The organism is Chryseobacterium tructae, from assembly GCF_030409875.1.
In the GTDB taxonomy this organism is placed as follows: domain Bacteria; phylum Bacteroidota; class Bacteroidia; order Flavobacteriales; family Weeksellaceae; genus Chryseobacterium; species Chryseobacterium tructae.
On record NZ_JAUFQR010000001.1, the window covers coordinates 3,056,586 to 3,171,928 of the forward strand.

A 115,343-nucleotide genomic window follows, 5' to 3' on the forward strand; every position below is an offset into this window, starting at 1 on the left:
CCTGCTGTAGCGATCGGAAGTACGACAGCAGATGAGCTGGAAGCTTTATTAAAAAATCAAAAAATCACGGCAAAATTGAACTCCAATTGTAGCATGAAAGGCGAGAAACTCTCCCACTCTGTCATTGGTGAAATTACAGGTAAGAAAGATCAAAGTGTCATTGTCGTAGGCGGCCACCTCGATTCTTGGGATGTAGGAGAAGGTGCTCATGATGACGGAGCCGGAATTGTTCAAAGTATTGAAGTGTTGAGAACATTCAAAAAATTAGGAATTCAGAATAACCATACCATCAGAGTTGTTTGCTTTGCGAATGAAGAAAACGGAGTGAAAGGAGGTATTCAATATGGAAAAACAGCAAAAGAAAAGAATGAAAAGCACCTTTTTGCCATAGAATCTGATGCCGGAGGTTTTGCCCCTAGAGGTATTGCTTTGGATATGGATGATGTCAAAAGGAAACAGATTCAAAGCTGGTCAAAATTGTTCTTGCCTTATGGTGTGTATAACTTTGAAGAAAAATTTTCCGGGACAGATCTTTACCCACTCCATGATATGGGTGTTCCTGCTGCCGAATTAATGCCGGACTCTCAGCGCTACTTTGATATTCACCACACAGAAGAAGATACCTTCGACAAAGTAAACCGAAGAGAACTTTTATTAGGAGCCGTAGCCATGACCCATATTATATATATGATTGATAAGAACTGGTAGTGAAATACTAGCTTGATATAAAAAGAACCCATTAAATCTTGATCATAAGATTTGATGGGTCTTTATTTTTAACACAAAGCACTAATCATTTCACAACTGACACAATGTAACGCTATGCAATGAATGTCAGAAAACCAACAGGTTAAAAAACACTAAGAGAGTCTTTGTCATTCCGTAGGAAACTAAATAAAACTATTAAATAGTATGGTAAAATATCATTATAATATTACAAAATTCAATTCCATTAACTTTCATTAAGATTAATCTTCTATTGTTAATTAAATAAATTATTTTTCTTTCTTAAAAATTACTTTATCAATATCAGGAACTTCCAATCCATTATCTGAACCAAAAGAACAATCCGAAATCTCAGAATGATAGCTAAAAGAAATAGTATTATTCTCAAACTTTTTAAGATTTATCACAGCACCTTTGATTATACAATCCTGATATTGTTCAAAAGCTGCTTTACTAACTTTCAGTTGATACTCAGATGGTGCAGATGATGAAATTGTACTTTCATTCATGATGAATTTTTCTCCATTTACATTAATTAATGTAACCTGAAAGTGCTCCTTCTTTTCTTTTTCCAAACTTATAATTAAAGTAAGTGAACTTCCTTCTACTTCAGCTTTCCAGGTTCCCACTAATTCTGACATCTTTTTTTCTGTTTCCGAAAGCTGCTGTCCATATCCTAAGCTGCTGAAAAATAAAATCAGCCCTATATATATTCTATTCATCTTAAACAATTAAGATCTAAAAATAAAACTTTTTTCTTTGTTTGAGGAAATAAACCCCAAAAGACCCTAAAAAACAACATTATACACCATTTTAAAACAAAGCGTTAATAGTGAAATAATCACTTTGGCATGATATTAGCATGTACTATTTTGAGAAAAAATTAAAAAAGCACTAAGGATGAGAAAAAAGGTTTTCTGTGGATTTTCAGTTTTCCACTGATTTCAAAGTTCATATCTCGTATATGAATCCTTTTTTTTCTACGATGCCGTAAAAGATACGGAAACGTGATTGATTAGCCCTCCGGTTGATCTTTCACAGCAGAATTATGCACCGTATCTAACTGGTATCATCAATAAACCCATGAGTCACTTATTGATTCAAAATGATTATAATTTCCGGACTTTATAGCCCGGTATCATAATATTGAATAAACGGCAAGCTATCACAAATCTTAGCCTAGTAAAAAATATGCCTTTCTTTTTTTTTACTGTGATAACTTATCCATTTTATTCTCAATTAATTAATGTATAACCCTTAAAATGTTAGTAATGATGAGAGCCTTTTTTGAAATGATTTTTAAGAGAAATGAAGATGCTGCGAAAATGCATATCTGGAGCTTGCTTTTGGTATTGAGTTTTGCTGCCTTTTCTGTACTGGTATACAGTTCAAAACCAAGTTTAAATAGCTTAATGGTATATCTTACCGCCTTTGCCGCATATATCGGCTTTGGTCTTGTATTCATCAGTTCCCTTACTGGAACAGGAATGAAGAAAAGATCCGGTAGAAACATATAACTTTTATTTCACTCTTTTACTTAAAAACCGCCCTTTTTATTGAAGGGCGGTTTTTTAATACATTGCTTTTCTGTTATTTCACAGATTATTCTTTAAAGATATCTTTCATCATTTTCTCAAGGAATTGCGTAGTCTCCTCTTCTACCATTTTTTCAGATTTCACTACTAATTCGGCATGAAAAGGCTGACAACAAGCTTTTATCCCAAAGCCGTCATCAGTTTTTACAAACTCAGGATGTAAGTTATGTTCCGGACATACTTCGGCTTCTATTGTCTGTTTTATTAAATCGTAATTAAGATCAAACATATTTTTTAATTTTATTTCATTGGTGAAGGATAAAGATAGGGATAATTTATTTTTTTTAAAAACCGTATTTCTACGATATTTTACATCTTAATCTATCCCTTTAAATACATTTTCTTTTTAAGATTTACATTCATTACAGCTCCATCTCGCCTTATTTTCAAATCAATATCCACAGCATCCTTTTCTACCCTATTCAGAAAATAATGACAAGCTCCTTCTTTATCAAGATGGTCAAGATCTATATTATTAATACTGATGATAGAATCACCAACCTTCAATGGAAAATTCTCTTCCTGAAATATATAAGCAACAATTGGTTTAGAATCTATAAAACGATATCCGAAACCAAAGGATTCCAGCTGGTGAGAAGTTTCTTTAATTTGTTTCATATAAATCTTATGCCCTGTCCAGTCCAGAACAAATACAAAATTTTCCAGAAAGCTATTTCCCACTAAGTTTGAATTTCCTGTTGCTACTACTTCATTATTAAAAATCTTATTTCCAAAAGAAACATCATAAGCCTTAAAAATATATCCAGGTACAGGATTCCCGGTACCAAAAGCCCCTACAGAACTATTTCCGTAAACGTCAACCTTCTCTGTTACTTTTTTGGAATTGTATTCATGATTCGTAATCTTTAAATTCCCTGAAAACCCTGTGTCGAATGTAAGGTTCATTTTCTTATCCATAATACGAGCCTCTATAATAGGCGTCTTTTGATCTTTTACATCAAAGGGAATGACAATATCATAGCCTGTAAGATCAAACTTAGAAAGATCCTGAGTTCCCTCTAATGAATTTTCACTATAGTTAAGCCTCCAGAAAAGTTTAGCCATCTGATTAGAACCAAGAATTCCATCCACTTTAAAGCATCCGAATTCAGTAGCGGTAAGATCCATGACAATAACACCAATATCTTTAAAAGTTAGCTGATCCACAACCATTTCAGGCAATACAGTGAATATCTGGGTCTGTTTGTTCTTCTGCGAATCTTTCACACTGCTTTTATGCTTCTTTTCAAGACCTAATTCTGTATAAACTGCATTAGAAATGACAGTAGGTGCTCCGGTATCTAATAAAAAATTATATACTTTTCCATTAATATGGACTTTTACAAAAGGTAGATTCGTAGAATATTTTAAATTGATCTTTTCAACTGCTGATTTTAGTTGAACTTCTCCATTTTCAAAGAATTTTTTTCCCTGAGCAATAAGACTAAGATGAGAAAATATAAAAAGAGTATATAAAACTTTTTTCATGAAGTAGTTTTTACTAAAGTAGTTATTTTTAGAGTGTTGACAATACTACTATTAATAAAAAAGATACTTACATATAATTTTATACCATTGTCATTGACTACGCCGAATCTTCGATTTCTGACAAAGGACAAATCTCATATATGAATTTAGATTCTTCACTTGTGAACAATGTTCGCAAACCTTCAGTTTGTATTCAGAATGACAGAACGAAAAAATAACTTAATGTAAAGTTGTATATAGTTACCATTAAAATAAACAAAAAAAAGCCGCCCTTGTAAAGGGCGGCTTTCATATTTTAAAGATTCAATTATTTTACTTTTACAAGCTCAACATCGAAAACTAACCAAGAGTTTGGTGGAATAACTCCTCCTGCTCCTCTTTCTCCGTAAGCCATTGCTGGCGGGATCAATAAAGTAGCAGTTTCTCCCTCTTTCAATAATAGGATCCCTTCATCCCATCCTTTGATTACTCTTCCCATTCCGATTGGAATATCAATAGGTTCGTTTCTCTTGAATGAAGAATCAAATTCAGTCCCATCTACTAGTTTTCCTGCATAGTGTACAGAAACATTATCACCTGCTTTTGGAGCTTTACCGTCAGCCGTTTTAGTGATTTTATAATAAAGACCTGATTCCGTTTTTTGCATTCCAGCTTTTAAGTTTTCAACTAATTTCTCCTGGTTTGCTTTGAATTCTTCTTCTCTTTTCTTTTTTTCAGCCTCTTCTTTAGCGATGAAAGCTTTATTATTTTCAGCGATTTTAGCTTTTCCTTCGTTGAAAGTTTTAGCTGCATCGTAGTTTTTGTACTCATCACCTTTACCGAAAATAGAAACTTTTTCTAAAACAATATCAGTTTTAGGTTTATCCTGAGCTCCTTTCTCAACATTAGCAATAGTATCAATTACATCATTCCCTTTTACTACTTTTCCGAAGATCGTGTGTCTTCCGTCTAACCAAGGAGTAGCTACTTCGGTGATGAAGAACTGAGAACCGTTTGTATTAGGCCCAGAATTCGCCATAGAAAGAATACCTTTTCCTGTATGTTTAAGGTCGTTTCTTTCATCTTCAAATTTATATCCAGGATCTCCCATTCCTGTTCCCTGAGGATCACCACCCTGAATCATGAAATCTTTGATCACTCTGTGGAAAATAGTTCCGTCATAGTAAGGAACTCCCTTAGCCTTAGCTTTGTTGTCGATTTTCCCTTCTGCAAGACCGATAAAGTTGGCTACAGTTACTGGTGCTTTCTTGTCCTCAAACTTTACAATCAAGTTCCCTTTTGTGGTTTGAAGATTGGCATAAAGTCCGTCATTAAGACCTTCGTAAGTTTCTTTGTCTACGTTCATTTTTTTATAAATTGGGGTACAACTCATCAGCGAAACACTTGCCGCTGCCAGAATTATATTCTTGTTAAACAATTTCATGTATTATAAAGCTTTTAATTTTATGATTAATGGTATATCATTGTCTATTTTCTTTTCGTCTCCAAAAGTTCCATAAGCCAAAGAAGACGGTACCAAAAGCGTCACTTCCTCTCCATCACGTATAAAACGCAAAGCATTTTCCACGGCTTTCAATTCATCAAAATGCCCAAATTTGGCATCTCTTCTTTCAAAAGGCTGATCATAGATTTTAGTCTGATCAAAATCATACAGTTCATAAGAGTAAGAGATTAAAGAATTATCTTGTCTTTTTTCTCTACGATCAAAACCGTCAACTGTGGCCCAATAATTAAGCTGCATAGGATAAAACTTTACGCTTTGTCCATTGATCCAATCCTGAATCTGTTCTCTTTCTAAAGTATTCAGATTTTTCATCCTGTTCTTAGAAATATCCAGATCTTTTTGACTTAAAACACCTCCTACAGGAGGATGGGCCTTAGGTGCATTTCTATTGCAACTCAACAGGCTTAAGGCCGATATGAAGAGTATTTTTTTCATAAACTTTTGCGAAAATACACATTTTGTGAATCAATTACAAAAGCTTTTAAACCATTCATGTAAATTATATAAAAGCATCCGATGATATTTATGCTCAGATCCAATTATAAAAGATACAAAAGTTTTTAAACACTTCAGTTTTTATATGTTAAAAGTACAGCATTGAAAGGAATACATAAGTTTTAAAAACCAAATATTTTTATAAAACCTATCCAATCTATTCCACTTGTAGGCAACATTACTTACAAAAATTTGTGTAAATCTGCATAAATTTACGTAGAATCAATGTAAATACAAAAAGTACACAGCAACAAAAAAGCCAGGAAGATTCCTGGCTTTCTATATTATTTATTTACTATTATTAAACTGTTTCAAGAGCATGATCTACTACCACTCTCCATCCGAATGGATCTTCGGAAAGGTTGTTTTGAAGATCTACTAAATCTTTCTTAAGGATAGCAGCATAGCTTTCTTCATCAGATAATCTTGGAAGCGATAATTTCTCACCTTCATATCCTAAAGCCTGGAATTGAGTGGTTACCACCGCAGTACCTACTCCCCATACTTCTTTAAGAGATCCATTTTTCAAAGCTTCGATTACTGTTTTTACCGGAATTGGCTCAACTTTTACTTCAATTCCTCTTTTCTTAGCTAACTGAAGGAAACTGTCTCTTGTAACTCCATCAAGAATTTTCTCAGATGTTGGTGGTGTATAAATTGTATCGTTAATTCTTACAAATACATTCATAGTACCACTCTCTTCAAAATATTCGTGAGTTGCATCATCAGTCCAGATGATTTGCTCATATCCTTCTTCAATAGCTAACTGAGTTGGATAGAAAGAAGCGGCATAGTTACCAGCTGCTTTAGCAGAACCAACTCCACCGTTTGCTGCTCTTGAATAATGATCAGATATTTTTACAGATACTGGCTCTGAGTAATAACTTTTCGCAGGTGTTGCTACGATAGCAAACATATATTTTTCAGAAACTCTTGCTTTCAAAGCTTCTTCTGTAGCAAAAATCAATGGTCTGATATATAAAGACATACCTTCTCCCTGAGGGATCCAGTCTCTATCGATATCTACTAATGCTTTTAATCCGTCTAAAAAAATTTCCTCAGTCACCTCAGGCATAGCAAGACGCTTCGCTGACTTGTTGATACGTTCAAAATTCTTTTCAGGCCTGAAAAGGAAAACCTGCCCGTCTTTGTCTTTATAGGCTTTCATACCTTCAAAACAAGCTTGCCCATAGTTTACTCCCATCATTGCAGGTGTAAATGGTATTGGACCGTAAGGAACTAATTTTACATCACCCCATTTTCCATTTTCGTACTCACATATAATCATATGATCTATGAAGGTACCACCAAATGAAAAATTGTTTGGGTCAAATGTAGAAATTCTGGAGTTTTCAGTTTTTTGAATTATCATTTTTAAAAATTTTTACGATGTTCTACAAATTTAACATAATTTTCTAAATATAAAAATTTTAGAGTAAATTTGACAAAAAATTAGCTTGGAAAGAGAAATTAAGACCACAAAAGACGGAAGTAAAACATTGTTTATCAAAGACTTAAATGAAAATTACCATTCTCATAATGGTGCTCTTCAGGAAGCAGAACATGTGTTTATCAAAAATGGATTAAATCTAATCAATGATTGCGAAATTAATATTTTAGAACTAGGTTTTGGAACAGGTTTGAATGTTTTAGTGACAATTAATGAATATTTAAAAACTGACAAAAATCATGTCATTAATTATTTTTCGCTCGAAAAATACCCCATAAATGAATCCGAAGTTAATGATTTAGCTTACTTTGAGCTTTTTGATAACCCAGAGTTTAAAAATATTTATCAGAAAATTCATCTAGCAGATTGGGAAAAGCCAGTAGAAATCATTAGTGGATTCAACCTTAAAAAGATAGAATGTGACTTTTTCGACCTAAAGAACATAGATCTGCCTGCCATCAACCTTGTTTATTTCGACTGTTTCGGTGCAAGAGTACAGCCAGACCTTTGGGAGAAGCCACTATTCGAACTGATAACTGACAAAATGGCCATTAACGGATTATTAACAACCTACTCTTCTAAAGGCAGTGTGAGAAGAATCCTAAAGGAGCTTAATTTCCAGGTAGAGAAAAAGCAAGGCCCACCAGGAAAAAGAGAGATGATCAATGCAATAAAGCTTTAGTATCACAAAGAGATAATACAGCTTGTATTTTATTTATTTTATCTCTTCATCAATATCCCTCCTCACAAAAATTCCTTACCTTAGCTATACAAAATATTATACATTATATATATGATAGACAAGATCAACATTAGAGTGTATGGCTGTGCAGTAAAAGATAAAAAAGTTTTAACCCTATTTGAGGAATATGCAGGCGAAGCTTTAATGAAATTTCCAGGCGGTGGGCTGGAATACGGTGAAGGAACATTGGAATGCTTGCACCGTGAATTCGATGAAGAACTGAATGTGAAAGTAGATATTGTGGAACACTTCTACACTCAGGAAATTTCTTGGTTTCCCGTTTCAGAGAAAACGAACAACTTCTTACCATATATTATATTGTAAACATTGTGGATGAAAAAGAGTTTCTTATTTTAGATCCATGTATTGAAAAAACGGAATGGCTGGAGATTGACAGACCAGACAATCCCTTCCCTCTTCCTATAGATAAAATCGTATTTGATAAATTAAAAGAAAAATTCCTGTAAGTGACCTTACAGGAATTTTTATATTATTATTTTTTGACTTTAAAATCGCTTGCACCGGGATAAGGTTTCAAATACCCTGAGTTCCAGTTAGACTGCAGTAACGACTCTACAAATTCATCTGTTCTGTTTTTATGAGGGTCATATCGTTCTTTTAGATCAATATCAGCCATTTTCCCTTTCAGATTCCACCAAAAGGCACTAAACCCACCTCTCATCTCTTTAATAATCTCATACACATTTTTACCAGTCGCCCTATTCATAAGTTTAGCAAAAACCTGTCCTTCGGTAGTGGTTAGGTCTCTCAATTGTTTTTCATATTGATCGGCTAACATGTTTTGCCTTTCTCTTATGAACTTTCTTTTGGCTTTATTATCCATATCATTCATGTCTACCTGAATGTCTCTGTATTGCTGTAGAGCAGTTACAAATAAAGGATATACTCTATATAGCTTCTTATTTAAGAAATAATAGTAATTTTTATCCAATTGATTATTAAACCTCGGTTTATTAACCAAAACCAACTCATCCATCACAACTACGGGTTCACCGTTAACTTCAAAAATTTTAACTTTCTGTTGTTCGTCGTAATAATATTTATTGCCAAATTCATCCACTTTCAAAGATTCAGCGGGGTATTGATTCAACGGTTTTGCCACCACAGTATCATTCTGCCCAAAAACACTGACTCCAAAAAAGAACATAAAAAGACAGATAATCTTACTAAAATTCATTATTTTTACACTTATAAGAACAAAAATTAAACGCAAAAATCATTCCTTTTTATGAAATTTGAAAAGAAATCTTTGAAATTTTTAGAAAAATATTTAAATACTTCATCTCCAACCGGTTATGAACACAAAGGACAGGAAGTCTGGATGGACTACATCAGACCTTATGTAGACAAGATTGAAGTAGATCATTATGGTACATGTTATGGCATCATTAATCCTGAAGCAGAATTTAAAGTAGTGATTGAAGCTCATGCTGATGAAATCTCCTGGTACGTTAATTATATTACAGATGACGGGCTGATCTATGTCATTAGAAATGGGGGTTCAGATCAGACTATTGCCCCTTCAAAGGTGGTACACATCCACGGAGAGAACGGGATTGTAAAAGGGGTATTTGGATGGCCAGCTATCCACACAAGAACAAACCAAAACGAACCGACTCCAAAAATAGAAAATATCTTTATTGACTGTGGGGCAACTTCTAAAAAAGAAGTAGAGGAAATGGGAATCTTTGTAGGATGTATGATTACCTATCCTGACGAATTTTTCGAGATGAATGACAGATATTTTGTCTGCAGAGCCCTTGACAACAGAATCGGAGGTTTTATGATCGCTGAAGTAGCAAGACTTTTAAAAGAAAACAAAAAATCAATTCCATTCGGTCTTTATATCACCAATTCCGTTCAGGAGGAAGTTGGATTATATGGCGCAGACATGATTGCTGACACGATTAAACCAAATATTGCAATTGTAACTGATGTTACCCACGATACCACGACTCCTATGATCGAGAAAAAGAAAGAAGGAGACCAAAAATGTGGCGCAGGGCCGGTTGTATTCTTTGCACCAAGTGTTCATCACACAATCAGAGAATTGATCATTGACACCGCCAAAGCTAAAAAGATCCCTTACCAGAGAGCAGCTGCAAGCAGAGCTACAGGAACGGACACAGATGCTTTTGCTCACTCTAATGGCGGTGTTCCAAGTGCCTTAATTTCCTTACCTTTGCGCTATATGCATACAACAGTAGAAATGGTATCTAAAGAAGACGTAGGAAACGTTATTAAACTTATCTACGAAACTGTTCTGAAGATTAAACCGGAAATGAAACTGAAGTATCATTAAGATGAAAACCTTCTTTTATCATTTAGTCCGAAAACCAACGTTTATATCTATTTTAAGTGCTCTTTTCTTTAGTTATATAGTATTTTTAAGTATATATAAATTGTTTGATCCTCCTAAAATAGGATCGCCATACAATATGATTATTGAAATGTTATTAATTGTCAGTATTGTACCTTTAGGATTATTTATAATTGACAGATTATTAGTGATTAAAATTAATCATATCAAATTGACTATCATAGAGAGTATTATATTTGGAGGTATTTTCCTATATCATATTTTGGTTGATAATCCATTTTAGAAGAGAGAAATCTAAGTAAAAGTATAAAAAGTAAAAATGAAAACGAAGCTTATTGCTCCATCCCTTTTATCTGCAGACTTTGGGAACCTGCAAAGAGACATTGAAATGTTGAACCAATCTCAGGCAGACTGGTTTCATATTGACGTAATGGACGGAAGATTTGTCCCTAACATTTCATTTGGTTTTCCGGTAATGAAAACGGTTCAGCAACATGCTAAAAAGTTCGTGGATGTTCACTTGATGATCGTTGAGCCAGAAAAGTATGTTGATGAGTTTATCAACCACGGTGCTGACCTTGTATCTGTACATTATGAGGCATGTACTCACCTTCACAGAACGATTCACCATATTCAGAGCAAAGGAGCAAAAGCAGGTGTTGTATTGAACCCTTCTACTCCTGTTTTAATGCTTGAAGATATCATTGCAGATGTAGATCTTGTACTATTGATGAGTGTAAATCCAGGATTTGGAGGCCAGAAATTTATTGAAAATACCTACAAAAAGATTGCAGAAACAAAAGATCTGATCTTAAGCAATAACTCTACAGCTCTTATCGAAGTAGATGGTGGAGTAAATCTTGACAACGCTTCTAAGCTTTTCGAAGCCGGAGCGGATGTTTTGGTTGCCGGAAATGCAGTATTCTCTGCTGAAAGTCCGGAAAGAACCATTGAACTTTTGAAAATCTAAAAAAGTAAAAAAAGATAAAAGGCAGTTCCGATAGAACTGCCTTTTTCAATAGAATTTGAGTCGTCTTGGTTATTAATTTTTTTTCAAAATTATTTAATGTCTAAATTTCTTCTTACTAACAACACAAAGATCTGAATAAAATCAACTTCAGTCAATCCGTAAAAACACGGAATTTTCAGTCTGGGTATTTCCACGTATTCCAGAACCTTACTCACTACTCTTTATGCCAAATACAGGCACAAACAGCTAATATTATACTGATTACTGAAAAAACGGTTCTTATGTTGTTCAGAAAATTCCATCTGTTTTCAAAATTGTCACGCATCTGTTTAATAGCCTCTGTAGTAGAACCGGAAATATCAAACTGGTCGAGCTGGTCATTCATAGGAACATTTCCAATCACAGTCACTCCGAAAACCCCTATGATATAAGCCAATGTTGCCAGTAAAAGAAAAATAAAGGCTGGTTGCTCACCTCTTAACATGAAAGCAGACACAGGAAGAAGAATGGCAGTTCCCATAAAGCTCATAAAAAAAACAGGATTTAGAATCTCCCTGTTAATATTCTGCATCGCCTTCAGATATTCAATATCGTTCAATTTTCCCAACCCAAGAACCACAGAACATGAGTAGGCATAAAAAAGTCCGGCTATGAGCGCTGTAAGTACCGCTGTAATGATTAATAATACTGTTGTCATTTTCATATAATTTGGTTTGTGATGATTAGTTCTATCAGTTTAATAAGGATTCCATTTTTTAATGATATTCTGGGCTGTAAGAATCATTTCCGAATCCCAGTTCCTTGTTTTAAAATATTGAAATTCCTGATTCTTAATAGACTCAACCGCAGTATGATCAAACAATAATTTTGTAAGCAATGTCTGCTCTTCATACAACCCCCTATCTTCTAAAGGCTTTTTTGAAATTTTCACTTCTTTTTTGATCCATGAATCTCTATGCTGAATCTGCCAGTCTATGGAACCTATTATCATTTTAACCTTTCTAAAATCATCCAAAAAGCCATTCCTTTTTTCTTCTGTACCGATGGTATGCCCAAGTCTTTCAATAATAACGTACTCCAGATCTTTACACTGAGATAAAACTGAAGGCAATATGGAAAGTATTTCTTCAGGAATTATATCATCATGAGTATCCCTGCGTACAGGTTTCTTTCCATATACGCTCTCCTGCCAACTTCCCCCTGAGAGATGAATTTCTTTAATTTTATCTAACGGGTATAATTTGATTATATCCTCCATTCCCACTTCAAAATTACAAGACTGACAATAGATATTATGAAGATCCAAAATCAGAAATCCATTAGTACCTTCCGTTAGTTTGTCAAGGAAAATACCCTGCTCCATCACATCATCTAATGAAAATGAGAAAGCCAGATTTTCTATTCCAACAGGAACCTGCACTGCATCCTGCAATCTGCAAAGTCTATCTTTTCCAAGCTCTAATGTTTTAGGGTGTAGAGAAACTGGCAATGGCACTCCCTGATGAAAATTTTCGGTATTCATAAAACCGAAATGCTCTGTAATATGGCTATAATTTCTTTTATGAAATTCCTCTTTTAATTTCCTTAGCCAAATCTCCTGCCTTTCGCTCCAAAGAGCATCAAATAATGAATAATAAACCCCATGTCCAATCAAGCGGTTATTTTCAGAATAATAGTTCAGTAAATCATTCAGCCAGTCTGGTTCTTTTGTATGGTAGACTGTATCAAATGACCATTCAAGCACTTCAACAGAATTGCTTTGTAATAAAGGCAAAATAGCAGAAACAAATTCTGCCTCTGCCATCATGGATAGTCCTAACAGCGGTTTTCCCATAGCATTACCCCATACCACAGGCCGGACAGCGAGGCTGAAGCTTTGTGGTATCTCTTTTAACAACAGCTTTAGGCGTAGTTGGCTTTGGCTTTTCGGAGCTTTCAGGAATAGGAGCCACTTTTTTAACTTTCTTCACTGGCTTTTTAGTTTTTGTAGCAGGCTTTGTGCTTTGTGCAGAAACTCCTACCGCCAATAAACTAGCCATTAATAATGCTGGAATTTTCATAATTGCTTTTTAAAGAAAATTTTGCAATAAACGTTCCATTTATTTACATCTTAAAAGTACAACAATTTATCATTCAATATTTTGTTTTTACAAGATGAACTAAAAGCCTACCATTATAAAAAACAAAATCCGGAGAAAATACTCTCCGGATCTTTTATTTTGTAAGATAATTTTCTTAGAAAATCTCTCTTCCTGAAAAATGGAATTGAGCTTCGATTAATGCATTCTCGTCAGAATCTGAACCGTGAACTGCATTTTCTCCGATGCTTCTAGCAAACATTTTTCTGATTGTACCTTCTGCTGCTTCTGCAGGGTTAGTAGAACCGATTAATGTTCTGAAATCTTCAACTGCGTTGTCTTTTTCTAAAACAGCAGCTACGATAGGACCAGAACTCATGAATTCTACTAATTCACCATAAAATGGTCTTTCAGCATGTACTTCATAGAATTTTTTTGCATCAGCAACTGTAAGCTGAGTTAATTTTAAAGCTTTGATTTTAAAACCTCCTTCAGCAATCTTACCCAATATTGCACCGATATGTCCGTCAGCAACTGCATCAGGCTTAATCATAGTGAATGTAATGTTAGACATAAATGTATATTTTTTTAATGGTGCAAAATTACAAAAAATATCTTTGATTTTGATTTTAATTTTTTTTTAACATAAAAATAACTTTTATTAAGAAATCATGAACCAAACTTTGGCACAGTAATTGTTAATTCTATTACGATTCTCATGTTTAATTTGAGTTTTCATGGTTATTAGTTTTTACCCAGCTTCGGCTGGGTTTTTTATTTGTAAAAAATCAATCGTTTTATTGATAATTTGATAAAATTGAAAACCATATAAAAGTAGATTAATATAGTATTGCTTCTATTTCAATCAATGAAATAATTGACATTTTTTTAATATTTTTTCATTTCAAAGAATTCTGATATTAAAAAGTGGAGTTATACAACAAAATACAATGTCAAAAAGTGGAGTTATTATAAAAAAATCTATTTTTCTACTCCAAAAAAAAAGAACCAACCACCTAAGCTTACGTTTTTTAAAAAATAGCTTCCATATAAAATGTAATTGAAGTGAAAAAAATCAGTTAAAACTGGTTTTACCTTTCTTACTTCTGTAAGCTACATTTTCGATGTTGAATAAAAAGCTCTTTTCTTTATTTTAATTAGGCTAATTAATATGAAGTTCCATTTATGACGTATAATAATTATTAAAGTAAAGAAACCTAGCAGACTCTAGAAGCTTATTGCGTTTATATATAATCGAAGTATATAAAAAATCCTTCATATTCACTATATGAAGGATTTATATTTATTGATAGAATTATTTTATTATTACTTTTGGGCAGCTTCCTCTGCTTCATCCATCAGTTTTATATAAGTTGCATAACGGGAATGCTGAATATCGCCTGTTTCAAGAGCATCTATTACAGCACATTTAGGTTCATTAATATGGAGGCAATTATGAAACTTACATTCTTCTCTTTTTTTAAATATTTCAGGAAAGTAATGTTGTACTTCTTCTTTTTCAATATCAATCATAGCAAATTCACGAACCCCGGGGGTATCAATCACATTTCCGCCAAAATGCCAGAAATGCATTTGTGCAAAAGTAGTGGTATGTTTACCTTTTAAATGGGTATCCGAAATTTCAGAAGTTTTTAAGTTCAATCCAGGCTGTAAAGCGTTAACCAGAGTAGATTTACCACATCCTGAGTGTCCAAAAAAGACAGAGGTTTTATCTTTCAAAAGCTCCTGAAGCTGATCCAGGTTCAGTTTTGAATATGATGAAATTTCTAAAGTATCATACCCTATTTTCTGATAATCAAACTCAACCTCTTTAACAATTTCAATTTCCTCTTCATACAAGACGTCTATTTTATTGAAAAGAATTAAAGGTTTTATATTGTATGCTTCACAGCACGCCAGAAATCTATCCAGAAATCCTAACGAAGTTTCCGGATGCTTCAAAGTAAAGATAAAGCAGGCTAGGTCAATATTGGAAGCAATAATATGAGCTTCTTTTGAAAGGTTTACAGACTTTCTAATTAGATAATTCCTGCGGGATTCTATTTTGGTAATCCATGCAATATCATCCTGCTCTAATTGAAACTCTACAAAATCTCCTACAGCAAGTGGATTGGTAAGTCTTGTTTTGATTAATTTGAATTTTCCCCTGATTCTGGCCTCGAAAATTTTATCAGTTTCCAATTCCAGAACTTGATACCAGCTTCCTGTAGATTTAATGATTTTTCCTTTCATAGATAATATGGTGCAAATATAAGGAATTAGGGCTTAGGGTTTAGAATATAGGTGAAACAAATGTTCCAATTTCCTAAATTCTTACTCCCTAAGCCCTAGTCCTATTATCTTTTGTCTACGATTTATTTTTTATCGATCATGATATTGTTCTGTACTTCAATAGATTCTTCGTGAATCGCCTTGAATACTTTCTCAATAAAATCCTGAGACATTCCTGTTTCTTTTGCTTTTTGCGTTGCGTATTCTGTAATCACTTTCCAACGTTCAGGCTGGAAGATCGCGATATCGTTTTCTTTTTTAAGTTTACCGATTTTTTCTGAGATTTTCATCCTTTGAGAAAGAAGTTCAATTAATTGGAAATCAAGATCAGAGATCAGAGTTCTGTGTCTTCCCATTTCTCCTTCGAAACCAGCAAGATTTGTACTTCTTACTTTCAAATTACCAATTAATTCAGCCAACACTTCAGGCGTAATCTGTTGTGCAGCATCACTCCAAGCTTCATCAGGGTTAGAGTGAGTTTCGATAATTGCTCCTTGGTAGCCTACGTTAAGTGCTTCCTGGGTAATATCTGCTAATCCTGTTCTGTTTCCACAAATATGAGATGGGTCAATCAACATTGGAATATCAGGGAACTGGCTTTGAAATCAAGAGCAATCTGCCAGTTAGGGTTATTTCTGTATTTTGTTTTTTGGTATGTTGAAAATCCTCTGTGAATTACACCCAGGTTTTTAATATCCTGACCTAATAGTCTCTCCAAAGCTCCGATCCACAAAGCCAAATCCGGATTTACAGGGTTTTTAACAAATACAGGTTTATCCGTTCCTCTTAAAGCCATAGCGATTTCCTGTACCGTGAAAGGGTTTACAGTAGAACGAGCTCCAATCCAAAGAACATCCACATCAGCTTCTAATGCTGCAAATACGTGATGTGCGTTAGCAACTTCAGTAGCTGTTTTGAAACCATACTCTTCCTTTACTTTTTTTAGCCAGTTCAAACCGATCACTCCTACTCCTTCAAAACCATTAGGTTTGGTACGAGGTTTCCAAATTCCTGCACGGAATACTGATACTTGAGCGTTAGACTCTTTAATTCTTCTCGCTGTTTCAAGCATCTGAGCTTCACTTTCTGCGCTACATGGTCCAGCAATCATTAAGGGTTGTGTAAGCCCGCTAATCCACTCGTTTTTTAAATCTTTTAAATTCATATTCTAAATTTTATTGTTTTTATATTTTTTGTTAAGTTCACAGCAATAGCCCTTTGATTATAAAATTTACTTTATAATTCTTTTCAAAAAATGCCGTTCAAAGTTGTTTAAAGGAATCAGGAAAATAAAAGGGCTCTACTTCTCCTGTATTTTTTGGAAAGAAATTTTATTAACAGTACCAATAAAATCGGTAATACGTTCTAAAATTTCTATAATAAGAAGCAGAAAAGCTAAAGTAACCGCTAAAATAATTAGCGGGTGTAAAGAAAGACAGATATGTATTAGATAATTTTTCCATTTTACTCTGGAAATGTCTTTGTTTTAGCGTTTCTTACTATAATTTGTTTTTGTCGAAAAGTTGTTTTTCGCAGAAAACTTTGACAAATATATAAAAATTATGTCAAATCAAACTTCATTAAATCATCAAGATCTCTCAAAAGTGGATTTTTTTCTATGAATTTTTCAAATGTTTTTCTTTTGGTAACCACCTCAATCTTCAGATTCTCAACGTCTCGCACGTATTCTATCTCAATAGAATAATTTTGAACTTTTCTTCTTAAATGATTAAAAAATTCTCCACTAATTTTATCAAACTCTACTTTTGCAGAATCGGAAGGAAATAAAACAGTGATTTTGTTTTCTTCTTTTTTCTCCAGCTTAAAAGTTTTAACTGCATTAAAAACAAAGGTATTTTTTACCTGCAACTGTTTAAGCATGATTTTCCATTCTACCTGCAGATCAGTATCTGTAAAATGGTTTTTAGGAAGATGATCTGTTTTTATGGCCACCTCTTCTTTAGTATCTACTTTCTCCTCTTTATTTAAAAAGGAGTTGATACTAAAGCCGGAAGAAACTCCGGTTCTGGATAAAGGTTTGGTTGTTTTGCTTATAGAACTTTCCTGAACACTTTCAGTTTGTACTGATGGTTCTGCCTTAATGGGTTCTTTTTTCTCCTGAACTTTTTCAGGAATTTTCACTTCCTGTTTCTCACTGAGAAACGGAGCCAGTATCAGGAATTTTTTTTTTTAGTAACGTCTGAATTAGCAGTCAGCGAAGCCAATTGCATTAATGCAATTTCAACAGTAAGTCTTGGGTTCTTGGAATTTTTATAATTAATATCCGCATGGTTACAAATTTCAATTCCGTCAATCAGTTGTTGGGCGACCCATTTCTGTCCTTGCTCTACAAACTTAGACTTTGTTTTCTCTCCTACTTCAATCAGGTCAATAGTTGAAGCATTTTGTGCCATCATTAAATCGCGGAAATGATTTCCGAGGCCGGCAACAAAAATATGAGGATCAAACCCTCTTTTAACAATATCATTAAAAGCGGAAAGCACTTCTGGAATTTTATTTTCCTTGGCAAGATCTACAATATTCAGATATTGATCATAATCCAGAATATTCAATACTTCGGCTGCTTTTGCCAGAGTAATATTCCTTTGAGAGAATGTAGAAAGTCTGTCGAAGATAGAAAGAGCATCTCTTAATGCGCCATCAGCTTTTTGGGCAATCAGGTACAACGCATCATCTTCATACTGTATATTTTCTTTCTGAGCAATATTTCTAAGATGTCCCTGAATGTCTTCAATGGTGATTCTTTTAAAATCATAAATCTGACAACGGGATAGAATGGTTGGAATAATTTTATGTTTTTCTGTAGTTGCCAAAATAAAAATGGCATGTGCAGGAGGCTCTTCCAACGTTTTAAGGAAAGCATTGAAAGCAGCAGAAGACAACATATGAACCTCATCAATGATATATACTTTGTATTTACCTACCTGAGGGGCAAAGCGTACCTGATCAATCAGTTCCCTAATATCATCTACAGAGTTATTAGATGCAGCATCCAATTCGTAGATATTATAAGCAAACCCATCTTCTGAAACAGATCCGTCTTTCTCGTTGATCTTTCTTGCTAAAATTCTAGCACAAGTAGTCTTCCCTACTCCACGAGGCCCGCAGAAAAGTAAGGCTTGAGCTAATTGACTATCTTCAATTGCGTGTTCTAAAGTATCCGTAATATGAGATTGCCCTACAACTGTGTCAAATTCTTGAGGACGATATTTTCTTGCAGATACTATAAAATTTTCCATTGGTCAAAAATAAGAAATATAGTTTTAATTTGAAAATTAAAAGTTTTCAAATTATCCACAAGGAGCTTAATCCTGTCTTAATTGGAAAACTTTTAATTCATCTTTAATTACTTTTTTTCTGATAAGCAAAATTGATGATATCTACAATTGCTTTTTCTATTTCACCTCTTCCCTCTTCCGTCTTCATGTCAAGGCCACAGAACTCACTTGCATTATAGGCAGGGTAAAGGTTTAGGTAATAAGCACCAGAAACAATTAAAGCGATAATAGCCCTGAATCTTTTTGCCTCTTCACCAAAATAAGGATCAGTAATATTTTCGAACAGCAATTTACCAACATCTTCTCTTTCCTGTACAAGCTTTCGAAGGATTGGTTTACTCTCAGAAAGTTCCCAAAGAATAATTTTTTGAAGTTCTTTATTCTTCTTCAAATTTTCAAACTGAGAAAGAATGCCTTTTGTTAAAGCATCCTGCCCTTTGCTTGATTGCTGCTCTTCTTCAATATTCGGACTGAACTTGCTCCAATAATCCTGAGACTTGATATACTCATCAATAAGCTTATCTGTACTTCCAAAGTACTCATATATAAGCTTTTTATCGAAGCCAGCTACTGCTGCAATTTTACTTACTTTTAATCCGGAGTAACCTTTTACTCTTAAAATTTTACCTACTGCTGCCAGCAGCTTTTGCTTGGTTTTTTCTTTGTCCCTAATTGGGCCCTGCACTACTTTTCTAGGCATAATTTATTATTTTTTTGCAATATGCATTTTTTTATTAATATCATCAAAGACATTAAGTGTTTTGTCGAGATGTTCCTTCTCGTGTCTCGCCGTCACGCTCATTCTGATTCTAGCATCTTTTCTAGGTACAGCTGGATACATAATAGGATTTGTATAAACACCTTCATCAATCAACATTTTACCTATATCCCACATTTTACTTTGGTCTCCAATTTTCACTGGAATAATAGCTGAACACGTAATTCCGGTATCCAGGCCTAAGTCATCCAGACCTTTCTTTAAATAGTGGATGTTATTCCATAGTCTTTCTCTCCAAATCGGTTCTTCATCAATTAATTCGATAGCTGTAACGATTCCGGCGGAGGAAGGTGGAGCGGTAGCGGAGAAAATCTGTTGTCTGGATTGAAACTTAAGAAAAGAGGCTATTTTTTTATTGGTAATAACGTACCCGCCTAAATTTCCAAAAGTTTTGCTGAAAGTACCTGTAATAAAATCTACTTTATCTAGCAAATTTGGATCTTCAAGAGTTCCTCTTCCTGTTTTTCCCATAATGCCAACGCCGTGTACGTCATCTACCATCAGGTAGGCATTATATTTCTTAACAAGATCATATATTTCGCTAATACGTGAGGTGTCACCATCCTGAGAATAGACTCCATCCACAATAACGAGTTTCGTACGGTACGTATTTTCAGATATCTTCAAAATGTGTTCCAAAGCTTCCAAATTATTATGTGGAAACGTTTTTTTATTTGTAAAAACACATCCTTCATGTACACTTGCATGTACTGAACTATCCAGAATGGCAATATCTTCCTTCTGTAGCAATATTTGCAAAGTGGCACTGTTAGCTGTATATCCGGTTGTAAAGATAACAGCTTCATCTTCATTTCTACCAAAAAAATTAGCAATTTTTTTTTCCAGAGCATAATGATAATCAAAATACCCACCAATAAGTGGTGTAGCTCCGGTACCTGTTCCGTATTTTTCTATCCCTTCGATAGCAGCCTGTTTTACTTTCGGGTGCTGTGTAAATCCTAAATAATCACTAGACACAAAGCTTACATACTGCTTATTTTGATCCGCAATATTGATATTTAATGTAGCATTAGTTCCTGAGGTATTTCTCAGTCTATAGTTCATGTGTCCTCTAGCCTTCATATTATCTAGAAATTCATAAAAGTAATCGGCTCTTTGAGCAATATCATAATCAGGGATATTCTCAAAATCCTTAAATGTTGCTGTCGCAAAATCAATGTTCATCCTAAGTTAGTTATTTAGTGGGGGGTTTAAGTAGCAAATATATAACTATTAAAGAGGCTTCAAGAGGTTTATGAAATTAAAAAAACATTAAAGACATAACACTTTTGAAGTCAAATTAACTACATACTCGCTGCTTTTTTAAATATTCTTTATTTTGATTCAAGTCGTTTTCTAAATATAAATTTAATAAAAAAAAGAAACTCATAAACCAATATAAATAAACAAACCGTAAAAAATTCATCCCATTAATTACAACTATCTCATTTATAAATCATTATTTTTCTCATTAATTCATCAACATAAAAGATCAACAAATCAGTAAAGATATTTCTAACAGATCTTATTGTTAAATTCAATGCTAAAAAAATTTCAACTCCAATTAATAAGGTTTTAAGAACTAAAAATTCATCTTTTGAATGACTTCCTGAAATCACCAGGTGTATTCCCTGTCATTTTTTTAAAGAATTTTGAAAAATTTGAAGGGTCATAAGTAAAAATACGTGCAATTTCTGCAACAGATTGATCTGAATTTATAAGCATTTGTTTGGCTTGTTTAATAATTTCTCCATCATAAAAGTGACAAGGATGCTGCCCCGTTTCTTTTTTTATGGTATCTGTAAGATGTTTATGAGAAACAGCCAGATGTCCTGCAATTTCATTTACCTCCATAAAATCAGACACTTCTCCTGAAATAACTTTCTGGATATGGCTTTCTAAAAAACTAAAATACTGGTGGGTAATCTCTTCACTTCTTTTCATCTTGTTTTTTACTTATAATTAATTAAAATTATAAAAATAAAAGTACGAATTAAAATCCACATGGTGAACTTTTCGGATAATTAATAAAGATAATAACTCTACTTTTTTAGCCTAAAAAAAAATAGCTCAATCTCTATCTCTTCATTCAATTTCAGTAACATTCTGTTGGGTGATAAAAACAAAAGATCTCCTAATTGAGACCTTTATTTGGGGATAAAATCGTTTGTGTTTATAGAATCATTATGAGAGTAAATAATCTCTTTTTCATCACTGTAGGAACTGTTTGCAAAAGTATGAAACCTGTCAAATCCTATCAAAAATAAGATGTAGAATAAACCTCATTTTTTTGTAAAACTTTTACTACAAAAACATAATATACAAAGACTATTCACAACACACTACACAGAATAAAAAACGGCAATAATAAAAAAAACATATCTCATTGAATTTCAATATTATTAATCCGCAAAAACTTGGAAACATCTCCTATTACTCACTTTCTATAGTATTCGGATCTCATAAAATGAATACCGTGAAAACAAATACAGATTTAAATACGATTCACTAAAGTCAAATTCGTAAATAAATTATCACCTTATGTAGAAATATTACTACAAAAAAGCCGACTAATATCAGTGTCTCTATCAATAAATACAGACAAAACTTATAATAAAACACATCAAAACATGCTGATTTATCTGTATAATTTCATTATTTTTACAGCATCAAACGAAAGTATTTAACGCTTAAAAACACAGAAGCAAAAAATTAATGACAAAAACTTATTTCCAATCGTTCCCCTCTATTAAAAAAACTTCGACTTGTACAAAAACTATTATTAACCGTTTTTTGCTTTAGGGCAAAAGACACAGATCAGTTTTGCATGAGAGTTTGGGCATTGTTTTTTACTTGCTTATATTTCAACATATACGGACAACGCTATACATCGACCTGGTATAATATTGACAATGGACTTCCACAAAGTAGTGCGAAGGCTATTGTTAAGGATAAGTATGGCTTTATCTGGATCTCTACAGAAAATGGTCTTGTACGTTATGACGGAAGCTCTTTCATTACCTTTAATAACTTTAAAATAAATAATCTTCACTTTGGAGAATTTATTGGGGATCAGCGCATGGATAGCATTACAGTTCTCAATGATTTCCAAGAGAATAAGATTATCATTAAAAACAGATTTCCTCAGCTCACAAAACTTCACAGCAGTGATAAGATAACGTATACTACAGGAAAGGAATTCGTGCATAGGGTTGCCAATAATATCCTGGCTTGCAATTTTTATAATGACATCCAATATTATGTAAAGCTCAAAAATTCCACCTACAGTTTTACTGAAAAGAATATGATCATTTATAAAGATGACAAGGGGAATGAAACAAATATATTTATTCCATTTTCCAACAAGGATCTGAATAGTATGTTTGTATTTAATGAAGTTCTTTTCATTAATGACATGAAAAATAGGAAAACTTATGCCATTGCTAATGGAAAGCTTTCTATCCATCAGGAACCCAGTCTTTTTAATGATCCCAAAACAAGGGTTTATTGGCAGCAAATTACCAATCAAACCTTTATCATCAACAACAATGATATTTACATCGTAGTAGGCAATGAAAAAAAGCCTGAGCTGAAATTTCTTGTAAAATACAATGAAATAGGAAGTCATTCTTACTGCTCCATGTTTTATGGCTGGAAGTTCAATAAACTTTATCTTGGAACTTTAAACAATGGATTAAATGTTTTAAAGCTATCTGATTTTTATGTATCCAGAAAAAAAGCGGACTTTTCCAATAACGTTTACTATGCTTCTCTCCCATTCAGCAAGAATACCATCATTGCAGAAGACGGTACTGAATTCGGAAGAGAAGGAATTGTAAAGAAATACCCGTTTGGTAATAATGACAATTATATTATGATGTATGACAAACCCGGAAATATCTTGATCCGGAAGAGAAACAGCATCATTAAGTTTTATAAAGACTCTGGTTATAAGAAAAAAGATTCTACTTTCATCAAGTCAGGTTTTGAAGCTTTTTTACAAAGTGGAAATCTTTATGGTAAGTCTTTTTCGGAGAATTCAAAAAGTCAGCTTCAGATTTTCAAAGATGATGTGTTCGCAAAACCGGATTACAGCTATGAGTTTGATAGCTTTGTTAATAATTTTTTCCAATACAGTGAAAATGAAATTTTAGTAGGCAGCAGTGATGGTCTGTATTCTGTAGTTTTGGGAAGCAAAAAGATTACTCCAATTCATAAAAACATTCACGTTAAAAGCATTGTCAGAACAAAGGATAATTTAACCTGGGTGATGACCAATAAGGATGGCTTCTTCCTTCTCAGGAATCGGAAACTCATCAAAATGCCTAATGACAGGAGTAATAATCTAATGTCTGCTCATTATATTCTTGAAGATCAAAAAGGATTCTATTGGATATCTTCCAACAACGGACTCTTTAAGGTTCCTAAAAAGCAACTCTTACAATATGCACAAGACAGGAAAAGCCCTGTTTATTATTATCGTTTCACAAAAAGAGACGGATTTCTCACCAATGAGTTCAATGGAAGTTCACAACCCAATGCCTATGCACTGGAAAATGGAGATTTTGTGTTTCCTTCAATGGACGGGTTTGTGTTTTTCAATCCGGATCATGTCAGAACGTTCTATCCTGATAAAAACAAAATGTATATTGAAAGAGTAAGGATTGGAAATTCTGACCCGCAATATTTCCATCATATTCTAGATCTTCAAAATAATTATAAAACAGCAGAAATTTTTATTGATGTTCCTTATTTTTCCAATCTGGAAAACCTTTATTTAGAGGCTAAGATCTCTGGAAAGGAAAGCTCTGATTGGGAACCGATTGCTACAGGAAAGGAATTGAAATACACCATCAGCAATCTTGCTCCGGGAGACTACACCCTAAGCATTAGAATGTTGGTTTCTCCTGATGGAAAATTTGAACAAAAATCCATCCGATTTAAGATTCAACCTCTTTTTTATCAGACATTGCTGTTCCGAGTTTCTGCATCTATCATTATCTTGATTATCATTATTGTGATAGTTCAGCTAATGACCAATTTTTTAAGAATAAAGAACAGAGTCCTAAAGCAGATTGTTCACAATAAGAATTCGGAACTGAAAGAAACTTCCCTTAATCTGGAAGTGGTAAAAAGTGATTTGCGAAAGGAAACGGAATATCAGAAAAAATTGGTGGAAACAATTAGTCATGATATTACCACTCCTATAAGATTCATTGCTATGCTCTCGCAGAAACTTCATGAATCTGATGATCTGGAACTGCAGAAAAAATATTTTGACAGTATTTATAAGTCTTCTGAACAACTTTATCAGTTCACTCTAAATTTAAAAGAATATACTGAACTTTATAAGGCTGAGAATATCTTTGAAGAAGAGGAATACCCGATCAACAGGATTCTTGAGATCAAGAAAAAACTCTTTTGTGAAATTGCAAAAGAAAGAGGAACTACAATCATTAACACAGCAGGAATTAATGTTTATTCTAAAGTTAATGAAAGCATTTTAACCGCCATTATCCATAATATTCTTGATAATGCTGTAAAAAATACATTTGACGGAAAAATACATCTTAATGCAATAGAAATTAATCAGAAAATCACAATAACAATCACTGATACTGGAACGGGAATGCCGGATGAACAGATCAATATGTACATGAATTTATTCAGAAATCCTAAACTGGAAACTCCCAGCTTTAAAGGAAAGGGACTGGGACTGCATATGGTTATTCATTTGGTAAAAAAAATCAATGCTGAAATCGCTTTCAGACATAACCAGCCTCAGGGAACAATTGTGGAATTAATGCTCAATAAAAACTAATTTACTATGAACGAAAGAATCTTAATCGCTGATGATCACTATGTAGTCAGAGCAGGAACCGCCTTAGTCCTCGAATCGGGGTTTCCGGAGCTGAAGATAGATTTTGCTGAAAATTATGCACAGGTTAAAAAAATGCTGGAATCTCAGGATTACAGTCTTATTATTTTAGATATTGACATGCCGGGAACTCAATACAAAAAGATGATTTCCGAGCTTAAAGCTATACAAAATACAATCAAGATCCTTGTATTTTCAGGCTATGATAAAGATGTAGCGATACAATATATCCGAGAGGGTGCTGAAGGTTACTTAAACAAACAAAGCAGTGAAGAAGAGATTAAAAATGCAGTTCGAACTGTTATTGAAAAAGGGTATTTCTACCCTGCAGAATTAATCGGGCTTATTATTCAGAACAAAAAAAGTAATCCTGCCGAAAAGCTGTCATCTCGTGAATATGAAATTTTTAAGCTTTTAGCGGATGGCAACGGAAACCTTGAAATTGCCAACAAACTCAATATACAAATGTCTACGGTAAGTACTTATAAAAAAAGAATTTTCCAGAAGCTTGATGTGGCTAATATTGCTGAATTGATCAAGGTGTACGAAATGATGCACTGATCGTTGGGTGCTGGAAGCTGGAAGAACGGGATTATCAAATGTTCAGAATCAATGTAATCTTATTTTATTAATTGGGAAAAGAGCTTGAGTTGATGGAGTCATGAGTTTCAATCATCTATTCAATAAAAACATCCATCTCTCCTCTTCCAGCATCCGTCTCATCATCATTACTTCCTATTATAATCATTGAAACAATGATTTTTACAATTAAAAAATAATCAGGAAATTTACGGAATCTTATTGTCTATGAAACCACTGCATATTAATTGCAAAAAATCATGAATCCATTGGAAAAAGCTGATCAGGGAAGCAGACGTTTCCGATATATAAAACTTTGTATTTTCTTTTCCGGACTTTCTGTATTCGCGCAGCTTTATCTTTTTCAGCCGATGCTTCCCATGGCTGCAGAACATTTCAATGTATCTGTGGGAGATACCTCTTTGCTTGTTTCGTCATCTACCATCGGAATGGCATTGGGGTTATTATTCTTTGCTTTTAAGGCTGATAGCTATTCCCGGAAAGGATTGATGGTGTTTTCGTTAATCTCATCTGCTTTACTGACTATTATTTCAACATGGATTCCAAGCCTTACCCTTCTGATTGCTATTGGAATATTCAAAGGATTTGTTGTCTCCGGTGTTTCAGCCGTTGCTCTTGCCTATCTTACCGAAGAAGTAAGTACTGCAGTCATAGGAGCTGCTATCAGCATGTACCTTAGTGGAAACACTATTGGCGGAATGAGCGGAAGAATATTGGCCACCATTTGGCGGGTGAATTTGGCTGGCGTAATGCCGTTTTGGCAATCGGAATAGAAAGTCTGATCCTAGGTGTTATATTCTGGAAATTATTTCCTGAATCAAAGTTTTTTAATCCCCAAAAGACAGATTATCATCTTAAGGTAAAGCAAATGAAGTTTTTCTTTACCAATCCTTATATGCTTCGATTATACTTTACAGCAGCTCTCTTAATGGGAGTTTTTGTGAGTGTTTACAATTACCTTACTTTCAGATTGGAGGCTCAGCCGTTTTCACTAAGTCACTTTATCATTGCTTTTATATTTCTGATGTATATTTTCGGGGTTTTTGGAACAATGACTGTTGGCCGCCTTTCTAAAAAAATCCCTTCAAATACGATTCTAAAAGGTTCTATCCTTTGTATGTTGATAGGAGCTTTATTATTATTGTCAGAAAACCTTTATATTCTCATTTTTGGTCTTGGATTATTTACTTTTTCCTTTTTTGCCGCTCATACAATGGCAAGCCAAATGACAGCGCTTTATGCCAAACGCGGCAAATCTTCAGCTACTTCTATTTACTGGCTGTTTTATTACTTTGGATCCAGTATTCTGGGAAGTGGGACAGGATACCTTCTTCACTCCTATTCCTGGAATGTTTTCATTGCTTTTCTTATTATTTCTATAGTTATTGCTCTTTTTTTAATAACGGCCAATGCTTCTCCAAAAGATAAACAACACTAATACCACATAGGTACCACATTTTATTGTAGAGAAAAACAATTTGAAACTGCTATATCGTGTTATTTTAACATATTCTTAATTTTTCATATTAAAAATTTAACCTAGTATTCACGGAAACAAGGCCTTACAACACAATGCAAGGCATAGTATTTGCTATTTATATATCACCATATCATCCATTAAAAAATTCAAAATATTATGAATGTAGCAGATCTTAAAATCAAAAACTTAGTCGAGTACAAAAATCAGATTTATACGATCACTGAAATTTTTCAGAGTATAGAGCAGGCATATTTTGTTAAAATTGAAAATGATATTCACAGTATTTCAATTCCGGCAGATTCTATCAGACCTATTAAAATTACAGAAGAATGGCTTGTAAAACTGGGCTTTTCAAAAACGTACAGCTCAGATAAAAGCATCAGATATGAAAGACCGGAAACTTTTATAAAATACGACATCGACTTGAGTTCCAGAAAAATACTGGAAGGGTTGAAAATTTATGGTAATGCCATTAAATGTAAGTATATCCACGAGTTCCAAAACATTTTCTCGTGCTTATTTGGTAAAGAACCTGCTTTACACTTTGGCTACCTGAAGACAGAATCATAGTTAAATAGTTCTTAGTTATCGAAAACCACAGTTTAATCATATAGACTGTGGTTTTCTTTTTTTACAGTACTATTTCCTTTCCCACAAAAGAAAAGATCTGTTCTCTGCTTGAAAACTCAGGTTTAAAGGTTCATGCAACCTATGGAGAATGGCAGTTTAATAACTTCCTGCCAACCAGCGAAGAAATGATCTTTGTGGGAAATTTACAATCATACATAAAACTTAAAATTCCGAAAAATTCACCATAGATAAGTCATGCATTTCGTGCATATTTGTATGAATCTATTTCTTCAATCAATATAAAAAACACCTGATATGATTTTAAAAATTATTAATTCATTGCTTATTCTTACCGCAGTTTTTATGGGTTTTAAGCAGGGAATTGCCATGTTCTCAGGAAAAGCAGAAATGAACGCAATGTTCGGAAAATGGGGGTTTGATAAAACCGGGCTGATGATCAATGGAGCGGTCACCATCCTTGCCTCCATCCTGATATTATTTCCCAAAACATTTGTCTGGGGAAACTTTTTGATGGCCGCAGGTATTTTATTAATTATCTGTTTTCATCTTTTGGATAAAGATTTTAAAGGAGTCCTTATAGAGCTCCCGTTTCTTTTCCTCAACCTATTGATTATTTACCTTCAACATCCTCTTAAAAATTAGTTTTGTTATGAGATCCTTCAATTTTGCAATACTATTAGCCTTAAGCCTACCGTGTATTGCCTGTGGCCAGCATACCACCAAAGAAAAACAAACCTCAACATTACAATCTTCGAAAAAACAACAGATAATGGATACATCAAAAATATCAGATCCACAAGTAAAACAAGCTATCGATGCTCTTCAAGCGGGAGACAAAAGCTGGTACAGTTTTTTTACCGAGAATCCAGCCATGACTGATGATGGCAATAAGGTTGATTTTAAATCTTTTTTTGCTAATGCCTTAGGCAAAGAAATGTTCCTCAGCATTGATCGGGTGGAAAATGAAGGAAAAAATATCCATGGTAATTTTAAAGCCGGGCAATGGGGAACATTTCCGGTATTCTTCAAGTTTCATAAGAATGCTGAAGGAAAGTTTGACCGCCTGGATATCGGACAGGATAAATAAAAACACTTATTTTTAGAATGCATAAGGCTGCCTCACTCTGAGACAGCCTTTTAGCACTTATCTAAAAATCGTGCTGATACTAATGAAGATTGTTTTTTAGCTTTTAAAAACTACTTTATTGGCTAGTTTTAAAGTATAAGCATTCTTATTTTTTGTCAAAGAATACTGTCCTTTTTTATATACTACAGCTTTTTTAGATGCTATTTTATCAAGCACTAAGCTTCCATCAGATGAAGGCAGGAATATTTCTGCTTTTTTCCCATCTTCGCTAAGAATTACTGCGGCATTAGAAGTGTAGGATTTTTTTGTATCTACTTCCTTCAACTGTATTTTTTCTTCAAAAATTCTTACACAGTCATTTTTTATCACTGAGAATGTATATCCTGCAGATCCTTTACAACCATGCTTATCTTTATCTGAACCGGCACCTTTGGGACTAAGTTGTGCTGAAGCACCTGTAGCAAACATTACCACTGCCATTGCTGTAATAAATTGTTTTACGTTTTTCATATATGTTTAATTTAATCAAATGAATTTACTTATTTTTTCTCACATGTCTTTCTGTTGATTATTAAATTTACCTTATAATTTCTCAACATACTTTCATTGACAATACTTTCATTATAAAGAGGGGCGAATCATTGTGTTTTAAGAATCTCTATTATTTTTTTAAGGCATCTATTTTTTGCCCCTCTTTTATTTTGCAAATTTTAAAAACTTATTAAAAATAACAACAATATACCCCTACTACATATGTACCACATTTGTTATTTTTTCCCTAAAAAAGGCCATTTATCGATATTAATCTATAAAAAATGTCTAAAATCGATTAACAAAAAATTATGCCACCCATAGGATCTATTTTTGTGAGTTATGATCCTTGTACATTAATTAATCAAAGAAGTCTATACTGTGGATTAAGAATAGTATCAGATCAAAAAGATTGATCAACTCAACATCAACTCTATATCAAAAGGAAATATAGCATTAACCCATAAAAAAGAGATTACTTCAAATAGGATGAGTAATCTCTAAACACTAAGATTTTTGAAACTCATCTAAATCACTATGTGAGAAAGTATAGCTAATAAAAGATGACTTGTACATGGTAAACAATAAAAAAAACAAAAAGAAAACACGAGTATTCACCTACCACATATCTACTACATTATTTAGAGCCATTTGTTCTACACAGCTTAAAAGCCATATAACCGGTAAAGTTTTTCTTGTTTCTGGTTTTTTAATTTTATAAGGAATCAAAGAAAATAAACAGTTCCTGCTCAGTAGGAACATTCAATTTCTTTCGTAAACGGTGTTTTTTCTGCTGTACAGATTTGTGTTGAATAAATGTATATTCAGCAATTTCTTTTGAGGTAAAATTAAGCTTTATCATTGCACAAAATGCCATTTCTGAGGCTCCAAGTCTCGGGTTTATTTCCAAAAGTCTTGGGCAAAACTCAGGATAGATTTCCTGAAACCTTGTCAAAAATGTAGAATCATTCTTTTTAGCCAATCCTACCAATTCATCAAAAGAATCATTAATCCTGCTTTTAAGTGAGAGTGCTTCACTTTTGAATTCGTTTTTCTTTTGCCTTAGTGCCCTGTTATGTCTGTAAAGTAAAATAAAAACCATCAGAGATAAGATAGCAATAATACCGATATAAATGTAAATTTTCTTGTGAAAGCCATTGGATTCTTCGTCTTTATCACTCAACATATGGTCTATCGAAATATTGATCGCTTCATTCTGAATATTTTCCAATGCTGTTTTTTCTTCCGTATATTTTTGCATCGCCTCTTCTTCTTTCTGCGGCTCATTCAGCATTCTATACGTTTTTGCTATGGACTCATAGACTCCAGGAATATTGTAAAGCCTGTTGGTCTTGTTATAATTATCTAATGCTTTATTATAATAATCTAAAGCTGTTTTATAATCTTTCTCTGCAAAATAATAGTCTCCATATGTCAAATACACAAAACCACTCTGGACATTTACTTTACCGGTATTAACAATTTTTTCAGATGCTTTCTGAAGATATATCAGGGTAGAATCCTTTCTTTTGGTATACATTAAATGATGTTTAGCCAATAATGTATTGAGAAGAACCCCTTGTCCATCAATTCTCTTCCCTTTCTGCAAATAAATATAAGCCGAATCTGCTTTATTGGATTTATATAGGAAATCGGCTCTGTTGGCATAAAGCCTGTATAGATAAAATTTTCTTTTCTCCTGATCTGAAATATTTTTAATATAATATAGCCCTTTTGCATTCAGCTCCAAAGCACTTTTATACAAACCAATTACCCCATTTAACTGACCATGTTCCTGATAGAGTCTTGCTTTTAAAACAGGGCTATTGACTTTCTTCAGTTCTTTTTCAGCCAATGAAAGATAAGATAGTCCTCTTTTATAATTTCCGATGGTTGCTGAAATATTAGAAATATTGATATAGCAAAGAATAATACCTTCTTTGTAATTTTTTTCTTCTGCCAGATTCAGATAGTCTTTATTAAGACGAACAAGATTTTCATAATCCCCCTGAATACGCAATGATTCTGTCTTTTTAAGCAGAATACTATCAAACTTTTGATGTGAAAAAACTCCCTGACCATACACTGATCCGGCATAGCACAGTAGAAATAAAAAAAGAAGATTATATGAATAAAATATTCGGTTTAATGGAAAAGGGAACATGTTTTTAGTTATTTAAAGATAATAATTGTTAGATTTTAAATCATTTGTATGTGTAACATAAATGTTTGATTACTAATAAATTTGGTTCATTTTAGTTTTTTTGTATTGCTTACAAATAGTATTCCAAAAACAAAAGTTTCTTTTTAATATGAAAAATAATGTTTGAGGGCTCAAAAGATAGTATTAATTTATTTTTCTTTTAAGTTTTTTACGAAAAAAGAAGTTATCCCAATCTAGGGATAACTTCAAATATTGTGTTGGATAGGCTAAAAAAATATTTCCGCGCTGCTATTTAATTTTTTTAAATTCAATATTAGACATATTAACTCCTGACAACATAAATCCTTTAATTTTATTCTTTTTATCATATTTAAAATCAAGCTGTCCAAAAAATGACTGGTGAGAATATAGAGTTTCCGGGCTTAAAGGATACAATCTTACCTTATTATTCATGGAATGTCTGGCAATCAGCCTACCCTCCTCTAGCACCAATTGATAAATGGTATTAAATTCTTCATTTTTATAGTATCCGGTAAATTGATGCAGATCGATTTTATCTTCTCTTAAAGGCTTTAAGGTTATTTTTTTACAAGTAAATATAAAATCTCCGATACTCAGTTTAGCTGATTCATGATAAAACGTAAGGCTTGCTGTTGGAATTGCTGAAATTCCAAATTTATTGTCACCAACGATGGTAAGAGGAGTTTTATCACCTTCCATATAAAGATTATTACCTTCTGAATGTATAGTAAGATAATTTCCAGGATTCATTTCATAAGTCCCTTCAAAGCTCTTTAGTTCTGCAGGCGTATAGGCTATCTTTTTAGGTAAAGAAGGCAGATTTTCATGTTCTTTCAGAAAAAGATCCACCAATTTATAAGCAATCAATAAGCCATCAAAAGTTCCCTTATTTCCAGTCAGAACAATAGATAAATTGTAGGCTGGAATATGAAGGATATAAGCTCTGTAACCGGCTGTTCCGCCACCGTGGAAACAATATCCAACCCTTTATACTTTCCGGTTTGCAGCCCTAATCCATATTCTATCCTTTCGCCTGTATTCAACACCGTATTTTGTTGCATTGTATTATAAATTTCACGAGATCCTATAACAGGTGATTGAAAATTGATTGCCCATTTACACAGGTCATTCAAGGTAGTAAAAATATTTGAAGATCCGTTTTCCATTTGTCCAAGGGAATATTTGGAGAAAACGCCATTTTTTTCCTGATAAGAATATGCTTTATTGGGAATTATCTTTTCGGGATCATCTATCGCATTTGTATGATTCATCTGAAGAGGATTAAAAATATATTCTTTAACAATCTCATTGAATTCTTTTTTATAAATCCTGTGAAGAATTTCAGCAAGCAGCATAAAACCAGTATTATTATATTTGTATTGCTGTCCGGGAGGAAAATTAAAATTTTTGATCGCAAGAACTGTTTTCACCGCTTCGGCATTGGTTACTCTGACTTCGTCTCCAAATCCCTGCATTCTTTTAATACTTGTAAAATCCGGTAAACCATGAGTATGATTAGCCAATTGCCGGATGGTAATCTTATAAGGCAAATGCTTCAGCTCCGGAAGATAAATTCTGATATCGTCATTGAATGACAATCTTCCTTCCTTCTCAGCCAGAAGAGCTACAAATGCTGTAAATTGTTTCGAAATGGATGCAATATCAAAAGCTGTAGAATCTTTTACGGGAATCTGATCTTCAAGATTTGCCAGCCCATACATCTTCTTATAAATAACCTTACTATTTTTCACAATGCCCACTGCCATTCCCGGAGCATTGGTCTGTGAATAAGTATTAATTATTGAATCAGCTTTTTCTAATTCATTTTTCTGAACGGTTTGTCCGAAAGATATTCCTCCATTTAAAATGCAAAAAAGGAATAGAATAAATTGAATTGATGTCTTCATTATATTTGATTTTTAAATAATGAAGCAAATCTGGAGTTTTATATTATTTTAAACATCCGAGTATCAGAAATCGAACTCTTTTAAAGAAAAAAATCAGTCCGATTTAAAGTCGGACACTAGTAAACCTGCTGATTTCCTGTAATCTGTAGGTGTTTGATTGGTTTCTTTTTTAAAGGCGGTATAAAAAGATGATTTAGAATTAAATCCTACTTCATACAGAATTTCCAACACGGTAAGTTGATGATTCTCTTTCAAAAGTTTCTTCGCATCATGAATTCTGAATTCATTTATAAAATCAAAAAAATGTTTACCTGTATGGTGATTAATAAGCAAGGAAAGCTGCTTCTCGGACATATTCATCTGCTCTGCAAGCTTCTGTAGGGTAAGTTTATCATCCAAATAAGGCTTTTCCGTTTTCATAAAATCCATAAGTATTTTCAGTTGTTCAGGCTCTTCTTTGATTTCTTGTACGGGTTTGATGGGGGTCAGATTTTTATCAATTCCGGCAAATAGATTGGGACGATATAAAGCATTTAGGACCAACCAGCTGATAACGAATAAAACAAACACTGAAGAAAATGCGTATAATCCGAAAAAAACAGTATTATTATCCTTTACAAACCCTCTCAACAGGACAAAAATATTACCAATCAAAAAAATGACAGTAGTCTGAAACAGCCACTTATACGTAAGATGATGATTGTTTGAATAGTTCTCCCGATACACTTTTCTGAAAACCTGCAATACCCAAAATATTGCAATGATATAACAATAATACTGAAACATGGAAACCCTATCCAACCATTGATTACTTTGTTTTGAAATCCCGGAAATACTAAATAAACAGAAAAAGAATAAAAACGGTAATCCGTGCAGCAGATGCTTCCTTCGAAGTTTAAAATTATAATAGCACGCCGAATTGACATACAGGTAATACAATGGCATCTGCAACAGAATACTGGAAAGTTTCAATCCTTGAATAATCTTATGATCAGGTAGTGACAGAAAAAAACCGGAAAGGTCTATTACAGAAACCAAAAGAAATGCAGCAAATAGATAATGAGGTAATTTTCTTTCCGATTTTGCTGTAATCAGAAAAAAACTCAATAATAAAAACAGGAAAAATATAATCTTACCTATATCGTTTATTAGTTCCATATCTACCTTTTAATTGGGGTAAGCTAAAACATTATGCATTCTGTTCATCAATCTGGGTAAACCATTCTTCATAAACATCCTGAGCTGTTCTTGTCTTATGATTGATAAAGGTTTTATCATAGCTAAAATCACTATTGAATTTATCCGTTTTAGGATGATATGACAACTTCAACATTCCCGGAACTTCTCGCCCATCATTTTTAAACAGCTTTTCAATATCTTTCAATATCTGATTTCCTTTCTTAAGCATCCCAAATGATTTTTCATCGCCAATATCATACTGCATATCGGATACATCATTCACTTTATGAGACTTCACCAAATAACCGTTGATTTCATAAAAAGCTTTATAAAAATACCCTGATTCTATTAATCCGATAATATACACAGCGTCTACTTCTTCTGAATTATTATTCACAAATTCAAAACCTGTTTCAACCAATTCTGCAAGATATTTTTGAAATTCGGTATCAAAAGGGCTCATATTCTGATGGTTTACAATTGAATCAGTTAAGATAGTGAAATTTGACAATCAATTTTAAGGATATTTGAATGTATAGTTTCACCCCCCATTCTCCTTGATTAATGCCATAATATTTACGTAAATTTGACCGTTATCTGCCTGTTCATACATAAAACAGGCAATGCTACAACTTCATTATGGATACAGACGTTATTATTTCGCAACTCACGAAACACTTCCAGGAAATCGTTCCTTTACAAAAGACTGAGATTGATCTTGTGATTCAAAAACTGGAATTTATTCAGCTAAAAAAGAAAGAGTATCTGCTTCGGGAAGGGCAAATTTCAAGATATATGCGCTTTATTGCTCAGGGAAGCTTATATGCTTACCATATTGATGAAAAAGGAAAAGAAAATATTACCCAACTCGGTATTGAAAACTGGTGGATCAATGATCTTTACAGCTACCTAAGTGAACAGCCTTCAAGAATGTTTATTCAGGCTAATGAAGAGGCTGTTATTGTACAGATCAGTAAACTAATTTAGAATTACTCTATAAAGAAGTTCCTTCGATCTCTGAATTCTGGCGTTTGAAAATGCAATCGGCCTATGTAACTTTACAGGAAAGAACGTTTGAGCATTCAAGAGTGGATGCCTACACCAAATACAGAAATTTTGTAACTGCTTATCGTAATATCGAGCAGCGTTTTCCCCAATATATGATTGCCTCCTATCTTGGAATCACCGTAGAATACCTGAGTTATTTAAGAAAAAAACACCTGTCTGACGTTTCTTAAGATATCTTAAGTTTATTCCGTTCCCGCCTGAATAATTTTGCTCTCAGAAATTTAATGAGTGAAATATGAAGGCCAAAATCATCGCTATCACAGCTCTTGTATCAGCTTCGCTGAATCTGAATGCACAAAAGCTTACTTATACTCCGGATCTTGTTTTAGGACACCGTTCCTATACTTATATGCACAATGTCAATTATTACTTTAATGATCGGCTAAAGCTCAACAATCTTACTTTATTCGACACAGAATATACCAAAGACAAGGAGAATATATTTTTTATAAGAAATACTCTTGCTTACCAGCTTACCAAAAGGTTCAGTGTAAATGCAGCATTGGGAATAAAAAACCCGGGGGCTTTCTTTAGTGCTTATGTACAATACAGAATAGCAAAACCTACCTACTCTCTTTCCTACTCTATTGGAGCAACCTACCAGAAAGGATTTTCTCTTGAACAGTCTGTATCATTGGAATACACTCCTTATCTAAAGGATAATCTACAGGGCTATTTCAGTGTACTGGCCATTGGTAATCTGGATAATAGTGGCTATCCAAGAGGATTACAGTTTATTCGCTTAGGGATAAAACAGGATAAAATAATGTATGGAGTTGCTTCTAACTTCGACCAATTCAACAACGCAAAAAAGACCCTTGAAAATGTCGGGGCATTTGTAAAATATAACTTTTAAATAATAATAAAATGAAAAAAAACATTGATTTAGGACTATTGATCAGCAGAATCGCTATTGGATTTCCCATGTCTGTTTATGGAGTTAACAAATTGATTCACGGAATCGGATTTATTGAGGATATGATGACCATGAATGGGTTACCTTCCTTCTTTGCTTATGGAGTTTTTGCTGGAGAAATTATTGCTCCAATCATGCTGATATTGGGATTCAGGGCTCGTCTGGCGAGTTTGATTTTTGCTGCGAACTGTTTTACAGCCACAATTCTAGCGCAAACAGCTAATATTTTCAAGCTTAACGACTTTGGAGGCTGGGCATTGGAGTTATTGGTGATCTATATGTTGGTAAGCATAAGCTTCTTCTTTACCGGAGCCGGAAAATATGCGGTTTCAGTTGCTAATAAGTGGGATTAGCCGGAAAACGCAAAGACGTTGTTTTTTCCTTTTAATACGTTTTAAGGCGCAAGGATTAACTGCTATAAAATTTTGAAATGCTTATTTTGCCACTAATTCACGAATGATTTTATTCGTGTATTAGTGGCTCTGATCACAATGACGTTTGAGTTTTCATTTTGTGCTAAGCAATCATTGAGTATTGTTTAGGCTTCATTCCTATATGCTCATTGAATATTTTTGAGAAGTGACTAAGGTTAGTAAATCCCATTGCATATCCAACCTCAGAAACTGTATGCTTTTTTTCTCTCAGCAAGAAAGCGGCTTCTTTCATCCTAAACCCTTGATAATAACTAAAAATACTGTCTCCAAAAATTTGTTTAAAAAGACGTTTCAGCTTTGTTGGGCTCATTCCTGCTTTTACTGCAAGGTCATTAATAACAGGAGGTACCTCCAAATGGGCAAGTATTTGTTCTTTGATTTCATAAATCGTTTCTATATCACGAGTATTCAAAGCATATAATCGTTTTTCATTTCGTTTTTCCAGCTCCATCAATAGCCTGCAGATCAATTCTTCTGCTTTTATTCTTAGGAAAAATAATCTGAATCTTTCTTCTGTTTCTTCAGAAATAATTTGATCTACAATATTTTGCAGAGAAGGATAAACTAGTTGTTCAAAAAGAAAAGGCTCTGTATTCTGTAAAAGATTCTTCAACAGAACAGATTGCTCTTCTTCCTGAAATAATTCGCGTAAATAATCAGCATCTACTTCTATATTAATAGTTTCCGTATTCGTATGAATAGAAACCACATTATCAGTATTGAGGCGACTTGTTCCAATTAAAACTGAAGGTAATTTTGTAAAATGCTTTCGGTCAGATATTTTTTCTGTATTGGAAAAAACATTTTGAAATTTAAAAAAGAGCATTTTTTTTGCCGGATTCAACTCTGGGTTCTCAATAATAATATTCTCATTCAGTTTATAGTTACTGATCAGCATCCGAATATGTTCGTTGAAAATAAATCCTGTACAATATCCGCTTCCGTATGGAAGTGGAATTTCCAGTTTTCTTTGTTTAATCTCAGCTCCCAATAGATAGGCTAAGTTCTTCAGAATATGTGGTACTGTTTCATTATCTTTTTTCATAAAGTCTTTTACAGCTATTTATAAATCTAATATAACTATTTTATTCCTAAAAGAACATTCAATTTTGTATCTATAATTTTAAAATCAAAAACGATGTTATTAAAAAATAAAAAAGTGGCTATTATAGGAGCTGGTCCTGTAGGACTAACTATGGCAAAATTACTTCAACAACAGAATATAGAGGTTTCCGTTTATGAAAGAGATCAAAATCCTCAGGCTCGTATTTGGGGTGGCACCCTTGATCTGCATAAAGATTCGGGACAGAAAGCGATGAAAAAGACTGGTCTGTTGGAAGCTTATTATCAAAAGGCTGTTCCTATGGGAATTACCATTACTGATGAAAAAGGAAACCCTTTATTTACCAAACCAATTACTTATGAAAATCAATATGACAATCCTGAGATCAACAGAAATACTCTCAGAACCTTACTATTGGATAGTTTAATAGAGCATACGGTAATTTGGGATCGAAAATGTATTGACCTGAAAGTCTCCAATGGAAAATGGTTGCTTCTCTTTGAAAATGGTACCCAAGCAACGGCTGATCTTATCATAGTTGCCAATGGTGGAATGTCAGGAATAAGAAAGTATGTTAATGATACTGCAATTGAAGATACCGGAACCCTGATCATTCAGGGAGAACTTCCACAACCTGCAATACACTATCCCGAGCTCTATCAATTTTGTAATAGCAACAGACTAATGGCTGCTCATCAGGGGCATTTATTGGTCATCAATCCTAACAATAACGGAGCATTATCTTATGGGGTAATTTTCAAAAGAACAGATGATCCGGAATATAATTTTCAAGATCAGGAAAGTATCCGAGAATTTCTTTTGAAACGTTTTAATCATTGGGACAAACGCTACCAGAAACTGTTTCAACTGACTTCATCTTTTTGGAGCTTACCTACCAGAAAACTCCCTTTGAATAAAGCGTGGCATTCAAATCGTCCTTTACCGATCACTTTAATTGGAGATGCAGCTCATCTTATGCCTCCTTTTGCGGGGCAAGGAGTTAATACAGGTCTGATGGATGCCTTAACTCTTGCTAATAACCTTACAGAAGGACAATATGATTCTCTTCATACAGCAATCAGCGATTATGAAAAACAAATGTTTATATATGCTTCTGAAGCCCAGCTTTCATCTTCTAAAAATGAAATAGAAATGCGTCAACATGACTTTTCTTTTCAACAGTTGATTCAATAATTTTATTCACTCTAAAACAGAAAATTCAGTACCTGTTTTAGAGTGGATGATTATTCAGCATTGGTTTCAGCCAATTTTTTACGGTAGTTTTTAGGAGTAGATCCGGTTTTCACTCTGAACAGATAGGAAAAGTGCGAAAAATTCTGAAATCCCAGTTCAAAAGCTATTTCTTTAATCGACTTATCTGAACTGTGAAGTAAATTTTTAGCTTCAAGAATAATTCGTTCTTTAATAAACTCAAGTGGTGAAATTTTATATTGTTTTCTGCAAAGTACACCCAAATAATTTGGAGTAATGCATAACTCATCAGCATAAAAGGCTACATTCTTTTGCGTTTTATAATATTTATCCACCAACATGTGGAATCGAAAAGGAAGATTATCCGGTGTACTCAATGCTTTATTTCCATAAGCATGTTCTACCCACAAGTTGATAATGAGTGCCAAAAGACGTACCCTTGCATTGATAAGTTCCGGAAAAACTACATCTGCAGCAATTTCTTTTCTGATGGCATTAAATTCAAGACTGAATCTGTGATAGGTTTCATCATCAGGCTCTATCATTTCATATTTGCTATAAGAAGAAAAAGTAAATTTAAGAGTTGGTGAAAAAGTTTTAAGAATCTCATCATTAATGATAAGCCTTCTTCCAACAGTATGAGGAGCCAGTTCCCATTTGTATTCTCTTTTGGGAAGATGTATGAATAATTGCTGAGCTTTCAAACCGTATTGGTTTAACCCTGTAGTACATTTTCCACCCTCACATTGATCCAATAAGATAATGGTAAAGCAGTTCTCAGGAAAAAAGTTGAGTGAATCACCACTGATCTCATCCTGAAAAACAACGTCAATTCCTTTGTTAAACACCTCCTCTACCGATTTTTTATTAATCAACTCTTTATCTATTATCATACAATTTCAATACTAATTTATGAAAAAAGCACCTCATATATTGCCTTCTATAAGCATTGCAATATATTTTATTTCCTGCTGCTTTTAGCAGCGTGCAAAGATACAGTCTTCTTATTCGTTTAGAAATATCAGAAACCGTGATAAGAATATCATATTTTCATATCCTTTTCTATCAATAAAGATATAAAAAAACGACATGATGGAGTGTTATCCCTCTCTATTCCTTACTTTTAAGGCATATAATCTTATTCTTTTACACTAAATTTTCGATATTTATATTTTTAGTTTATCGTTGAAACAATAAGTATATTTGTGTAAGGTTCTTTTCATTTACTTATGTTAACAGACAAATTCGGAAGACATATTAATTATCTAAGGCTGGCTGTTGTAGACAGATGCAACCTCCGATGTACTTACTGTATGCCGGAGAACGGACTTGCATGGATTAAGCAGAATGATCTGATGACTGATGAGGAAATGCTCAGAATATGCTCTGTTTTTACAGATCTGGGTGTGGATAAAATCAGAATCACGGGTGGTGAGCCTTTTGTAAGAAAAAACTGTATCAATCTCATTGAAAAAATATCTAAGCTTAATGGCCTTACAGATCTAAGCTTAACGACAAACGGACTTCTTACCGAGCAGTATATTCCACAATTGAAAGCATTTGGTATAAAATCTGTCAATCTGAGTCTTGATACATTGGATGAAGATCGATTTTTCAAAATCACCCGCCGAAAAAGCTTTGATAAAGTGATGAAAACATTGGATGGTTTATTAAAGCATCATATCAAAGTAAAGATTAATACAGTAGTCATGGACAATCAGAATATTGAAGATATCATTCCTTTGGTTGAGCTTACTAAAGAAATGCCAATAGATGTCCGCTTTATTGAAGAAATGCCATTCAATGGAAATAATGATTCCGATATCGTTCCGAAATGGAATGATCCGCAAATTTATAATCACATCAAAGCGCACTTTCCTGAAATTGAAAAGATGAAAGATCCTAAAAGCTCCACATCTTCTAACTACAAAATTCCGGGTTTTATAGGAAGTATCGGTATTATTGCAGCTTATACCCGTTCTTTCTGTGGGGAATGCAACAGAATCCGGATCACTCCTTCCGGTGTATTGAGAAACTGTCTGTATGAAGGCGGAGGAATTAATTTAAAAGACTTACTTCGTTCGGGAATAGCCGATAACGAATTGAAAAACATAATAATCAACAGCATACATCATAAACCCAAAGACGGATGGGAAGCTGAGCAGCAGACTCTTAATGCGGCATCTATTCATCAGTCTATGGCTACAATAGGAGGATAACTATGGAAATGATTACCGTACAACAGGCAGAAGAGATTATACTTTCCCAAACAAAAGATTTTGGAAACGAATGTGTTGCATATGATCACGCATTAGGAAGAGTTTTAGTGGAAGATCTTTGTGCAGATCGGGATTTACCTCCCTTTGATCGTCCCACTGTAGATGGAATTGCCATCCGTTACGGTGCCTATGAAAAAGGAATTCGCTCCTTCCCTATCAAAGCTGTACAATCTGCAGGAGAACCTTCTCTATCTATTGATTTAGAAACTGAATGTATAGAAATCATGACCGGTGCAGCCTTAGACACTTCAGTAGATACTGTAATCCGATATGAAGATATTTCTATCAATGATGGAATAGCAAGCCTTACTATTGATCTTAAAAAAGGACAAAATATTCATCTGAAAGGCAGAGATAAAAGAAAGGGCGAAATTCTGGTAAAAGCCCATCAAGTGATTACACCAGCAATCGTTGGAATAGCCTCTTCAATTGGAAAAACCTCTGTTTCTGTAAAAAAAATGCCCAAGATCATTATCATTTCTACAGGAGATGAAATGGTAAGTCCAACATCAATACCTTTACCGTATCAGTTAAGGCGTTCAAACGGAATCACCATACAGTCTGTTTTGAAGAAGTATCATATTGAAGCAGATACTCTTCATCTCAATGATGATTATGAAGAAATCAAAAAAGAACTTTCCCGCTGTATTCATGAATATGATGTACTTCTCATGAGTGGCGGCGTATCGATGGGAAAAATTTGACTATTTACCTCAGGTTTGTGAAGAACTGGGCATTGAAAAAGCTTTTTCCACAAAATAAAAACAAAGGCCGGGAAAGCCTTTTTTTGGTTTGGTAAAAAAATGAGTCTCAAAAAAACTTGTTTTTTTGCATTTCCGGGAAATCCGGTTTCAGTATTTATGTGCCTGCATCGATATTTTATCCCATGGTTGGAAAAGTCTCTGGAAATAACTGGAAGTTCACCACAGTTTGCAGTCTTACAAAATGATATTGAGGTTCCCTTTGCCCTCCAATATTTTGTACAAGTGAAACTGAGAACAAATCAGCTGGGGCAACTTATCGCTGAATCAGTAAATACCAATGGATCAGGAGATTTTTCTCATCTTGCAGACACCAATGCTTTTATGGAACTTCCTTTAGAACAGAATACCTTTAAAAAAGGAGAAGTTTACAGGGTATGGAAATATTAAAATAATATGTAAAAAAGCCACGAATGCACGAATAAAATTAATTAGCTTCTAAAAAAACGATGTGCCTATCTGGTTTAAAGACTTTGTTGAAGAGCCTAGGCACATAGATAATAGAAAAATATCTGAATACATTAGCGTATAAATACAAATTCGTGTATTCGTGGCAAGAAAAAAATCACATCTGTGATTAAAAAAAGAATATATGTCAGAATTTACCCATCTTAATAAAAACGGACAGCCCGCCATTGTAGATGTTGGCGGCAAAAATGTGACTCAAAGAAAGGCTGTAGCACAAGCCATCATCTCGATCCCTGAAAATGTATTGGAGGCTTTACAAAAAGACGATTTCAAAACAAAAAAGGGGTCTGTATTTCAGATCGCGATTATTGCAGGAATCATGGGAGCCAAAAAAACGAGTGAACTTATCCCTCTTTGCCATCCCATCGGACTTGATAACTGTAGTTTACAGATAGAACTCAATGATCAAAATGACATTGTTATCGAATGCTCTGCAAGTATAGAAGCTAAAACGGGAGTGGAAATGGAAGCGCTTACCGGAGCTTCTGTCGCTGCACTCACTATCTATGATATGTGTAAAGCAATGAGCCATGATATTGTCATTAAAGAAATTAAATTAATAGAAAAATCAGGTGGAAAAAATGATTTCAGAAGAGTTTAATACAATCCCAAAAATCAATGGTCTCGTTCTCGCCGGCGGAAAAAGCGTAAGAATGGGAAAAGCTAAAGATCTCCTTCAATGGCATGGAAAAGAACAGCGTTATTTTGCCGCAGATCTTCTGGCTCCGTTTTGTGATGAGGTTTTTATTTCCTGCAGACAAGATCAGTTGGAAAATTTTGATCCTCATTATAAATCCCTCACCGATACTTTTCTGAATATGGGGCCTTTTGGTGGAATCCTTTCTGCATTGCGTGCCCAAAGGGATAAAGCATGGTTGGTAGTAGCCTGTGATCTTCCTTTGCTGGATTCAAAATCTTTAGAATTCTTAATACAATCAAGAGATCCTGAAAAGGCTGCCACCACTTATGAAAGTCCTTTTGATGGATTGCCGGAACCTTTAATAACCATTTGGGAGCCTAAAAGTTATCCTTTGTTATTGAATTTTTTAGGAATTGGAAATACCTGTCCAAGAAAGGTTCTCATCAATAGTGATACGCTTATTTTAAAACCAGATAATCCGGATGCTTTAATGAATGTGAATACGCCTGAGGATGCTGAGATAGCACAACGAATTCTGAAAAACTAATCTTTATTGGAAACGTTTTTGTTGGAAACGCGAAGGCGCAAATTGATTATCTTCTGTATGTTTTAAGGCACGAGGATTTTATCTTCGATAAAATTGAGTACTGCAAATGCATAGCCAAGTGATTTTGAAAATCTGCGAAATCTGCGAGAATATATTAATAGCTACGAATGCACAAATAATTCTAAGAATAAAGGGAATAAATAAGTATTAAAAAAATTCATGCATTCGAGGAAAAAGAAACAAATTATGAATACATCATTTGAACGTTATCAGTGTCAGATTGCTTTACCGGGATTTGGTATAGCTTCACAGGAGCTGCTGAAAAATGCTAAAGTTCTTATTGTAGGAATGGGAGGTCTCGGGTGTCCCACTGCTCAATATCTTGCATCCTCCGGTGTGGGCACTATTGGTATTGCAGATGATGATATTGTTTCTTTGAGCAATCTTCACCGCCAAATTTTATATACTCCAGATGATGTGGACGCTTATAAGGTGGACATTGCCGCTAAAAGATTGAAACTTCAAAACCCTTCCGTTACCCTTATTCCTTATCGATTGCGAATCACTGATGCCAATGTCATGGGACTTATTTCAGAGTTTGATCTCATTATTGAAGGAACAGATAATTTTGAAACCAAATGTCTGTTGAATGACGCTTGTGTCTTAGCAGGAAAGCCCTTAGTATATGGAGCTATTTATCAACATGAAGGTCAGGTAAGCATCTGGAATGCTTTACAAAAGGATGGTACCTATTCTCCTAATTATCGCGATGTTTTTCCTAATGCAGAAGAATCTCAGGTTCCCAACTGCCGGGAAGGCGGCGTAATCCCAACTTTAGCTGGAATAGTAGGCTGTATGCAAGCTAATGAAGCCATAAAATACCTCATCCGATCTGAAGAAACTTTAGCCGGAAAACTATGGATAATGAATGTATTGAGTGGTAAAACACAAATAATTAAGTTAAAGAAAACTTCTATTCAGATTACAGGTTTACCTCAGAGTATGCCGCTTATCAGTTTTGAAGAATACATGAAAAATCAGAAAGATTTTGAAACCATAGATGTCCGTACAAAGGAGGAACATGAGAATTTTAATATTGGGGGAAAAAATATTCCACTAGGTGATTTAGAGGATCATTACTCTTTTATTTCTTCAGCTGCCAATCCTATAGTTATTTACTGCCAATCCGGTAAACGAAGCATGGAAGCTGCGAAAAAAATTAAAAAGGAATTTCCTGAGAAAGAGGTGCTTTCTTTACAAAATGGCCTTAATGGAGGGCAGCAATAATTTATTCAACCATAAAAGATACAAAAGCTTTTATTTTGAACCCTTAATTTTACTTTAGAAGTTGATAATTTTTGATTTTCAAGAAATTTAATTATTCTTACGACTCATAAGGCTTGTAACTTCATATAATTAAAGAGTTTAAAATTCATCAGTCAAATAGGCTTGCATCGGAATAGAAAACATGCCCATTACTGATTCTTGCGGGAGCAGTGTAGGGATGTTCTTCTGCTTTCCCTATCTTCATGATATGTTCCACGTTCCAGCCTTTCGCTTTGAGATAATCTGAGATCATAGATCTGTGGCAGCTCCACCATACGGCTTCTGAACACATAAAGGCGGTCGTTTTTATTCTTGCTATGTTTTCAAGTTTTTCAACGGCTTTGATAAATTCCTCCGTCTGCATATAATCAGCATACCCACGGAAAGATTCGTTTTTCCAGCGACTATTGATGGAATTGGGTTGAACTTTTCTTCGTCCTCCTAATGCTTCAAAATGGAGATACTCAATATGGTGTTCCGGTAATACTTTTTCCAGATTTTCTTTGCTAAACCACGGATATCTTTTTGAACCTGCAAATCTACGTACATCAGCAAGAACTTCAATGTTGAATGATTTCAACATCTCCATAAACTCTTCCAAAGGATGAGTAGAATGTCCAATCGTATAAATAACGGGGTTTTCTAAAGGTTCCATCAGTCTATGATCGTCTGCTTTATTTTTTCAAAAGATACAAGTTCCTCTCCTGCCATTTCATGAATGGTTTCATCAATCATTACAGACATGCTATTCAGAGCCAAATCATTAGCTTCTGTCCCAAATGGTTCTTCAATTTCATCTGCAATAGCTTCAAAGGCTACAAATGTATAGGCTACAAATACAACAATAAGCGGTGTAAACCATCTTAAAGAATCTACCAATCCAAACGGCAAAAGAAAACAATAAATATACACAGTACGATGTAATAAAACACGGTAACTGTAAGGAAGCGGAGTAGAAACAATTCTTTCACATCCGCCCACTATATCTGATAATTTATCAAAGTTTTCATCAAAACGGGATTGCTGGATGGAATCAATGCTTCCTTCCTCTTTTGCTTTCTGAACCCATTCTGCCAACAATCTCATAATGACAGCAGGTTTATACTTTGCTGAAGAAACTATTTTTAATTGATCTTCATTCAATCTGTCTTTTAAATCTTCATAAGCATCCGTTCCTCTCAACTGATGCTTCAATGCGAAAATAAAAGCACCCAACAATTTGATAAATTCAAGGACAGAAAGACTGCTTCCTTTTGTATTTTTTAAAGTTAAAGCCTGTCTGGTGAGTGAACGTGCTGTATTCAATAAAGCTCCCCATAATTTACGGCCTTCCCAAAACCGATCATAACTGGCATTATTCCTAAACCCTAAGAATAGAGCCAGTACAAAACCAAATAAAGTCAAAGGAGCCGGATTAAGGGGGATTTTAAAGGAAAAAATGACTCCTCGCAGATAGACAACCCCCAACGACAGGATAAACAGCAAAAATAGACGTGGCAACAGACCAGGCAATACTGACCCGTGCCATACAAAAAGCATTTTAAACCAATGTTCCTTCTTCCTTATAATCATACCTTTTTGTAAAGCTTTTTTATTGTAACAATTTATTTTTTAATTTGTCCTACCACTAAAGATTCCAGCTGATAAGAGCTGCGGGCAGGCTTTTTCTCACCTTCTGCAACAATGCGAAGCGGGCCTTTTGTTTCTGTCAAAGGTTTTCCGTCAATCATATCTGCTACAATCACGTTTTTATCTGCAATGGAAGCATCCAGCTCAGCTAATGAAAATAAAACCTGATATCCGTCTGCACACTTTGCCAATAAATATTTTGACATATTTTCACCATGAAGTTCCTTTCCTGAAGGAGCTCCGGCTTTTGCCAGAATATCCTGAACAGAAACGCCTGTGTATACGTGAATGCTCCCATCCTTGTCTTTAAGTGATGCTTCTTTTCTTGGCATTTTTGATAAATCAGCCAGACTAAGTTCTAGAGGTTGGGAAACTTCTCCACTCACTTTCAATTTGAATCCAGATTGACAGAATGCCCAGCCGGAAAGCAATACCAGTGCTACAGGCAGTATTTTTTTCATATCACAATATAAGAATAATTATGGTTTTTGAATAGCTCCCTGATACAGCATTTTATCTACTCTTTTATACACCTCAGGATCATGTTTTTTAATCTTGATTTTCACATATTTGGAAGCCGGCATATTGCTTTCTTTCACCACATTATTTACAGAAACCAAAACATTGGTTTCCGGGAAATAGGTAACCGTATTCTTTTCAGGGATCTGATAGGAAACAATAATAAACAAAGGTGCAATCCTTTCTACTCCATCATCGTAGTTAAAAAGATCCACTTTTTCACCTGCTTTAAACCCTGCTTTATCAATGTCTTTTTGATTCATAAATATGACACGACGTTCATTTTTAATTCCACGATAACGATCATCTAATCCGTAAATGGTTGTATTGAATTGATCGTGAGTACGAGTCGTAGCCATCATATATTCATCGGAAGCCAGTGTATTATCCGGAATCTCCGTTAATGTAAATGGAGCGCGACCGCCAAGCTCTTTTGAAAAACTTTGTTCGTCTCTTGCTGCATTGGGAAGGTAAAACCCTCCTTTTTGTCTGACACGGACGTTATAATCTGTAAAACCGGGAATACATTGTTCAATATCATCCCTTACTGCATCATAGCTGTCATGATAACGCTGCCAGTTCACTACAGAGCGATTTCCTAAAGTTGCCATTGCCATACGACATACAATCTGAGTTTCGTTGATAAGATTCTCTGATATCGCATCCAGCATTCCTTTGGAACTCTGAACAACACCCATGGAATTTTCGGTAGTGATGATCTGTACTTCACTGTTCACAATATCTTTGTCACTTCTCCCATAAGTAGGAAGAATTAAAGCTTCTTTACCATGCACAAGGTGTCCTCTGTTCAATTTGGTAGAAACACATACGAGTAAATTAAGCTTTCTTAAAGCATTAGCAGTGTAGGTAGTATCCGGAGTTGCAGAAAGGAAATTTCCACCCATACAAAACATCACTTTTATTTTTTCTTCATGAATGGCTTTTATCGCACGTACAACATCGTACCCATGTTTGCGGGGAACTTTAAAACCGTAGAAATTTTCAAGGCGATCTAGCTGATCATCAGTCGGTTTCTCATCAATCATCATCGTTCTGTTTCCCTGAACATTGCTGTGACCGCGTACAGGACAAACTCCAGCTCCCGGTTTCCCAATACTGCCTTTCAGCAAAAGAATATTGAGTATTTCGCGAATCATATCTACTCCGTTAGGCTGCTGAGTGAGCCCCATCCCCCAACTGACAATAATCTTTTTTTTGAAAGCCATCATTTCGGCAGCCTGATGAATAGCTTCCTTAGACACTCCGGATAATTCTGCCAACTCATCCAGTGTATACTGATCGAATTGTTTCATAAAATCTTCATATCCTACTGTTTTATCTTTAATAAAGTCTTCATCAAAGACCTTCCCTGGATTTTGTTTCTCAAATTCGATCAAGAGGAGTTCCAGCGCTTTCAGTAAAGCCATATCTCCATTGATCTTTACAGGTAAATAAAGGTCTGCCAGCTGTACCCCGCCTGTAAGAATCTCCCTCACACTCTGAGGGTTAATAAACCCCATAAGCCCAGCTTCCGGTAATGGATTAATCGCTATAATTTTAGCTCCATTTTTCTTTCCTTTTGCCAAAGCACTCATCATTCTCGGAGCATTGGTTCCCGGATTTTGTCCGATAATCACAATAACTTCAGCCTCATAAAAATCTTCTAAGGTTACGGTTCCTTTACCAATTCCAATGGTTGGACGCAATGCAGAACCTGAAGTTTCATGGCACATGTTGGAACAATCAGGCATATTATTCGTTCCGAATTCTTTTGCAAATAATTGGTAAACAAATGATGCCTCGTTACTTGTTCTGCCGGAAGTATAAAAAGCAACTTCATCCGGAGATTCCAGTGCATTGAAATGTTCCGCTATCTTTTTAAAAGCGTTATCCCAACTGATGGGTTCGTAATGAGTAGCACCAGGTGCCAGGTACATAGGATCGGTAAGCCGTCCCATTTTTCCGATCTGATAATCATCTAATTTTGCAAGATCGTATACGGAGTTTTGTTTAAAAAATTCAGGAGTTACTCTTTTAGTTGTCGCCTCCTCTGCCAGAGCTTTTGCACCATTTTCACAATATTCTCCAAGAACAGAACGTTCATCATCAGGATCAGGCCAGGCACAACTTGGACAGTCGAAACCTCCGATCTGATTCATTTTGAACAGTGCTCTCATGCCACGGATAGGTGCTTTTTCTTCAAATAAATCACCAAAAGCAGCCATTACTGCCGGAATTCCTGCGGCGGCTTTTTCTACATGTGTCAATTTAAGGTCAAGTAAAGTAAATGGATTCTCAGCATTAGGTTCTTTGCCAATTTCCTCTTCTACTTTCTTTTTGTTATTTTCTTCCATACCTTTTTATTTTGTAAAGTGATTAGCATTTAAGATTGGGATTTGGGTAGTTATCGCTTTGATCTTCCATCGTATTATCAATACAAACGAAATCTTTTTCTACCAAAAGCTTTACGACGCCTGTCTGCCCGTCAAACCCTACAATATCTGTAGACACCCACTCTTCAACCATAGCTTCAGGCATTTTCATCACGATTTTATTTTCAATAAAAACGGCAGATAATGCAGTATCTTTCGTTTTTTCTATAACATATATAAACGGTCGGTCTACAAATTCCGTAAAGCTGGAAACAATCCCGTTTTTTCCTAGTTCTGAAACTTCGGATTGCGTTAAACGGAGTCTTATAGAGTTGTCTTTTATTCTTATTTTCATTTGCTTGTTTCTGTTTTTTCCACGAACTTCATGGATTTTTAATTACTAAATCTTTTATTTTTGCCACGAATGCACAAATGGATTTTATAAGTCATAACGACTATTATTTATAAAATTATTCGCTTATAATTCAATCTTAATTCTCCAAAATTGACAATCAATGCCAGTTTATTTTCGGATACTTTTAAATAATTAATAGCTTGTGAAATATGTTCATCCGCTATTTCAGATATTCCTTTTATTTCCAGTATTATCTTATCAAATACTACAAAATCTGCATAAAACTTATGTGGAAGCACAGTTTCTTTATAGTGAACAGCATATTCTTTCTCCCTTTCATATCTAATACCAGACTGATTCATTTCATATTCCAAAGCATCTTTGTAAACAATCTCTGAAAAGCCTGGTCCTAAACTATTATGTACTTCCATACATATCCCAATTATTATATAGGATTCCTGTTTGTAAACTAAATCTTTCATTCATCATTTGTTTTTTATTTGTATACTTATAGTCTTTATTATCTATAAGTCTTTTATTTTTGCCACGAATGCATGAATAATTTCTGTGCTCGTAACTAGCTATCCCATATTATGATATCTATTTATTTTACTATTTTTGGAATGCTGCATCCACTAATCTCATTCGTGTATTCGTGGCATTTATACTCTATTTTTCAACGATTTTGTGAAAACTGCTTTCGTTATAAATATTAAAACGGTTGTCTCTAAGAAATCCCAATAATGTCATGTCAAACTCTTTTGCTAAATCTACGGCCAGACTGGATGGCGCTCCTATTGCTGCAACCACTGAAATTCCTGCCATAGCTGCTTTTTGAATAAGTTCGAAACTGGCTCTTCCACTAAGGACTAAAATTTTATCCTTAAGAGGGAGCTGGCCCGTAAATAAGGCATGGCCAATCAGTTTATCCAAAGCATTATGCCTTCCTACATCTTCCCGAAGCGCAAGAAGCTGCCCTTCAAAATCAAAAATTCCTGATGCATGAATTCCCCCTGTAGCACTGAAGTTATTCTGAAAAGACTGCAAATTGGCAGATAACTGGTATAATACATCAAATAATAGGATTCGTTGTTCTCGTTCGATATTCTGAAAAGTACTTACTGTTTTTATGGATTCAATAGAGCCTTTTCCACACACTCCACAACTGGATGTAGTATAAAAGTTTCTGTCTGCATGATGTAATTGAGGAATAAAATCTTCAGTCAATTCCACTTCAATGATATTTTCTCTATTTCTGGAGCATTCTGCCTGTGGATGATCTATATTTTGAATCTGATGATACCCTGAAATGATTCCTTCTGTAAATAGAAAACCGGCAGCCAATTCGGCATCATTACCGGGAGTTCTCATGGTTACGGATATATTTTTATTGCTCCTTTGCTCTTTTGAGCCATAGGAAATCCGGATCTCCAGCGGTTCTTCTACAGAGATATCGTCTGTGTAAGGAAAAATCTTGTCTTCTTTTACTTTAACAATATCTATTTTCTGTACAGATCTATTTTCTAATGTTTTGGTTTTCATATCTTAATAATCTGCTATAGTAAATATACGAATTTTCGGTGTTCTATTATGGATGAGCAGAAACCCACTCTTCACCATTTTCAAAAATCTCTTTTTTCCATATAGGAACAGTTTTCTTTATCGTATCAATAACGTAACGACAGGCATCAAAAACAGCGTCACGATGTCCATCACTTACCACAATGATTACCGCCGCATCACCAGGAACCAATATTCCGGTACGATGATGAACAACAATATTCCGGACAGCAAACAAGGAAATCGCCTGATCTATCACTTTCTTAATTTCTTTGTTGCCATTGATTGATAACATTCATATTCCAAACGGATAACAGGTTTATTTTGGGTCACATTACGAACGGTTCCTATAAATGTTGCAATCCCACCACTACTCAAATCCTGAGCAAGAGTAAGGCATTCATTGATCTTTAATGGATCATCTGTTATTCTGATATCAATCATTTATTTTTCTTTTTTTGACAAGTATTTTATTTATGGTAAAAACATCATAAATGCACGGATTTACAGGTTTTATCCACCACTCACCGGTGGGATAATCGCTATTTCATCCGTCTTTACAATGATCTGATTGTCTTCGGCATATTCTTCATTAACTGCAATGAAATAGGATTTCAATTTTATGAGTTGAGGAAAATCTGTTTCCAATCTTTTCTTTAATTGGCTGACATTACAACCTTCCTCTACTTCTAATTCTATTAATGATGCTCCGAAAATGTCTTTCGTTATTCCAAAAGCTAATAGGTTAAGTTTCATTTTATTTTTATACTAAGTTTTTACCAATATTTCATAAGGACATTTACTCCTGCCACCAGCACAAGAATTGCTGTCATTCTTTTTATAATCAAAGGATTCCATTTCAGAGACATTCTGGAACCGATCTGCCCACCGATAAAAACAGCCAGGCATAAGCTTAAAATCCTTAAATAATCCATATCTACAGATAGTTTTGACAATTGCCCAACAATACCTGATATAGAGTTCACTAATATAAAAACACTGGAGGTAGCGGCTATTTTTCTTGGAGTATCCCATTTCATCAGGTTCAATAAAGGAGAAAGAAAAATTCCACCGCCGATTCCTACTAATCCGGATAAAAAACCGATCCCACCGCCTAAGACGCTATTTCCTAAGACGGCAGATTTTGATTCCGGTGATACTTTTTCTTCATTTTTAGTTTCAGTTTTAATCCATAATAAAACAGCAGCTATGATAAGAGTAATCCCCAAAATCAGAAAGAATGTTTCCTGACTTATTTTCAGTATTGCCCCCAAATAGGCCATGGGAACGCTTACTAAAGTGATAGGGATCACTTTTTTCCAGTCGACCTGTTTATTTTTGACATAGATATAAACGCCTCCTACCACAACAATTACATTACAGATTAAAGCTGTTAAGCGAATTTCCTGATAAGGGAGACTATACATTGCCAACACCGCCAGATAGCTGGATCCACCCCCAAATCCTACCGATGAGTATACAAAAGCAATTATCAAAAAGAACAGAAAAATCTCCCAATGCCCCATATTATTTTATTGAAGGTTAATTTCATTACAATAATACTCATTTTAAGGCTTGGTTAATGGTAAAAAACATAAAAGTCTCTGCAGTAATTTGTGAAAAAATTGTCATAAATTGTTTCTCTCAAGAATAAGGTGGTGTGGTATCATTATCATTTATTAAATTTGATTCATTAGAAACAGTAAAAATGCCTGCAAACGAAACACAAAAAAACATGAATTCTCAGAATGTCACCGATTATCCTAATAACAACACGTATTTTCTGGTTTGGAATTTCAAACAGGATGCCGATCTTTCTAAAATTAAGTCTGTATTCCAGAGAATCTGTGCTTTGGTCACTAACCTGAATAATTCAGCCCTTGACCGCTTTCCGAACTCTAAAGCAAGCTGTGTCATGGGAATTGGCTACGAGGCCTGGTTACAGCTTGAGTTACCTACTCCACTGCCTAAAGAATTTAAAAAATTTGAAGCCATAACCGGAAGTAAGCATACTGCTGTGAGTACAAGAGGAGATATTCATTTCCATATTCGTTCTGATGAAAAAAGTCTGGCATATGATATGGCGTCTACCATTTCAGATTTCATGACTGAAATTGCAGACTGTATCGTGGAAGTTCAGGGATTTCGTTATTGGGACAGCAGATCCATCTTAGGTTTTGTAGATGGCACGGAAAATCCACATGGAAAAGATCGTGATTTTTTTGCTATTATCGGAGATACTGATCCTGAATACGAAGGCGGGAGTTATCTTTTTGTACAGAAATACATCCATAATATGAATGCCTGGAAGTCTCTTTCAGTCGAAGATCAGGAAAAAGTGATCGGAAGATCAAAGGAACAGGATATTGAAATGGATGATGATGTAAAACCTAAAAACTCCCATATTGCATTAGCAAATGTTGGTGATGATTTTAAAGTGGTGAGAGACAATATGCCTTTCGGAAATGTTTCTACAAATGAAATGGGAACTTATTTTATCTGTTATGCGAGTACATTCAGTACTGTACAAAAAATGCTGACCAATATGTTTATTGGTGATCCTGTAGGCAACTATGACCGAATTCTGGATTTCAGTACTGCCCAGACAGGAACGTTGTTTTTTGTTCCTTCCTCAGACATGCTGGATGAATTTTCTTCGTGAACATCTTTTTGATTTATAAATTAAAAGGATCGATTCGAGATGAATCGATCCTTTTTTATCAGGCTATTTTACCATAACATCATGATCTATTTCATTATTGAATACTATATTTTTCAATTTTTCCTTATTCACATAAACAATATTTCCGTTCTGGACTTTATGTTTCTTTTGCAAAGGTCTTTCATGAACAAAAATAGCCTCTGCCTCAATTAACTGATTTAGTTTACCGGATGAAAGGTTTAAACAGGTTCTGATCACCGTTGATAACCTGAGATTAAATTCAAAAGGACATTTGATTGTAAAGCTCAGTATTTCATCATCAGAAGCAATCATCTGCTCTATCGAAACCTTATCAAACTGAATTTCATAGGCTACGTTATCCAAATCCACTTCAGCGTTATTTTTCTGTCTTGTTTCTCTGGAAAATGCATATTTCCAAGCCAGATCAACATCATTTTGCGAAAGTCGATTAAAAATATCCTTACTAATAGACTCCGTTCTGATTCTGGAAAATAGGGTCATATTATATCGGTGATGACATTTTACACATCGGTAAATTAACCAGATATCAATATTCTTTTTTTGGGCATTCAGCCTGAATTTATCACTGCAATGAAACCTATCGCTGTCACAATGGTTGCATTTCTTTTTCAAAAGGGGGGTATTCTGTGCTTTTACCTCCCAGATATACTCTATACTCATTATAATGGGTGCTTACTATTCTTAGAATTTTTTCACCTATTATTCATACATTACAAAGTGACAACAGAAATAGCCTCTCTATTCTTTATCTGATCAGTACAACTGTCAAAATCGGGAATAGCAGACAACTGCCTATATTGGCAATGCAATTAAATAATAGGGTTAAATGGAAACCTGTTCAGGTAGAGCTACCCGAACGAAAGAATAATTAGCCTATGGTTTATGAAGGCTAATAGTAAGCTATAATAGGTTTAAGAGTTGTTCTCAAAACAAATTGTTTACTTGGTTGAGATAAAAGTAGTTATTTTTTTGGTTTGAAACACAAATTCTTTTACAAATAATACATTTTACATTGTTTCTAATGAAAATACAGCCTCAAAGGGAGATCTGAGGAGCAGTATGAAGAGGAAGATTAAATTTGAAATTAATTTTAAACCCAACGATCAAGAAAAGATTTGGTATTATTTTGTAGCTTAGATAAAGATTTCTAAAAGGGTTGGAATAATTATTAAAATTGTATGCTATGTGGTGGGTCTACGCAATTCTTTCCGCATTTTTTGCTTCACTGACGGCTATTTTTGCCAAGATCGGTATCACAGGAGTGAACTCGAACCTTGCTACAGCGATCAGAAGTGTGATTATCCTATTCGTAGCCTGGGGAATTGTTCTGGCACGAAGTGAATATAAAGGTATTCCTGCCCTTTCCCGCCATAATCTCATTTATCTTGTCGTTTCCGGACTGACCACAGGGCTTTCATGGATCTTTTATTTAAAGCTTTACAAGTTGGTAAGGTAACCCAAGTAGCTCCAGTGGATAAATTAAGTATCGCTTTAACAATTGTTCTTTCTGTACTATTTCTTGGGGAATCTCTTACTTTAAAAACAGCTATTGGTGCTTTATTGATTATTATAGGAACAGTGGTACTGATCTTTGAACAGTGATTGGATTTAGACACAAGGTTTGCAAGAAGAGCATTGAAAATGCTTATTTTTCGTTCGCTAAACCACTTCGTTTAGCAAAAAAATGAACATTAAGACCTTTAAACTTTTATTTGTTATGACTAATCCGCTGTACTTATTCCCATTTCCAATTTAATTCTTCATGATAAGGAATTTTCTGGTCTGTACAGATCGAATGAAAATAGTTTTTTAACTCCATAAGATCGTGAACTTGTGTCTTTGGAAATATTAAATAACTTCCTGTATTGACCTTAATAAAGAAATTTTCCATAGTCTCTGAGACCCATTCAAAATTCGATACTGAATGTTTGGCTTCAAGCTGATTATTTTTCATCAAAATAAATTCTTTATTAAATTCTACTTCAAAAGTATTACTCTCACGGCTTTTATACTGATCTCCCAAAGCTATGGTCGTATAATATCGTTTATAGTAGTGGCTGGCAAATTTGGGATAAATCAAATAAAACAGACCGCCTACAAGAAGTATCGCGCCTCCTAATAACGGCTCAAAAAACATCATTAATAGTCCTATAATGGCAATAACTCCGGCAAAAACATAGCCGCTTATCTTTTTCGACTGTTTCACTTCTTCAGATTTTGAAGCTTCATACAGTAAACTATCCAGCATTATTTTTTCATTAAAGCTCAGTGTCATGGTATTCATAGATAGGTTGATTAGTTTTGTATTCATAGAGATTTCATAAAAGTACTAATCATACAGTTAATAAGCAACTATATTAAAATAATGACTATTATATAATTATTTTTAATAAATTATTTGTTTTTTTTAAACGTTGTTCCGCCTTGTATATCCATCACGACTTCACTCACATTGCCTTTGTCATCAAGATTGAAATTGAAATCAAAGTCAGGATTCATTTGTTGAGGAACGTCTTCCGTAAGTTTTGAAGAGAAAAGGTCATACTGTTTATGCACCAATATAAATTTGAAGGTTGGAAAGATGGCATACAAATCATTCCCTAGTTTTGAAATTTTGAAAGTTCCATATCCTTTATTGGTATATTCACCACTATAAGAATCCAGGTCATGAGTTGGCTTTTTCTTATCATTAACAGCTGTATTTATATTTTTATCCGGTTTAATAATATCATATTGCTCTTTTTCATAAGCATAGGGTTTACCATGATCTAATCCCAACATCCGGATAGAAATCATATTAGCAATGGTATTGGAAAGATCTGAATTATGCTGATTCGACAATACAACAACGCCAAATTTATCTGCAGGAAATACAAGAACACTGGAGGTAAAACCAGATACGCCTCCAGCATGCCAAACCTTATAGTGTCCTTTAAAAATCTGAGTAAACCAGCCATATCCATGCGCAAATAAAAAGTTTTTCTGATCAGCTTTTACAGGCGGTGTACCGTCTATTACAATCTTAGCACTCATTGCATTGTTGGTATAGTCTTTTGAAATGAGCATTGTATTTTCAAAACTTCCGTTATTTAGCCAAAGTCTTATCCAATTTCCCATGTCCATTGCAGAACTGTTAACGGCTGCTCCGGGTTTATCATTATCCGGCTTTTGAAATAGCAATTTTTCAATACTGTTATGATAAAGCCCATAAGGATAAGAAAAGTCTTTCTGTTGTATCATTTCATCTATCGATGTATTGCTATTACTCATTTTCAAAGGGCTCAATATCTTCTCTCTGATCAAATCATCCCAACTTTTACCATTAATCTGTTCTGCAATAGCTCCTAACATAAGATATCCAAAATTGCTATACTTCCAACTGTTCTTAGGCTCCCCATTTTCTTTTAAAAAAGGAAGTCTCTGCATCAGATCTATTCTTTTGGACGCAGGAAAAAAAATATAGCTTCCATCTACACTGCCTAATCCACTTCTATGTTCCAGGAGATCTTCAATGGTAATCAAAGTATTCATTCGATCTGTAGAAAATGTTAACCCTGGAATATATCTGGAAGGCTTATCTTTAAGAGACAGTTTCTTTTCATCCTCCAGCATCCCTATTAAAGCGGATGTAAACGCCTTGGTATTGCTTCCGATACAGAAAATGGTATTGGGAGTTACCGGAAGTTTATTTTCATAATCTCTATATCCGTATCCTTTGGTATACATTATTTTATCATTCTTTACAATCGCTATCGACAGTCCTGCGCCTTTATAATCATTCAAAATTTTAGTGATTTCCGTATCCAATCCTTTCAGATTTTCTTTGACTTCCTGACTCAATAATAAAGGACATAATAATATACTCAGCAGATACATTACTTTTTTCATAGTATTAGTTTTTTTTAAATGATTTGGTTGGTTTTTCTTTTTAAAACTCACTGTAATTTCAAACACCATAAATTTACACTTATTCCACTCACAATAAACCAATTACGCTAAATTATTTTATGGCAAAAACTCATTATTTTTATTGGCACTCCTTTTTAAAGCATTGAAAATTAATCATCAACCAGCTTTTTTATTAATACATTTGTAATCCTATGGATATGAAAAAGATACTTTCATTGCAAACATTACAACTTGCCACATTAGAAAGCCAGGGATTGATACAAACTGCTCCATTCGGAAACGGAAAAGATGCCGCATTGAATGCATTGGAACATCTTGGATACATCCAGATTGATACCTTATCTGTTGTAGAACGAGCTCATCATCATACATTATGGAGCAGAATTCCTGATTTCAAACAGAATATCTGGAAGAACTGGTAGAAGAACGTAAAGTATTTGAGTATTGGTTTCACGCAGCTTCTTATCTCCCAATGCAGGATTTCCGTTATGTACTTCCTCAAATGCTTCACATACAACAAAGTGAGTCACATTATTATAATGCTGATAAAAAAGTGATGGAATATGTGATAGATACCATCCGGGCAGAAGGCCCCAAAATGGCAAGAGATTTTGAGAGTAAAAAAGATAAAACGGGAAGCTGGTGGAACTGGAAACCTGCAAAACTCGCTCTTGAAAGGCTCTTCATGCAGGGAGACCTCATGATAAGCGGACGCAGCGGTATGCAAAAAACATATGACCTTACAGAAAGAGTAATGCCATCATCCATCAACACCACAGCACCTACACCTGTAGAGCTGGCTGAATATCTGGTAAAAACTACTCTTCGTGCTTATGGATTCACTACTTTAAAACAAATTACTCATCTCAGGAAAGGAGATGTATTGAAAAAGAATGTGAATTTGGTATTACAATCCTTGCTTGAAAAGGGCGAAATACAAAAGATTTCTATTGAAGGGCTTCCGTCTGTTTTTGTTCGGAATGATCTATTCGAAAAGTCATTTGAATTAGCAAAACCTGATATCAGATTGCTATCTCCGTTTGACAATGCTGTTATTCACCGTGATCGTATCAAACAAATTTTTGATTTTGACTTCCGACTTGAATGCTACGTTCCCAAGGAAAAAAGGCAATACGGCTATTTCTGTCTGCCCATCTTATTTGGAAATACTTTTATTGGAAGAGTGGATTGTAAAGCTCATAGAAAGGATAAAAGATTTGAATTAATTCATCTGCATATTGAAAATACAGATATTGTTCCAGAGCTATGGCTATCATCATTTGTAGAATCTGTAAAGCGTTTTGCTTCGTTTAATGGTTGTGAATCATTACAGCTAACCCAAGTAAGCCCGTCCAGGTTCAAAAAATTAATTGATAAGACTTTATCTCGTTAATGCAAAACTATTTACACTCTTTTATTACAACATAAAGAGGCTATAATTTTTTTTTGAGTATGTCATGGTTTATACTATATAATACCGTTGGAAAAATTGTCCATCATGAAGCGTAGAATGTCCATTTTATTACGTTGAATAACAACGCAATTTTGTACTGTCAAAAACAAGTAAAGAACAATTTAAAATAAAAATTATGACAGCAACAAAATTCAACGTTCCTACCCGTGAAGAGGTTTCAACTAACAACCAGGCTCTTTTTGATACTTTACAAAAAGGTTTAGGGTTTATCCCCAATACATATGCGACCATTGCCCTGAGCAGCACTGCATTGGAAAACTATATGACTTTCACCAACGCCAAAACTTCACTGAGCAAAAAAGAAAAAGAGGTCATCAACTTAATAGTGAGCCAGGTGAACTCTTGTGAGTATTGTCTGGCCGCCCACACTGCAATTGGTAAACTTAATGGTTTTAATGAAGAACAAATCATAGAAATTAGAAAAGGGACAATCACTTTTGATAACAGATTTGGTGCCTTAGCAAAATTTGCCAAAGAAATAGCGATTAACAAAGGGCATATCAACAATGTAACACTGGAAAATCTGCTTGATCAAGGTTTTTCAAAAGAAAATGTAATGGATATTATTCTTGCTGTAGCTGATATTTCAATCACAAATTATGTCAACAACATTACAAAAGTTCCTATTGATTTCCCACCTGCATCACAATTAGATTAATCCTCAAATCAATAATAACCACATAGATTATTAAATCTGTGTGGTTTCCTTATGGCTCTATTAAAACTACATTTCATTACCTTTGAACTTTATAATCTCTGCAAATGTCAGGACAGAATAACTATACACTCATTAATCCCAATACAGGCAATCTTGCTTTTAAAATATTTGATTTTGAAAACAGTGAACGTTTTGATCACATCCAACGGAATAACTTCTTTTCCCTGATTTTTATTCTGGAAGGTTCCGGAGAAGTAAAGGCTGATTTTTCAAAACATCAGTTTCAGAATGGAGCTATGTTTGCCTTTTCTCCCTATCAGCCATTTTTATTTTCTTCTGATCGGGATTGTAAGGGATTTGCTGTGCAGTTTCATCCGGATTTCTTTTGCATTCATAAACATCAGAATGAGGTAGCCTGTAACGGAGTCCTTTTTAACAATATCTATGAACCTCCTTTTTTAACTTTGAATACGGCTCAGCAAGAGCAGATCAATACCATTGTGGCTCAGCTTAAAAGTGAAATTCTTAACAAGGATCTTGCTCAATATGAACTTTTGATAGCCCATCTCAAAATTCTTCTGATTCATCTTTCCAGAATAAAAATGGAACAGCAACCTGAAGAATCAAAAGAAAAAATAACAGGTGAAAAGCCTTTTGTCTTGCAACATTTAAAAGATGCGATTGAAGATCATTTTAAAATCAAGCATTCTGCCAGTGAATATGCTGAAATGTTGAATATTTCATCTAAAGCATTAGCTAAAATAACAAAAACCCACTTTAATAAAACGGTTACAGAATTAATTTCTGAACGTATTATCATTGAGGCCAAGCGAGAACTGTATCTTACTTCAAAAACAGTTAAAGAAATTGCCAACGAATTGGGCTATCAGGATGAATATTACTTTAGTCGATTTTTTAAAATCAATGCAGATGTATCTCCTCAAATCTATCGGGATACTGTTGGTTTTGCTGTAGCAGAAAAATAAGTTTTTAATTCAGATTAAATAAGCTCTTTTTACTTTTTTAGCAATTGCTCTCTATATTCTATGCCCCATTTTGCCATGGTATCAATGATACCATGCAGACTTTTTCCAAAATCTGTAAGTTCATAATCTACGGTTACAGGCATCGTATTATTTTGAGTTCTATTTACCAGATTATTCATTTCCAAGTCTTTCAATTCCTTTGAAAGGGTTTTTGCTGCTATACCTTCAAGCTGTCTTTTCAGATCCATAAAACGCATTTTACCTCCAAAATACAAATGACTGATGATAATGGTCTTCCACTTTCCTTCTAAAAGGTATACAGTATCTTTTACACCTCGAATATGATTCTTACACTCCGGGCCAAGCTCCATTCTTTCCTTTTTCATACTTAAAAATTAGATTACAAAATTAAAGAATTATTCAACATCAATGGAACCTGGTTACTTTAAGGTAACTGATTACCTATGGGTAACAGGTATAAAAAAGCAACCACTTATGCTATACCTTTGCATCATCTTAATAAGAATAAAGTAAATAATAAAATTATGTCACTACAAGAAACCCTAAACTGGAGATCAGCAACCAAAGGTTATAACGGAAAAACTATTGAAGATGAAAAACTAGAGCAGATATTGGAAGCCATTCGCCTTGCCCCTTCAAGTTCAGGCCTTCAACCTTTTAAAGTATTGGTGATCAAAAATAAAGAGCTCAGAGAAAAATTACAACCTATTTCATGTAATCAGGATCAAATTGTAAAAGCATCTCATATTCTTGTCTTTGCTGCCTGGGATGAATATACTACAGAAAGAGTGGATTCATTTTTTGAGTTCAGCAATGAGGTAAGAAATCTTCCCCAAACGACTACTGATGATTATCGTCTGAATCTCTTAACCATGTTAGAGAAACAAACCAAAGATCAGCACTTTAACAATGCCTCCAAACAAACTTACATAGCTTTAGGGTTTGGGCTTTTGGCTGCGGCTGACCTGAGAGTGGATGCCACTCCCATAGAAGGATTTAACAATAAAGCTGTGGATGAGCTTCTTAACTTACCCCAACAAGGTTTAAAGAGTACTGTTTGATGGCTCTTGGCTATAAAGATGAAACTACAGACTGGTGGGGAAAACTGGATAGAGTGAGAAGATCGAAGGAAGAACTGTTTGTGGAGATCAACTAAAATAAGCATAAAATAAATAATAAAAAAGCAGGAGATCTTTTGAAGGTCTCCCTTTTTTTGCATTAATTTAATGGATTGATAATAAATCATCACAATGGATTTGAAATTAAGCATCCTTGATCAAACTCCTGTTATCAAAGGAGGTAACGCTGCACAAGCACTCGAAAATAGCTTGAAACTTGCAAAAATGGCGGATGAATTGGGATATCATAGCATCTTGTATTCAGAGCATCATGGTGTGGAAGCTTATGGAAGCTCCAGTCCCGAAATCCTGGCTGCAACAGTTCTAGCCCATACGAAAAACATTAAGGTGGGTACCGGAGGAATTATGCTGCGTAATTATTCTGCTTTTAAAATTGCTGAATGGGCAAAAATGCTGGCAACATTCTATCCCAACCGCTTTATATTAGGACTTGGAAAAGCTCCGGGAGGTTTGAAAGATGCTGTCCTCGCATTGAACGGTCATAGACTTCCTATTCTTAACAATCTGAATGAAAGGCTAGAGGAAATCATGGCTTACCTAACAGAACAAAACTATAAAGAGGCTGAAGTATTTGCTCAGCCAGCCAATGTTCCTGCATTACCTGAGGTCACATGGTTGGGTTCTGGAGAAAATTCAGCAAAAGAAGCCGCAAAATATGGCATTTCCTACTCTATGGCGGATTTCATTGCAGACGGCTCGAATACTGAGATCCGTGAAATGTATCTGGAGGAATTTAATGAACATGGATACAACGATCGACCTTCTTTTCAGGTAGCAATTTCTGTTTCCGTTGCCAAGAATATTGAACAGGCACGCCGGAATGCCTTTGGAATGGTATATCAGTTTGTAGAATCCAGAAAAATTCTGGCTCCCGGTGCCTTGAGATCTTCTGAAGAAGTAGAAACTCTTCTCGATAAAAATGAAGACAAGCAATTATTTAATACCTTACTCAATAAAGTTGTAATAGGCACTCCGGATACCATACATTCAACACTGGAAGAGAAGGCAATACAATACGGCACCCATGATCTTGTCCTATTATCCAATATGTTTAGGGAAGAAGACAGGATATTCACTTATAAAAATATCATTAAGTAAAGGTTTGCTCATTTTAACAATGAGCAAACCTGTTTTTTTATTCCAAAACTTGATTATTTCAGGTTTCTTGATTCTAATTCTTTTTCTAATGCCTGATTACGTTTGTTCCATTGAGTGCCCAAAAATACAGCAAAAAATAATGGAAACAGGGTGAAAAAACCAATTCCATGGCTCACACTGCTGTATACAGCTACCCCAATAAAACATCCTATGAGAGCAGCGGTGATTATTTTGTCAGATTTAGATTTATTTTTTTTCTCTACTAATTCCTGATCAGTTAATTCATTTAATTCCTTTCCTATCATGGTTATTGTTTTTAGTTTTATATGAAGTTTCTGCTAACTTACAAAAGTTTTATCTTTATCAATGAAAAACTTGAAGGCTTCAATTAATTGACAGCCTGATTGATAAGTTCAGTAGTAATTCTTAAGGATTTTAAAAGATTTTTGTCATCAAAAAATAATGTTGAATAATGTTTTCCTCTTTTAAAAACCAGCTCTGAACCTTCGGGAAACTCGCTGTCATCTCCTAACTTCTGTGCTTTTGCTCCGTATTTTTTGAATTTAGCTTTAGCTTCTTCCAGTGTCGTTTTATTCATAACAAGGCCATAAGGCAATCCTCCTACGATCAATGACTGACCATCGGGAACCTCAAAAAACATTTCATTAACTGCATTATTCTTTCCAAGCCCAGAATATAAACCTAATCCTGATTTCGTAATCCATTTGGCATATTTTTCATCGTTGGCATCTTCATAGAAAACAGTTTCTGTATGCAATGCTTTTGAAATTTTATCTGTGGTTTGTGGAAAAATAAATTCCGAGTTTTTATCCAGTAAGGAATTTAGATCAGCTGTTTTTTGTGAAAATGCAGTAAAACTCATGAATTGTAAAGTTACTGCCAGCCCCAAAGTAAACGGTTTTATCTTCATATTGACTATTTTGATGGTTTTCGGGTTTAAAGATATTAAAATTGTTGGAAGCAGGAAGAAAGAGATTAGAAGTTATTATGAACAAACTATTATTAAACCACAAAGGAGACACAAAAGATTTTTAAACACTTAAGCTATTTAAGTGATATACTTTGTGTATAAGAAGTACACTAAAGTTTTATTGAAAATCAAAGATTTTCATCTTATGTGAACTTAATTCTGCGGTATCTCTTTACACTTTCTAAAATGTAGTAAAGTATTAAAAAAAATAAAAACTTTTGTGGCTTTTGTGGTTAAGCTTAAACAGATTTATAAGCAATTTCTGAAACATCAAATGCTATAGTCTATCCATCTTATATTTTTTTTAAATTTTTGGCTTTGTTAGATGAATAATGAACAGTTTTTAATAAAGGAAACCGGAAAAAAATAATGTAAATTTGCCATAACTTACCGCAAAGGTTAAGTTTTTAGTTTTGAATATAATGAAAAAAACAGCATTTTCTTTACTGGCACTTTTGTTACATCTGGCCTGCCAGGCACAAAATTTTGACGTTATTCCATTAGGGATCTATGGAGGAGAACAAGAAGATAATTTATCTGCTTATCTGGTGGGTGCCACCAAAGACAATACTTTTCTTTGCTTGGATGCCGGTACTGTAAACACGGGAATCCGAAAAGCAATTCAGGAGAAAAGTCTTAACGGAACTGAAGAAACGGTTCTGAAAGATCAAATTAAAGGCTATTTTATTTCTCATGGCCATTTGGATCATTTAGCAGGTCTTATTATCAATTCACCAGCTGATTCCAAAAAAGATATTTTTGCTATTCCATCCGTTATTCAAATTCTACAGAATCATTATTTCATTACAGATACCTGGATCAATTTTGCCGATCAGGGACAAAAACCGATCCTTGGGAAATATCATTATAATGAGCTTCAGGACGGAGTGGAAACTCCAACACAGAAAACCTCTTTCTTCTTAACGGGATATGAATTAAGCCATGTCAATCCATACAAAAGCAGTGCTGCACTTGTCAGAAATGGAGACCATTACCTGCTTTATCTAGGTGACACAGGAGCAGACAGAATCGAGAAGTCTGACCGCATGGACAACCTTTGGAAGAATGTTGCACCTTTGGTACAAAGCAAACAGTTGAATACTATACTGATCGAAGTTTCCTTCCCAAACAGCCAGCCTGAAAATCTATTGTTTGGACACCTTACCCCTAACCTATTGGTGGAAGAATTGGAAAAACTAAAAGAAAAAACAGGCCAGAAAGATCTTGAAGGCCTTAATATCGTGGTTACTCATAGAAAACCCACAGGAAAAAATCCTGAGATCATCAAACAAGAATTATTAAAAAGCAACCCTTTAAAGGTAAAGTATATTTTTCCTGAGCAGGGTAAAAGAATCAATTTACCTTAATAATAAAAAAGGCGGTGAGACATGGGTTTCATCGCTTTTTATATTTATTGGTACGGATGCTATTGTCGAAATACTCTCCGATTAATTGATTATTTCTCCTTTACTATTTTCCAATTTTCCGCGAAACTTCTGAAGTTCTTCGGGACTGGGTTTTTTCCAATCTATGGCTTCCCCAACAATTTTCAATGGAGATTCTGAACGATAAGAACGGGTTAGATTGCCTGGGAATTTTTTATCCGTTAAATTCGGATCATTTTCAAAAGTGGCCGTTGGTTCTACGATATACACCCGCTCAACTCCATCACCTTTCGCTAATGTTGCAGCAAGCCCAGCTCCATTAAGCAATGCAGTGAAATAAATATGATTCATCCTGAAATCGGATTTATAATTGGAATGGCCACCTGCCGTCAACAAATCTCCTATTTGAAGGTCTGCTTTTGTACCATGATAAAAAGGACCTTTATCAAAAATTTCATCTTTCACTGTCATTGCCAGCTCATTATATTCTTTTGATTTTTCCGGATCAGAAAGTTCTTCATAGCACTCAGCAATCTTTACATAAAGAGAATACAAAGCGCTTTTAGTTGTATTATCATTTGCTTTTAAAGCATGGACCAGCGCTATTTCAAACCATCTCAAACGTTCGGAAGATATTTTTTGAGATCGACCAATATAATAAGCTGCAAGAAATTTTTCAACATCATCTGTTGCCTCATTCCAACCTTGCTCAAATAACGGGACTGCTTCTTCCGGTTTGTTTTGTTCCTCCATACTCATTCCCTGGATACAGAGTTTAACAACGCTATTAAAGGGTGAAAATTCCATGGTATGCCTATTTTAATCAATTATTATTGGTAAGACTTTCAATATTCTACAACAAATTTATACAAATATTCTTCCTTGTTGATCTCACTTTTTTATTTTCTTCGCTTACCATACAGAAAATTCGGATTCTGCCATTATTATTGAAGCTATCAACTGCCTTTATCACTGGGGTTGATGGTCTAAAATATAAAAAATAATCCTATATTTAAAGGAATAATACAACAGCACACCACTAAATCTATAACGATAATCTCTATAATATGGATAAAGAACTGATCGAAAGAATACAAAATAAAAAACATTACTACGAAAATGTTGAAGCGCTGGAAAAGCATTTAGATACTCATTTTAAAAGTGATGAAATAACTGTTTTCCATGAAATGGTATCTCTGGATTTTCATCTGGATGTCTATTTTATTCAACCTAAAGATGAAGATTTCAATCTGCTGATAACTTCCGGGATGAGTCTATTAGAAATGAAGGTTCCGGATACTATTCAAGATAAGGAAGATTATGCTTTTGCTGAACTCCTGATTATACTTCCTAAAGATCTTGAATTTGAAAAAACGTTTCCTAGTGAGGGCAAGAATGACTGGATCATAAGCTTGATAAAAGAAATGGCAAGGTTTCCACATCACCAGGATACATTCCTCACAGAAGGACACTCGCTGCAGGCATGGAGTGATATTTCGGAGCCTTATGATGAAACACTCAGTTTACAAGCACGATTTTATTGCCTTCCGCCACTTTTGATGATGATTTTATGCAGATTGCCAGTGAAGACAGAATCATTAATCTGTACACTCTTTTCCCACTCTATCAAAATGAATTGGAATATAAAATAGAAAATGGCTTCGGCAAGTTTTTCGACTTATTGATAGAAGGTGACATCCCTGATATTCTCAATAATAACCGTAAAAATTTATTAGAATAAACGGTTTATAAAAACGATAAAGTCTGATCATTGGATTTCTATTCCGATTTTCAGACTTTTTTAAATAGGAAAAAGTATTTCCTTTATTTCTTCTTGATAATGAGATCACCATCCGATAACCTGATATTTTCATTATTTATATTCAATTCAACCCATTGCTTAACATCATCAGACTCACAATCGTTGATGATTCTATAATCTGAATATCCTGTATGAGAATCCGGCAGTTCCAAAATCATATCAATGGTCTTTTTACTGATTTGATAGCGGTCAAAAATATCTAGTACATAAACAGCTTCTGATAACTCTTTCTTCAGCTGTATAGTAGATTCTGTATGTGCTTCATTACTGATTAAATCATTCAGTTTTTCAATTTCATTAGCAATAAACTCCTTTGCTGTCATCATAATTTGTATTGATGCTTTTGTACAAAATTAGCCATTTCCAGCCTTACCTCTTAGAAATATTCAAAACAGAATCCTTCGATCTTAAATATCATCAATAACTTTAAAATCATAAGACAGAGTTGTTCTTACACTGAAACAGATATCCATCTACATTTCTATGGAATTTACATACAATTTGTAATACAATATTAAACTTAAAGCTTAAAATAAAGCAATAAATGTGCATTTTTTACGAAATTTGAATATGGCTTTATTTTTAACTCCTGATAATGTTTATAAACTGTACCATATTGATCCTTCAAAAAAGATGGAAGGTATTGTTATTCTGCACCAAAAAAACCATCCCGGAAAGGAATACAAAGAGCACACTCGGGTATTTGACGGCTTATTATTAGGATTTATGATCCAGGGATCCATGAAAGCTCAGATCCATTTCCTGGAATATGAACTCAATGCAGGAGACATCGCGGTCTTACAGCCACAGCTGATGATTGATACTCAATCTCTGAGTGAAGACGCAGAGATCGTAACCATTGGCCTTTCATTAGATTTTATTGCTGCATTTCCAATTTTGCGTGAATTTGTGATGAACCACCAAATCCGGTGGAAACCGGTTATCACACTTCAACCTGAAGAGATAAGATTACAGCGAGAATTGGTCACATTAATCCAAGACTTTTACCATAAACCCTCAAGCCCAAGAAAAATAGAAATGTTGCGTCATCTTGTGATGGCATTGATGTGTCTAATTTCCGAGGCTTATTCCGGATTGGCAGATCAGAATAGTTTTATAAAGAACCGTACTCATGAAATCATCGATGATTTTTATCTATTGCTTTCAAAATATGCTACCCAGCAGCGCAGTGTCAAATTCTATGCAGAAAAGCTACATTTAACCCCACAATATCTTTCTACTTTTCTGAAACAAAAAACAGGAAAATCGGTTTTGCAATGGATTGACCACGCCATGATTCTATATGCTAAAACACAACTCAAATCAACCAATTTATCCATTAAGCAGATCAGTCATGAGTTACATTTTGAAAACTCCAGTGTATTCTGCAGATTTTTTAAAAAGATCACAGGAGTCTCACCAAGAGCTTTCAGGAATGGTTCATAACATACATATATCAATTTGTAAGAGCCCAAATACAATCTTTGAAAAGGACATATTTCCGGTGCTTTTTTAAAAATAACCCCTATACTAGATTACAAATTGTATATAAACACCATAAAAGTGTAACAGAAATACGACCCGTCTCGTTTTACTTTTACACCATGAAAAATTCAACAAAAAAAGCAGCAATTGGGTTTATATTTATAACCTTACTGATTGATATTACAGGATGGGGAATCATCCTTCCGGTCGTTCCTAAACTAATTAAAGAGCTCATTCATGGTGATATTAGTGAAGCTGCCCGATATGGCGGCTGGCTTGGTTTTGCTTATGCTTTTACACAGTTTATATTTTCACCTGTGATAGGAAACCTCAGTGATCAATTTGGAAGACGTCCTATTATTTTAATTTCTCTTTTGGGTTTTGCTGTAGACTATATTTTTTTAGCCGTTGCTCCTTCCATTGGCTGGCTATTTTTTGGAAGAATCATTGCCGGAATTACAGGAGCCAGTATATCAACAGCAAGTGCCTATATCGCTGATATTTCCAATGATAAAGACAGAACCAAAAATTTTGGTATGATTGGAGCAGCCTTAGGATTAGGATTTATCATAGGCCCGGTTATCGGTGGACTATTAGGCCATTATGGGGCAAGAATTCCTTTCTATGCCGCCGCTGGTTTGTGTTTTTTAAATTTTCTTTATGGCTATTTTATTCTTCCGGAAAGTCTGGATAGTAATCAACGTAGACCATTTGAATGGAAACGCGCTAATCCCGTCGGATCACTTCTATTTTTAAGAAAGCACCGTGAAATATCTAGCTTAGTTATCGCTTTAATCCTTGTCTATATTGGAATTCATGCTGTACAGAGCAATTGGCACTTCTTTACCATGTATCAATTTGGTTGGAACGAACAAATGGTCGGAATTTCTCTTGGAACGCTCGGATTATTATTAGGTCTGGTTCAAGGAGGTTTAATAAGATGGACAACTCCTAAATTAGGTGAACAAAAGAGTGTTTATTATGGTCTGGCGTGTTACGCCCTCGGATTATTATTATTTGCATTTGCTACTCAAGGATGGATGATGTTTGTCTTCCTTATTCCCTATAGCCTGGGGGGAATCTGTGGTCCCGCATTACAATCCATTATTACTAAAGACATTTCACCCAACGAACAAGGGGAACTTCAGGGATCATTAACGAGTTTAGTAAGCGCAACCTCCATTATAGGTCCTCCAATAATGACAAATTTATTCTACTATTTCACCCATGATAACGCTCCTTTCAAGTTTTCAGGAGCACCTTTTTTCTTAGCTTCCGTTTTAATAACAATTAGTTTAGTCATTGTCTATTTTGTTTTCAAACAAAAAAATGAAAAATAATTGAACAGGAAAAAGTCAAACAAAGCTGTTGCATTGGGCTAGGCATCATTGGTATTATAAATTTGAATACCTTCAATCTAATCATTAAGAATATCATTGATATCACAATACTTTTCAAACACTATTTAGATCAAGAAATAGAAGCAATCATTATCATAAAAAAATGGATTCTAAATAATAATGAAATTCGGATTTTTACGATCTTAGAATATGCATTTCTAAATAATTCTGCCAGTTTTTCTTGTAGCTGATTCCAATGGGAATTTCGACAGAGTTTATTTCAATTTCGTTTTTAGTATAAGCATTTATTCTTTTTGTCTGGATAATAAAAGAACGGTGAACTCGGATAAATTCAGCATTCAATAGTTTTTCAAAAACCGATATATTCTGTTTTACATGATGTGATTTTCCATTTTCCAAATGAATGGTTATATAATCTTTCGTGCTTTCGATATACAAAATTTCATCGAAGATAATTTTAATATTTTTGCTGCCACTTGTTACAAAAATATGACTTTCAGATGCTGTATCATTTTCTTTTACAGGGGTTTGAAATTGTTTAAATTTTTCTATTGAAACAAAAAAACGATCAAAAGTAATTGGTTTCAAAAGATAATCGATGACATTAAGTTCATAGCCTTCAACTGCATATTCTCTGTAAGCAGTTGTAAAAATTACTTTAGGTGGATTTTTTAGTTTTTTCAAAAAATCATTTCCTTTCATTAGAGGCATTTCAATATCCAAAAAGATGAGGTCAACAGAATGATGCTCTAAAAAAGAATACGCTTTTAATGCATTTTCAAAAGAATCTATTACCTCAAAATTTTCAAAATGAGCTAAATGAGAAGCAATTAATTCTCTCGCAAAAGGTTCGTCGTCAACAATAATACACCTATGTTTCATTTGAGATAAGTAGTTTGGAATTCTAAAAGTTAATTTAATAGTTTTGAATGGTCTTTTGGCAGTCTTAAATAAGTTCTTTCCCGTTTTAATTTTTCAAACAAAGTTTAACTTTATAAAACATCTGCGTTTCTTCAATTTCCAGCTGATGTTTTTTAGGATATAATAAATCCAATTGTTTCTGGACGTTTTCTAAACCAATCTTAGATTTGTCTATCATTTGGGACAATTCATTTTGAGGCTTTGTGTTCTCAATACTAAAAATAATTTGTTCTTTTTTACTTACTAAATTCAGCCTGATGGTTGCTTTTTCAGTTTCATTAACAACACCATGTTTAAAAGCGTTTTCGATAAATGTCAATACAATCAAAGGCGAAATTTTATTGTTTTCCTGAATATCTTTCGTAAATAAAACATCCAATCTGTTTTCGTCATACCGTAATTTTTCCAAAGCAATATAATTTTCAATCAGTATTATTTCTTTTTCAACAGGAACATAATCTTCATTGCAACGGTATAAAACAAAGTCTAAAATCTCAGATAACTTAGCAATTATTCCAGGGGCTCTATCATCTTTTTTTAGGGTTAAAGCATATAGATTATTTAAAGTATTGAACAGGAAATGAGGATTCAGTTGATTTTTAAGCACCTTTAATTCGATTGATTTCTTTTCTTCTTCCAATTTTAAAAGCCTCTGTTGTTTGCGATTAAAACTGATAAATCCTAAAATAATAACAGGATATGTGATAAAAGAAAACTCCCTTATCATGAGCCTGCCTGAGGTAAGACGTTCAATAACCGTCATTTTATGTCCAAGCCAATCATTGAAGAAAGTTGGAAATTTGGGTTCGAGATAATAAAATTTTAAAATCATTAAAAAAGCAAGAATAATATAAATCCAGCCTAAGGCAAAAATGACAAAAAGTAAATATCTTTTTTTATTTAATGTTTCCGGAATAATCCAATAGATCAAACCATACGCAACAGCAGCCTGTGCTAAAGTTTTACAGGAATAAATAAAAATAAATGCATAAGAATCTTCATTGTCAGATTTATTTGAAAAAGAAAACAGCAAAAATAAAATCCAGTATAAACAATGGAGAGCCGTTCTTTTTAAGTCAATTCTGTTGATAAAACTCATATCCTATTTTAATTGACGGCAAAGTAACAAAATATAGAAATAAAGTGCATCAATTAATATGAATAGTCTGTTTTAGCTTCTAAAAACTACATTTCAGCATACGAATTCTATGAAATTTAAAGATCAATTATTTGAATGCGTAAATGTGCTCTTCATCTGTGCACAACAAAGGATCATAATGACATAATTATATTCGCTTAAAATACTAAAAAAGATCAAACTTATTATTCTATTGACAACTCTAATAAGTAATATCCGAAAATGCCCCCCTATTTAAAAAGAAATAATTAAACTAAAAAAATGAAAAAAACACTTGCTATTCTCATGTTAATGAATACTTTAAACTTGTTTTCACAAGTAAGCAAACAAGAAATAACCTACAACAAAACTTCTAAACTCATAAAGCCAACTCTGTTTGCTGACCTGGGAGAAACCTGCCAAACGCCAGACGGAATGGCTTTAGATAAAAAAGGAAATTTATTTTTATCGATCACAAACCCGATTACATTTGATAAACATGGCAGCAAAATTCTAACTTTTGATAAAAATGATAAACCCATAGTTTGGTTTGACCAACTCCCCTTGCATCCTATCACTAAAAAAGTACATCCAATGGGGATGGAATTTGGCCCCGATGGAAATTTATATGTAATGGATAATCAGTTTTTTACTGGAAAAGAAAATTTTTCAAGATTGATTCGGATTATTGTAAAAGACGGAAAACCTTTAAAAGCTGAAGTTTTGGTTGAAGGATTCAATTTCGGAGAAGCCGTAAGATGGTCTAAGGACAGAGTTTATATAACAGATGCTTTATTTGAAAACAGAAGAGAAAGCGGAATTTACAGCTTCTCATTGAAAGAATTAAATGCTAAAAATATCATTTTAGACTCAGTTAACAAGAAAAATTATATTATTGCAACTTTCACCTTAAAACCTGAAGTTACGAAAAGAACTATAGGAATTGACGGCATCGCTTTTGATAAAAAAGGAAATTTGTATGCAGGAAATTTTGGAGATGGTGTTATTAATAAACTGGAATTTGACAAGGATGGAAAAGTAAAATCTAATAAAATAGTTTTCGATTCAGATGAGCTAAAATGCTGTGACGGATTTTTTTATGATGAAAAAAGGAACTCAATCTTTATTGCCAATTATGAGAATAACAGCGTGCATCAACTCAACTTAGATACCAATACAATTTCATTGATTTGGGAAAATGACAATGCAGACGGTTCCGATGGAAAACTGGATAATCCTTGTGAAACTATTATTTATAAAGGAAAATTATTAGTCGTTAATTATGATACTTTTGAAGGCGAAAAAAACACAGAAATAGATGCCTTTCACACGATATCAAGCTTTGATCTTGAAAATTAAATAAAAAATCAAATTATATAGAACAAAAAAAAGGAGACGTTAAAAATAAACGTCTCCTTAAGCGGAGAGTGAGGGATTCGAACCCCCGGACCTGTTACAGTCAACAGTTTTCAAGACTGCCGCAATCGACCACTCTGCCAACTCTCCCTAAACTCCGATTGTATCGTTGTTTTCAGTGGTGCAAATATAGAAAAAATTATAATAACTCTCCTTATAAAAAACAATATAAAATCTATGTATCGGATTATCAGTAAGATTTTTTTTATTGATACACTGAATGGTGGTTTTAAACCTTAATTATTGCTTTATTTTACATGATTTTTATTGACTATGATACATTCCGGCCTTTTATAATCTGAGTTATTTGACTAAAATTATTTTTTTTCAGTCTTAAATGAAATCTTGTATTCTTTCATATCAAAGGGATATCCGTCCTCAGATTGGGTAACTCTGTCTGTTATATAAAAATCGTATTCTGTATCGGATTGTAAATCGGAGGTTTCAACAGTTAGAATCGTTTTGGATTCATCTAAACCTACAATATTTTTTAAAGGGAAATGTTCTTTCCCATTTTTCGAGAAGTTGATAGAAATTTTTTCATACATAGGTTTTGAGAACACCATGTGAATCTTTTTTGTATTTGTATTTACATTCTGGCTCCCATTTTCAAATTCAATTATTTTTATCAGTTTGGGTTGATGATCTTTGTAATCCGATACTATTTTTTCAACATTTTTCTGATCATCAAAGTAGCCTGATTTTACTAAAAATTCAAGAATATCAGCTTCATTACTAAAATCCAGCTCAATTATGTTTTTAATAGCCGTTTTCTTATCTGCTGAATTTTCGTAATATTTTTTGGAAATAACATATCCTACAAAGTACCCAAGATCAGGGTTTTTATCCTGGCCATTGTAAAACCAATTGTCAAATTTTTGACTCAGCATTTCTCTTTTAAAGTCCGACTTTACTTTTTCATAATTTTTAAACCCATAATCAAGATAGTGGGCGGTGAATTTTTTATTTAAAGCTAATTCTGCCATAAAATCACAAGACCCTTCTTTAATGGCTTTCGACAAAACATTAATTTCACCCTCTTTTTGAAAAGTATGAATGAATTCGTGTACCGTTACTTGTTCTAATTGTGAAGGGTTTGTATACAAGAACATTTTTTGAAGGCCATCATTTTCAAATTCTGAAACAACAGTATTTTTATTACCTATTATTTTCTCTACCCCCAAAAGTAAATCTTCATGATGGGTTGTTCCTCCTGATTTCAGGGCACCAATGGTGTAATAAATATTTCCCTGAGAATTGTTAGGATACAATTTTTTAAATTGCCTCAAAGCATTATTGATGGCTTTAATCTTTTTAGAATCAATGAAGGTATGAGGTCTGATGGAGTTCCAAAAATTAGGATATTTTTCGATCACATTTAAATAATCATCTTTCCCGAATTTTTTTATTTCCATAAAAGCTTTCAGCCCATCCGTTTTCTTGTTTAGGAAAAGTTGTTCGATAATTTCACTTTTACTTTTCTTATTTTTCTGGATACTATCATAAGCAATCCAAAAATTATCGATATCTGTATTGATGATTTTTTGAGCGTTTGAGTAATTGAAAAATGTCAAAATGGCTAATGCAGGTAGTATGCGTTTCATCGGTTATCTAGTTTTATCTGGTGTCCCAATAAGGCTCATTGGTACTCAATAAAAAAGGTACAAATCAAATGATTTGTACCTTTTTTTGCGGAGAGTGAGGGATTCGAACCCCCGGACCTGTTACAGTCAACAGTTTTCAAGACTGCCGCAATCGACCACTCTGCCAACTCTCCCTAAACTCCGACTGTATCGTTGTTTTTAGTGGTGCAAATATAGCACGTTTTTAATTACTGGCAAAATATTTTTTAATAAAATTTCTATTTTTTGAATATGGTCATGAAATGACTTTGTCGAATGCTTTTTAATACATTTTGAATATCAGTATTTTACATTTCTATATTATGAAGAATAAAAATATATTGTAATGTTGTTAGGGCTGAAATTGAAACTATGATTGAAATTCAACAATGTATCCTTAAATTATTCTATAAAAAATAAGATTGTACAGCGCGAGTAATTTAACAGCTCAACACATTTTCAAATAAAATCTGTATTAGAAATATTTAAACTTCTTCGTCTTTTATAATTTCAACATTCCCATTTTTCATTAAAAATCTATACCCGAAAGGTATTGCTAGATATTTCAAAATATCAGGTCTGGCAAAAGCAACATGATAAAAATGCACCGTCTTCAAGGATTTAATATTGTCATCATAATCGTCTGTGATAAGATACCAACCACTTTCGTTCTGAGAGGAATCATATCTAATTCCTTCAATATCTTTCCCTTCATAAACACCATCTGATATAACAATTGTTTGATTAAAGTTTGGAAAAAGAGAAACAAGATCCTGTTGTGCAGAAATTTCGGATTGGCTTCTAATTACTGAAATAGCCGTATCACAACCTTTATTAAAGCCACTGCCATCAGAATTTACTTCATACAAATCATAACAGTTATCCTCTACTCTAAATTGTAAAAGCCATGAATAATAGCCAATATTCTGATTTTCAGAAACAATCGGCTTGCTATCTACAATATAATCTATAATATATTTAATAACTTCTATGTAATTATCGGGATGATTTGCTCCAATAGCAACTCTAATTTCTTTGCTTAAATAAGAATTTAAACCTTTTGTTTCAACATTAAGACTATCTATTAAATCTATTTGAATGCCTTTGTATATTATCATATTTTCCGATTAGAGTTATTTTGCACTATTACATGGAATGGGATTCGTTCTTTTTAATTTAACAAAATTATCTCTAATTCCACATCATCTATTTGTCTTGCAAAGTCCAATGGAGATTTATTGTTATTATTTTTCGAGTTAGAATCTGCTCCAGATTGTTTCATTAGTTTTACAATATTATAATACCCTCTGGCATGAAATACAGCAACCCAAAGCGCATTATTTCCATAAATGTCTTTTTTATTTATTTCTATTGACTCTTTTTTCAATAATGATTGAGTTGACTGAAAATCATTATTTGCTATACTATAATGCAGTGGAGTTTTCCCATCCTTGTCAGAATGATTAACATCAATGTCACAATTCAGTAAATAAGTTACAATTTCATAATTTTTACTGACTATTGCTTCCTGTAAAAGATTTTGATGGAGCTTATTAATAAATTCATTAACATTATTTGCATTTACTTCTTCTTTTAAACTTTCAAATTGATTAATTCGCACCAATTGAAAAACATTTTCTATATTATTACAGCGCATTTTATCTATGTATTTTTTGATTTATAAATGATGAAAGTATCCCCTTTGTTCTAAATCTAATAATCATTTCTTATATTATAAAGAGAATGTATGATCTATTCACTGTAAAAATAATCAAAGATAAAATACAAAACCCTCACTGTTGTGAAGGTTTGTTATTTATTTTAGCACGAGCTAGAAGCTCGCGCTAGCGAGGGTATAGCCCTGCTGTTTTCGTAAACTCTTTAGCTTTTCCATCTTGATTTTTTATTCCTGAACACAAATATAGACAAATCAATCTTTTTATTCTATCCCTAGACATTATCCCGAAGATTTATTTTCTCTTGTTCTGTTTTCTTATACAAAACAGAACAACATAAAACACAAAACCCTCGCTTTTTTTTAGAGTTTTGTATTTTGAAAGAAACTTAAATATCTTACCCTATAATAACACTTATGAGATTATAAATAAAATGTATTATTATGGGATAGAATAAGTTTCTTTCTTTAATATATACGATAGAACAGATTACTCCTAAAAAAAATGTAACTATAATTTGACTCCAATTAGGTAGGTGAATTAAACTAAAAAATAAAGATGTAAAAAACACAATCCAATTTTTTGGTAATTCTTTTTTTAACAGATACTCTATTGGAACCGCTCTATATATGATTTCTTCTGCTATAGGAGCTATTAATACAACGCTTAGTACATTTGATAATAACAATGAACTAGGAGGATTAAATAAAAAATCACCCCCATAAATTTCTATAAAAATAAATTTAGAGATCGTTGAAAATATCAATCCAATAAAAAGATATAACGCAATCTTTTTTACCGAAAATTTTAGCTCATTTAAATACTGTAGAATATGTTTTTTAAACGCTAGTGTTAAAAATATAATGATTATAACATTGGCGAAAATTACTTTCCAATCATATTCTAAAAGTCTAAAACCTTTGTTAAACCCTAATAAGACTATAAACAGAACCCCTAGTACATACTGTATTATAAGGTATACTAATACATATAAAAGATATTTACTTTTTTTTATCATTTTTTATTTTTTCTGTCTTCATCCTTATGATGATGTAATAAATGATCTATTGCTACACTCATTCTAAAACCATTATAACCAGGATTACTTGGACCAGGACCTGCTTCAGGTCTAGGACATTCAGAACAATAACCATTATTCATTCCTGTTCCTGAGATTGCAGAGCCAACATCTTTAGTAATTGACTTAGCCGTCGTAGGTTCTTTTTCAGGAGCCTTAAAATTATCTTGTGTAAACTCTTTGGCATTAAAAGAAAACTGCCCCATTTCTGGGTAATTATATTGATTGTAATTATCCTGAGAAGCTTTATCTACACCATATATTTTAGCTCCATCCGCTAATTTTACATCTACAACAAGCCCAAATCCGGATTCTTTACCTACGTGATTATAACTTACATTCCCTGCTTCTGCCCATCCTCCAGTTACGGTAACATTTCCTCCCGCTTCTAAATTAACTTCTCCTACAGCCTTTTTATCAGAATTTACAAGTGTTACGGTACGTGAAGCTCCTAAATATTCTTCATCCTTTTCAAGTTTTGTGTTTGCATTTAGTGAATTTAAGTTTGCATCATACACAAAATTTCCTTGTTTATCCTTATACCAATCCTTGGCTTCTCTTCCATCCGGATCAACAAATCTCATAGGATTATTAAAAGCATAAGTATATAGGCTCCATCGTCTAGAGGTTTCAGCCAGCGGATCAATCACACCCCATCTTCCAATATCCGGCATATACATCCTTGCGCCATAATCATACATACCCGTCTCTTGCAACTCCTTGCCGTTGTACTTATAATTCTTATAGCCTCCTAGCACTCCTTTCTCCCCTCCTATATGGTTGAGCCCAAAAGGGTAATAGTTATTAGTATCTGTAATTCCAGGAATGCCTGCAGTGTTTCTGGCAAAGCTTACCCGGATATTTCCCAAATGATCCTTATACTGGTAAATATAGCGATTTTCTGTAAAACTGTAAAAGCCTTCTGCAGTAGGAACAAAATCCAGTGTCCAAGTTCCAACAGGAGAGGGTTGATTGCTAGTCGTTTTACGATAAGCCTGATCTTCAAAGGCTGTTTCTGTTCTGCATCCTAAACATATCTCTCCATTACCGGTAAAACTATATTGAAAACCATCAAGATAATCTGTTATATGTTCTATAGGGTTTGCCATAAGACCTGTTTGGCTAAAAAATTTACTAACTTTTACTCCGTCTGCCCGATAAAGATGGCTAATATCTGTAGTCGTTATCCCCCCTAAAGTATTAGCTTGCTGAATGGCAATTCTATCAGGAAGATTCAGATAGTTGTAAACAATATTTGAATTCCTTTATCCTTCATATTGGTCATACTTCCATTCAGGTCATACTCAATAATATTACCACCTCCTTCATAGCCTGCAGTATTTTGGGTACTGTCTGTTACTGTTTGCAATCTGTTTCCAGCGTAGGTATACGTAAGATTATCTACCTGCATTGCCGATCCAGTAGAGGAATTTTTAGCATTACGATATAATTGGCTGATATTTCCGTTCAGATCATATATAATATATTCACTGTAAAAGCTGTTTTGGGGAGCTGTAGCCCAAGGCTCAGAGTAATGTCCAAACTTTAGTTTATTATCTGTATAATAATCATAGGTATATCTTTTCAATACATTATCATTGGAGGTATTCCAATCAATTTCTGCGATATTCCCATTATATCTTGCTGTTGCATAGAGGGGATTAACAGGATTAGTGTATTTTATTTCATAGCCAAATAACTTTCCATTCAGATTAGCAGGATCATTAATCTTGGTCATCCAGCCTCGGATATTGTATTGATAGTCAATTTGCTGAAGTGGCGAGCCTAAAGAAACTCCACCTACTTTTTTAGATTCCAACTGGGAAAGTTCATTATATGCATTCTGGGTAAGGATTTCCACAGGATTAGAATCTACCTGATGTTTATGAACCAAAAGCCTGTTCTGGTGATCATACTCAAAATTCTCTGTGATCACTCTTTCTGTATCGGTATCTAATCTCTTATGTCGGGTGATGACCTGCTGAGCTACTCCCGCAAAATCCAGTTTAGATTCTGTCTTCGTATACCCACCCAAATGATTGATCGAATACGTTCCTATCGCTCTTCCTTTGGTATCATAATAGGTATAATTCTTCGTCCAGTTGTCATCTTCAATATTCTTTACCAGGCTCATCACAGGAAGTCCTTTGGTACTTCTTCCTTCTGGTGATAACGTTTCCGTTAAAGTAGGCACACCCTGAATCGTGGATGGAAATGGAGGATTAAAATTATAACCAGGATACGTATCATAATAATTGACACTTAGGATGGCTTCTGTATCTACCATGAAATAATTATTGACATAATAAATCGTCATTCCATTTCTGGTAAATCCCTGGCTACTGCGGGGTTCTGTGATCACTAAGTCTTTAATCAGATCCTGTAAAACAGCTCTTTTGGCAGTAGATGCGAGAACTCCTGTATAAATTACTCTTCCAAAAACATCATATTTTGTGAGAAGCCATTTGCCTTTGGGTGCCATTACGGCATCCTGCGTGAGGATCAGTCTATCAGCTTTATCATACACCATAAATTCCCAGCCTTTACCAGGTAATTTCTTTTCTACCAGACGGTTTCTGCTGTCATAACGATACTGATAACAAAGATCATTAAGTAATGATTCTGCGGTTCCTTTATTAACGGCTTTGGGCGGAATTACAAAGGCTAACTGGTCATACTCATTATACACATAATAAGTATCTGCATTTTCAGTAGAATTCACCTTTCTTACCATCAGAGTCTGCCCTCTTCCATTCTTAAATTCTACCGTTGGATTTCCGTCTTCATCTGTCACAGTATTTTTATACAATGTTCCGGGAGTATGGAAGGTAGTAGGAGATAAACTTAGCTCACTTTTAGTGGCTCCATTTTCCCATATTGTCTTGGTTGTATATTGGTATACTTCATTCGCCAGATTGGCTTCATATGAAAATCCTACAGGTTTATTGGCCCAGTCGTTACCCGGCTGAACCTGTTGCAAGATTCTGTCCAAGGGAGATTTTTCCAGAATCTTTTCGGAATAGATCTTTTCTGAGCCATAAGAGGTTGTAACATTAGATAAAGGATTAGAAATAATAGCACCGTTCTGAGTTCCTCCCTGAGGAATGGGTAAATAGTCTTTGACCTGCCTCCCAAACTGATCATATTCGAAATGCATAACCACATCTTTTCCTTGGGGAGATGCTTTTACATTTACCACCTGCTTAGGTCTTCCCAAGCCATCAAAATACTGAACAGTCTGGGCTTGTTTAGCCGCAGGATCACTCTGGTTCTTCTCCTCCAGATAGGTTCTGGTATACACATAATTTCAGTGGCTGAGCTCGCTAAGCCACTGGGAAGCTGAACCTGAGCTTTTATAGTACCCATCAATAGAAGGGTTCCTATGGGAATTATAAGTTTTTTCATCAGTTTTAGTTTTTATAGTTGTATTTCAGCTCTTTCAATATTTTACCATTGGCATCAATCACTTTTTCAAGCCTGTTAGCAGCATCATAAAGATAGATTTCTCTTATTCCGGATGGTGGAGTGATACTTCTTACTCCTACTAATGGATCATAACTGTAGGTAGTCACCGTATACCTGGATAAATTGCTTCTGAAATTTTTAAAAGCATTGAGCAAATTGCTCTCGTCATTATTTGACCCGGCAGAGGCATCCAAATCGGAGGCATTCACAATGCTGTCTATAAAAGATTGCTGGATATCTGTTAATTGTATATTTTCAATTTTGGCAATAGGCTTAGTCTGATTGTAGCCCCAGATAATAACCGTTACAGCACCGTCTTTAGTGGTATACTGAAGAAGATTTCCTTTGGAATCAAACTTCTCATAAGTGATTTCTGTGGACGGAGCCTGAGTCTGCATTCCATAAGATACTAATGAACTTGGAAATAGATTAGCAGGATTATCATATTTGGTCTCATTTTTTGAAATGACATTTCCAGAATCAGTTGGATTCTGCTTATTGGACACTGTCGTCTCCAAAGGAATACCCAACATACTGGCACTAATCAGCTTTTGATTTCCTTTTTCTCTGGCATACAAATAAGATGTTTCCTGGATTCCGGCACCAGAGAATGAAGTGATACTCTTTGACAGTTGGTGGTCTGGATTATTATACAAGTAATTTGTACTTGTCATTATCTTTTTATAAGGGCTATCATCTGGAGCATTCAAGGGAACATCTTCCAGATATTCTTTAGATATACTTTTATCAAGTGCAAATGAATACGAAGGGAGCCTGTATGCTGTGATGTGCGTATTTCCCAAATAAGTTCCAACATTCATTCCTGGCATAACTAGTGCAAGAGGAAAAAGGATGACCCCCGTAACACTTGAGATTATATCTGTCTGATCTTTGAAATATTCATTTTTAACAGCACTCTTCAAATAAAGCTGTCCGTTCTTATTATTAAATATTTTGTGGGATAAGAGTTTCCCACTAAGATTCCCAATGGGACATCCCAAAACAATGAGTTCTCTGCAGATGAAGAAATCATACTAAGATCACTTAAGGAGTTGGTAAACATCTCATCACCTACAGCAGGTCTGAAAGTATAACTATTATTCGTATACTGAGTTGAGAATGTCTTTTCTTCACCACCTTTTTCAAATTGATCTCCACCATAACTGATTGTCACAGTAGGATATATCGGATCATAGATGCTATAAGAATATTGCTCATTCATATTATCACTAAACATTCCAGCATATATCATTGAACGTTGAGGTTCCGAATGAAAAATAGTCTCAAATATACTACCTAGCCTAAAATCACCAGCAGGAGGCAGGCCGCTACTAGGATCAACCCAAGGAGCATACACTTTTTGATCAAATCTATAGGATTTAAATTCCGGTTTATATGGAGGTGGAATCTTAGCTATATTATTGATATCTTTATAAGAATTATAATAAAATCTTTTGATGTTGGTGGGTATACTTTCTGAGACATCATATTGTTTCTTCAATCTGACATTTCCATCTTCAACAATATTCCATTTATCTTTTTCATTATATCTGATGAGTGCAGTAGCAGAACATTGGTTACAAATATTATTTACTATTTTGAATGACACCTGATAAGTTCCTCCCCCTAACAATAAATCCTGAATAGAACTCATATCCTGATCTGTCTTGTTTAGAAATATCGGTTTTGTAAGTACAGTCTGCCCTGTAGAAGTGTCCACAAGAGTAAATTGAGCCTTTGCTTTACCAAATCCTATACTAGTGTTTGAGTGTATTTTTAATTCTATCTTTACTTTACCTCCATCCACCTGAGAGGCATCAAATGTACTTGTTGTTTCATAAGACAAAGGGAGTCGATCCGCTACCATATTTATCAAATCATAATCTACAAATGATGGATCTTCGAAAAAAGGTTCCGTATTCCCTATAGCCACATAATGTTTTCCTTCTCCCAATATGGCTTCCTTTGCATATTCAGGTTCGTACTCAAAAATAGTTTTTCCTTTTGTAGGATAGGTAATGGAGGTCAATGTTCCTAGCTTTGCATAGGGAAAACGGGGTAATTTGTCTGCGTAATAAGAACTACTATTAAACAGACTATATGTATCTCCAAACAGGTTCAAATTGGGTAGTGAAGTATTTCCATTATTGGTTCCATTATAATACCCCAAATAATCAGTAGTCTTAGATAATCTTGCAGGGAGCCCAAGAGGATTATCATATTCAAATTTATGTTCCTGTACAAAAGTTTCCTGATTATTTTTGATGGCATATTCTTTTACTTTCTCAAGAAAAAAACGCTTCTTTTGGCGATCACTTTCCGTATTGTTAATATAATCAAATACAATTTTTTTGACATTTGTTGTGCTTGTAGTACGGTTGGTGATACCATTAGTACTGGTTACCGTTGATACCACAATATTTCCTGTTTTTTGAAAAATTTCTGAAGGATCCGTTGCATAATTAATAGTAATCCTCTCATTATCAGAAGTTATCTGAGTCAACACTTTAGGTCTGGTTATATTGAGCGTTCTAATTGATTGGCTATGGGGTGTTAATGGCGGAGATGACGCGGTCCCTTCATAGGGCAGGCCTTCATCTTTGAGCCGGGTATCCAAAGACTGCTGTTCGCTTATACCAAGTATAGTAGCATTCGTGTTAATCTCAGAATATGAAAATTCAATTTTATTTCCAGCCACATTCTCTATTTTGGTAAGAAAAAAACTGGTATTTCCACTCAAGCCTCCATTAAGCCTTACATGAGTCTTTTCGGTAGCTCCTGTTCCCCCGAAAGTATATTTTGTGCCATCATAAGTCGTAATGATAAAAGTATGATTATCCTTAAACACCCCTACCGTTTCAATTTTGAGATTATTGTCCTGGGTCAGAAGAACAGGCTGGAAATTAGCATCAAGATAAAAACTTCCACCATAACCTGGAAAAGAAAAATTAAAAACATCAGGTTGATGATCATACTGTTCAGAGCTATATTTGGTAAACTTTACAAGATCGCTTTCACCCTGTGCACTGTACAGATGGGTGAGATCATTAAGGCTTAATAAAATTCTTTCTGCTCCAAACTCATCCGCCTTATCATAAATAGTTCTGTTGATGACTCCACCGGCTTCCAATATCCAGTTCATTCCCAATGTATTGGGAGTATCATTTACTTTTACGCCGGCTTTACCATATTTTAAAGAGATTGTATGCTTTAATCCATGATCCGAGATCGTATGAATCGGGATATTGATATTGGGATTTCCTTTAAATTCATTGGCTTCCAAGTTGCCAAATTGTGTTCTGAAAGAAGACTCGGGAGAAGGGGGATCTATATTGGGAAGTTCTATTCCAGATCCAGAATTTGGAACTCCCTTAGAAGTTTCCTGAGCAGAGTAAAAATGAGCAGACAAGATGGCTGCACAAATGATAGCTTTCTTCATGATTAATGTTTTTTATTTTTTGATCAGCTTTGCACTCGCTGTTTTATTAGTATCCGTTTTTATGGTCACCAGATAAGCTCCCTGTATCAAAGCCTGGGTATTCATCTTAGTCACTCTATTTTTCGTTTTGAAGTTCTGAAGCTGTCTTCCGCTCATATCATACAGCATAATATCAGCTTCCTTAAAGTCAAAGCCAATTTCTACATACGCGTAATCGGATACAGGATTCGGGTAAATTTTAATGTCATATTTTTCAATCAGATCATTGACCTGCTTATCACCCAGCTTTACAATTTTCCAGTTTTCTTTGCCTAATTCTTTTCCACTGGTTCCGGCTAAAATGATAGAACCATCTCGGTTCAGTTTCAAATCTGAAAGTCTTTCTTCTTTCTGTCTGGATTCTCCACTCACGTGTTTTCGCCATTGTTCGTTTCCGTTGCCATCCAGATAAAGCATCCAGAAGGTTTCGTCATCTTTTTCTATTCTTCCTTCTGCCTGGGTATAACCGCCTAAAAGAATTCCTTTTGAGGATTTGTAATCCGCTGAATGAATCACACTCATTCCCATCAGGATATCACGGTTTTTGAAGTTGTAGGACTTTTGCCATTGTTCATCCCCTCTTTCATTAAGAGCAATCAGCCATAGGTCTGTTCCTTCTTCAATCCCTACGGTTTTGTTGCCTGATCTTTCGGATCTAGATTCACCACCGATGATATAACCATTTGAAGTTAACGCCAAAGTTCTGATATGATCGTCTGCTTTGCCCCCAAAGTTCTTTTCCCATTCTACTTTTCCGGTTTTATCCAGTTTAACGATCCAATAGTCGCCTTCACCGAAGTTTTCTGTGGATTTTGCGGTGCGAGATGCAGGATTCGGGGTGGTTTCATGAGGTTGATCTCCGAATCGCGGATCACGAACCTCAGAACTTCTTGAATAAATTCCCAGGAGAGCTCCGCCGTCTTTGTCGGAATCATTTTCTCTACTTCGTCTAAGCCTTTTCCGCCTAATACGAGTTGGGAGAGTTCTTTTCCATCCTTATCAAGCCTGATGATCCAGACATCTTTAGAACCGTACCCTTTGGAAGAACTTTGTACATTTCCGGCAACGAAAAATCCTAAATCTGTGCTCTGAATGACTGCTTTGGCTTCTTCATCGGAAGAAGTTCCCAATGTCTTCTGCCAGATCTCATCCCCAAATTCATTGATTCGGATCAGCCAGATATCGGAACCGCCTTTGGAATCCTCTTTCTTATCCAGTCCTTTTCCGGAATAAGAGGTTCCAGCCAGTAGAAATCCTCCGTCCTGAGTGCTGACAGTGGCTGATAAGTAATCATGATTATTTCCTGAGAAATATTTCTCCCAAGCTTCTTCTCCTTGTTGGTTTAATTTAACCAAATGGAAATCGTATCCGTTGTTTGGTTTACTTCCAGCCTCCAGCTTCCCGCTTCCTGACTGTATTGAGCTTCCTGTAATAAGATATTGCTGATCGATAGTGGTAGTGACCTGGCTTAGGAAATCCTGAGTAGAAGATTGGATATCTTTCTGCCAGAGAATATTCTGAGCAGACACGCCCAGAACTGTGCATAAGGTTAATGCACTGAGATAAATCTTTTTCATTCCTGTGTTTGTTTTTGAGTTTAATGATTAGTTTTTAAATTGCCACAAATTTAACTTTTTTTAGTTCACGCAAATCACATTTAAGTGACTTAATTTAAAATATTTACAAAAATAGAAATGTTTTATTATATTCTATATCCTTCATTGATCCTACAAATCTACTACAGCGTTGCGACAGAGTATGTCGTATTATTAGGCGAATACGTAAAATGGATAAAAAATAGAAAATTATTGAAATAGGAAAATATTGTACATGTAATGCTTTTGTTCTATATTACCTGAAAAACTCTTTTATTTTGATTACTTTAGTTCACATCCCCATGATGATTTCTATTTCATCAGGATGAAAATTTCTCTTGATCTTTATTTATTCTTCTATCCTTTTCGAAAGAGTTCTCAAAATAAACAGGCTAACGATAATCAATATAGACCCCAAAAAAGCATTACTATATGATGGTTTTGGGTTGGTAACAATCAATTCATGGTTCTCTTCCAGATTATTATTGATCTTCATTGCAGCATAATTGCAACAATAGTTTTTGTTTCCAATACAAAGGTTATTTATATTTTCGCTTTCTTTAACCACCTCAACAGGTCTGCCCTGTGCTTTAAAACATTGAGAAATACATAATAGAATTGGAACAAAAATAAAATGGAATCTGTTCATAAAAGAGAGTCATGGTTATTCCTCTAAAATATAAATTTTTATCATACTGACCAATGAAAAAGTACAAAGAAGACTGACCAATAAATCTATCGCTGGTTTTTCAAAAAAATGTCACAACCAGTTACTTACTGTTTTACCGGAAAGTTTTTAAAATCAAAAGGGATTTTCTGTACAGATTCTTCATTTTCAATGAACAATTCAAGCGGAATATTGTTTCTTTCTTCAGTCGTCATTCCTCTCTCAAGTTTATAAAACTTATAGATCATCCCTGTTTTATGATTTTCTAATGTAATATTATTGTACCCGAAATCCAGGTCATTCATGGTAGATATTACAGGGATAACGTCATGTTCCTTATCCCTTTTTATGGCAACAATAAGATCGTAGTCATTAAAATCTGTTTTTTTATTCTGATTGTCTTTGTGAATAAGAAGATCCTTAAATGTTGTATTGGCAGACTCTACTGACACAATTCCAAAATAAAGGACTGAGTTCTTACCAAGAATAGACTTATCGATAAGGTTTACGTCTTTCTTTATATCCTTTACTTTGCCTAAGGTGAAGTAAGAATAGGTTTCCTTTGAAGGTTTAAAGTATTTAACAATCCCTTTAGCATTTACATTTTTTAAGGGGTCTTTGGGAGCTTCATAACGAACCAGAATATTAGCTCTTCTATACATATTTTCGGCCTCATAATTATCAATCAGAACGTTTCCTTTCTTATCTGTAGCTGTAATGGATTCGAATTTTATTAAATGAAACTTATCATTGGGCTTATCCTCCATTTTAAAACTTAATTCTATAAAATCATCAACCAAAGAGGCTCGGTCAAAATTAATTTTTTGCTGAGAAAATAAACTTGTGCAAACAGTGACTCCCGCCAAAAGAAGTAATTTTTTCATATTCCTTTTAAATTTGAAAATAGACATTATCCCCCAATAATCCTTATACCATTCTCAAAAAGTACGATTTTCCCATTGATTGGTAAAATAAATCGGCTCAAGACTTTGATATTATTCAGTACGCTTTTCCCAATGAAAGGTTGTATCACGATCTCCGTTTTCATAAAAAGATTGAACAGCGATCAATACTTCATTCACACTTACAACGCGGGAGGAATTATAAAATGTACTTTTACCACCAACCATCATTTCAATTTGTTTGCTTTTCGGCAATTGTTCACTCTGCATTAAATCATAGTAAACTCCCTTCTTCTGAATCGAAGCCACATAATCTTCGTTTCCTCCGGCAATAGTTAATATTCCATTATCTGACTCAATTATCACTTCCGTAAATTCAGATTGATCCAAACGAATTATAAAGTCTTCTACCATACTGAAATTTTTAACCTCAACCTCCATATATCCGCCAGTCTTAGTATGCCAGCGATCAAAAATCATTCTCATATATTTTTTCATTAATTAAAAGTCACACGCATCATTTGTCTACATCTACGTGTCATAAAAATACCATACCATAAACAACATGGTAGAATATTTCATCAAAAGTGTTTACATCACTGTATCAAAAACTGTAATTGTACCCTACAGTGCAAGTCATCTCATTTAAGCTTGGATTTTCAATTGCCTGATCGGTTTTTCTAAACATTTGAATAAAGTTAAGGTCAAAACTATGTCTCTTCCAGGGAATATAGTTTGCCCCTAATCTGAAATTGGTTACATTAATATTAGCCGTAGCACTTCCCGAATGATTATAGGACGCTCCCACACTTGTTCTCAATTTATCGTCTTTAAGAAAGGCTTTGGTAACCGTTATTGCAGGTCCCCAAATGTTTGATGTCTGAGAAGCAGCATACGTATGGGTAAATTGAAAGAGGTTGCAATATTCATTTTTTTCTCAGGAAATCCTAAACTATAATTGACATTGGCATTATGAAATCTGGATAACCCTCCCCTTCTCACAATTCCATTTTCTCTGTTGACCATATCATTCAGGGAATAATTGATATTAATATTCTGTACTTTTTCTTTAGTACTGGAAATGATGTAATTCACATTGATATTGGTATTCTGTGAGATCTGTTTATAATCAATGGAATCCTTTGGCTGTTGAATCAACAGTGGATTGTTATTGATGTTATTAAACTGATTCAGTTGCTTATTGGTAAACATGGTAAAGTTGGAATAACTTGCCGTAATCATAAGCTTATCAGAAGCCTTCAGATTGGCATTGATTGCCCCGACCCACCGGCTTGTCTGTTTAAATTTATGCCCATCCAAATTATCTCTTTGCCTTCCTATGTTTCCTGTAAGTGATAGTCTATCTTTCCACAAGGTGAAGGCTGTATTTAAAGTAATATTTTCAAGATCATTATTAAAATAATAAGCTCCTAATGTTCTGTATCCCGGATCAATTCTTTCATATCTTACCCCAAGCATTCCTTTTTAAGCTTAAGATTTACTCCCCCATTATAAGCTGAATAGCTTTGCATTGATGAATTAGGGGAAAGAAATTTCGACGCCGGGCCTTTTTTTACTGCACCTTGGGAAGTTGATCTCAGGTCTTCCACTAAAGCTGTGTTAGCATATTCTCCATAGACTTCCAAGTTTTTATCAATCATAAAGCTTCCCGTCATTGATAATACAAGATTTTCCTGTGGGAGAACTCCTTTTGCATCGGGAGCCACAGCAAGAGAGCCTAAATCATCTTTGGCATAGAATCCTATCAAACCCAGTTTATACCGATCTTCTTCCCACCTGATATGGGCTCCATATCCCATTCTTCGGTAGGCAGGAATTGTGTTTGGATTTCCATCATCTTCAACCGCCTTATTCAATCGGCCTGCCATTACTGCGACTTTAAGAGGAATGTTCGGTGTAAGTTCTACTCCTGCTCCTGTAAACAATAATCCATTAAAGGTATAAGGAGTGAAGGTCATATTAGCATCTCCAATATAAGCTTTTACCCATTTATATTTGGGAGCGATACTCAATCTGTTAAATTTAAATGGAACCTGATAGCCTAGCTGACTTCCTTGATTGGTAAAGCTATAGGAAATAGGCATACTCCACCTGTAAAGACCAAGATTAAGGTTTCCATTTAAAAAATAGGTGAATGGTGCTCTTCCACTATACACATTGGAACTGTAAAAAACAGAGTTTGCTGAAATCCCACCACTAATTTTAAAGGGATTCTTTTTCAGCTCTTCCATCGTTCTTTTTCCTAGGTTTTCTAAATCTACCTCCTGCGCTTTACTCAATGTAAAAACTGTAGTTAAAAGCAATAAAACAGTGCTTTTCGTATAAATTCTCTTCATATAAAAAGCTTTAAGGTTGTTTTTGTACTTTAATATCTACTACTACATAAGAATTTGGCCCATTGGTAACAAAATTCTTGATTTTGATCGCTCCTTTTCGCCCGTCAGCAGTCTGAAACAGAACCACTCTAGGTATTACCGAATTGGTAAACGGGGCTTTTCCGGCATTGGTTTCAGAAACATTTATGGCAGAAAAGTCATTTCCTGAGATCAAAGCATCAAACCCTGAAGGAGAAAGCTGCGTCCCTACAGATTCCTGTGAATTGATGACTTTAGTATGGGTGGCATTCGGGATTGCTATGAAACCTGTATTCTGAACTTCATCTGGTGCTACAACTGGTTATACAAGAATGAGGAGTTCAGCCCAAAGAATGCAAAATCTATTTTGGAACCATTAGTCTGATTCGCTTCTCCCTGCTTAATCACTGTTCCCAATTCGGAAGAGAAAAAGCATCCGATAGCGGCATGAGCACTGTTGATTCCCAATTGAATATCGCTGAATGACAACAAATTTGTATCAGGCAATACTGTTACCTGTTTTTGTTGTGTTTTAGTCTCTTTATCATTGGTCGATTTCAATATAATAGTATAAGTTCCTGCTGTAGGCAGTGTAATATGAGGGTTTACTTCTGTTGAAACCGCTGGAATTCCACCTGTTACCATCCATTCATATGACGTAGCATTTGTTGATAAATTATGAAGATGAAGCACTACAGGAGCCTGATAATCATTATCAACGGCATCTACTGTCCAATTGAAATCTACGGTCATTGCAGGCTTCACGTTGACTGTCTTTTGAGTGGAATAGGTCTCCAAACCATTGGAGATTGTCAGCTTAATCAAATGATCTCCTGGTGCTGTAAACACAACATTAGGATTTTCTTCGTTTGAAGTAGCTGGATTTCCCCCGTCAAACTCCCAAAGATATTGAGTGGCTCCCAAGGATTTATTGATCATTTTTAAGGTAACCGGAGAAGTATCGCTTCCCTGCATTTGCCAATCAAAATCTACGATTACTGCTGCATCTGCCTTCACCTCAATCTCTTTGGTATCAACATTTCCATCTTTGTTGGATGCTTTTAATTTTATTTTATAGACACCCGGATTGGAATACGTTATAGGCTGCGGACTTTTTTCAGCAGAACTGGTGACCGATGCTCCTTCAAATGACCATTCATAGGTATCTGCACCAGTGGATTTATTGGTAAGTTCTACTTTTACAGGAACTGAAAAATCATTGTTGACCACTTTTATACTAAAATCAGCCTTTACAGGGATGCTTTCTTCCACAGCGCAGGCATTAAACATCCATGCACAGACAACCATAAGAAGAAGGTATACTATGTTTGGGGTTTTGTGAGTTCTCATTTGTTTTTATTTTTTTGTCATCATGGTTATTATTGTACAAGCATTCTTTTTACGAGCGCTTCACTTCTTGTTTCCAATATAATAAGATACGTTCCTGCCGGAAGTGAAGTACTATAAGGTATTGTAAAGTAGGTAGATGAAGGCATATCAACCACCGGATAGGCTTCATGAGACACCATATCAACAATTCTTACTTTATAGGAGCTGCTATATCAAGTCCTACCAAGACCTTGAATACTCCTTTATTTGGGTTGGGAAGAATGGTAAATTCTCTTACATTGGAAGCCTTTACCGGATTTGTGTTTACGCCTGATGTATTTTCTTCCACAACAACTTTTTTATAAAATGTTTTTACACATTCACCCTGAAATCCTTTTAGTCCGATTTCATAAGAACCTGTTTTAAAGAATTTCAATTCCAGGAATTCATCTGTTTTATTAAGAACCTGGATATCCGGTGTATCAGGAATAATCCATTGTACTTTTTCAGGTTTGGTTGGCGAAGTATTGACAAGCACAACAGTTGACTCTGTATATGCATGGGTTGTCAACATCAACTGCGGATTTAAAACATCCATGGAATTTTTAATAACAACCGTATCTGTTGCAGTACAACCTTTGGAATCCGTAATCAAGACAGTGTAGGTTCCGGCTTTGGATAAGGTAACAGATGAGTTTGTAGAGATGACTACTCCACTCTGGTCTTTCCATTGATAGGTGGCTCCGGCTTCATTGATATCAACATTATAAGTCTGAGTATCTCCCAAGCATAAGGTAATATCCGCGCCTAAATCTACTTTAAGCTGTGTTGGATCTGTAAGGGTATAATTTCTGAAAACACTACAACCATTGGCATCTGTCACAGTCACATTATAGGTTCCCGCTGCAATAGCTGTATTATTTAATCCTGCTGCTCCATTTGACCAAACAATATTATAAGGTGCCTTCCCTCCTGTTACATTAATTTTAATCTCACCGTTGGCTGCTCCAAAGCAAATTGGATTTGTTACTGCAAGATCGTCAATCAACAACTGATCCGGACCTATAATCTGAGTACTGCCGCTAACTTTACAGTTTTTTGAATCGTTGACCAACACAAAGTAGTTCCCTGCTGATAATCCTGTTACCGTAGGAGTTGTGTCATTGGTATTCCATTGATAAGAATATGCTCCTGTACCACCCGTAGCATTTACAGACACTTGGCCACTGCTTTGGTTATAGCATGTAATTGTATTTGCTGATAAGGTAATCGCTAATTCTGCTGGAAATACGAGTGTAAATTGGGCATCTGTCATATTATTGTTGCATCTTTTACAAGAACCTTGTATGTTCCGGTTGTAAGATTTCCCAATGTAGACTGTGTAGCTCCTGCAATATTCTGGAAAAGACCACCATTCTGAATCTGCCATTGATAAGTATATGTACCTACCCCTCCAGCAACTACTGCTTTTAGAGTACCATCTTCGGCTTCATCCGGTGTGCCGTTTCCATTAAGGTCTGCCTTATATTGATAATCATTGGCAATATTACAAGATATCTGTTTTTGAACTTCAATATTGGAAACTAATGGTAATGGCTGATCGATGATAAATTCCTGAGAAATAATTCCACAATTTCCAAGCTGGCTTGATGCACTGGAATAGTTTTTATCTTTTATTGTTACATAATATTTCCCTGCCGAAAGTCCATCAAGTTTAATCGTAAACGGATTATTTACGGCATCAGTTGTGATTCCTGTAGTGATCAAAGTTCCATTGACTGCATCTTTTCGCCATTCAAAATCATAGGAACCATCGGATTTAGGAGTTCCGCCAACAATTCTTACGGAAATATAGCCATTGCTCAATCCATATCCTGTTGGTTGAGAGATCTCGGTTTCAGATGCCGGAATAGCTATTGCGGCGGCAGGCTGAATAATGGTTACCGTAACTTCTTTTTCATTACCGTTTTCTTTTGCTACACAAAGGTTTGAATCTCTTACTTTTATTTTATAAACACCTGCTGCCAGATTTTGTATTTGAGTATTTGTACCATTACTAAAATTTGTCCAATCAAGATAAGGCTGATTGTCTTTGGTTATTTTATATTGAAATTGATTTTGTCCGCCTCCGGCTGTTAATGCAATTATCCCATCATTTCCCTGGAAGCAATATACATTCGTTTGGGAAGTCATGGAAAAGGTAACCGGAGTGGGCTTAACAATCTCAAAACTAATAGTATGATTAGCTCCATCGGTATAAGTAGCATTGGATTCATAAGTTCCAAGCATATCCAACTTATATTTTCCCGGAGGAAGCCCTTGAAGAGTATATGATGTATTGTTCTGAAGTTCATTCGTAATGTCTTGATTTAAAACGGCAGCTCCAGTATCAATATTTATCAAAGATATTTTTAGTGTTTCACCGGATGCCAGCATTCTGTCGAAATTTAAAACAACACTTCCATCTGTTGAATCAAAACATTTAACAGGAGATATGGTGCTTGAAAGAATATGAGGTGCCGATTTATAATAAGAAAATGCTATAATATTGGATGTTGAAGGTGAATTGGTACAATTCTCCATATTCACACGGATGTAAATCGTCTTACCAAAATCATTATCTGTAAGAAAGTCTTTTCCTTTTGCATGAAGTACCGGAACATTATTGAATTGTGTAGGAAACGGGGTAAAATTATTGGTATTTCCTACTGAAAACTCCCAATTATAATATTGATTGTCTATATTATCCGGCAGCGTAATTGTTAAAAACTCTTCTCCTGAGATATTTACATTATTTCCGGTAGGAGTATTAAGGGTAACCACTGGTTTTATCGTTTCCGTAGAGTTTCCCGGCTGATTAAGTCCTCCAAACCCATAGTTTATTTTATCGCAAATACTGATATTATGTTCATGCGTTGCATAATCAGTGTCTTTACAGCCAAATGTCCCTCTATCTCTATGGGTAGTGCCATACTTTACTCTTACAATTTTATTGGCTTTGGTAAAGTCATGTTCTCCTGAAAACCCTGTATTGGCAATACCATTTCCGTTATTAGGATAATTAGTTGATCCCTGCACAAGCGTTACGTGGGAATTATCTTGTTTCTGTACTGCAATCCATTGCAGCCCCCCTGTGATATTATTACCACAAGTACTACCGTCAAATCCGACGTATCCTGTAACTGTAAAACGATATGTTGCTGTACCACCTACCTGAGACTGTCCCCAGGAATAAGCATAAATCAGGATCAATAAAAGGAATAAATTCTTTTTCATGTGTTTGTTTTTTTAATATTCAATACTTATTTTTTCAGTCTTTGCCACCTGATTATTTTTCAGCATTGGCTTTAATAAATAAGTGTAAGTATTTCCTACCTGGATTGACTTGTCTTCTAAAAAGTTTTGTCCTCCTGTCAATGTTCCCCAAAGACTTGGTTTTTCAGAACCTTTCTGACGGTAGACAATGATCTCCCCTACATTATCTCTATTGATCTTCCAGTTCAGTTCAATCTGTGCTTTACTTTTACTGGCAGAACCGGAAAGATTGGTAAGGATAGATTGTGGTTCAAAGCTGTTGCTTCTCAAGGTCATTTCCTGGGATTTATCTGATTTTAGCTGGCTTTTGTCTATCGCAAGCATATAATAGGTGTACTGCTTGTTAACTTCAACCTCTTTATCTGTGTACACATAATCAGGCTTGATCTCTTTAGTTTCATAGATCATTTTCCAGCTTTTATCTTCTGAATCTTTGGCCTGACGGTATAACTGATGGGAAGCAACATCATCACTATGACTCTTCAACCAGTGCAGGGTTATTTTTCCATCATCTTCCAATTTGTATTCTGTAAATACAGGAGCTTGCGGTCTCACCTTATCAGGTTTTTCCAGCTCAAGGATAATGGATGGTCTTGATTGATTTTTACGTCGGTCTGTTGCTGTAATATAATAATACACCTTAGAATTCAAGTTCTCCAGTACGACTTTATCTTCAAACTTATTTTTGGTAATGGCTTGTGGAGTAAGTCTTACCAATTCATCTCCTTTTTGAATTCCTCTGAAAACGTGATAACCTTCAAGATCCTTCTCCGTATTGGCTTTCCATTCCAGGTGAGCAACTCCCAAAGAGTCTATTCTTCCTTTAAAACCTGCTGGTGTTTCGGGAGGCGTTGTATCGTTAGGCTGTGCCAGTACGGAAAAAGATTCACGTTTGTCTTCCCCTTTTCCAACGGCCTGTATTTTATAATAATTGGATGGAGCAAGGCTTTTGGTCACCAGATTTCTTGTTGTAACCGGAATTTTATTTTTGATCGTTTTGTAACTATTCTGGGCATCGGTCTCGGAATGAAGCAACTCAAAAGAAACAATATCCTTTTCGGCTTCTTTAGGAAATTCCCATTCTAAGGCAATGTTTTCATCTTCCCCGATATTAAGTTCTGAAATCCTTGGTGTGGCTTCCATGCTCTTTTTACCGGCACCGGAAACAACATCAGAGTAAGGCCCATAGTCTCCAAAAATCGTTTTTCCACGAATTCGGTAACTGAATTTTGCATTATTCTGCTTCAAGGAATCTACAAAGACCATTCCCTGAGTTTGTCGGCCATCATTATCATTCATATTCATTACCGGAAGGTCTCCCAGTTCTTTAAAAGCTGCTCCTTCCTGAGCTCTCTCCACATAATAAGCAGTATAAGTCTCACGAAGTTGCAGATATTCCCAGGATAATGTTACGGTCTGATCTTTAAATATGGCAATAAAATCTAATGGTTTAGGCAATTCATTGGTAGAAACAATAGAAGCCAATGCTTCTCCTTTTACCGGGAGGATATTTATTGATTTACCATCCTGAATTGTGCTTACCATGTACAGATACCTTTCATTAGGTTTTACATCGGTATCGGTATATCCCCATCCGGCAAGTTTGGCAACCTCGAAATCAAGATCGGCGGCCATAAGGGAATAGGCAAAACGCTGTTCAATCTCAGCAGATTTACTGACTACTCCTTCAAGTTTTCCCTGTTTTTCTCCCATTTCAACCTCAAAGCTGTCCCCGAAAAGTGACTGAGCCACAATGGCTGCATTATCATTTTTCTCTACTACTTTCTTCCACTCATTTTCTGATGCAGCTTTAAAAATTCCAAGGTCTTTTTCTTCAGGTTTTGTAAGGACTTTCCCATTTCTGGCCAGGACATATCTTTTTAAAGAAAATCCAGTTTTATTAGCCCTCTGCCATGCTAATGGCTCATCTACGGCCCATCGTAGTGATATACGGTCTTTCTTGGGATCTGTTTTAAGACGTATATGAGGGGTAACAGGTTTGTCGGCATGCTTTTGCTGTCCCCCTACAATACTGCATAACAGCATTGTGAAAAGCAATAAATATTTCTTCAATGTATATTGTGTTTTTATGTTCATTATTTTGTTTTGGTTATTAGTTTTTTTTGATTAGCTCATTAATCTAAGAGACTTTAATTTTATATTTTATTAGTACAATTTATCTATGGAATAACCGTATTATTTACTGCATCTTATTTTTTAAACTTTCAAGTGCATTGCTCATATCTCTACTCCAAGTATCAGGTAATGATTTATCATCATGATAAACTTCTAATACTTTAGAAGCGTCATCAAACAATATTTTGTTAAATATTGATTCTTTAATTATAGCTTCCCCCATAACATAATAAACCAAAAACATTTCATCATCTTTTAATACTGAGTCTTTTATAGACTTTGCCCATGCTTTATCTTCCCAATCCATATCAACATTATTCATAATATATACATATTCCTCACCATAGGTTTTAGACAAACTTTGATAACTTATGAATTTAGGAAAATGAATTACCTTAAGCTGGGTAATACAAGCGCTTAATGCAAGATTTTCAGGTTCAAAATCTATATCAACTGATATTATAGAACCATCAAATTTGTTAATCCTATTCTTTATTCTGTATTTCATTTTTATTTAAAATAAAATGTTTGAACTTTATTATCTCTATACCATATCCATTCTACCTATCTACATTACTATTTAACAAATTATTTTTTTTGACTATAATATCTCTTAGCTTTATTATATCATTCTTGTACTCCACATTGTAATTAGTATTTCCTTTATTAGATTTATTAATAAATTATAATTAGAAGTCCTTATAGTTTTAGGATTTTTATATTCATTAATCAAATATTTTTCAACAAAAAGCATTGATCTAAATCGTATAGTCATCGAATCATCAAAGCCTCCTAATGTATTTATTTTACTCTCAATTATATCTATAAGTGAATGTATACTTATAATTGCATTTTCTAATTCAAATCTCTCTTCATACTCTTCTTGACTTCCTGCTATTTTGGTCAATTTCATTTTAAGATGCTGTCTAATATTTTGTTTTTCATCAAAACTCTTTAGATTCCATTTTCTCTCATATAATAAATGGTTTAAGCATATCAATTCATTTGAATTTCCATCTTCAATCCTTTCGTATGCATTATGAAGCTTATATAGTTCATAAATTTCATCTAGTATATCCATATTATTGTTCAATTATTTCATAAATTAATACTCGTGAATCTCCCTCTTTAGGAGTTATTGATTTTAATTTATACTTTGTATTCATTCTCAACAAAATTTCCTTTTCAGCAGCATTAATTGCTTTAATATCAGTTCCAGATTTTGCCTTTATATTCCAAATGACATCTCCTTTACCGATATGTCTAAAATTACCTGCAACATATTCTTCTGCTGACGTTTATGTAAACCTGCCTTTAAAATCAAACTCTTCTCCAACATTTATTTTTTTTGCAAAATCAGATTCGGCTTTTCCTGCTCCTCTAAAAACAGTACCGTTATACTTAGGTAATTTAGATTGTGCAGATTCCATGAGTTTTTTAATTTCCTTATACTCTGATGTCATAGGGATTTCACCAGCTAATGCTTTATTAAAATCACTATAATAATTATCTTGTATAAATAATTTTAAAGATGCTTCCTCGGCTATTGTTATTTTATCTCCGAATTTTCTTACATGAGATCCATTTTCTAACGGCTCATATATTTGTTTAAATTTGGGATTTTTTAATAAATTACTAAAATCCTCCAAACTACCTGTTCCTTTCCACTTCTTATACCCACCCGCTTTTTCAATCGCACTCAGGTTTTTAGAAACCAGGTTCAGTTCATCTGCATTTTTTCTTAATGCAGGAGCTTCCTCTGCCAGGATCTGCCATGCCTTGAAGCCATCTTCTTCATTAACAATACTTTTAAAGACTGCATTGCCTTGGGACAGATCGTTTACAAAGTCATCAAAATTGCAGGACTGTGCTGAAAATAGATTGATAAGCAGCAGTCCTATTACCGTTAATAAGTTTCTATACCACATCATTTATGAAGTTTTTATTTTCCAGGCTGTAAACTCTTTGTTACAAAAAAATAACAACTCCCAACTTCACCTGCTCAGTTAGATGGCCAAACTATTTTCAAAGAACTTCTACTCTATAGTATTAATCTTTTTAAGTCTTTTGATATTTAATTATTCTTGTTTTTTTCTGCCCACTTTTTATAATTTGTATTGTCTAATTGTATCTGTATTTCTTCAAAAGGTTTGTATTTATATTCTTCTGGTAATAAATCATAGATATCTTCATAAAACAAAACTCCGTTTTCCATAGAATCTTTTAATCACTTACTTTATCTAAAAATTAATTTCCTGCATTACATTTTTCACTCCATTGTCAAAGTATAAGCACAATTTTTTTTAGTTCTTTTTTAAATTTATTACTAGCTAAATCTAAAAGATTGTTATTATAATCCAGTATATTCTGTAGCATGTTAAATTCAAAATCATTATCACACATAAAAAGAATTTTTCTTAAAGTAATATTTATCTTATATCTAATAATATTTTTATTTTGATCGTAAAATAAAAATATATCAGCTTGATCATTTTGTGATAGTTGATAAAGTCTTTCTTCAACTCCATCCACATTAATTAAATAATTATAGAAAATAGCTGTACTATCTTCATAAAAATTATCAGACTTAATCTTTTTACTAAATTTACTAAGAACATTTTCTTTCCATTCATCATATATATTTTCCACTGTGTAAAATTGTAAATTGTCTAAATCAATTCCTTCCGAATATTCAAGTCGTATTTTCTCAATTTCAAGAAAAGTAAATGTTTCTTGAAAGATTTGAAAGATTTGAAAGATTAAATCATAATTTATCTGATTACCTTGGAATTCACCTTCAATTATATATTCAAAAAATTCTCGGTTGTCGATAGTAGTTACAACCTCTATAGAATTCTTAACAAACCAATTGTACCATATTTCAGATACCATTAAATACTTATTCATAACTAAGGTTTTAGTTTTGTTAAATCAAAATTAAATGTACTTCCATCCTTTAGAAAAACTCTTATATTCTTTAAAGTCCCATCATTTTTAATAGTAAATGCATTCCTACCTATTGAAGCATTAAACTGTTGTTCAACATACTGTCTTGTAACTACCTGAATTGACCCATCATTTTTTGTAAAACTTTCAAAAGGAATTTTCAAATATCCCTCTGCTCCAATCCATTGAAAGTTTGGATCTGCTTTAATTTTTGACGACATTTCATTAATTCTTGTTGCAAAGAAATTAAAGTTTTTATCTAACTCTTTCATAGTAAACGCCGTTCCATTTTCAAAAAAACCTTCTATTGCTTGTAAATTATCTTTTGGAAATATACTCTTCTGATCTGTAAGAACAAATATTTCATCTGCCAAAGCAATTTCTTTAGCCTCAATATTGACTCCTTGTAATATATAAGCTCCTCCTTTTGAATTTGATGCTAAAACATATTTAGTAACATCATCACTTACTCCTATTTTATTTAAATTATTTTTAATCAGTTGTGTAAAATTAAGCCCTCTTGCCCCTTGTATACTTTCTTTAATTCCCTTCCACTTCTTATACCCACCCGCTTTTTCAATAGCGCTCAAGTTTTTAGAAACCAGGTTCAGTTCATCTGCATTTTTTCTTAATGCAGGAGCTTCCTCTGCCAGGATCTGCCATGCTTTAAAGCCGTCTTCTTCATTAACAATACTTTTAAAGACTGCATTGCCTTGAGACAGATCGTTTACAAAGTCATCAAAATTGCAGGACTGTGCAGAAAAAAGATTAATAAGCAGCAGTCCTATTACCGTTAATAAGTTTCTATACCACATCATTTATGAAGTTTTTATTTTCCAGGCTGTATTCCAGAGTTTGGGCATCTCCTGTTAGTTTATCTTTGTATAAAAATTTAACGATATCCCCTTGTCGCCACATTTTTTCAAATTTCAGTTTCTCGAAGGGATATGTTTTTTGCAGCAGCTTTTGCTCTTTCAGATCCACTACCCAAACACTACGCTGTCTTAAGACAAAAAGTTTATCGTCCCAGAAGTTGTTTTCAATAAAAGTATTATTTGTTCCTATCTCTGCATCATACTTTTTCAAGCTAAGATCATGGGTATTCATGGTAATCAGGCCATAAGGGATAAATACAAATGCTCCATCTCCGGATTCAAGTTTAAATTTTTCTAAATCTGCTTCCAGTCCACATCCTTTTCCTTCATAGTCTAAAAGAGGATTCATCAACAAATTATCATCAACATACAACCTGAATCTCCATAAAGTAAATCCATAAAAGGGTTCATCAAATTCTGTTGCAATCAGTTTGATGTTTTTGAATTCAGATTCAAAAGTGTGGGGTCTATCTAATGCTAAGAACATAAAATGTTATAATGTATTTGTGCTTTCAAAAGCATAAGTTTCCGTATTAAAAATTAAAGTATCGTTCTTATCAAGCTCTTTATCTTTATATAAAAAATATATTTTGTTTTTTACAATCCACATTTTTTCAAATACTAATTTTTGATAAGGATAAATCTCTTCAATAAATCTATTCTTTACCATGTCAACAATACAAATGACTCTTTGGTTTAAGACGATAAGAAAATCATTTAAAAACAGATTAGAAATAAATTTATTATTATAATTCTCAATTGTTTTATCATATTTTTTGAGCTCCTGATTTTCAGTATTTAATACTAAAAGACCATATGGAATGAATACAAACTTTCCATTTGATGATTCTAAAACAAAATTTTCAAGGTTTTCCGGGAGTCCAAAAAACTTATTCTCATAGTTTAAATACTCATGGTGAAATACTGTACCATTTATATATAATCTACATTTCCAAATTTCATATCCGTAATGAGGCTCATCCAGCTCCGTTGTTATAAGCTGAATATCATGAAATTTGGATTTAAACACCTGTGGTTGATATGGATCTATGGACATAATATTGTCGTTGCTTTATTTCTTTTATAAATTTGATAGGCCTCTACTGTTTTATCCAGTTTACCTGATTTTTCTGCATTTTTAAAATACTTCAATCTATTACCCGTTTTATCTGCATTGATATAATCTACAATATCGTCTGCTACATTTTTAGGCAATTTATTTAAACTATTTTGTAATTCTGTTACAACACCTTTTCCTTCTATTATACATTTTCTCCATTGTCCATTAACTTTTTGTAATGCTTCAATTTCTTTAAAATAAGTAACATCAATATCTTGTAATTTTTTAGAAAATTCAATCTGTTCGCCGGAAAGATTCACATTTTTCTTAAACCAAGGTGCCACATCTCCTATTTTTAAATCTACATCAGTAGCTTTATTACTCATTTTAAAAGAAAAATAATAATCACCATCATTCATATCTGTAGCCAACATACGAGAGTCATAAGTATAACCAAGTCATCAACGCCTTCTCCGTTTTGGAGAATAGGACTACCAAAACCACCTCCAAGACTCGGCCTATTTTGAAACCTATCTATTCTTAAATTGTATTCACTTCCTTTAACCGTTTGATTAATTTTACTAAAACCACTAAATGGAGGCCAGCCATCATTTAATTTTTCTCTTTTAAAATAATTAAATAATTCATCCCACTTTCCTTCACCCCAAAGTTTATATGCTATTTTATATTGTTCATCAGTCGCAGTAAATGTTTTTATAAAATCATCATATTTTACATTTTTGTAAACAGCATCTACAAGTTTATCTACAATTCCCAGAGCTTTCCAAACCTGCTCTTGTTTAGTAACCAACTCTCTCTCTGCTGTAGACAGATTATCAAGATTCGTAGTAAGTGTTTTCCATTCAAGATATTTAGCAGTCAATAGATCTCTTAATCCTTTATTCTCCTGCAATAATTTTTTTGTAGTCTGAGGAAGACTGCTTATAAACTTATATCCACCAACACTAAGGTTTTTCACTCCGATAATCCCCATTCCAAGGTTATAAGCATTGATTGCTTTTCCTAGATTACTATCCGGATTTACAGTTTGTGTTGTAACAGCTATATTTCCAACTGCTCCAGCCACTTCAGCCATTGCCCATGCACGGCGTATCCATGTCACTTTAGTTGCCAATGCAGCTCCTCCACTCAGATATATAGTAGCGATATCCAGTGTTGTAATAACACCTTTTTCAATATAATCATTACGTATTTTATCTTTGTTGTACTTCAGGAGTATAGCGGGAACAATATAATTACCATTACCAAAATCATAACCATCTATTGCAGATTGTATTAAAGGGATTTTATCTGCATTTGGTATCATAATTACAGGACTCAATGGTGAGATATCTGTAATCTTTTCTGTATTTTCCGTTTTAGACACTCCAGACTCATGGGCAGTCACCGGATTATGATGATACGTGGTGTAAACATCATATAAACCTATATTACCTGTTGACTCATCATAGACTCCGTTGTTATGTTTGGACGTATAGCTCTGATAGGTGATTGATGAAGTATCGCTAGAATAGTCTACAGGATTAAGGTTAATAACTCTTGAAGCAAAATTATCTGTTTCAGCTGGCCATCTATCGGTAATTGATGCCGGATATTTGTTAAACATAGACACCAATACCCCCATAAAATTGGTGTAATTATTACCTCCATAAAGAATAATCCTATCCTGTAAATGACTGACAAGATTTTTGATTAATTCATTATTATTGTTTTCTAAAAGAATATAGAAGGTCTTGAAATTTTCTGTTTTAATAGAGGCAGCAAGTCTTACAATAGCGGATTCCTGATCGTCTTTTATGGTACTGTCGTATCCTAATTTTTTAATTAATTTTTCGATCTCTGTATAAGACAATAATCTTAATGAACAATCATCTACATTTTTAATAGTCTCAACAAGTAATGGTTTGTCATTAGAATCAATGATCTCACGAAGTTTGTTATATCCGTTATTAATAGCAACTACATCTTGCCTACACAAATATCATCAGAGATAACACTACTTCCTGAACCATCCAAACAAGGTACAGTATTCAAATACTTAATAGAGTTGGCATCTGTAACTTGAGTAAGATCAAAGCCTTTTTTATCTTTAATATAATTCCAGAAAGTCGTATAGTTTTTATTGTATCCACAAGTTCCATAATTCCAGAATAATGTAATTGCAGGATTCTTTGTTTTTTCTTGTTGTGAAAGCAGGGTAATGGCAAGTGGCTCAGATATTCCTTTAGCATAATAACCATTTTTACCATTTCTGTTTTCCCAATAATAATCTGTTCTTTCTGAGCAGTCGTTGTTTTTACACATGGCAATTCCATGAACTGCTCCATTTGGAGTTTTCACATCACCAGAAAGATAAATACTCGATCCACTAAATTTAAACGGCTCCCATTCTGGTGTCAATTGAGTGCCTGAAAACTCTCCCGCACTCTGCCCCTGGAACGCATACAGCTTAAATGCCGGATCATTGACCTGTTTCCAATCCAGATGAGAAAGTTCTTCTCCTGGAGTATAATCCATCAATAGATTCGTTCCTTTTTCCGGAGTTCCGTAGGCTTTCCAAGGATGTTCTAGCTTGAATACACCGTGTCCTAATTCGTGGGCACCTGTCTTAGCTGGGCTATTTCCATATACATAACCGAATTGGCCATTCAGGCGCATATATCCACTCTGTCCGGTTGAAGATTTTTTATCTGTTACAAACAGTACATATCTTGCATCAGTACCTTTGTACAGACTATTGATCTGCTGCTGCTGAGGGCTGTAAGTACTCATCAGTTCAGAATCTTTACTATCAATAGTATCTCCGCTTACTATAGCACTGATATCCAGGACAGGTTCGTGCTTCACATTGAATTTGACTCCAATTTTATTGTAAATCTGATTCAGTTTTGAGCTTTGTGCCTGTAGATTAGACTGTGAAGCGGCATCCAGCGGAACCAAACTCACATTGATATCTTCAGGGCTCAGGTGTACAAGACGGAAACTTCCAATTACTTTTTGCTTGGAGTTACTATCTTTTGGCATCAATACCGCAATCACCTCTTCCTCTGCATAATCAAATGTACCCGCAAGTTTTAACTGATAGTTTCTTTCTGCAGCTGTTTTATTAAGCTCTGTAGCTTCAATAGCTTTTCCTGTTCCTAAGGTTTTAAAGATGATTTTTCCATCTTTAAGGGAAGGATCTGAAATACTTACTTTCGCATCAAACAGTTCTGTCTGCTTATTAACGGTAGCCTTATAAGGAACATATATGGTATTGTTCTCTGCATCTTTTACAGAAGGATATTTGGATGTCGGAAGCTTTGTTTTTTCTGGTGTATCATACGCAAACTTACCTGCAGCGTCTTCTTTCCATTCTATTTTGATTCCTTTCGCGGTATATTGGTTGACAGCAGCACTACTTCCACTGCCGGAAACTCCGTCTGTATTGGTTGAATTGGACGCTCCTCCTTCAGCAACCTTGCCTGTTTTGGTAACATTTCCATTTTCATCTACCGTCCAGATATTTCCGTCTTTATCCTTAATTTCATAATCTTTTCCGCCCGGATGATCCTCCTGACTTGGAGACCCGCCATTACCGGAATCTCCATAAATTGTAATTTTTCCCGGAGGTGGCGTTGCCGTATATTTAATATCTACAATTGTATAATCTACGGTAATCTCTTTGATTCCTGCATCTCCAAAAGTTTCTCCTAGCCCGCCGGAAGCATAATGTACAGCGGTTTCATTCGGATCATATGTGGTCTCAACAGTTCCTTCAATCAGTTTTTTATCTGTATTGAGCTTAATGTTTGTAAAAATTACCTTGATTCTTGTATCGGCTAAATAAGGAACTTCAATGAAACCTGTTCCTGTATAAATACCATTGCTCCCTTGGGCTGATAATACCGTTACCGGGAAATCTCCGGCTGTAAATACTTCATTATTCCCCAACATGGTCTGCAATGGACTTTTATTGGCAATATCCACTGCCGGCATGATACCGCACTGATAATTATTGTTTGAAGAACTGCCATCTGTTGTGAAAAACTGAATTCCACTATAGCTATATGCATTTCCGGCACTATTTCCTGAAGTCGTTGGATTGGTGTCTCCAAAGGTTTGAGTGCTTCCGCAGACTGTACCTACCCGATACTCATATTCTGTTTTATCTTCAAGTCCTGTAAGAATGGCTGTTGCCTGATAACTTTGCTGGGTAGCCCATTCTGCACTGCTTCCTTTTTTTCGGTATTGAACATTGTACAAACCACCCGGCTGCCCAGCAAGACTCCATCGGATCTCTACCCTTCCTTTGCCCGCATTTTTAGCCATAAGCAAAGTAGGAACGGCACAATTCTCTACATAGTCGAAATAGAAAATTTCCGACAGTCCGTTATTCTTATAAACGCCGTTATCATCTGTGGAGTTGGCTCCCAATACAGGGTTCCTGATTTTGACTGCACCTGCCAAGCATATCTTTTGCCTGGCATAAGCTGGGTTTTATCTATTCCATAATATAAAGTAGGTGCATAAGTTTCTTCTCTCCATAGTGGCGGAGCCGAAAGAAAGCCGGAAATTGGGCTCTGCCCCTGATCCCAAAGTTCTTTTAAAGTAAAAATATAACGGGTATTCGGAGCAATTTGCCTTGGCATCCACTGAAATACAATACCGCCACCGCCACCATAAGGAGCTAATGCCTGTATTTTTTCTGCATTTTGCGGAAGGGTAAGCATCGGTGGATCATACTGAACCATAAAAACCGATGTACACGTTTTTGAAGAAAGATTATTCTTTGTATAATAGTCATATGCCTGGAAGCAAAACTGATATACCCCATCTGCCAGAGGTTTTGAGTATTGCACCGCATTAATTCCGGCCAGATTTTGCAATTCAAAAAGGGAACGTATATCAACATTACTCAGGGTGACATTACTTCCCGGATACAGCATAAAAGGGCTCAGCCCTACAACAAAATCATTGGATCTTGCAATAGGAACTGCATTAAGCCCTGCTTCCAGAGAAAATTTAATTCCCGTCTGATGCTGTGGTTCCAGGAGGTCAGTCATTAAAACCTGCAGCTGCAGCTTATTGTCTGTACTGGTTGCATAATCCGCAAGCCGAAGACTATAAGGTGGAATAACAACAGGAACCAGCTTCACAGGATATTGCTGTGCCATCACTTTCACTGGCATAAGACCTGAAATCAATAATAAAAATAGCGCAATAACTTTGGTATAGTAGTGCTGTCTTTTTAGATATGATTTAAAACAATCTTCAATCATGTTTTGTGTTTTTTATAGTGAGTTCTCAGATAAAGCAAGCTTTATTTGAATTCATAGTTAATTTGTTTTTCTGATCCTTGTTTGTCTCCCGGCAAGATATATTTGGCCTTAACATTATACTTTACGGAAGGGATGGTTCCAAATGTGGATTCCAGCAAAGCATTAATAAGTGGTGACTTTGAGTTTTCAGGAGATCCTACATACTTGGAGGCTGCTTTAGAGATCAATTCATACCAGTCTGCTTTATAATAACTGAATAAGTCATATTTGAAAGGGAAAGTCTGTTTCAAAAATGCATTGCCTTTATCATTCCCCAAATACTGCAGATATGAAGTAAATACCGGGAAGGCATTCGCTGGCGGAATTCCTGTAAAGTCATCATCACTCTCAGCCCTGTTCAATTCTAATCCGTCAAACGGATAATTGTTGTATAAAAGTCCTTTAAATTTGGCTGCAAATGAATCTTCCATTAAAGCTGTAAGGTTAATCAGCGGTTTATTATCAGTATATTTTGAACCTGAAATTTCAGTGGCATCAAAATACTCATCAGCATTCATATTATTCTGTAATGTCACGACATCAGAACTTAGTTTGATCCACAACGGATTGAAATTCAAAGCAGATAATTTGTCTGAAAGTGTATTATACTTACTGGTTCTGAATACATACGAAAGCCTGTCGATCTCCCCATTTTTAGAAAGATTTTGAGCTTTTTTAATTTCTGTAGTTACAGAAATTGCCGATCCATCGCCACTTTCTTCTGTTTTCTCTGTATTTTCTACAGTATCGTTTTCAGAAGAGCTATTAGATCCGTTCTTATTTTTGGCTATAAGTGCCAATGTATAATCTTTTTGTTTAGAAAGATCCGGCACCTTAAAATTCACAATATTATCAACCGTATTATAAGAGAAATTACTTTCTACCGGAGAATCTGCAGCAAAAACGGTTAAAGTACTCCAATTGGGATCATCAAACAGATAATCCTGTCCTCTTTTTAGCTTGATATAACCATTGGTACTTTCTCCTTTATAATAATTTTCCTGTTCGGCTACCGGATAAGCATATTTTATATTTGACAGAGGAATCGCTTCCGGTGCTGAACCTGTTGTAAACGTACGTTCTTCAATTTCTATGGCTTTTTGGCCATCAACCATCACTATTTCATACAATCCATTCTTTTTCTCCATGAAACTCACCTGCGCCATTGCTTTCAGTGTTTTATTCGGAGGTAAAATATCATCAGAAACAAAATTGGCAAAGTCTTTAGAGTTGGCATATTCTATAATTCCTTTAATTTCTTTACCCTGATCATCGATAATGGTCATTTTCTCTACAATGACTTTGTAAGTATGATCACCATCATCTTCAGGGATTACAATAGGCTCGTTTACACGAACTCCAAAAGTGGCTTGAGGAATGGCAAAAACATCAACATTGGTTTCATCTTTTCCAGGTGTTAAGTCTGTAATAATCTTCATACCGCCAAGCACTGATGAATTTTCAAGAACACATTCTTCACCAAATTCCATCTTAAATCTAAAACGCCCTTTTATCAACCCACCCAGCAAGTTGTAATACCCACCCAGATAACCTCTTACCCAATATGGATTGGGGCCTTTGGCTTGTAAAAGAGCAGCCACTCCGGCTTTAATAATTGGAATTCTCTTTTTAATAAACCAAAGTTTTATTTTAATACCAAGCTCACCCTGTAAGTAAACATAAGCCTGACCGTTAGCGTACCATCCGTTGATCCCTATTCTATCGCCACCACGATTGGAACATTTAGCTTCACCATAATTTTTAAGCATAATATCTGTTCCTAAACCAGCTTGGAAGCGGGCATACAGGAATAATGCCGTCATATCGCCCGTATCAAATTTAAGGTGTGTACCAAAGGCAAAACCTTTTCCATCACCAAGAGCATTAAGGTTGCTCATATAGTCAAGATCCTGAACCTGAAGTCCCAAAATTTCTGCTACTTCAACCGGTGGTGGCGGACTGCCCGGGATACGGGTTCCTACCATAAAGTAGCTGGAAGACTGTAAATAAAAACTATCAAATCCAACTTTAAGCCCTATCATATCCGTTGGAGTACCAATATGCATATACCACTCATCCGGTGCTATATGTACAACAGCCCATCCGGCACGTCCATTAGGCCCAATTCCTTTGATAATTCCTTTGGCAATATCAATAAATACATCCAAACTAGCATGGAAACATTATTGTTAAAATCATAGTTCATTGCCAACTTAGCATAGATGGCACCATCAATTTTTTCAGTAATAGGATATTGCTCGTCAACCTTCTTTGTATCTAGAAAAGTATTGACTGTTTTATTATTTTTAAGGTCATTCAAAAACTGCACATTCTCCGTCATTTTTTTGAATTTATTCTGGACACCGGCTAGTGCATCTCCGGGAACTAACTTAGTAAGATCAGCCATTACTACTGCTTCACCTATAAACCCGATATTGGCCAATCCACCATTAGGATTCGTTGAAATACTGAATCCGGCCATGATATCAATAGTCTTGTTTGTCGGAATAGAACCATAAATACCAGCTCTCAATGCTAATCCCACAGAATTATCGGGTTTTAGAACCAAAGCTTTATTTCCATAGGCAGGATTCATGGTGAGTTCACGATCAGGAATCATTCGATAAAATGCACCTCCCGTAAATCCTGTAATTTTCAATGCGGTAGCCTGAATACTAAGCCCTTTTACGGATCCTTCAAATCCCCAATATCTAAAAGTACTGTATCCAAAGGCTGCAGCTACTTCCACTGTAATTTTACTCAGTGCTGTAATTTCCGCTTTAAGATTAGCCTTAAATCCATTTCCATATAAAGGATCCTTACGCATGATCTCAAGACTTCCAGAGATCTTACCCACTCCAATATCTACATTGTTAAGTGCTAATTTAGTCAGGTTGAAACCATCATACTTCCATCGCTGCCTGTTATTTTCACTTACGATCAAGCCATTGATCATCATTCCACCTGTTGCAGAAAAGCGTTCTTCCTGTAAACCAACCGTAACATTAAACCCTAAATTAGCCTGCGATCCATCTGCTATTACAACGATATTACTAATACTTGCCGGAAAACCAGCTAGTTTCTGTTCTCCTTTTACCCCAAAATACTGAACTGTTACAAAAGGTGCTTTTGTCTGTAATGCAAGTCCCTGAAATTCGATTCCTTTAAAATCGGCATCTTTTTTACTGTTAGGGTCATTATCATCTGCAGAAGAATTGGCAGCAATAGCCATGCTTCCGTTAAGAATTGCTTTAGGAAGAAATTCTCTATTTTTCACACGCATTTCAATGGAAGATCCTGCTGCAATAGTTGCCTTAGCACTCCAGATGTCAAAATTAATATCATTAAGAGTCGTCACAGAGATCAGGTACTGTTCTTCTGTTATGGCACCTCTATATCCTAAATAATTCGGAATGGTATTCGTAGAACTGTCATTATTTTTTTGAACCGGAAGTTGTATTTTCCCTTCCAGGTTTGCTCCTACAATTTTAGAAGCGGCAAGATCAATTCCTATTTTGTCCAGAGAATATCGCCAGGCATTTTCTCTATTGGTCACTCCACGTTCTATTGGAAAAATATTATTGGCGGCGAAGCTTCCGGACACCCCATAGGAATCAATCAATAGATTATTGGCTTCAAAAGAAACCCGAGTATCAATATGATCTTCTGTTTTAAATTCCTGGGGAAGGCCAATATTTAAAGTCTGTACATATAATCCTCTCCATGATTCGGCTCCCCCAATCAGATAGCCATGAGTATTGTAGTACTGAGGAAATTGCACACTTGGATCCGTTCTCAGGTCACTCAGATCCAAAATAGCATTATTGACAAAAAAAGAGAAATATCCTTTATCCTGATTTTTAATTTGGGAAGTAATGGCAAAAGGGCTGATGCTCACTTTCACCAAAATATCATTCCAATCGCTTGCCTTAAGAGCAAAATCACCACGAACCCTGTTGGTTCCATTATTCCCAATTTCAGGGAGTACTGCTCCTTTATTATCTAAAGGTACAAGCACGTTTCTGGAGATCTGAACATTGCCTTTTAAAGAAAGTTCTTTAATCCCGTCACAATCTATCGTAACGAAGGTCTTGTCATTGACACTTTCACCATTTCTAGTAATCCTTCCCCCTTCAAGAGTAAGCATCCATTGATTTTGGTTAAAAGGCATATTGATATCTCCCAGTAACGATAGCTTTGCATCACCAATGATCTTTCCACTATAGGATAACTTGATATCTTCGGCTCCGAAAAACAATGTTTTTTTCCCGTTCTCGGCTCCTTGTTGGGGTGTGGCTACTCTGGCATATACATTAATCATTGCATATTCTGGAGTAAATTTAGCCTTCGTAACAACAATACTATATTCTACATTAGATTTGTTCTCTTTAAGACCAATAGGTAACACCGTCAACACATTGGGATTAATCGTACTTGTAAAATTTCCGCTTTTTTCGAGTTCTTTAAAAGCTCCCATTGCTTTACCAATTTCTTTATCATTTTCAGGATCATTTTCAACAAATCCTGAGAATTGATCTAAAGAAAATTGAGGAAAGGGAGAAGCTGGTGTATTGGGAAATGAAAATTTTCCGGGTGATTGAAGGGAATCTGTTTTATTATATTCACGAGCCTTTATAGGAACAAGAAAAAGGCACATAATAAAAATAAAATATATTTTCGTCATGGTCATTGTGTTTGCTGCAAAAATATATTTTTAATTCCACATGCAGGGAATAAGTGCTAATAAATTTAGTTTTAAAAACAGATAATAATTATGTTATACATAATAATATCAACCTATTAGCACTTATTTTAATAATATTTTCCCTTATAAATTCCAATGAATAGAGAATATTAAGACGATAATCTCATGTAGATTTCTACATCAGAAAGTGAATTAAACCTCAAGCATCAAACTACTTTATACTTTTGGCAATTATTGAAACCATTCTTCTTAATTAAAATAATAAGTGGTGGTAAGGTCTCCATTAAAATCGGGTCTGCTATCCTCTTTCTTTGTATTGAGTTCAAAGAGTTTTTCTCCATTTTTATGACCGGCACGTATTTTTAATGAAAACCAGCCATTTTCCAGATTCAGCCGAATACTATTTTCATCGTTAATGGTTGAAATATCTTTTAAATACCCGATACCGACCACTCTCAGTTCATTATTTGAAGTCTGAAATATCCAGCCATCCGACTGTGCAGCTACTTCCTCATTTCCTAATACATGATCTTCGTTGGAAGAGATACAAAATGAATAATAACCCTCCTCAACTCCTATCACCGGAATAGCAATTCCTGATCTTGTTATGACATCTCCATGTTCGTTCTCTACAAAATATTTCAGGATATTGTTCCCTGGCAAATTGTGGTCTTGGAGATATTTTGCTAAAAGCTCAGGGCTGTATATGACAAAGCCTTTGAGTTCTGAAAATATTTTCTTCATATTATTTTTATTAGATTGGTTTAAAATAGGGTTGGCCGAATCCGGCATACTCACTCTTTTACAATTCAAGAACAAATAAATTCTGCCTCAAAATTGTGAATGTTCTCTCCTCCTCTGATAAATTTTGAACATTAATCCAATTCTGCTCTTGAAAACAAGTCTTTTATTAAAATTTCATCTTCACATGCTTTTTTAAAGTCCAGAATAAAATCTTTCAGTTGATTTTCTTCAGAAGAATAAACACAGAACATCCCACCTTCAGGGTCAAATCGTATACTTTCACTGAGATCCGGTCTTTTTTCATCCAAAAAAACATGAGCTAGAGAACCCCAATCGTAACCGTTTCCTTCAAAACCTTCTTCTGCTCTAGTTTCAAAGATTTCTTGTTTATAATTTCCCGCATCCAGACATACCGAAAAACTATTGGCATGTTCTACCCAGAAGAAAGGTTTAATTGTTTCCTTAAAATGATTAATATCCATATTCTTAGTATTTTAGTTTTGATCTTTTTCGGCATTAGTAAATACTTCTGAAACATAAGTTTCAGGAAATAGTTGAAATTGAATTAGCTAATGGAAATTGTAAGCTTTATGAATTGCTTTGGATCAGATACTGCTTTAACGGCGTTTATTCTTTTCCGTTTCCGAATATTAAGATTCGTCTTTTAATACTGTCATAATCGTAAATTTTAGTCGTTAATAATACTTTGTTATGGTGTGATGGTAAAACAAATATAAAACGCTTATTTATATTCAAAAAATTTTAAGCCATCAATCTGAAAATTTGTAGTAGTTCTACGACTTTTTGAAGATAATTCCATTAATGAAGATATAAAAAACCAAATAACAACCTCTATTTTAAAATAATACAAACAACATAAAACGTTTATAAAAAACATAATTTTTACACTAAATAGAGAAATATTTAACTTTTTTAGCTTTATTTAAAAAAATAGCTGCAAATCAATATTCTGCAGCCATTCTATTTTTATTTATTATTTTGTTTCTGAAGTTCTAGTGATCTTTTAGATCAATACTCAGTCTGATGGGATAAATTTTATAATACGGAATAATCTCCTTCTCTTTTTGCAGTATTCTTTACATATTTCAAAAGCCCAAACCCAGTAAAACTATATTTTAACACTCAAGTCCTGCACTTCTTCTGCTGAAAAGCCAAAGATCTGTGGCGTTTTTATATCTAAAAGGTTAAGATAAATATACAT

General features: G+C 34.5%; 111 protein-coding genes, 2 tRNA genes and 8 pseudogenes (2 of these 121 cut by a window edge). 35 read left to right on the top strand and 86 right to left on the bottom strand.

The annotated features are described in order from the left end of the window. A protein-coding gene (locus tag QWZ06_RS15120; RefSeq protein ID WP_290299259.1) for a M20/M25/M40 family metallo-hydrolase crosses the window boundary here: on the top strand, positions 1 to 708 show its 3' portion. The gene continues 651 nt to the left of window position 1, outside the view; only the last 708 of its 1,359 coding nucleotides appear in the window; the start codon falls outside the window, past its left edge; the stop codon is at positions 706 to 708. A 287-nt stretch (positions 709 to 995) separates the two neighbouring features. On the opposite strand, the gene QWZ06_RS15125 is transcribed toward QWZ06_RS15120, so the two are convergent. Then, positions 996 to 1,448 carry a hypothetical protein gene (locus QWZ06_RS15125; protein ID WP_290299262.1) on the bottom strand — a complete coding sequence of 151 codons (453 nt, stop codon included), beginning with the start codon at positions 1,446 to 1,448 and terminating at the stop codon, positions 996 to 998. Between the two features lie 549 nt (positions 1,449 to 1,997). Here QWZ06_RS15125 and QWZ06_RS15130 point away from each other — a divergent pair. Then, positions 1,998 to 2,243 (top strand): hypothetical protein, encoded by a 246-nt coding sequence (locus tag QWZ06_RS15130; protein ID WP_290299264.1) that lies wholly within the window; start codon positions 1,998 to 2,000, stop codon positions 2,241 to 2,243. A gap of 85 nt (positions 2,244 to 2,328) precedes the next feature. Here the strand turns inward: QWZ06_RS15130 and QWZ06_RS15135 are convergent, their stop codons facing one another. The 5 genes from QWZ06_RS15135 to QWZ06_RS15155 form a co-directional block, all read right to left on the bottom strand. Further along, on the bottom strand, positions 2,329 to 2,550 hold the full coding sequence (locus QWZ06_RS15135) for a hypothetical protein (RefSeq protein WP_290299266.1): 222 nt from the start codon (positions 2,548 to 2,550) through the stop codon (positions 2,329 to 2,331). A gap of 92 nt (positions 2,551 to 2,642) precedes the next feature. Further along, positions 2,643 to 3,809 carry a retropepsin-like aspartic protease gene (locus QWZ06_RS15140; protein WP_290299267.1) on the bottom strand — a complete coding sequence of 389 codons (1,167 nt, stop codon included), beginning with the start codon at positions 3,807 to 3,809 and terminating at the stop codon, positions 2,643 to 2,645. 307 nt (positions 3,810 to 4,116) lie between these two features. Beyond that, a complete protein-coding gene (locus tag QWZ06_RS15145) occupies positions 4,117 to 5,154 on the bottom strand; it encodes a peptidylprolyl isomerase (RefSeq protein ID WP_290301372.1) in 1,038 nt (345 codons plus the stop codon). Between the two features lie 81 nt (positions 5,155 to 5,235). Further along, positions 5,236 to 5,748, bottom strand: a complete 513-nt coding sequence (locus QWZ06_RS15150; RefSeq protein ID WP_290299269.1) for an FKBP-type peptidyl-prolyl cis-trans isomerase — start codon at positions 5,746 to 5,748, stop codon at positions 5,236 to 5,238. 361 nt (positions 5,749 to 6,109) lie between these two features. Further along, entirely contained in the window at positions 6,110 to 7,180 is a 1,071-nt protein-coding gene (locus QWZ06_RS15155; protein ID WP_290299271.1) for a branched-chain amino acid aminotransferase, read from the bottom strand. 85 nt (positions 7,181 to 7,265) lie between these two features. Here QWZ06_RS15155 and mnmC2 point away from each other — a divergent pair, with 85 nt between their 5' ends. Both mnmC2 and QWZ06_RS15165 read left to right on the top strand, forming a co-directional pair. Continuing rightward, entirely contained in the window at positions 7,266 to 7,940 is a 675-nt protein-coding gene (mnmC2, locus tag QWZ06_RS15160) for a tRNA (5-methylaminomethyl-2-thiouridine)(34)-methyltransferase MnmC2 (RefSeq protein ID WP_290299272.1), read from the top strand. Between the two features lie 111 nt (positions 7,941 to 8,051). Further along, positions 8,052 to 8,467 (top strand): annotated as a pseudogene (locus tag QWZ06_RS15165) (NUDIX domain-containing protein). 26 nt (positions 8,468 to 8,493) lie between these two features. Here QWZ06_RS15165 and QWZ06_RS15170 read toward each other — a convergent pair. Next, positions 8,494 to 9,198 (bottom strand): DUF4294 domain-containing protein, encoded by a 705-nt coding sequence (locus tag QWZ06_RS15170; RefSeq protein ID WP_290299274.1) that lies wholly within the window; start codon positions 9,196 to 9,198, stop codon positions 8,494 to 8,496. A 51-nt stretch (positions 9,199 to 9,249) separates the two neighbouring features. On the opposite strand from QWZ06_RS15170, the gene chrP reads away from it, so the two are divergent. Next, positions 9,250 to 10,323, top strand: a complete 1,074-nt coding sequence (gene chrP / locus QWZ06_RS15175; RefSeq protein WP_290299277.1) for a chryseobasin maturation metalloprotease ChrP — start codon at positions 9,250 to 9,252, stop codon at positions 10,321 to 10,323. 337 nt (positions 10,324 to 10,660) lie between these two features. Further along, complete coding sequence (gene rpe, locus QWZ06_RS15180; protein WP_290299279.1) at positions 10,661 to 11,311, top strand: ribulose-phosphate 3-epimerase; 651 nt, start codon at positions 10,661 to 10,663, stop codon at positions 11,309 to 11,311. 214 nt (positions 11,312 to 11,525) lie between these two features. Here rpe and chrI read toward each other — a convergent pair whose 3' ends face one another. The 11 genes and pseudogenes from chrI to QWZ06_RS15235 all read right to left on the bottom strand — a co-directional run bounded on the left by chrI (position 11,526) and on the right by QWZ06_RS15235 (position 21,702). Next, positions 11,526 to 12,008, bottom strand: coding sequence for a chryseobasin maturation helper ChrI (chrI, locus tag QWZ06_RS15185; RefSeq protein WP_290299280.1), 483 nt, complete (start codon positions 12,006 to 12,008; stop codon positions 11,526 to 11,528). A 39-nt stretch (positions 12,009 to 12,047) separates the two neighbouring features. Then, a complete protein-coding gene (chrH, locus tag QWZ06_RS15190; RefSeq protein ID WP_290299281.1) occupies positions 12,048 to 13,145 on the bottom strand; it encodes an MNIO family chryseobactin maturase in 1,098 nt (365 codons plus the stop codon). Positions 13,146 to 13,149: 4 nt separating this feature from the next. Further along, the gene (chrA, locus tag QWZ06_RS15195; protein ID WP_290299282.1) at positions 13,150 to 13,371 is read right to left on the bottom strand and encodes an MNIO class RiPP chryseobasin precursor ChrA; all 222 of its coding nucleotides are present in this window, start codon (positions 13,369 to 13,371) and stop codon (positions 13,150 to 13,152) included. 175 nt (positions 13,372 to 13,546) lie between these two features. Further along, positions 13,547 to 13,963: a nucleoside-diphosphate kinase gene (locus QWZ06_RS15200; RefSeq protein ID WP_034722935.1), complete on the bottom strand. Its 417-nt coding sequence runs from the start codon at positions 13,961 to 13,963 to the stop codon at positions 13,547 to 13,549. A gap of 752 nt (positions 13,964 to 14,715) precedes the next feature. Next, on the bottom strand, positions 14,716 to 15,642 hold the full coding sequence (rsgA, locus tag QWZ06_RS15205) for a ribosome small subunit-dependent GTPase A (RefSeq protein WP_290299285.1): 927 nt from the start codon (positions 15,640 to 15,642) through the stop codon (positions 14,716 to 14,718). Positions 15,643 to 15,764: 122 nt separating this feature from the next. Continuing rightward, positions 15,765 to 16,846: pseudogene (locus QWZ06_RS15210) on the bottom strand (chorismate mutase). 395 nt (positions 16,847 to 17,241) lie between these two features. Next, positions 17,242 to 17,823 (bottom strand): DUF8439 domain-containing protein, encoded by a 582-nt coding sequence (locus QWZ06_RS15215; protein ID WP_290299287.1) that lies wholly within the window; start codon positions 17,821 to 17,823, stop codon positions 17,242 to 17,244. A 32-nt stretch (positions 17,824 to 17,855) separates the two neighbouring features. After that, the gene (gene dnaX / locus QWZ06_RS15220) at positions 17,856 to 18,941 is read right to left on the bottom strand and encodes a DNA polymerase III subunit gamma/tau (RefSeq protein WP_290299289.1); all 1,086 of its coding nucleotides are present in this window, start codon (positions 18,939 to 18,941) and stop codon (positions 17,856 to 17,858) included. A gap of 103 nt (positions 18,942 to 19,044) precedes the next feature. Beyond that, positions 19,045 to 19,680 (bottom strand): TetR/AcrR family transcriptional regulator, encoded by a 636-nt coding sequence (locus QWZ06_RS15225; RefSeq protein WP_290299291.1) that lies wholly within the window; start codon positions 19,678 to 19,680, stop codon positions 19,045 to 19,047. Between the two features lie 6 nt (positions 19,681 to 19,686). Continuing rightward, on the bottom strand, positions 19,687 to 20,943 hold the full coding sequence (locus QWZ06_RS15230; protein ID WP_290299292.1) for an aminotransferase class I/II-fold pyridoxal phosphate-dependent enzyme: 1,257 nt from the start codon (positions 20,941 to 20,943) through the stop codon (positions 19,687 to 19,689). A 405-nt stretch (positions 20,944 to 21,348) separates the two neighbouring features. Next, positions 21,349 to 21,702 carry a helix-turn-helix domain-containing protein gene (locus QWZ06_RS15235; RefSeq protein WP_290299294.1) on the bottom strand — a complete coding sequence of 118 codons (354 nt, stop codon included), beginning with the start codon at positions 21,700 to 21,702 and terminating at the stop codon, positions 21,349 to 21,351. Positions 21,703 to 22,585: 883 nt separating this feature from the next. Here QWZ06_RS15235 and QWZ06_RS15240 point away from each other — a divergent pair. The 6 genes and pseudogenes from QWZ06_RS15240 (at position 22,586) to QWZ06_RS15265 (ending at position 29,394) form a co-directional block, all read left to right on the top strand. Then, entirely contained in the window at positions 22,586 to 25,579 is a 2,994-nt protein-coding gene (locus QWZ06_RS15240; protein ID WP_290299296.1) for an ATP-binding protein, read from the top strand. 6 nt (positions 25,580 to 25,585) lie between these two features. After that, a complete protein-coding gene (locus QWZ06_RS15245; RefSeq protein WP_290299298.1) occupies positions 25,586 to 26,197 on the top strand; it encodes a response regulator transcription factor in 612 nt (203 codons plus the stop codon). Positions 26,198 to 26,595: 398 nt separating this feature from the next. After that, positions 26,596 to 27,674, top strand: a pseudogene (locus QWZ06_RS15250) (MFS transporter). 198 nt (positions 27,675 to 27,872) lie between these two features. Next, a complete protein-coding gene (locus QWZ06_RS15255; protein ID WP_290299301.1) occupies positions 27,873 to 28,286 on the top strand; it encodes a hypothetical protein in 414 nt (137 codons plus the stop codon). Between the two features lie 315 nt (positions 28,287 to 28,601). Continuing rightward, positions 28,602 to 28,949: a DoxX family protein gene (locus tag QWZ06_RS15260; protein ID WP_290299303.1), complete on the top strand. Its 348-nt coding sequence runs from the start codon at positions 28,602 to 28,604 to the stop codon at positions 28,947 to 28,949. Between the two features lie 7 nt (positions 28,950 to 28,956). Beyond that, positions 28,957 to 29,394, top strand: coding sequence for a hypothetical protein (locus tag QWZ06_RS15265; RefSeq protein ID WP_290299304.1), 438 nt, complete (start codon positions 28,957 to 28,959; stop codon positions 29,392 to 29,394). 96 nt (positions 29,395 to 29,490) lie between these two features. Here the strand turns inward: QWZ06_RS15265 and QWZ06_RS15270 are convergent, their stop codons facing one another. The 6 genes from QWZ06_RS15270 to QWZ06_RS15295 form a co-directional block, all read right to left on the bottom strand. Then, complete coding sequence (locus QWZ06_RS15270; protein WP_290299306.1) at positions 29,491 to 29,904, bottom strand: hypothetical protein; 414 nt, start codon at positions 29,902 to 29,904, stop codon at positions 29,491 to 29,493. 736 nt (positions 29,905 to 30,640) lie between these two features. Then, positions 30,641 to 31,945: a tetratricopeptide repeat protein gene (locus QWZ06_RS15275; RefSeq protein WP_290299308.1), complete on the bottom strand. Its 1,305-nt coding sequence runs from the start codon at positions 31,943 to 31,945 to the stop codon at positions 30,641 to 30,643. A gap of 432 nt (positions 31,946 to 32,377) precedes the next feature. Next, positions 32,378 to 32,962 (bottom strand): hypothetical protein, encoded by a 585-nt coding sequence (locus QWZ06_RS15280; protein WP_290299310.1) that lies wholly within the window; start codon positions 32,960 to 32,962, stop codon positions 32,378 to 32,380. A 44-nt stretch (positions 32,963 to 33,006) separates the two neighbouring features. Next, a complete protein-coding gene (locus QWZ06_RS15285; RefSeq protein ID WP_290299312.1) occupies positions 33,007 to 34,017 on the bottom strand; it encodes a serine hydrolase domain-containing protein in 1,011 nt (336 codons plus the stop codon). Positions 34,018 to 34,110: 93 nt separating this feature from the next. Beyond that, on the bottom strand, positions 34,111 to 35,175 hold the full coding sequence (locus QWZ06_RS15290; RefSeq protein WP_290299315.1) for a helix-turn-helix domain-containing protein: 1,065 nt from the start codon (positions 35,173 to 35,175) through the stop codon (positions 34,111 to 34,113). A gap of 31 nt (positions 35,176 to 35,206) precedes the next feature. Further along, positions 35,207 to 35,659 (bottom strand): hypothetical protein, encoded by a 453-nt coding sequence (locus tag QWZ06_RS15295; protein WP_290299316.1) that lies wholly within the window; start codon positions 35,657 to 35,659, stop codon positions 35,207 to 35,209. 176 nt (positions 35,660 to 35,835) lie between these two features. Here QWZ06_RS15295 and QWZ06_RS15300 point away from each other — a divergent pair, with 176 nt between their 5' ends. The 4 genes from QWZ06_RS15300 to QWZ06_RS15315 all read left to right on the top strand — a co-directional run bounded on the left by QWZ06_RS15300 (position 35,836) and on the right by QWZ06_RS15315 (position 37,533). Next, positions 35,836 to 36,183: a Crp/Fnr family transcriptional regulator gene (locus QWZ06_RS15300; protein WP_290299318.1), complete on the top strand. Its 348-nt coding sequence runs from the start codon at positions 35,836 to 35,838 to the stop codon at positions 36,181 to 36,183. A gap of 44 nt (positions 36,184 to 36,227) precedes the next feature. Beyond that, complete coding sequence (locus QWZ06_RS15305; RefSeq protein WP_290299319.1) at positions 36,228 to 36,434, top strand: cyclic nucleotide-binding domain-containing protein; 207 nt, start codon at positions 36,228 to 36,230, stop codon at positions 36,432 to 36,434. Positions 36,435 to 36,499: 65 nt separating this feature from the next. Next, on the top strand, positions 36,500 to 37,120 hold the full coding sequence (locus QWZ06_RS15310) for a hypothetical protein (RefSeq protein ID WP_290299321.1): 621 nt from the start codon (positions 36,500 to 36,502) through the stop codon (positions 37,118 to 37,120). An 11-nt stretch (positions 37,121 to 37,131) separates the two neighbouring features. After that, complete coding sequence (locus tag QWZ06_RS15315) at positions 37,132 to 37,533, top strand: DoxX family protein (protein WP_290299322.1); 402 nt, start codon at positions 37,132 to 37,134, stop codon at positions 37,531 to 37,533. A gap of 163 nt (positions 37,534 to 37,696) precedes the next feature. On the opposite strand, the gene QWZ06_RS15320 is transcribed toward QWZ06_RS15315, so the two are convergent. After that, a complete protein-coding gene (locus QWZ06_RS15320; protein ID WP_290299323.1) occupies positions 37,697 to 38,659 on the bottom strand; it encodes a helix-turn-helix domain-containing protein in 963 nt (320 codons plus the stop codon). A gap of 93 nt (positions 38,660 to 38,752) precedes the next feature. Here QWZ06_RS15320 and QWZ06_RS15325 point away from each other — a divergent pair, with 93 nt between their 5' ends. Further along, entirely contained in the window at positions 38,753 to 39,871 is a 1,119-nt protein-coding gene (locus tag QWZ06_RS15325; RefSeq protein WP_290299325.1) for an FAD-dependent oxidoreductase, read from the top strand. Positions 39,872 to 39,921: 50 nt separating this feature from the next. Here QWZ06_RS15325 and QWZ06_RS15330 read toward each other — a convergent pair whose 3' ends face one another. After that, positions 39,922 to 40,782, bottom strand: coding sequence for a helix-turn-helix domain-containing protein (locus QWZ06_RS15330; RefSeq protein WP_290299326.1), 861 nt, complete (start codon positions 40,780 to 40,782; stop codon positions 39,922 to 39,924). A gap of 336 nt (positions 40,783 to 41,118) precedes the next feature. Between QWZ06_RS15330 and moaA the strand changes: the two genes are divergently transcribed. The 6 genes from moaA (at position 41,119) to QWZ06_RS15360 (ending at position 45,871) form a co-directional block, all read left to right on the top strand. Then, a complete protein-coding gene (moaA, locus tag QWZ06_RS15335) occupies positions 41,119 to 42,108 on the top strand; it encodes a GTP 3',8-cyclase MoaA (protein WP_290299327.1) in 990 nt (329 codons plus the stop codon). Between the two features lie 2 nt (positions 42,109 to 42,110). After that, positions 42,111 to 42,872, top strand: coding sequence for a molybdopterin molybdotransferase MoeA (locus QWZ06_RS15340; RefSeq protein ID WP_290299329.1), 762 nt, complete (start codon positions 42,111 to 42,113; stop codon positions 42,870 to 42,872). Between the two features lie 99 nt (positions 42,873 to 42,971). After that, on the top strand, positions 42,972 to 43,319 hold the full coding sequence (locus QWZ06_RS15345; RefSeq protein WP_290299331.1) for a MoeA family protein: 348 nt from the start codon (positions 42,972 to 42,974) through the stop codon (positions 43,317 to 43,319). Between the two features lie 202 nt (positions 43,320 to 43,521). After that, positions 43,522 to 43,998, top strand: a complete 477-nt coding sequence (gene moaC, locus QWZ06_RS15350) for a cyclic pyranopterin monophosphate synthase MoaC (RefSeq protein WP_290299333.1) — start codon at positions 43,522 to 43,524, stop codon at positions 43,996 to 43,998. Beyond that, entirely contained in the window at positions 43,979 to 44,584 is a 606-nt protein-coding gene (locus QWZ06_RS15355; RefSeq protein ID WP_290299334.1) for an NTP transferase domain-containing protein, read from the top strand. Before moaC ends, QWZ06_RS15355 begins: the two co-directional genes overlap by 20 nt. Positions 44,585 to 44,830: 246 nt before the next feature. Then, a complete protein-coding gene (locus tag QWZ06_RS15360) occupies positions 44,831 to 45,871 on the top strand; it encodes a HesA/MoeB/ThiF family protein (protein ID WP_290299336.1) in 1,041 nt (346 codons plus the stop codon). Between the two features lie 148 nt (positions 45,872 to 46,019). Here QWZ06_RS15360 and QWZ06_RS15365 read toward each other — a convergent pair whose 3' ends face one another. The 10 genes and pseudogenes from QWZ06_RS15365 to QWZ06_RS15415 all read right to left on the bottom strand — a co-directional run bounded on the left by QWZ06_RS15365 (position 46,020) and on the right by QWZ06_RS15415 (position 53,871). Further along, positions 46,020 to 46,565, bottom strand: coding sequence for a DUF488 domain-containing protein (locus QWZ06_RS15365; RefSeq protein WP_290299337.1), 546 nt, complete (start codon positions 46,563 to 46,565; stop codon positions 46,020 to 46,022). Beyond that, on the bottom strand, positions 46,565 to 47,482 hold the full coding sequence (locus QWZ06_RS15370; RefSeq protein WP_290299339.1) for a bestrophin family protein: 918 nt from the start codon (positions 47,480 to 47,482) through the stop codon (positions 46,565 to 46,567). Before QWZ06_RS15370 ends, QWZ06_RS15365 begins: the two co-directional genes overlap by 1 nt. Before the next feature lie 32 nt (positions 47,483 to 47,514). Next, positions 47,515 to 48,000 carry a molybdopterin-dependent oxidoreductase gene (locus tag QWZ06_RS15375; protein ID WP_290299340.1) on the bottom strand — a complete coding sequence of 162 codons (486 nt, stop codon included), beginning with the start codon at positions 47,998 to 48,000 and terminating at the stop codon, positions 47,515 to 47,517. 18 nt (positions 48,001 to 48,018) lie between these two features. After that, entirely contained in the window at positions 48,019 to 50,412 is a 2,394-nt protein-coding gene (locus tag QWZ06_RS15380) for an FdhF/YdeP family oxidoreductase (protein WP_290299342.1), read from the bottom strand. A gap of 22 nt (positions 50,413 to 50,434) precedes the next feature. Beyond that, positions 50,435 to 50,785: a DUF7009 family protein gene (locus tag QWZ06_RS15385; RefSeq protein ID WP_290299343.1), complete on the bottom strand. Its 351-nt coding sequence runs from the start codon at positions 50,783 to 50,785 to the stop codon at positions 50,435 to 50,437. A gap of 107 nt (positions 50,786 to 50,892) precedes the next feature. Beyond that, positions 50,893 to 51,267: a GxxExxY protein gene (locus QWZ06_RS15390; protein ID WP_290299345.1), complete on the bottom strand. Its 375-nt coding sequence runs from the start codon at positions 51,265 to 51,267 to the stop codon at positions 50,893 to 50,895. 187 nt (positions 51,268 to 51,454) lie between these two features. Then, complete coding sequence (fdhD, locus tag QWZ06_RS15395) at positions 51,455 to 52,327, bottom strand: formate dehydrogenase accessory sulfurtransferase FdhD (protein WP_290299346.1); 873 nt, start codon at positions 52,325 to 52,327, stop codon at positions 51,455 to 51,457. Between the two features lie 46 nt (positions 52,328 to 52,373). Beyond that, positions 52,374 to 52,789: pseudogene (locus tag QWZ06_RS27900) on the bottom strand (molybdenum cofactor biosynthesis protein MoaE). Between the two features lie 69 nt (positions 52,790 to 52,858). After that, entirely contained in the window at positions 52,859 to 53,101 is a 243-nt protein-coding gene (locus QWZ06_RS15410) for a MoaD/ThiS family protein (protein ID WP_290299351.1), read from the bottom strand. A gap of 20 nt (positions 53,102 to 53,121) precedes the next feature. After that, positions 53,122 to 53,871: a sulfite exporter TauE/SafE family protein gene (locus QWZ06_RS15415; RefSeq protein ID WP_290299353.1), complete on the bottom strand. Its 750-nt coding sequence runs from the start codon at positions 53,869 to 53,871 to the stop codon at positions 53,122 to 53,124. 209 nt (positions 53,872 to 54,080) lie between these two features. Between QWZ06_RS15415 and QWZ06_RS15420 the strand changes: the two genes are divergently transcribed. Then, positions 54,081 to 55,007, top strand: a complete 927-nt coding sequence (locus tag QWZ06_RS15420) for a Dyp-type peroxidase (RefSeq protein ID WP_290301374.1) — start codon at positions 54,081 to 54,083, stop codon at positions 55,005 to 55,007. Positions 55,008 to 55,070: 63 nt separating this feature from the next. Here the strand turns inward: QWZ06_RS15420 and QWZ06_RS15425 are convergent, their stop codons facing one another. Further along, positions 55,071 to 55,709 (bottom strand): DUF1062 domain-containing protein, encoded by a 639-nt coding sequence (locus tag QWZ06_RS15425; protein WP_290299355.1) that lies wholly within the window; start codon positions 55,707 to 55,709, stop codon positions 55,071 to 55,073. A gap of 523 nt (positions 55,710 to 56,232) precedes the next feature. Between QWZ06_RS15425 and QWZ06_RS15430 the strand changes: the two are divergent. After that, a pseudogene (locus QWZ06_RS15430) lies at positions 56,233 to 56,651 on the top strand (EamA family transporter). Positions 56,652 to 56,784: 133 nt separating this feature from the next. On the opposite strand, the gene QWZ06_RS15435 reads toward QWZ06_RS15430, so the two are convergent. Both QWZ06_RS15435 and QWZ06_RS15440 read right to left on the bottom strand, forming a co-directional pair. Beyond that, positions 56,785 to 57,360, bottom strand: coding sequence for a hypothetical protein (locus tag QWZ06_RS15435; protein WP_290299356.1), 576 nt, complete (start codon positions 57,358 to 57,360; stop codon positions 56,785 to 56,787). An 83-nt stretch (positions 57,361 to 57,443) separates the two neighbouring features. Continuing rightward, complete coding sequence (locus QWZ06_RS15440) at positions 57,444 to 58,937, bottom strand: serine hydrolase (protein ID WP_290299357.1); 1,494 nt, start codon at positions 58,935 to 58,937, stop codon at positions 57,444 to 57,446. A gap of 218 nt (positions 58,938 to 59,155) precedes the next feature. Here QWZ06_RS15440 and QWZ06_RS15450 point away from each other — a divergent pair. The 3 genes and pseudogenes from QWZ06_RS15450 (at position 59,156) to QWZ06_RS15460 (ending at position 62,076) form a co-directional block, all read left to right on the top strand. Then, positions 59,156 to 60,351 (top strand): annotated as a pseudogene (locus QWZ06_RS15450) (winged helix-turn-helix domain-containing protein). Between the two features lie 196 nt (positions 60,352 to 60,547). Continuing rightward, on the top strand, positions 60,548 to 61,090 hold the full coding sequence (locus QWZ06_RS15455; RefSeq protein ID WP_290299360.1) for a carboxymuconolactone decarboxylase family protein: 543 nt from the start codon (positions 60,548 to 60,550) through the stop codon (positions 61,088 to 61,090). Between the two features lie 104 nt (positions 61,091 to 61,194). After that, positions 61,195 to 62,076, top strand: coding sequence for a helix-turn-helix domain-containing protein (locus QWZ06_RS15460; protein ID WP_290299361.1), 882 nt, complete (start codon positions 61,195 to 61,197; stop codon positions 62,074 to 62,076). 29 nt (positions 62,077 to 62,105) lie between these two features. On the opposite strand, the gene QWZ06_RS15465 is transcribed toward QWZ06_RS15460, so the two are convergent. Then, on the bottom strand, positions 62,106 to 62,462 hold the full coding sequence (locus QWZ06_RS15465; protein ID WP_290299362.1) for a winged helix-turn-helix transcriptional regulator: 357 nt from the start codon (positions 62,460 to 62,462) through the stop codon (positions 62,106 to 62,108). A 159-nt stretch (positions 62,463 to 62,621) separates the two neighbouring features. Between QWZ06_RS15465 and QWZ06_RS15470 the strand changes: the two genes are divergently transcribed. Both QWZ06_RS15470 and QWZ06_RS15475 read left to right on the top strand, forming a co-directional pair. Then, positions 62,622 to 63,158, top strand: coding sequence for an NAD(P)H-dependent oxidoreductase (locus tag QWZ06_RS15470; protein ID WP_290299364.1), 537 nt, complete (start codon positions 62,622 to 62,624; stop codon positions 63,156 to 63,158). Between the two features lie 189 nt (positions 63,159 to 63,347). After that, positions 63,348 to 64,334, top strand: coding sequence for an MsnO8 family LLM class oxidoreductase (locus QWZ06_RS15475; protein WP_290299366.1), 987 nt, complete (start codon positions 63,348 to 63,350; stop codon positions 64,332 to 64,334). Between the two features lie 53 nt (positions 64,335 to 64,387). Here QWZ06_RS15475 and QWZ06_RS15480 read toward each other — a convergent pair whose 3' ends face one another. Both QWZ06_RS15480 and QWZ06_RS15485 read right to left on the bottom strand, forming a co-directional pair. Continuing rightward, the gene (locus QWZ06_RS15480; protein WP_290299367.1) at positions 64,388 to 64,639 is read right to left on the bottom strand and encodes a hypothetical protein; all 252 of its coding nucleotides are present in this window, start codon (positions 64,637 to 64,639) and stop codon (positions 64,388 to 64,390) included. 83 nt (positions 64,640 to 64,722) lie between these two features. Continuing rightward, positions 64,723 to 65,265: a hypothetical protein gene (locus QWZ06_RS15485; protein WP_290299368.1), complete on the bottom strand. Its 543-nt coding sequence runs from the start codon at positions 65,263 to 65,265 to the stop codon at positions 64,723 to 64,725. Between the two features lie 482 nt (positions 65,266 to 65,747). Between QWZ06_RS15485 and QWZ06_RS15490 the strand changes: the two genes are divergently transcribed. After that, positions 65,748 to 66,692 carry an MBL fold metallo-hydrolase gene (locus tag QWZ06_RS15490; RefSeq protein ID WP_290299370.1) on the top strand — a complete coding sequence of 315 codons (945 nt, stop codon included), beginning with the start codon at positions 65,748 to 65,750 and terminating at the stop codon, positions 66,690 to 66,692. An 81-nt stretch (positions 66,693 to 66,773) separates the two neighbouring features. Here the strand turns inward: QWZ06_RS15490 and arr are convergent, their stop codons facing one another. Next, a complete protein-coding gene (arr, locus tag QWZ06_RS27905; RefSeq protein ID WP_353960020.1) occupies positions 66,774 to 67,181 on the bottom strand; it encodes an NAD(+)--rifampin ADP-ribosyltransferase in 408 nt (135 codons plus the stop codon). A gap of 716 nt (positions 67,182 to 67,897) precedes the next feature. Here arr and QWZ06_RS15500 point away from each other — a divergent pair. Continuing rightward, positions 67,898 to 68,451, top strand: a pseudogene (locus QWZ06_RS15500) (suppressor of fused domain protein). 83 nt (positions 68,452 to 68,534) lie between these two features. Here QWZ06_RS15500 and QWZ06_RS15505 read toward each other — a convergent pair. Continuing rightward, positions 68,535 to 68,858: a hypothetical protein gene (locus tag QWZ06_RS15505; RefSeq protein WP_290299376.1), complete on the bottom strand. Its 324-nt coding sequence runs from the start codon at positions 68,856 to 68,858 to the stop codon at positions 68,535 to 68,537. Between the two features lie 244 nt (positions 68,859 to 69,102). Between QWZ06_RS15505 and QWZ06_RS15510 the strand changes: the two genes are divergently transcribed. Both QWZ06_RS15510 and QWZ06_RS15515 read left to right on the top strand, forming a co-directional pair. Continuing rightward, positions 69,103 to 69,978, top strand: a complete 876-nt coding sequence (locus QWZ06_RS15510) for a helix-turn-helix domain-containing protein (protein WP_290299378.1) — start codon at positions 69,103 to 69,105, stop codon at positions 69,976 to 69,978. A 158-nt stretch (positions 69,979 to 70,136) separates the two neighbouring features. After that, on the top strand, positions 70,137 to 71,357 hold the full coding sequence (locus QWZ06_RS15515) for a TCR/Tet family MFS transporter (RefSeq protein ID WP_290299379.1): 1,221 nt from the start codon (positions 70,137 to 70,139) through the stop codon (positions 71,355 to 71,357). Between the two features lie 195 nt (positions 71,358 to 71,552). Here QWZ06_RS15515 and QWZ06_RS15520 read toward each other — a convergent pair whose 3' ends face one another. Together QWZ06_RS15520 and QWZ06_RS15525 are read right to left on the bottom strand one after the other, a co-directional pair. Next, positions 71,553 to 72,260: a LytR/AlgR family response regulator transcription factor gene (locus QWZ06_RS15520; RefSeq protein ID WP_290299381.1), complete on the bottom strand. Its 708-nt coding sequence runs from the start codon at positions 72,258 to 72,260 to the stop codon at positions 71,553 to 71,555. An 85-nt stretch (positions 72,261 to 72,345) separates the two neighbouring features. Beyond that, the gene (locus QWZ06_RS15525) at positions 72,346 to 73,398 is read right to left on the bottom strand and encodes a sensor histidine kinase (protein WP_290299383.1); all 1,053 of its coding nucleotides are present in this window, start codon (positions 73,396 to 73,398) and stop codon (positions 72,346 to 72,348) included. A 300-nt stretch (positions 73,399 to 73,698) separates the two neighbouring features. Here QWZ06_RS15525 and QWZ06_RS15530 point away from each other — a divergent pair, with 300 nt between their 5' ends. Beyond that, entirely contained in the window at positions 73,699 to 74,775 is a 1,077-nt protein-coding gene (locus QWZ06_RS15530) for an NHL repeat-containing protein (protein ID WP_290299385.1), read from the top strand. A gap of 62 nt (positions 74,776 to 74,837) precedes the next feature. Here QWZ06_RS15530 and QWZ06_RS15535 read toward each other — a convergent pair. The 40 genes and pseudogenes from QWZ06_RS15535 to QWZ06_RS15730 all read right to left on the bottom strand — a co-directional run. Further along, a tRNA-Ser gene (locus QWZ06_RS15535) sits at positions 74,838 to 74,922 on the bottom strand. Between the two features lie 227 nt (positions 74,923 to 75,149). Beyond that, positions 75,150 to 76,436, bottom strand: a complete 1,287-nt coding sequence (locus QWZ06_RS15540) for a DUF2268 domain-containing putative Zn-dependent protease (protein ID WP_290299387.1) — start codon at positions 76,434 to 76,436, stop codon at positions 75,150 to 75,152. An 88-nt stretch (positions 76,437 to 76,524) separates the two neighbouring features. Continuing rightward, positions 76,525 to 76,609: transfer RNA gene (locus QWZ06_RS15545), tRNA-Ser, on the bottom strand. Positions 76,610 to 76,939: 330 nt separating this feature from the next. Beyond that, entirely contained in the window at positions 76,940 to 77,572 is a 633-nt protein-coding gene (locus tag QWZ06_RS15550; RefSeq protein WP_290299388.1) for an immunity protein Imm33 domain-containing protein, read from the bottom strand. A 53-nt stretch (positions 77,573 to 77,625) separates the two neighbouring features. Next, a complete protein-coding gene (locus QWZ06_RS15555) occupies positions 77,626 to 78,111 on the bottom strand; it encodes an ankyrin repeat domain-containing protein (protein ID WP_290299390.1) in 486 nt (161 codons plus the stop codon). A 416-nt stretch (positions 78,112 to 78,527) separates the two neighbouring features. Beyond that, positions 78,528 to 79,148: a CPBP family intramembrane glutamic endopeptidase gene (locus QWZ06_RS27910; RefSeq protein WP_353959975.1), complete on the bottom strand. Its 621-nt coding sequence runs from the start codon at positions 79,146 to 79,148 to the stop codon at positions 78,528 to 78,530. Then, positions 79,145 to 80,317: an RHS repeat-associated core domain-containing protein gene (locus tag QWZ06_RS15560; RefSeq protein WP_290299392.1), complete on the bottom strand. Its 1,173-nt coding sequence runs from the start codon at positions 80,315 to 80,317 to the stop codon at positions 79,145 to 79,147. The genes QWZ06_RS27910 and QWZ06_RS15560 overlap by 4 nt, the downstream gene beginning before the upstream one ends. 125 nt (positions 80,318 to 80,442) lie before the next feature. Further along, on the bottom strand, positions 80,443 to 82,509 hold the full coding sequence (locus QWZ06_RS15565; protein WP_290299393.1) for a DUF6443 domain-containing protein: 2,067 nt from the start codon (positions 82,507 to 82,509) through the stop codon (positions 80,443 to 80,445). A 109-nt stretch (positions 82,510 to 82,618) separates the two neighbouring features. After that, on the bottom strand, positions 82,619 to 83,596 hold the full coding sequence (locus tag QWZ06_RS15570; RefSeq protein WP_290299394.1) for an RHS repeat domain-containing protein: 978 nt from the start codon (positions 83,594 to 83,596) through the stop codon (positions 82,619 to 82,621). After that, on the bottom strand, positions 83,593 to 86,112 hold the full coding sequence (locus QWZ06_RS15575; protein WP_290299395.1) for a hypothetical protein: 2,520 nt from the start codon (positions 86,110 to 86,112) through the stop codon (positions 83,593 to 83,595). The genes QWZ06_RS15570 and QWZ06_RS15575 overlap by 4 nt, the downstream gene beginning before the upstream one ends. Before the next feature lie 12 nt (positions 86,113 to 86,124). Continuing rightward, positions 86,125 to 87,728: pseudogene (locus QWZ06_RS28210) on the bottom strand (T9SS type A sorting domain-containing protein). 367 nt (positions 87,729 to 88,095) lie between these two features. After that, complete coding sequence (locus tag QWZ06_RS15590) at positions 88,096 to 88,395, bottom strand: hypothetical protein (RefSeq protein ID WP_290299399.1); 300 nt, start codon at positions 88,393 to 88,395, stop codon at positions 88,096 to 88,098. A 125-nt stretch (positions 88,396 to 88,520) separates the two neighbouring features. Beyond that, positions 88,521 to 89,297 carry a hypothetical protein gene (locus QWZ06_RS15595; RefSeq protein ID WP_290299400.1) on the bottom strand — a complete coding sequence of 259 codons (777 nt, stop codon included), beginning with the start codon at positions 89,295 to 89,297 and terminating at the stop codon, positions 88,521 to 88,523. A 111-nt stretch (positions 89,298 to 89,408) separates the two neighbouring features. Further along, on the bottom strand, positions 89,409 to 89,813 hold the full coding sequence (locus QWZ06_RS15600) for a hypothetical protein (protein ID WP_290299401.1): 405 nt from the start codon (positions 89,811 to 89,813) through the stop codon (positions 89,409 to 89,411). 106 nt (positions 89,814 to 89,919) lie between these two features. Continuing rightward, positions 89,920 to 90,135 carry a hypothetical protein gene (locus QWZ06_RS15605; protein WP_290299404.1) on the bottom strand — a complete coding sequence of 72 codons (216 nt, stop codon included), beginning with the start codon at positions 90,133 to 90,135 and terminating at the stop codon, positions 89,920 to 89,922. Between the two features lie 32 nt (positions 90,136 to 90,167). After that, complete coding sequence (locus QWZ06_RS15610) at positions 90,168 to 90,794, bottom strand: hypothetical protein (RefSeq protein WP_290299405.1); 627 nt, start codon at positions 90,792 to 90,794, stop codon at positions 90,168 to 90,170. Beyond that, positions 90,782 to 91,672, bottom strand: a complete 891-nt coding sequence (locus tag QWZ06_RS15615) for a hypothetical protein (protein ID WP_290299407.1) — start codon at positions 91,670 to 91,672, stop codon at positions 90,782 to 90,784. The genes QWZ06_RS15610 and QWZ06_RS15615 overlap by 13 nt, the downstream gene beginning before the upstream one ends. A 10-nt stretch (positions 91,673 to 91,682) precedes the next feature. Further along, positions 91,683 to 91,886: a hypothetical protein gene (locus QWZ06_RS15620; protein WP_290299409.1), complete on the bottom strand. Its 204-nt coding sequence runs from the start codon at positions 91,884 to 91,886 to the stop codon at positions 91,683 to 91,685. A gap of 116 nt (positions 91,887 to 92,002) precedes the next feature. Then, positions 92,003 to 93,040, bottom strand: coding sequence for a PKD domain-containing protein (locus tag QWZ06_RS15625; protein WP_290299411.1), 1,038 nt, complete (start codon positions 93,038 to 93,040; stop codon positions 92,003 to 92,005). Between the two features lie 29 nt (positions 93,041 to 93,069). Next, positions 93,070 to 93,219 carry a hypothetical protein gene (locus QWZ06_RS15630; RefSeq protein WP_290299412.1) on the bottom strand — a complete coding sequence of 50 codons (150 nt, stop codon included), beginning with the start codon at positions 93,217 to 93,219 and terminating at the stop codon, positions 93,070 to 93,072. A gap of 11 nt (positions 93,220 to 93,230) precedes the next feature. Further along, positions 93,231 to 94,334: a SprB repeat-containing protein gene (locus tag QWZ06_RS15635; RefSeq protein ID WP_290299413.1), complete on the bottom strand. Its 1,104-nt coding sequence runs from the start codon at positions 94,332 to 94,334 to the stop codon at positions 93,231 to 93,233. Continuing rightward, positions 94,331 to 96,295, bottom strand: coding sequence for a hypothetical protein (locus QWZ06_RS15640; RefSeq protein ID WP_290299414.1), 1,965 nt, complete (start codon positions 96,293 to 96,295; stop codon positions 94,331 to 94,333). The genes QWZ06_RS15635 and QWZ06_RS15640 overlap by 4 nt, the downstream gene beginning before the upstream one ends. 12 nt (positions 96,296 to 96,307) lie before the next feature. Continuing rightward, positions 96,308 to 98,431, bottom strand: a complete 2,124-nt coding sequence (locus tag QWZ06_RS15645; RefSeq protein ID WP_290299416.1) for a fibronectin type III domain-containing protein — start codon at positions 98,429 to 98,431, stop codon at positions 96,308 to 96,310. 103 nt (positions 98,432 to 98,534) lie between these two features. Then, complete coding sequence (locus QWZ06_RS15650; protein ID WP_290299417.1) at positions 98,535 to 98,978, bottom strand: hypothetical protein; 444 nt, start codon at positions 98,976 to 98,978, stop codon at positions 98,535 to 98,537. Between the two features lie 114 nt (positions 98,979 to 99,092). Beyond that, positions 99,093 to 99,551 (bottom strand): hypothetical protein, encoded by a 459-nt coding sequence (locus tag QWZ06_RS15655; protein WP_290299418.1) that lies wholly within the window; start codon positions 99,549 to 99,551, stop codon positions 99,093 to 99,095. A gap of 217 nt (positions 99,552 to 99,768) precedes the next feature. Beyond that, complete coding sequence (locus QWZ06_RS15660) at positions 99,769 to 100,401, bottom strand: hypothetical protein (protein WP_290299419.1); 633 nt, start codon at positions 100,399 to 100,401, stop codon at positions 99,769 to 99,771. 143 nt (positions 100,402 to 100,544) lie between these two features. Then, the gene (locus QWZ06_RS15665) at positions 100,545 to 100,685 is read right to left on the bottom strand and encodes a hypothetical protein (RefSeq protein ID WP_290299420.1); all 141 of its coding nucleotides are present in this window, start codon (positions 100,683 to 100,685) and stop codon (positions 100,545 to 100,547) included. A gap of 65 nt (positions 100,686 to 100,750) precedes the next feature. Next, on the bottom strand, positions 100,751 to 101,377 hold the full coding sequence (locus tag QWZ06_RS15670) for a hypothetical protein (RefSeq protein ID WP_290299421.1): 627 nt from the start codon (positions 101,375 to 101,377) through the stop codon (positions 100,751 to 100,753). A 2-nt stretch (positions 101,378 to 101,379) separates the two neighbouring features. Beyond that, positions 101,380 to 102,234 (bottom strand): hypothetical protein, encoded by an 855-nt coding sequence (locus QWZ06_RS15675; protein WP_290299423.1) that lies wholly within the window; start codon positions 102,232 to 102,234, stop codon positions 101,380 to 101,382. Next, positions 102,221 to 102,778 (bottom strand): hypothetical protein, encoded by a 558-nt coding sequence (locus QWZ06_RS15680; protein ID WP_290299424.1) that lies wholly within the window; start codon positions 102,776 to 102,778, stop codon positions 102,221 to 102,223. Before QWZ06_RS15680 ends, QWZ06_RS15675 begins: the two co-directional genes overlap by 14 nt. 6 nt (positions 102,779 to 102,784) lie before the next feature. Then, positions 102,785 to 103,348 carry a hypothetical protein gene (locus QWZ06_RS15685; protein WP_290299426.1) on the bottom strand — a complete coding sequence of 188 codons (564 nt, stop codon included), beginning with the start codon at positions 103,346 to 103,348 and terminating at the stop codon, positions 102,785 to 102,787. Next, complete coding sequence (locus tag QWZ06_RS15690) at positions 103,339 to 103,785, bottom strand: hypothetical protein (protein ID WP_290299428.1); 447 nt, start codon at positions 103,783 to 103,785, stop codon at positions 103,339 to 103,341. Before QWZ06_RS15690 ends, QWZ06_RS15685 begins: the two co-directional genes overlap by 10 nt. After that, positions 103,767 to 105,350 carry a hypothetical protein gene (locus tag QWZ06_RS15695; RefSeq protein ID WP_290299430.1) on the bottom strand — a complete coding sequence of 528 codons (1,584 nt, stop codon included), beginning with the start codon at positions 105,348 to 105,350 and terminating at the stop codon, positions 103,767 to 103,769. Before QWZ06_RS15695 ends, QWZ06_RS15690 begins: the two co-directional genes overlap by 19 nt. Next, on the bottom strand, positions 105,332 to 107,821 hold the full coding sequence (locus QWZ06_RS15700) for a fibronectin type III domain-containing protein (protein WP_290299431.1): 2,490 nt from the start codon (positions 107,819 to 107,821) through the stop codon (positions 105,332 to 105,334). Before QWZ06_RS15700 ends, QWZ06_RS15695 begins: the two co-directional genes overlap by 19 nt. After that, entirely contained in the window at positions 107,710 to 108,633 is a 924-nt protein-coding gene (locus tag QWZ06_RS15705) for a hypothetical protein (protein ID WP_290299433.1), read from the bottom strand. Before QWZ06_RS15705 ends, QWZ06_RS15700 begins: the two co-directional genes overlap by 112 nt. Before the next feature lie 41 nt (positions 108,634 to 108,674). Continuing rightward, on the bottom strand, positions 108,675 to 110,840 hold the full coding sequence (locus QWZ06_RS15710; protein WP_290299435.1) for a hypothetical protein: 2,166 nt from the start codon (positions 110,838 to 110,840) through the stop codon (positions 108,675 to 108,677). After that, positions 110,756 to 113,356: a hypothetical protein gene (locus QWZ06_RS15715; RefSeq protein WP_290299437.1), complete on the bottom strand. Its 2,601-nt coding sequence runs from the start codon at positions 113,354 to 113,356 to the stop codon at positions 110,756 to 110,758. The genes QWZ06_RS15710 and QWZ06_RS15715 overlap by 85 nt, the downstream gene beginning before the upstream one ends. Before the next feature lie 270 nt (positions 113,357 to 113,626). Next, positions 113,627 to 114,169, bottom strand: coding sequence for a hypothetical protein (locus QWZ06_RS15720; protein ID WP_290299438.1), 543 nt, complete (start codon positions 114,167 to 114,169; stop codon positions 113,627 to 113,629). 83 nt (positions 114,170 to 114,252) lie between these two features. Further along, positions 114,253 to 114,603, bottom strand: coding sequence for an immunity 51 family protein (locus QWZ06_RS15725; protein WP_290299439.1), 351 nt, complete (start codon positions 114,601 to 114,603; stop codon positions 114,253 to 114,255). Positions 114,604 to 115,250: 647 nt separating this feature from the next. Then, on the bottom strand, positions 115,251 to 115,343 hold the 3' end of the coding sequence (locus QWZ06_RS15730) for a DinB family protein (protein WP_290299442.1). The gene runs 411 nt beyond the window's last position; only the last 93 of its 504 coding nucleotides appear in the window; its start codon lies off the right edge, out of view — the gene reads right to left on this strand; its stop codon occupies positions 115,251 to 115,253.

Coding starts and splice junctions, on each gene's coding strand:
- QWZ06_RS15125 (WP_290299262.1), bottom strand. CDS start 1,448: ATGAATAGAATATATATAGGGCTGATTTTATTTTTCAGCAGCTTAGGA.
- QWZ06_RS15130 (WP_290299264.1), top strand. CDS start 1,998: ATGATGAGAGCCTTTTTTGAAATGATTTTTAAGAGAAATGAAGATGCT.
- QWZ06_RS15135 (WP_290299266.1), bottom strand. CDS start 2,550: ATGTTTGATCTTAATTACGATTTAATAAAACAGACAATAGAAGCCGAA.
- QWZ06_RS15140 (WP_290299267.1), bottom strand. CDS start 3,809: ATGAAAAAAGTTTTATATACTCTTTTTATATTTTCTCATCTTAGTCTT.
- QWZ06_RS15145 (WP_290301372.1), bottom strand. CDS start 5,154: ATGAACGTAGACAAAGAAACTTACGAAGGTCTTAATGACGGACTTTAT.
- QWZ06_RS15150 (WP_290299269.1), bottom strand. CDS start 5,748: ATGAAAAAAATACTCTTCATATCGGCCTTAAGCCTGTTGAGTTGCAAT.
- QWZ06_RS15155 (WP_290299271.1), bottom strand. CDS start 7,180: ATGATAATTCAAAAAACTGAAAACTCCAGAATTTCTACATTTGACCCA.
- QWZ06_RS15170 (WP_290299274.1), bottom strand. CDS start 9,198: ATGAATTTTAGTAAGATTATCTGTCTTTTTATGTTCTTTTTTGGAGTC.
- chrP (WP_290299277.1), top strand. CDS start 9,250: ATGAAATTTGAAAAGAAATCTTTGAAATTTTTAGAAAAATATTTAAAT.
- rpe (WP_290299279.1), top strand. CDS start 10,661: ATGAAAACGAAGCTTATTGCTCCATCCCTTTTATCTGCAGACTTTGGG.
- chrI (WP_290299280.1), bottom strand. CDS start 12,008: ATGACAACAGTATTATTAATCATTACAGCGGTACTTACAGCGCTCATA.
- chrH (WP_290299281.1), bottom strand. CDS start 13,145: ATGGGAAAACCGCTGTTAGGACTATCCATGATGGCAGAGGCAGAATTT.
- chrA (WP_290299282.1), bottom strand. CDS start 13,371: ATGAAAATTCCAGCATTATTAATGGCTAGTTTATTGGCGGTAGGAGTT.
- QWZ06_RS15200 (WP_034722935.1), bottom strand. CDS start 13,963: ATGTCTAACATTACATTCACTATGATTAAGCCTGATGCAGTTGCTGAC.
- rsgA (WP_290299285.1), bottom strand. CDS start 15,642: ATGAAAGGAAAAATCATTAAATCTACAGGAAGCTGGTATCAAGTTCTG.
- dnaX (WP_290299289.1), bottom strand. CDS start 18,941: ATGGAAAATTTTATAGTATCTGCAAGAAAATATCGTCCTCAAGAATTT.
- QWZ06_RS15225 (WP_290299291.1), bottom strand. CDS start 19,680: ATGCCTAGAAAAGTAGTGCAGGGCCCAATTAGGGACAAAGAAAAAACC.
- QWZ06_RS15230 (WP_290299292.1), bottom strand. CDS start 20,943: ATGAACATTGATTTTGCGACAGCAACATTTAAGGATTTTGAGAATATC.
- QWZ06_RS15235 (WP_290299294.1), bottom strand. CDS start 21,702: ATGAAAAGAAGTGAAGAGATTACCCACCAGTATTTTAGTTTTTTAGAA.
- QWZ06_RS15240 (WP_290299296.1), top strand. CDS start 22,586: ATGAGAGTTTGGGCATTGTTTTTTACTTGCTTATATTTCAACATATAC.
- QWZ06_RS15245 (WP_290299298.1), top strand. CDS start 25,586: ATGAACGAAAGAATCTTAATCGCTGATGATCACTATGTAGTCAGAGCA.
- QWZ06_RS15255 (WP_290299301.1), top strand. CDS start 27,873: ATGAATGTAGCAGATCTTAAAATCAAAAACTTAGTCGAGTACAAAAAT.
- QWZ06_RS15260 (WP_290299303.1), top strand. CDS start 28,602: ATGATTTTAAAAATTATTAATTCATTGCTTATTCTTACCGCAGTTTTT.
- QWZ06_RS15265 (WP_290299304.1), top strand. CDS start 28,957: ATGAGATCCTTCAATTTTGCAATACTATTAGCCTTAAGCCTACCGTGT.
- QWZ06_RS15270 (WP_290299306.1), bottom strand. CDS start 29,904: ATGAAAAACGTAAAACAATTTATTACAGCAATGGCAGTGGTAATGTTT.
- QWZ06_RS15285 (WP_290299312.1), bottom strand. CDS start 34,017: ATGAAGACATCAATTCAATTTATTCTATTCCTTTTTTGCATTTTAAAT.
- QWZ06_RS15290 (WP_290299315.1), bottom strand. CDS start 35,175: ATGGAACTAATAAACGATATAGGTAAGATTATATTTTTCCTGTTTTTA.
- QWZ06_RS15295 (WP_290299316.1), bottom strand. CDS start 35,659: ATGAGCCCTTTTGATACCGAATTTCAAAAATATCTTGCAGAATTGGTT.
- QWZ06_RS15300 (WP_290299318.1), top strand. CDS start 35,836: ATGGATACAGACGTTATTATTTCGCAACTCACGAAACACTTCCAGGAA.
- QWZ06_RS15310 (WP_290299321.1), top strand. CDS start 36,500: ATGAAGGCCAAAATCATCGCTATCACAGCTCTTGTATCAGCTTCGCTG.
- QWZ06_RS15315 (WP_290299322.1), top strand. CDS start 37,132: ATGAAAAAAAACATTGATTTAGGACTATTGATCAGCAGAATCGCTATT.
- QWZ06_RS15320 (WP_290299323.1), bottom strand. CDS start 38,659: ATGAAAAAAGATAATGAAACAGTACCACATATTCTGAAGAACTTAGCC.
- QWZ06_RS15325 (WP_290299325.1), top strand. CDS start 38,753: ATGTTATTAAAAAATAAAAAAGTGGCTATTATAGGAGCTGGTCCTGTA.
- QWZ06_RS15330 (WP_290299326.1), bottom strand. CDS start 40,782: ATGATAATAGATAAAGAGTTGATTAATAAAAAATCGGTAGAGGAGGTG.
- moaA (WP_290299327.1), top strand. CDS start 41,119: ATGTTAACAGACAAATTCGGAAGACATATTAATTATCTAAGGCTGGCT.
- QWZ06_RS15340 (WP_290299329.1), top strand. CDS start 42,111: ATGGAAATGATTACCGTACAACAGGCAGAAGAGATTATACTTTCCCAA.
- QWZ06_RS15345 (WP_290299331.1), top strand. CDS start 42,972: ATGAGTCTCAAAAAAACTTGTTTTTTTGCATTTCCGGGAAATCCGGTT.
- moaC (WP_290299333.1), top strand. CDS start 43,522: ATGTCAGAATTTACCCATCTTAATAAAAACGGACAGCCCGCCATTGTA.
- QWZ06_RS15355 (WP_290299334.1), top strand. CDS start 43,979: ATGATTTCAGAAGAGTTTAATACAATCCCAAAAATCAATGGTCTCGTT.
- QWZ06_RS15360 (WP_290299336.1), top strand. CDS start 44,831: ATGAATACATCATTTGAACGTTATCAGTGTCAGATTGCTTTACCGGGA.
- QWZ06_RS15365 (WP_290299337.1), bottom strand. CDS start 46,565: ATGGAACCTTTAGAAAACCCCGTTATTTATACGATTGGACATTCTACT.
- QWZ06_RS15370 (WP_290299339.1), bottom strand. CDS start 47,482: ATGATTATAAGGAAGAAGGAACATTGGTTTAAAATGCTTTTTGTATGG.
- QWZ06_RS15375 (WP_290299340.1), bottom strand. CDS start 48,000: ATGAAAAAAATACTGCCTGTAGCACTGGTATTGCTTTCCGGCTGGGCA.
- QWZ06_RS15380 (WP_290299342.1), bottom strand. CDS start 50,412: ATGGAAGAAAATAACAAAAAGAAAGTAGAAGAGGAAATTGGCAAAGAA.
- QWZ06_RS15385 (WP_290299343.1), bottom strand. CDS start 50,785: ATGAAAATAAGAATAAAAGACAACTCTATAAGACTCCGTTTAACGCAA.
- QWZ06_RS15390 (WP_290299345.1), bottom strand. CDS start 51,267: ATGAAAGATTTAGTTTACAAACAGGAATCCTATATAATAATTGGGATA.
- fdhD (WP_290299346.1), bottom strand. CDS start 52,327: ATGAAAACCAAAACATTAGAAAATAGATCTGTACAGAAAATAGATATT.
- QWZ06_RS15410 (WP_290299351.1), bottom strand. CDS start 53,101: ATGAAACTTAACCTATTAGCTTTTGGAATAACGAAAGACATTTTCGGA.
- QWZ06_RS15415 (WP_290299353.1), bottom strand. CDS start 53,871: ATGGGGCATTGGGAGATTTTTCTGTTCTTTTTGATAATTGCTTTTGTA.
- QWZ06_RS15420 (WP_290301374.1), top strand. CDS start 54,081: ATGAATTCTCAGAATGTCACCGATTATCCTAATAACAACACGTATTTT.
- QWZ06_RS15425 (WP_290299355.1), bottom strand. CDS start 55,709: ATGAGTATAGAGTATATCTGGGAGGTAAAAGCACAGAATACCCCCCTT.
- QWZ06_RS15435 (WP_290299356.1), bottom strand. CDS start 57,360: ATGAATACAAAACTAATCAACCTATCTATGAATACCATGACACTGAGC.
- QWZ06_RS15440 (WP_290299357.1), bottom strand. CDS start 58,937: ATGAAAAAAGTAATGTATCTGCTGAGTATATTATTATGTCCTTTATTA.
- QWZ06_RS15455 (WP_290299360.1), top strand. CDS start 60,548: ATGACAGCAACAAAATTCAACGTTCCTACCCGTGAAGAGGTTTCAACT.
- QWZ06_RS15460 (WP_290299361.1), top strand. CDS start 61,195: ATGTCAGGACAGAATAACTATACACTCATTAATCCCAATACAGGCAAT.
- QWZ06_RS15465 (WP_290299362.1), bottom strand. CDS start 62,462: ATGAAAAAGGAAAGAATGGAGCTTGGCCCGGAGTGTAAGAATCATATT.
- QWZ06_RS15470 (WP_290299364.1), top strand. CDS start 62,622: ATGTCACTACAAGAAACCCTAAACTGGAGATCAGCAACCAAAGGTTAT.
- QWZ06_RS15475 (WP_290299366.1), top strand. CDS start 63,348: ATGGATTTGAAATTAAGCATCCTTGATCAAACTCCTGTTATCAAAGGA.
- QWZ06_RS15480 (WP_290299367.1), bottom strand. CDS start 64,639: ATGATAGGAAAGGAATTAAATGAATTAACTGATCAGGAATTAGTAGAG.
- QWZ06_RS15485 (WP_290299368.1), bottom strand. CDS start 65,265: ATGAAGATAAAACCGTTTACTTTGGGGCTGGCAGTAACTTTACAATTC.
- QWZ06_RS15490 (WP_290299370.1), top strand. CDS start 65,748: ATGAAAAAAACAGCATTTTCTTTACTGGCACTTTTGTTACATCTGGCC.
- arr (WP_353960020.1), bottom strand. CDS start 67,181: ATGACAGTGAAAGATGAAATTTTTGATAAAGGTCCTTTTTATCATGGT.
- QWZ06_RS15505 (WP_290299376.1), bottom strand. CDS start 68,858: ATGATGACAGCAAAGGAGTTTATTGCTAATGAAATTGAAAAACTGAAT.
- QWZ06_RS15510 (WP_290299378.1), top strand. CDS start 69,103: ATGGCTTTATTTTTAACTCCTGATAATGTTTATAAACTGTACCATATT.
- QWZ06_RS15515 (WP_290299379.1), top strand. CDS start 70,137: ATGAAAAATTCAACAAAAAAAGCAGCAATTGGGTTTATATTTATAACC.
- QWZ06_RS15520 (WP_290299381.1), bottom strand. CDS start 72,260: ATGAAACATAGGTGTATTATTGTTGACGACGAACCTTTTGCGAGAGAA.
- QWZ06_RS15525 (WP_290299383.1), bottom strand. CDS start 73,398: ATGAGTTTTATCAACAGAATTGACTTAAAAAGAACGGCTCTCCATTGT.
- QWZ06_RS15530 (WP_290299385.1), top strand. CDS start 73,699: ATGAAAAAAACACTTGCTATTCTCATGTTAATGAATACTTTAAACTTG.
- QWZ06_RS15540 (WP_290299387.1), bottom strand. CDS start 76,436: ATGAAACGCATACTACCTGCATTAGCCATTTTGACATTTTTCAATTAC.
- QWZ06_RS15550 (WP_290299388.1), bottom strand. CDS start 77,572: ATGATAATATACAAAGGCATTCAAATAGATTTAATAGATAGTCTTAAT.
- QWZ06_RS15555 (WP_290299390.1), bottom strand. CDS start 78,111: ATGCGCTGTAATAATATAGAAAATGTTTTTCAATTGGTGCGAATTAAT.
- QWZ06_RS27910 (WP_353959975.1), bottom strand. CDS start 79,148: ATGATAAAAAAAAGTAAATATCTTTTATATGTATTAGTATACCTTATA.
- QWZ06_RS15560 (WP_290299392.1), bottom strand. CDS start 80,317: ATGGCAAACCCTATAGAACATATAACAGATTATCTTGATGGTTTTCAA.
- QWZ06_RS15575 (WP_290299395.1), bottom strand. CDS start 86,112: ATGAAGAAAGCTATCATTTGTGCAGCCATCTTGTCTGCTCATTTTTAC.
- QWZ06_RS15590 (WP_290299399.1), bottom strand. CDS start 88,395: ATGAACAGATTCCATTTTATTTTTGTTCCAATTCTATTATGTATTTCT.
- QWZ06_RS15595 (WP_290299400.1), bottom strand. CDS start 89,297: ATGAAAAAATTACTTCTTTTGGCGGGAGTCACTGTTTGCACAAGTTTA.
- QWZ06_RS15600 (WP_290299401.1), bottom strand. CDS start 89,813: ATGAAAAAATATATGAGAATGATTTTTGATCGCTGGCATACTAAGACT.
- QWZ06_RS15610 (WP_290299405.1), bottom strand. CDS start 90,794: ATGCTTGGGGTAAGATATGAAAGAATTGATCCGGGATACAGAACATTA.
- QWZ06_RS15615 (WP_290299407.1), bottom strand. CDS start 91,672: ATGAAGAGAATTTATACGAAAAGCACTGTTTTATTGCTTTTAACTACA.
- QWZ06_RS15625 (WP_290299411.1), bottom strand. CDS start 93,040: ATGAGAACTCACAAAACCCCAAACATAGTATACCTTCTTCTTATGGTT.
- QWZ06_RS15630 (WP_290299412.1), bottom strand. CDS start 93,219: ATGGTGTCTCATGAAGCCTATCCGGTGGTTGATATGCCTTCATCTACC.
- QWZ06_RS15635 (WP_290299413.1), bottom strand. CDS start 94,334: ATGACAGATGCCCAATTTACACTCGTATTTCCAGCAGAATTAGCGATT.
- QWZ06_RS15640 (WP_290299414.1), bottom strand. CDS start 96,295: ATGAAAAAGAATTTATTCCTTTTATTGATCCTGATTTATGCTTATTCC.
- QWZ06_RS15645 (WP_290299416.1), bottom strand. CDS start 98,431: ATGAACATAAAAACACAATATACATTGAAGAAATATTTATTGCTTTTC.
- QWZ06_RS15650 (WP_290299417.1), bottom strand. CDS start 98,978: ATGAAATACAGAATAAAGAATAGGATTAACAAATTTGATGGTTCTATA.
- QWZ06_RS15655 (WP_290299418.1), bottom strand. CDS start 99,551: ATGGATATACTAGATGAAATTTATGAACTATATAAGCTTCATAATGCA.
- QWZ06_RS15660 (WP_290299419.1), bottom strand. CDS start 100,401: ATGATGTGGTATAGAAACTTATTAACGGTAATAGGACTGCTGCTTATC.
- QWZ06_RS15665 (WP_290299420.1), bottom strand. CDS start 100,685: ATGGAAAACGGAGTTTTGTTTTATGAAGATATCTATGATTTATTACCA.
- QWZ06_RS15670 (WP_290299421.1), bottom strand. CDS start 101,377: ATGAATAAGTATTTAATGGTATCTGAAATATGGTACAATTGGTTTGTT.
- QWZ06_RS15675 (WP_290299423.1), bottom strand. CDS start 102,234: ATGATGTGGTATAGAAACTTATTAACGGTAATAGGACTGCTGCTTATT.
- QWZ06_RS15680 (WP_290299424.1), bottom strand. CDS start 102,778: ATGTTCTTAGCATTAGATAGACCCCACACTTTTGAATCTGAATTCAAA.
- QWZ06_RS15685 (WP_290299426.1), bottom strand. CDS start 103,348: ATGTCCATAGATCCATATCAACCACAGGTGTTTAAATCCAAATTTCAT.
- QWZ06_RS15690 (WP_290299428.1), bottom strand. CDS start 103,785: ATGTTGGCTACAGATATGAATGATGGTGATTATTATTTTTCTTTTAAA.
- QWZ06_RS15705 (WP_290299433.1), bottom strand. CDS start 108,633: ATGATTGAAGATTGTTTTAAATCATATCTAAAAAGACAGCACTACTAT.
- QWZ06_RS15715 (WP_290299437.1), bottom strand. CDS start 113,356: ATGACGAAAATATATTTTATTTTTATTATGTGCCTTTTTCTTGTTCCT.
- QWZ06_RS15720 (WP_290299438.1), bottom strand. CDS start 114,169: ATGCCGGATTCGGCCAACCCTATTTTAAACCAATCTAATAAAAATAAT.
- QWZ06_RS15725 (WP_290299439.1), bottom strand. CDS start 114,603: ATGGATATTAATCATTTTAAGGAAACAATTAAACCTTTCTTCTGGGTA.